Origin of the sequence: Pseudomonas sp. CCI3.1, assembly GCF_034313985.1 — a bacterium.
GTDB lineage: Bacteria > Pseudomonadota > Gammaproteobacteria > Pseudomonadales > Pseudomonadaceae > Aquipseudomonas > Aquipseudomonas psychrophila.
On record NZ_JAVIWO010000001.1, the window covers coordinates 4,673,792 to 4,787,266 of the forward strand.

The window sequence follows — 113,475 nt, forward strand, 5'->3', positions numbered from 1 at the left end:
GAGCTTGAATCCTAGAGACGTGGTGATTGTAGACTTCGGTCGCACCCCGATGGGCCGCTCCAAGGGTGGCATGCACCGCAACACCCGTGCCGAAGACATGTCTGCGCACCTGATCAGCAAAGTGCTGGAGCGCAACAACAAGGTTGACCCGGGCGAAGTGGAAGACGTGATCTGGGGCTGTGTGAACCAGACCCTGGAACAAGGCTGGAACATCGCGCGCATGGCGTCGCTGATGACTCAGATCCCGCATACCTCCGCAGCTCAGACCGTGAGCCGCCTGTGCGGCTCGTCCATGAGCGCCCTGCACACTGCTGCGCAAGCGATCATGACCGGTAATGGTGACGTATTCGTGGTCGGTGGCGTCGAGCACATGGGGCACGTGAGCATGATGCACGGCGTCGACCCTAACCCGCACATGTCGCTGTACGCGGCAAAAGCCTCGGGCATGATGGGTTTGACCGCTGAAATGCTGGGCAAGATGCATGGCATCACCCGTGAGCAGCAGGATGCATTTGCTGTGCGTTCTCACCAGCTCGCGCACAAGGCGACGATTGAAGGCAAGTTCAAGGACGAAATCATCCCGATGCAGGGGTATGACGAAAATGGCTTCCTGAAGATGTTCGACTACGACGAAACCATTCGTCCGGAAACGACCCTGGAAAGCCTGGCAGCACTCAAGCCTGCGTTCAACCCGAAGGGGGGCACTGTGACAGCGGGTACTTCCTCGCAAATCACCGATGGTGCGTCATGCATGATCGTGATGTCTGCCCAGCGCGCAAAAGACCTGGGTCTTGAGCCGTTGGCAGTGATTCGTTCGATGGCGGTAGCGGGTGTGGATCCTGCAATCATGGGCTATGGTCCAGTACCGGCTACGCAAAAAGCGTTGAAGCGTGCAGGGTTGAATATGGCCGATATCGACTTCATTGAGCTCAACGAAGCTTTCGCCGCACAGGCCCTGCCAGTGCTGAAAGATTTGAAAGTGCTCGACAAGATGAATGAGAAGGTTAACCTGCACGGCGGTGCCATCGCACTGGGTCACCCATTTGGATGCTCAGGTGCTCGTATCTCCGGCACGTTGCTCAATGTAATGAAGCAAAATGGCGGCACTTTTGGGTTGTCCACCATGTGCATTGGTCTTGGCCAGGGCATTGCCACCGTCTTCGAACGCGTCTAAGCGTTGCGTTGATGGAAGCCGGGGCCTTGTGCCCCGGTTTTTGTTTTTAAGCGTGTTTATTTTTTTATTTTGCAGAGGGTCCGTAACATGCCGCTACAACCTGGGCTCTATCAGCACTACAAAGGTCCTCAATATCGGGTATTCAGTGTGGCTCGCCACTCTGAAACCGAAGAGGATGTGGTGTTCTACCAAGCCCTGTATGGCGATTACGGCTTTTGGGTGCGCCCGCTGAGCATGTTCCTGGAGTCAGTCATCGTTGAGGGCGAACACGTCCCGCGATTTGCCTTGATTCAGGCCGAACCCAGCCTTTTTTCCCGGCTATAAGGCAAGGTCGTGCAGAACCCTGTGCTTGACCTCACCTTGTAGCCACTATATATAGCGGTGCCGCGTCAGGCGCGAACCGCCTTTCACTTCTAGAATTCAGGAATTTTCTGATCCATGGGCAAATCGCTGGTCATTGTGGAATCCCCGGCTAAGGCCAAGACCATCAACAAGTACTTGGGTAACGAGTACGTGGTGAAGTCGAGTATCGGCCATATCCGAGACCTGCCCACCAGCGGTTCGGCTAGCGCCAGCAAAGAACCGGCTGCCAAGCGTGGCAAGGCAGCGGCAGGCGAAGCGCCGGCCCTGTCGCCAAAAGAGAAGGCTCAAAAGCAGCTGATCTCGCGCATGGGCGTCGATCCCGAACATGGCTGGAAAGCCAAGTACGAGATCCTGCCCGGCAAGGAAAAGGTCATCGAAGAGCTGCGCCGGCTCGCCAAGGATGCTGACACCATCTATCTCGCAACCGACTTGGATCGCGAGGGGGAAGCCATTGCCTGGCACCTGCGCGAAGCCATCGGTGGTGATGACAGCCGCTACAAGCGCGTGGTGTTCAACGAAATCACCAAAAAGGCGATCCAGGAAGCCTTCTCCAAGCCGGGCGAGCTGGACATCAACCGTGTTAACGCCCAGCAGGCCCGCCGCTTTCTCGATCGCGTAGTGGGTTACATGGTTTCACCGCTGCTGTGGGCCAAGGTTGCCCGTGGTCTGTCGGCAGGCCGTGTGCAGTCGGTAGCGGTAAAACTGGTGGTTGAGCGCGAGCGCGAAATTCGTGCGTTCAACCCTGAAGAGTACTGGGAAATTCACGCCGACCTTGGCACTGCCAAGGGTGCCAAGGTGCGCTTCGACGTCGCCCGTGAAAAAGGCGAGGCGTTCAAGCCGCTGAACGAAGCTCAGGCCATGGCTGCGCTGGAGAAGCTCAAGGCTTCCAATTACAGCATCGTCAAGCGTGAAGACAAACCGACCAGCAGCAAGCCGTCGGCGCCATTCATTACCTCCACCCTGCAACAGGCCGCGAGCAATCGCCTGGGGTACGGGGTGAAGAAAACCATGATGATGGCTCAGCGCTTGTATGAAGCGGGCTACATCACGTACATGCGTACCGACTCCACCAATCTGTCGGCCGATGCCGTCGAGATGGCGCGCACCTACATTGAAGGTGAGTTCGGCGCAGACTACCTGCCGCCGGCCCCGAACGTGTATAGCAGCAAGGAGGGTGCACAGGAGGCTCACGAAGCGATTCGTCCTTCAGATGTAAACATGCACCCAAGCAAGCTGTCGGGCATGGAGCGCGACGCTGAGCGCCTTTACGAGCTTATCTGGCGCCAGTTCGTGGCTTGTCAGATGCTGCCTGCTAAATACCTGTCGACCACCGTCAGCGTCGCGGCTGGCGATTTTGAGCTGCGAGCCAAGGGCCGCATCCTGAAATTCGACGGTTACACCCGCGTGATGCCACAAATTGCCAAGCCGGGCGACGACGACGTACTGCCAGATATGGCACAGGGCGATGTGCTGAAACTGATCGAGCTTGATCCAAGCCAGCATTTCACCAAGCCACCTGCGCGTTACTCCGAAGCCAGCCTGGTAAAAGAGATGGAAAAGCGCGGTATTGGTCGCCCATCGACCTATGCAGCGATCATTTCGACTATTCAGGATCGTGGTTACGTGGCGCTGCATAACCGCCGCTTCTACTCCGAAAAAATGGGCGATATCGTCACCGAGCGCTTGTCCGAGAGTTTCTCTGATCTGATGGACTACGGCTTCACTGCCGGCATGGAAGAGAACCTCGATGACGTGGCGCAAGGCGAGCGTGACTGGAAAAACGTGCTGGACGAGTTCTACGGCGACTTCAAGAAAAAGCTCGAAGTAGCCGCTGCGCCGGATGGCGGGATGCGTGCCAACCAGCCTGTGATGACTGATATTCCGTGTAAAGAATGTGGTCGTCCAATGCAGATTCGCACGGCTTCGACTGGCGTGTTCCTGGGGTGCTCGGGTTACAGCCTGCCGCCTAAAGAGCGTTGCAAGGCCACGGTCAATCTGGTGCCAGGCGACGAAATCGCAGCGGACGATGAAGGCGAGTCCGAATCGCTGGTGTTGTTGGGCAAGCACCGTTGCCCGATTTGCAGCACGGCCATGGATGCTTACCTGCTGGATGAGAAGCACAAGCTGCACATCTGCGGTAACAATCCGGATTGCGTCGGCTATGAAATTGAAGAAGGCAACTACCGTATCAAGGGCTATGAAGGTCCGAGCCTGGAGTGCGACAAGTGCGGCAGCGAGATGCAGCTAAAAACCGGCCGCTTCGGCAAGTTCTTCGGTTGCACCAACGCCGAGTGTAAAAACACCCGTAAATTGCTGAAGAGTGGTGAAGCCGCACCGCCGAAAATGGACCCGGTGAAAATGCCGGAGCTTAAATGCGAGAAGGTTAACGACACGTATATCCTGCGTGACGGTGCTTCAGGGTTGTTCCTGGCCGCGAGCCAATTTCCGAAAAACCGTGAGACCCGTGCTCCGTTGGTGATCGAAATTGTGCCGCACAAGGACGAGATCGATCCCAAGTATCACTTCCTGTGTGAAGCGCCGAAGAAAGACCCTGATGGGCGTCCTGCGGTGATTCGCTACAGTCGCAAAACCAAAGAGCAGTACGTGCAGACTGAAGTTGAAGGCAAGCCGACTGGCTGGCGTGCGTTCTACGACGGTAAGAGCTGGAAGGTTGAAGACAAGCGTAAAGAAAAAGACGCTTGATCTGAACTGAACGCTGAATAAAAAACCGCGCAAGGGCTATGCCTTGCGCGGTTTTTTTTGGCAGAAGCGCCCGTGAATATTCTTTTACGGATTGAACGGGGGAGGGCCATTCCTCGTAGCAGCTGCCGAAGGAACGAGGCTGCGTTCGGCGACGAAGTCGTCGTCTAACCAGATGCCGCTGTCCACCTGAAAGACCGCATGCTCCAGTTTTGCGACCGCTTCGCGCTCGAACGCAGCCTTCGTTCCTCGGCAGCTGCTACGAGACATATGTGCGACGCTTGCGCCAGCACCGCCTGATCCCTGAGACTGCACAAACTGCCATCACTCATTTGCTGTGGAGCGCCCGCATGGCTCACGAACTTTATACCCGCACCAATCAGAAGATCTATTTCGCTGGCCTGGCCCTTGAGGCCATGAACATGGCGGCTGACGGTCGTGCCATGAATGCTCAGGCGTTGGTTCAGGCTGAGCGCGAATCCGCGGTCTTTCATCTGTATGGGGCACTGCTTGGCTTGTGTCACGAGATAGCAGGCTTTTATCGGTTGTCACAGGCCAGTGCGCCTCGAGTCGAGTTGCTGCTCACCCAGCAAGTGCTGGACGAGAAGGCCATTCCTGAGTTGGCAGAGTTGGTTGAGCTGGCGCAGGCGCCGCAGACATGGCTGGCGCAACTGGTTGCGACCCACGCGGCCCTGTATCAGCCGCTACAGGCGCCAAAAAAGATTAAGGCGGATGTGTTCCAGCCCTTGATCGTTGCGGTCAATCTGGAGGATGAGGCAACCCAGGAGTTGAGTCGCGACACACTGGAAGAGTGGCGTCAGAACTTGAAAAGGCTGGCCATTCGGTTCCGTGATGGACTCAATGAGTGCTAAGGGTCTAAACCGAAACGGTACAGTCATTCATCAGTCTGTCAGCGAAAGCGCTACAGATCCCGGGAAATTTCCACGGGATGGCTGATATACTCCCGCGCTTTCGTGGAGAACAAATTTATATGCCAACGTCTTTTCTAGAAATTGTCGAGTTGCCAGACGGCCGTATCGAGTTGCGCCGAGCTGAGGACGAAGGGACTTTGGTAACGCTGAATTTTTCTGAAGATGCCAAGGCCTTTCTTCAGGGGCAACACGTAGAGGTGGCGAAAGCCATGCTTAGCGTTGGCGTACAAATGGCGGGCCGACTGGCCGAAGGCGAGCTCGAAAAAGACGATGGGCCACGCATTCTTCACTAAGCGCCCCTGACTGCTGCGCCACAGCCAGGCGAGTGCGTTCTGCACTGGCCCTGTGGCGGCATCAACGGTTTAACCCAAGCGAATATTCAAGCTCTGCCCGTTGCCGGTGCGTGCTGCGCTGATCAGCTGATGGCGCGCAGCGCTGGTCAGTGGGTTGATCCAGCTCACTACGGTGTGGCTACGTCCCAGCCGCAGCGCTTCGCAGGTCAGTTGCAAGGCGCTTTTATTGCCGTTGGGTTGCAGCAACAGAATACGTTCGCGATTCAATCCTGCGTCGCGTAACCAGCTTTGGGTCAGGCTCGCAGGCGGTGCAATCAGCGTCAGCCAACGGGCATTTTGATGCTCGCTCAGTTCGCGCAGCATAGGAGCAAGCAGGTTCAGGCAGTTTCCGGCGGCACCGCGTAGCGACAGTTCGCTGAACACTTCAGGCTCGGCGCTCCAGGGGGAATCGAGCACGTCCTTGATCGCGGGTGTCATGGGTTGTGCCATGAACGCCTCGAACAGGGTGAGTTGTGCTGGCAGCGGTGTATGTGGGAACTGCATGAAGCCTCCTTTAGCGGCGAATGACGCCGACACTCAAGCCTTCAATGACCAGTTCCTGGTCTTTGAGGTTGACTTCAATCGGGGCGAATTCAGGGTTCTCGGCGATTAGCCATACCTTGTTGCCTTCACGCTTGAAGCGTTTGACTGTCACTTCGTCGTCGATACGGGCCACGACAATCTGGCCGTTACGGGCTTCGCGACAGGTATGCACAGCAAGTAAATCGCCATCAAAGATGCCGACATCCTTCATGCTCATGCCTTGTACCCGCAGCAAGTAGTCGGCTCGAGGGTGGAAGAAGGTCGGGTTGATGTTGCATGACTCTTCGACGTGCTCCAGCGCAAGAATCGGGGCGCCAGCAGCCACTCGGCCAATAATGGGCAGGGTTGATTCGTCAGACTTGGCTTCGAAGCCAGGAATGCGAATGCCGCGCGAGGCGCCGGGGGTCATCTCGATCGCACCCTTGCGGGCAAGAGCCTTGAGGTGTTCTTCGGCGGCATTGGGGGATTTGAAGCCCAGCTCCTGTGCGATCTCGGCACGGGTGGGCGGGTATCCGTTGTCATCCAGGCATCGCTTGATGAAGGCCAGGATCTCAGCTTGGCGTGGCGTCAGTTTTAGCATGTTGATCGCTCTGTCTTTTTATACAGTGACTGGGATTATATACAGTGAAGGCTTATTGGCAATCATCCATTTCCAGCAGTCCGCTGGACGGTCATTAACACGTCGGGCGGCCCGCACTTTATCAGGTGGGGCCTTGCTGGCCGAGGCTGTGGTTAAATGCAGAACTGCTCGGTCCTAAAGCGAATACGTGATCTTGACTTTTTACAAGCTGAAACGTATGTTTCAAACAAGTGTTTAAATGTTTGTCAGGCGGAGTAGTCATGGCACAGTCGGAAACCGTTGAACGTATCCTTGATGCTGCCGAGCAGCTGTTCGCGGAAAAAGGGTTTGCCGAAACCTCATTGCGGCTGATTACCAGCAAAGCCGGAGTTAATCTTGCGGCGGTCAATTACCATTTTGGTTCTAAAAAGGCGCTTATTCAGGCTGTGTTTTCGCGCTTTCTGGGGCCTTTTTGCGCCAACCTGGATCGCGAACTCGAGCGTCGCCAGGCCAAACCCGAGAACCGTCCCAGCCTTGAAGAGCTACTGGAAATGCTGGTCGAGCAGGCGCTGGTGATTCAGCCGCGCAGTGGTAATGACCTGTCGATTTTCATGCGCTTGCTGGGGTTGGCATTCAGTCAGAGCCAAGGTCACTTGCGTCGCTATCTTGAAGACATGTACGGCAAGGTTTTCCGCCGCTATATGTTGCTGGTCAACGAAGCGGCCCCGCAAATCCCGCCTCTCGAGTTGTTCTGGCGTGTGCACTTCATGTTGGGTGCTGCGGCCTTCAGCATGTCCGGGATCAAGGCGCTACGTGCCATCGCCGAGACTGATTTCGGTGTCAATACCTCAATCGAGCAGGTGATGCGCCTGATGGTGCCATTTCTCGCGGCAGGCATGCGTGCGCAAAGCGGCGTCACTGATTCTGCAATGGCCAGTGCCCAGCTTCGTCCGCGCAGTAAAACCCCTGCGGTGACCGCCAAGGTTTGACCTGCTGCGGGTGTGCGCGGCTGCTTTGTTCCGCTAAGCTAGTTGCCATGCCCAGCCCTGACTTATTCCCGTCTGTCGATTCGTCGCCGCCTCTCTGGAGTGCGGCGCGCAGGCGCATGCCTGAGGATCCGGGCGGGGTAATGAACGCTCTCTTTTTAAAGGATTTCCCATGAGTTCTGCCTTGCAAGGCTCCTTGATGGTGGACGTCGCCGGTACTTGGCTGACGGCTGAAGATCGGCAATTACTTCGCCAGCCTGAAGTAGGCGGGTTGATCATCTTTGCACGCAATATCGAGCACCCGCGCCAGGTGCGTGAGTTGAGCGCCTCGATTCGTGCGCTGCGTCCCGACCTGCTGTTGGCGGTCGATCAGGAAGGCGGCCGGGTTCAGCGTCTACGTCAGGGTTTCGTGCGTCTGCCAGCGATGCGTGCCATTGCCGACAACCCCAACGCCGAGTACTTGGCTGAGCAGTGTGGATGGATTATGGCCACTGAAGTACTGGCCGTAGGGCTGGACTTGAGCTTTGCCCCGGTACTGGATCTGGACTACCAGCGCAGTGCTGTGGTCGGCAGTCGTTCGTTCGAGGGCGACCCTGAGCGCGCAGCCACATTGGCCGGGGCTTTTATTCGCGGAATGAACGACGCAGGCATGGCGGCGACCGGTAAGCACTTCCCGGGTCACGGATGGGCCGAGGCTGATTCCCACGTTGCCATTCCTACTGATGAGCGCAGCCTTGAGCAGATTCGCGCCCATGACCTCGTGCCATTTGCCCGCTTGAGCAAGCATCTGGCTGCCGTCATGCCGGCGCACGTGATTTATCCGCAAGTGGACAGCCAACCAGCCGGATTCTCACGTCGCTGGTTGCAAGATATTTTGCGCGGCGAGCTTCAGTTTGACGGCGTGATCTTCAGTGACGACCTGTCGATGGCCGGTGCGCATGTGGTGGGTGATGCCGCTAGCCGCATTGAGGCTGCCTTGTCAGCCGGTTGCGACATGGGGCTGGTGTGCAACGACCGCGCTGCAGCAGAGCTAGCACTCAGCGCCGCTCAGCGATTGAAGGTCAGCCCTTCGACAAGGATTGCGCGCATGCGCGGTCAGGCCTGGGCGAGCACCGATTATCGTCAGAGCCCGCGCTGGCTGGTGGCGATGGGTGCGCTCAAGGATGCTCAATTAATAGATTGAGCACATCGATGCCGCTTTGACGCTTGGCGAAGCAGAAAGACCGTATCGCCTGAATCGCAGGCATGCCAGCTCCCACAGAAATCGAGCCCGACCTCAGATTTCGCAAGTACCCCAACGCCCGTGGGAGCGGGCTTGCTCGCGATGGCATCAGCGCGAAAGACCGCGCTGCCTGAGTGGCAGCCAAGCCAGCTCCTGCGGTTAATCAAGAATTTGGATGTCTCAGCGTTTCTCTGTTTTGGGCGGCAGCGGCGCAAACAGCGCATCGATGTCGTCGTCCTGAAGCTTCCAGTCGCCAGCGACTCGTCCGTCAAGAACGCCTGCTGCCAAATCCGACTTTTCCTGCTGCAAGTGCTGGATTTTCTCTTCCACGGTGCCGCAGGCAATCATCTTGTACACAAACACCGGTTTTTCCTGGCCAATGCGGTAGGCACGGTCCGTGGCCTGGTTTTCAGCCGCCGGGTTCCACCACGGGTCGTAGTGAATCACTGTGTCGGCCTCGGTGAGGTTCAAGCCGACACCACCCGCCTTGAGGCTGATGAGAAATATCTGCAGCGTGCCGCTCTGGAAGTCTTTGACCGGGGTGCGCCGGTCACGGGTTTGCCCCGTCAGGATGGCGTAACGAACCTTGCGTTTTTTCAGTTCGATTTCGATCAGGCTGAGCATCGAGGTGAACTGTGAAAACAGCAAGATGCGTCGACCTTCGGCAAACAGTTCTTCGAGCATCAGCATCAAGCTGTCGAGCTTGCCGGAAGTACTGCCCTTTTTCGGCGGGGTGTCGCTGACCAGACGCAGGTCGCAGCACACCTGACGCAGTTTTAGCAGCGCCTCAAGGATAATAATCTGGCTACGCCCGACACCTTTGCGGGTGATTTCGTCGCGCACTTTTTTGTCCATCGCAAGGCGCATGGTTTCGTATACATCGCGCTGCGCCTCGTTAAGCTCAACCCAATGAATGATCTCGGTCTTGGGTGGTAGTTCGGTAGCGACCTGTTCCTTCGTGCGGCGCAGTAAAAACGGCTTGATGCGTGCATTGAGGTGCTGCAGGCGCTCGTTGCTGCCCTGGCGCTCGATGGGGATGCGGTAATCGCGGTTAAAGGTTTTAACGTCGCCCAACCAGCCAGGGAGCAGGAAGTGAAACAGTGACCACAGTTCTCCCAGGTGGTTTTCCAGGGGGGTGCCGCTCAGGCACAGGCGTTGCCGCGCAATCAGTTCGCACGCAGCCTGGGTAGCCTTGCTGCCAGGGTTCTTGATGTACTGCGCTTCGTCCAGTACCAGCAGGTGCAAGGGCTGTTTGACCAGATGCTCGATGTCCTTGGGCAACAGGGCATAGGTGGTCAGGATTACGTCGTAGTCAGCGAGGTGTGCAAAGTGTTTTTTGCGGGTGGCGCCAAACAACGCCAGCACCTTGAGCTGCGGGGTGAAGTGCGCAGCCTCGTCCAGCCAGTTGGGGATCAGGCTGGTGGGCATCACCACCATGGCCGGGAGATCCAGGCGGCCGGCATTCTTTTCGCACAAAATATGCGCCAGTGTCTGCAGGGTTTTACCCAGTCCCATGTCGTCGGCCAGTACGCCGCCCACCTCGAGCTGGCGTAACGACTGCATCCAGCTCAGGCCTTCAAGCTGGTAGGGGCGCAGGTTGGCATTGAGCCCTTCAGGGGCCTCTACGCTAAAGTCTTTGATGTCGCGCAGGCGCTGGGCAAAGCCGCGAATCTGCTCGCCACCTTCCCAGCGCAAAGGCAGGGCATCGAGTGCGTTGAGGCGCGGTGCATCAGCGCTTTTGATTCGCAGCGAGGTGGCATCCGGCTCGCCCAGGTAGAACTCGTCCAGAGTAGCCAGTACCGGTTTAAGCCGTCCGTAAGGCAGGGCAACCTGCAGCGGGCCATGGTTGCTGGCAGGGTTGGCCGGGATATTCACCAGAATCAGTTCGTCATCTCGGCGTCGGGCGAGTTTCTCGGGATTGAGGATATCGCTGTGGGAGCGCATCAGGTTCAGCAGTATCGGCAGCAGGCTCAAGTGCCGGCCGTTGACGATAATCCCCAGCTCCAGGTCGAACCAGTCGCGCTCAGGCGCCTCATCGACATTGGCATACCAGTCTTCGACCGGGGTCAGGTCAAAGCCGAATCCCTCATCGATCTGCAGCTCCCAGCCTTGTTCGCGCAGGCCGTGCATCTGGTTAAGAGTGAAATTCAGCCAGGCACTGTCGTTGACCAGTTCAAACAGCTCGCCCGCGCTTTCGGGCAGCGCTTTGCTCTGACGGGTGGCAATTTTGAAGCCAAGGCTGCGCAATTGCTCGCGATAGAGGTTTTCCAGGTCTGGATGGCGCTTGATCCGCAGGGTCTGCTGTTCCTGGCGCAGCAGGATGTCGGTGTTTTTTTGCCCGCTGACGTACTGGTCCAGGTAGTTGAACGACAGTGCGGCGCGGTGCTGGATGTAGCGTTGCATCTTGCCGTTGCGCGGCTCGAAGGCGCTGAACTCGGCGCTGGCCAGCCACAGGCGTGGCACCGGCTTTACATCGTCGACTTGAAGTTCTGGCAAGTTGTTGGGGCGACGTGAGTCGAGTACGGCCTGGAGCTTTTCCAGAAGCTCGGCATCTTGAGCGGCGGCGGGGTAGTTCAAGGTTTCTTCAATCTTCAGTAAGACGGCAGCGGTGTGCTTGCAATGGGTGCGTACCGGACAGGTGCAGGTGGCGTCCACCAAAAGCAATGTGCCTTTGGCGGATTCACGCAGGTGTATGGTCTGACGGTAGGTGTTTTCGCCTGAGCCCTGGCAGCTGGCGGTGATCATGCTGTCGCCGATCTGGACGATCCTGACGCGGTTTTCCTTCGCGTAGCGGCGGCCACGCTCAAGGCTTTGCTCTTTGAAGCGGCTGGTCCAGGTCGGTGCGAGCGGCTTGGTCAGCCGGGGTTTCTGGCTCAGGGTCATGGGTAGTTCATTTAGGAAGACTTCGGCGTCAGACGCTCAAACAGCGCCTCAATGTTATTGAAGCGTTCTTCCGGGCGTTCCATTGGCACCATGAACTTGAACAGGGTTGCACCTTCGAATTTGTAGCGGTTGGGTTGGCCCTGGATCAGTTTGATCAGCACCATCGGATCAACCGGTGTGTCTGCAGCAAATTCAATTCGCCCGCCTTGTGGGCCAGCATCGACCTTTTTGATTCCCAACTGCTCGGCCTGCAATTTGAGCAGGGTGATGCGTACCAGGTTTTTGGTGGGTTCGGGAAGCAGGCCAAAGCGGTCGATCATCTCGACTTGCAAGTCCTTGAGGCCTTCTTCGTCGGTGGCCGAGGCAATGCGCTTGTAGAGAATCAGGCGGGTATGCACATCTGGCAGATACGCCTCGGGAATCAGTGCGGGCACCCGCAAGTTGATTTCCGGACCTCCACCCAACGGTTGGTCGAGGTTCGGTTGCTCGCCCTTGCGAATCGACTTGACCGCCCGTTCGAGCATTTCCATGTACAGGGTAAACCCAACGGCCTGGATCTGGCCGCTTTGGCCGTCACCCAGCAGCTCACCTGCACCACGGATCTCGAGGTCGTTAGTGGCCAGGACAAAGCCTGCCCCCAGATCCTGGGTGTTGGCGATGGCTTCGAGACGTTTTTGCGCATCCCCTGTGATTTGCTGGCGAGGGGGGGTCAGCAAGTAAGCGTAAGCCTGGTGGTGACTGCGCCCCACGCGGCCGCGCAGCTGGTGCAATTGTGCCAGGCCGAATTTGTCGGCGCGCTCGATGATGATGGTGTTGGCGCTCGGCACGTCGATGCCGGTCTCGATAATGGTCGAGGCGATCAGCACGTTGAATCGCTTGTGATAGAAGTCGCTCATCACCTGTTCGAGTTCGCGTTCGCGCATCTGCCCGTGGCCGATGCCGATCCGCGCCTCCGGTACCAGTTCGGCCAGGTCTGCGGCGCATTTTTCGATGGTTTTAACATCGTTGTGCAGGTAGTAAACCTGCCCGCCGCGCAGCAGTTCACGCAGCAACGCCTCTTTAACCGTGCTTTTGTTCTGCTCCATGACGAAGGTGCGCACCGACAACCGGCGTGCCGGTGGCGTGGCGATGATCGACAGGTCGCGCATGCCCGACACCGCCATGTTCAACGTGCGCGGGATAGGCGTTGCGGTAAGGGTCAGAATATCGACTTCACTGCGCAGGGCCTTGAGCTGTTCTTTCTGGCGAACCCCGAAGCGGTGCTCTTCGTCGATGATCACCAGGCCAAGATTTTTGATTTTGACGTCGTCTTGCAGCAACTTGTGGGTGCCGATCACGATGTCGATCTTGCCTTCGGCCAGGTCGGCCACGGCGGCATTGATCTCTTTGGCCGACTTGAAGCGGCTCATCACCTCAACGGTTACCGGCCAGTCGGCAAAACGGTCGCGGAAGCTGTTGTAGTGCTGTTGGGCGAGCAGGGTGGTGGGGACCAGAATTGCGACCTGACGACCGCCATGCACGGCAATGAAGGCTGCGCGCATGGCCACTTCGGTTTTGCCGAAGCCCACGTCGCCACACACCAGGCGGTCCATCGGCTTGGGCGACAGCATGTCGGCGCGCACGGCTTCGATGGTGGTTTGCTGGTCCGGGGTTTCTTCAAACGGGAAGCCGGCACTGAAGGTCGCGTAATCGGCTTTCGGGTCCGCAAATGCATGACCTTCGCGGGCGGCGCGGCGAGCGTAGATATCGAGCAGTTCGGCGGCCACATCACGCACTTGCTCGGCAGCTTTGCGCTTGGCCTTTTGCCAGGTTTCCGAACCAAGGCGGTGCAGCGGTGCCAGTTCATCATCGCTGCCGGTGTAGCGGGCGATGAGATGCAGATTGGCCACCGGTACATAAAGCTTGGCGCCCTCGGCGTATTCAAGGGTCAGGAATTCGGCCACCTGATTGTCGACTTCCAGCGTCGCCAGGCCCTGATAGCGACCGACACCGTGGTCAATGTGGACAACGGGTGCGCCTTCGCGCAATTCGGTGAGGTTCTTGATGACGGCATCGTTGTTGGCATCGGCGCGTTTCTCACGACGCCTGCGCTGCATCACCCGCTGGCCGAACAACGGGCTTTCGGCAATCAGTGCCAGTGCCGGGTCGTCCAGCAACAGGCCTTCGTCCAGCGGGGCAATGGTGATTGCCAGGCGATGTTTGCTGGCGACGAAATCGGGCCAGCTATCGACGGTTTTTGGGCGCAGTTTCAGGCGCTCAAGCAACTCGAGGAGCACTTCGCGGCGACCGGCCGATTCGGCGGTAAACAGCACACGGCCATCAAACTGCTCAAGAAACCCGGACAAGGCAGCCAGTGGCTGATTGGCCTTGGCTTCAATTGCCAGGTTGGGCAGCGGTTGTGCGGGGAAGCGTTCACGACTGCTGCCGGTATCTACGTCATCTTGGCTTGCGACCACGCGCGGCCAGCTTTTCAGGCGGGCGAAACAGTCTTCAACCGGAAGAAACAGCTCGGCTGGCGGTAACAGCGGGCGCGAGGGGTCGACGCGGCGTTCTTCGTAACGATTGCGCACGTCAGACCAGAAGTTCTCGGCCGCCTGTTCAATACCTGGCAGCGAGAACACCTGGGTGTCGGCCGGCAGATAATCGAACAGGGTCGAGGTTTCATCGAAAAACAGCGGCAGGTAGTACTCGATGCCTGCAGGTGTAATTCCGCTGGTCAGATCCTGAAAGATCGGGCACCGACGGAAGTCGACATCAAAGCGTTCCCGGAAGCGGGCCTTGAAGCGGGTTACGGCGTCTTTTTGTAACGGGAACTCGCGAGCGGGCAGCAGCCTTACCGATTCGACCTTGTCGATCGAGCGCTGGTTTTCCGGGTCGAAGGTGCGCAGGGTCTCGATTTCGTCGTCGAACAGGTCGATCCGGTACGGCAGCTTGCTGCCCATCGGGAACAGGTCGATCAGGGCGCCGCGCACCGCAAACTCACCATGCTCGTAGACGGTGTCAACGCAGCGATAACCACTGGCCTCAAGCCGGGTGCGCATCTGGTCGACGTCCAGCTTCTGGCCGATATCCAGCACCAGGCTGCTGCCGAGCAAAAATTTGGTCGGTGCAAGGCGATGTAGGGCGGTGGTAATCGGCACTACCAAAACGCCATGACTCAGCTCCGGTAGCCGGTACAGGCTGGCGATACGCTGGGAGATGATGTCCTGGTGCGGCGAGAACAGATCGTAGGGCAGGGTTTCCCAGTCGGGAAAGTGCAGCACCGGTAACTGGGGCGCGAAAAACCTCAGCTCTTGCTCAAGGCGTTCGGCGCTTTGGCTGTCGGCGGTCAGGAGCAGGGTGAAGCGCTTGGCGGCGCTGGCGGCCTCGGCAATTGCAAGGCTCAGGGCGGCACCGGGCAAGTTGCTCCAGTGCTGTTTACCTGCCGTAGCAGGGAGTTTCGGTAGACGCAGGACGGGCACGGAAGGTTGAGCTCCAAGCGTTGCGACAAAGTCGGCAATTGTAACGGGCCTAGGGGCTGGCTGTCAGTTGCCGTCTTTAACAGCATTGAAATCAGCGTGAGTAATCGAACATGGGGGGCCCAGAGGGGCAGCTCAAGGGCTGCAGACCCATAAAAAGGCCAGTGTTAAAAAAATATTCGCCTATATTTACGGGTGCTTAATCGTTTCAGTAGCTGCGTGTGACAGGCGTGCATTGCCCCTGCATGGGTGCAGCGGCATAATGTAGCCCCTTTTTTCAGCCCCTACATGTGGAAGGTTCCCGTGACTCAGAAGCCCGACCAGTGTCTTGGTGAATGGATCGACCGTGAAGCACTCGCAGAAGCGATGATTCCGCTTATCGGTCAGCTATACCGCAATAACAATGTGGTTAGCTCGATCTATGGCCGCAGCCTGATCAACCGTTCAGTCATTGCGATTCTCAAAGCTCACCGCTTTGCTCGCCATCGTCAGTCCGATGATATCGAATTGTCCGTGCACGAAACTTTCCCTCTGCTCAAGGCAATGAGCGAGCTCAAGCTCGGCGCTGCCTCGGTAGACCTGGGCAAGCTGGCCGTCAAGTTCAAGGCCGAAGGCAATGGCCGCACGGCTGAGCAGTTTGTACGCGAAGAGTTGGCCGATGTAGTGGGTCAGCAAAACGCTTCTGCACGCAAAGGCACTGACGTTGTTCTGTACGGCTTCGGTCGTATCGGTCGTCTGCTGGCACGCATCCTGATCGAGAAAACCGGTGGTGGCGACGGTCTGCGTCTGCGTGCCATCGTTGTGCGCAAAGGCGCCGACAACGATCTGGTCAAGCGTGCAAGCCTGCTGCGTCGTGACTCGGTACATGGCCCGTTCGATGGCACCATCGTTGTCGATGAAGCCAACAACACCATCACCGCCAACGGCAACCTGATCCAGGTGATCTACGCGAAGAACCCTACCGAGGTGGATTACACCCAGTACGGCATTCAGAACGCGCTGCTGGTGGACAACACCGGTGTATGGCGTGACGCAGATGGCCTGGGCCAGCACTTGCAGTGCCCAGGTATCGACCGCGTTGTCTTGACCGCACCGGGCAAGGGCAAGCTGAAGAACATCGTTCACGGCATCAACCACGGCGAAATCACTGCTGACGACAAGATCGTTTCGGCGGCATCCTGCACCACCAACGCCATCGTGCCGGTGCTCAAGGCTGTCAACGACAAGTTCGGCATCGTCAACGGTCACGTTGAAACGGTTCACTCGTACACCAACGACCAGAACCTGATCGACAACTTCCACAAGGGCGATCGCCGTGGTCGCAGCGCTGCGCTGAACATGGTTATCACCGAGACCGGTGCTGCTACCGCTGCTGCCAAGGCCCTGCCTGAGCTGGCCGGCAAACTGACCGGTAACGCGATCCGCGTTCCGACGCCAAACGTGTCGATGGCCATCCTCAATCTGAACCTTGAGAAGCCGGCTACCCGTGAAGAAATGAACGAGTACCTGCGCCACATGGCGTTGCACTCCGATCTGCACAAGCAAATCGACTACGTGAGCTCGCAGGAAGTGGTTTCCACTGACTTCGTAGGTTCGCGTCACGCTGGTGTTGTGGATGCTGAAGCCACTATCTGCAATGACAACCGCGTTGTGCTGTACGTTTGGTACGACAACGAATTCGGTTACAGCTGCCAGGTAGTACGCGTGATGGAAGATATGGCCGGGGTTAACCCGCCAGCGTTCCCACGCTAAGCAAGCGCCGCAATTGAAAACGCCCCGACTGGTTCGGGGCGTTTTTGTTTGCGGGAATATTCACGTCCCGTAGCAGCTGAGGAGCGGAGCGAGGCTGCGTCCGGCGGCAAAGCCGTCGCAAGATCGTAAACCGCGGTGTGCCAGTTACTACTGGTACTCAGGGTTTACGACGGCTTCGCCGCCGGACGCAGCCTCGTTCCTTCGGCAGCTGCTACGGCTTTTGTGTCAGGCGTTACTCGGTATTGCCGATTGCGCCGTACGCAACTGGTGCTGATTGCCACGGAACAGCACCACGGTTGCAATCAACCCCAGCACTGCCGCACCGGTCAGCCACAGGCCGGGAGCGGCCTTGTTGTCCAGTACGTGGATCAGGTAGGTGCAGGCCGCCGGGGTAAAGCCGCCGAAGGTCGCAGTCGCCAGGCTGTAAGCCAGTGAAAACCCGGTGGTGCGCACTTCAATCGGCATGATTTCGGTCAGGGCAACCACCATTGCACCGTTGTACGAGCCATACAGGAAGGACAACCACAGCTCTACAATCAGCAGGTGGCTAAAGCTTGGGTTGGCCACCAGCCATGACAGTGCAGGATAGGCCGTCAGGATCGCAAGGATGGTTGCGCCCAGCAGCAGCGGCTTGCGCCCAATCTTGTCTGACAGCGCGCCCATGACCGGCAGCCAGAAGAAGTTCGACAGGCCAATGCACACCGTCACCAGCAAGGCTTCAAGGTCGGTGAGGTGCAGCTCTGCCTTGCCGAATGTCGGGGTGTAGGCGGTGATCAGATAGAACGACACGGTCGTCATGACCACCAGTGCCATACCGCCCAGTACCAAGCCAAAATTCAGCCTGACCGAGCGCATGATTTCCCCCAGGGTAGGGTGATGTTTGCGGGCTTCGAACTCGGGGGTTTCTTCCATTGAGCGTCGGATGACAAAGATCACCGGGACGATCATGCACCCCAGCAGGAACGGGATGCGCCAGCCCCATTCACCCATTTCTTCGGGGCTCAGCCAGTGGTTTAGGCCAACCCCGAGCAAGCCGGCAAATACCACCGCAGCCTGCTGGCTTGCAGATTGCCAGCTGACGAAGAAGCCTTTGCGCCCTGGAGTGGCGATTTCAGCCAGGTACACCGACACCCCGCCCAGTTCCACGCCAGCCGAAAAGCCTTGAAGCAAGCGACCGAGCAATACCAGCAGAGGAGCCGCCACACCTAGGGTGGCGTAGCCCGGCACGCAGGCAATCAGCACGGTGCCCATGGCCATGAGTGCGAGGGTAATGATCAGCCCTTTGCGGCGGCCATGACGGTCGATGTAGGCGCCGAGGAAAATCGCACCCAGTGGGCGCATCAGGAAGCCGGCACCGAAAGTCGCCAGGGCGAGCATCAGTGAGGCAAAAGCGCTATCGCTTGGAAAGAAGGTTTTGGCAATGGCCGTGGCGTAAAAGCCAAAGACCATGAAGTCGAACATCTCTAGGAAGTTACCGCTGACAACGCGAAAAATCGCCTTGCCTTTGCCCGTACTGGAGGCCATCTGAAATCACCCGCTTTTATCTGTTTTTATGCGCAATCCGTGTTTTTACTCGTCCTCACTGCAAGTTCAAGGCGTACGCCATTGTGCAAAACAGTTTTGTAACCATATGTGTATCAAAATATGTAGGCAACATTTGTCGTCGCTACACGAGCGGGCTAGGGCTGTTGCGCCAGTAAAGCGAGGCGAAGGTTGTCGGGCAAACCTTCGGGTGCGAGCCAGATTCCCAGATAGGCTTTGGCCAGTTCATGGTTTTGGCTGTTGAAAATAACGGCGCCATTACGTTCGACGTTAAGTCCACGGCGGGGGTTGTAGTCCAGGGCATAGCGATCGCCGCGCTTGATATTGCCAAAGCTGGCCTGCAGTTTTTTTAGCCCGGCATCGAGGCTGGCCAGGGTGGCGGCGGGGTGTTGGCGCTCGAGGATAGTGGAGGATGCCTGGGTGATATCGCTGTGATCCAGATCGCGTAAATAGAACAGCTCAAGGCGCAAGTCGCGCTGTTCGTTGAAGGCCTGTTGCGGGCTTGTGTCGGGTTTAGTGAACAGCGCGGCGGCGTAAATGTCGGCCCACAGATAGGTCAGTACGATCTGGCCTTTACGCTCCATCACCTGCGAGTCATCTCGCCATTGGGTGGGGAAATTAGCTTCTTTCAATCGTTCAGCCTGGTCTGCCAGGCTGCTGGCGCTGTACATCAGTAAAAGTACGATCAACATCTGGCGCATGATGGATGGGCTCTGATCGGTGGGTTGATAGAGGTTATGCCAGTTTTACGATTAATGCGGTTTTGCCCGACCCGTAGCCGTTAGTCACCCTGCGCAAATCGATGTAGTGAATGCAAAAATAGGCAACGACCAGACCAAGGGTTAATGTTCGCGGCGTTCAGGCTTCTATAGACTGTGCCCCACGTTTTGATCCTTCATGGCGCTGGCCGCGACATGATTTAGCCGCAGGTGCCCATAGGGGTGCCACGGCCTGTTCTGAGGAGTACGCATGGCTGTCTACAACTACGACGTAGTGGTACTGGGTTCCGGCCCGGCAGGAGAAGGTGCGGCAATGAACGCCGCAAAAGCAGGGCGCAAGGTAGCGATGGTCGATAGCCGACGTCAGGTCGGCGGCAACTGCACGCACTTGGGCACTATCCCGTCCAAAGCCCTGCGTCACTCGGTTCGCCAGATCATGCAGTTCAATACCAATCCGATGTTTCGGGCCATTGGCGAGCCGCGCTGGTTCTCGTTTCCGGACGTACTGAAAAGCGCAGAAAAAGTCATCTCCAAGCAGGTCGCCTCGCGCACCGGCTACTACGCCCGCAATCGCGTAGACCTGTTCTTCGGCACCGGCAGCTTTACCGACGAGCAAACCATCGAAGTGGTCTGCGCCAACGGCGTAGTAGAAACCCTGATGGCCAAGCAAGTCATCGTTGCCACCGGCTCGCGTCCTTATCGCCCGGCCGATATCGATTTTAGCCACTCCCGTATCTACGATAGCGACACCATCCTCAGCCTGGGCCACACCCCGCGTAAGCTGATTGTTTACGGTGCCGGCGTGATCGGTTGTGAATACGCGTCGATTTTCAGTGGTCTGGGTGTGTTGGTCGAGTTGGTGGATAACCGCGAACAACTGCTGAGCTTCCTCGACTCCGAGATCTCCCAGGCGTTGAGCTACCACTTCAGCAACAACAACATCACCGTGCGCCACAACGAAGAGTACGAGCGGGTTGAAGGCGTTGAAAACGGCGTGATCCTGCACCTCAAGTCGGGCAAGAAGATCAAGGCCGATGCCTTGCTCTGGTGTAACGGCCGTACCGGCAACACCGATCAGCTGGGGTTGGAAAACATTGGCATCAAGGCCAACGGCCGTGGCCAGATCACGGTTGATGAGAACTACCGCACCACCGTGCCCAACATTTTTGCTGCGGGCGATGTGATCGGCTGGCCAAGCCTGGCCAGTGCTGCGCACGACCAGGGTCGTTCGGCTGCGGGTAGCATCGTGGATAACGGCAGCTGGCGTTTTGTCAATGATGTACCCACCGGGATTTACACCATTCCGGAGATCAGCTCGATCGGCAAGAACGAGCAGGAGCTGACCCAGGCCAAGGTGCCGTACGAAGTGGGCAAGGCTTTCTTCAAGAGCATGGCGCGGGCACAGATTGCCGGTGAGCCTCAGGGCATGCTGAAAATCCTGTTCCACCGTGAAACCCTGGAAGTACTGGGTGTTCACTGCTTCGGCTACCAGGCTTCAGAGATCGTGCATATCGGTCAGGCGATCATGAACCAGCCGGGTGAACTCAACACCCTTAAGTACTTTGTGAACACCACGTTCAACTACCCGACCATGGCCGAAGCCTATCGGGTAGCTGCTTATGATGGCCTCAACCGGCTTTTTTAAGCGGCTCCGGCCGGTGGCCTGAGCCGGCCGGGGAGACCGATTTCAGCCATTCCCAAGGGTGGCAGTGGCCAAACCGGGAAAGTCTGTAATCAGGCTATCTACGCCGAAGTCGGCGAGCCTGCGCATCAGCGCAGGTTCGTTGACTGTCCACACCGACACATGCAAACCCTGGCGCTGCGCCTTCTCAAGGCGTTCAGGCGTACAGAGTGTCCAGTTGAGCGCCAATATCTCGCAGCCATAACTCTGGGCGACCTTGATCGGGTCGAGCCATGCGTATTCGGCTACCAGTCCGCGTGACAGGTCCGGGGTCAATTCCAGAGCGGCCTTGAGAACTTCCCGCGAGCTTGATGTGACGGTAACTTTGTCCATGAGGCCGTGACGTACCGCCATTTCACGAATCGCCAGCACGGTAGTTGCTGCGCGGGTGCGTGAGGCGCTTTTGACTTCCAGTTGCCAGTGTTCGAAGTCGCATTTTTCAAACAGCTCTTCAAGACGCGGGATCGGGCACGGGTGCATCCAGCCCGGGCCGCCCTTGCGTGCGTCATAGGTCGCGAGGTCGGCGGCAGTGTGTTCGATCACCTTGCCGCGCCGGTCGGTGGTGCGCTTTAGAGTGGGGTCGTGGATAACCATCAACTCGCCATCTTTGGACAAGTGCAGGTCGAGTTCACAGCGACGGACACCATGCTTGAGGCATTGCTCAAAGCTGGCAAGAGTGTTTTCCGGTGCTTCGCCCTTGGCGCCGCGATGGCCATAAATCAGAGTCACAATTGCTCCTTGTAAAGAGTGCTCACGGCCCGGTGCTTATTCGGCCGCAGATTCGTTTTGTTCGCGGGCCAGGCGCCGTGCCTGAGCCTGTTTTTGCAAAATATAGCGCGCCAGAAGCTGGCGCTGGGTATCGGTGATGGATTCAAATTCGGCGATGATTGTGTAGCGGTCACCCTGTGCCCGGCAATCGATGACGCGGGCTCGCAGCAGCAAGCCCAGGGCTTGCGGCATCAGAACCAGCTTGATCGAAAGGTGATTGCCCGCCGGGCAGGCCAGCGGATGATGAAACTCGATATCACCTTCGGACAGTTTGACCGGCTGCAGTTCGCCGATCTTGCCCATTACGGTTTGCGCGACAATCTGGCTGAGCAGTTCGACACGTTTGTTCAGGGTTTTAAGGTAGCTGGAAAGTGTACGGTCACGTTCGCTGATCTGGCGCAGCAGGTGTTGGGACTCGAATTCGCTCAGGTGCAATTCACTGAGCAAATTGAACAATGGCGACGCATCCTGCAACACTTCGCTGCTCGCAGCTTCGAGGGCTGACAGCGGGGTTATTTCCAGTGCGATCATATCCTCGATACGGTAGTATTCGCGGCGATCTGCGTCATTTAATGTCGACATGGCGAACCCGTGATGGCGGCTGTGGTCTGAGTGTAAAGCTGCTTATCAGGCCCCGCCACAAGGACGTCTTCTTTTCCCTCGAACAAGCCCCGACATGTTCAGACCTCTCTCTTTATTTATCGGCACGCGTTATACCCGTGCAAAGCGCCGCAATCATTTTGTGTCGTTCATTTCTCTGACTTCAATGATCGGACTCGCCCTCGGCGTGGTCGTGATGATTGTGGTGTTGTCGGTGATGAACGGCTTCGATCATGAGATGCGCACCCGCGTGCTGGGCATGGTGCCCCACGCGACTATCGTCGGCGATCAACCGATCAGCGACTGGCAAAGCCTGGCCGCCAGGGTCAAGCAAAACCCGAAAGTGGAGGCCGTGGCGCCTTTCACCCAGATGCAGGGGCTGCTGACCAACGACGGCAATGTGCAGAAGGTACTGCTCAATGCCATCGATCCGGCGCAGGAGCACAATGTCTCGATCATTGATCAGTTCATGCAGCAGGGGCAGCTCGATTCGCTGACCCCCGGCAGCTTTGGCATCATCATCGGCGACAAGGCCGCGAAAAAGCTCGGTGTGGCCATTGGCGACAAGCTGACCTTTGTCGCGCCGGAAGTCACCGTGACCCCGGCTGGCATGTTCCCGCGGATGAAGCGATTCACCGTGCAGGGCATTTTTCATGTCGGCGCCGGTGAGATCGACGGCTACCTTGGCATCACCAATTTGCAGGATCTGGCACGCTTGCAACGCTGGAAGCCCGATCAGGTGCAAGGGCTGCGGTTGAAGTTCGATGACCTGTTCGAGGCGCCACGCACCGCGTGGGAAATCGCCCAGCAGCTGGGCGAAAGTCAGTATTACGCCCGTGACTGGACCCGTACCCACGGCAATCTGTACCAGGCCATCCGCATGGAAAAAGCCATGATCGGCCTGCTGCTGTTGCTGATCGTGGCCGTGGCCGCCTTCAACATCATTTCCACGCTGGTGATGGTGGTCAATGACAAGAAGGGCGATATCGCGATCCTGCGCACCCTGGGTGCGACACCGGGCACGATCATGGCCACCTTTATGGTGCAAGGCACTGTGATCGGTGTGGTCGGAACCGCGATCGGTGCGGTGGTCGGCATGCTTGCGGCGCTCAACGTCAGTGCGGCAATCTCCGCGCTCGAAGGCCTGATCGGGCACAAGTTTCTCAATGCCGACGTGTATTTCATCGACTACCTGCCGTCGCAATTGCAGGCGCAGGACGTGTTGATGGTGTGCGGTGCGGCATTGGTTCTGAGTTTCCTCGCGACCTTGTACCCGGCCTGGCGTGCTGCGCGCACCCAGCCTGCGCAGGCGCTTCGTTATGAGTGAGTTGGGCATGAAAGAACAAGCAGTGTTGAGTTGCCGCGACCTGGGCAAGTCCTACGAGGAAGGCCCTGAGTCGGTGGTTGTACTGTCGGGCCTGCAGCTTGAGCTGCACCCCGGTGAGCGTGTAGCGATTGTCGGCACCTCGGGCTCGGGCAAAAGTACGTTGCTCAATATGCTCGGCGGCCTCGATACCCCGACCACCGGCAGCGTCTGGCTGGCAGGTGAAGAGCTGTCGGCGCTGGGCGAAAAGGCCCGAGGCCTGTTGCGAAATCGTTCGCTGGGTTTCGTTTATCAGTTCCACCACTTGCTGCCTGAGTTCACCGCTCTGGAAAACGTCTGCATGCCATTGTTGATCGGCAAGACGGCGATCCCCGAGGCGCGCGAACGTGCGACAGCACTGTTGACCCGTGTTGGCCTGGGTCATCGACTGGAGCACAAGCCATCGGAACTGTCGGGTGGCGAGCGTCAGCGTGTGGCGATTGCCCGCGCACTGGTCAACAAGCCGGGACTGGTGATGCTCGATGAGCCTACGGGCAACCTCGACTCCCACACCGCCCAGGGTATCCAGGACCTGATGCTGGAACTCAGCACTTCGATGCGCACTGCGTTCCTGGTGGTGACTCACGACATGAATCTGGCCCGCCAGATGGACCGCGTGTTGCACCTGCAGGACGGTCGTCTGACCCCGATCTGATCGGCCAGAACCCGACGCCTGCAAGCGGGCGTCGGGTATTCAATTTTTATACGGTGCCCGCGAATGTTCAGACCGTTATCGATTTTTATCGGCACGCGCTATACCCGCGCCAAGCGCCGCAATCGTTTTGTTTCGTTTATCTCCATGACTTCGATGATCGGCCTCGCCCTGGGCGTGCTGGCGATGATCGTGGTGTTATCGGTGATGAACGGTTTTCAGCGCGAAATGAGTAACCGCATCCTTGGCATGGTGCCGCACGCGACCATCGTTGGCGTAAAGCCGATTGATGACTGGCGCCCGGTGGCCGATGCCGCGATGAAGAACCCCGAGGTCACGGCGGCCGTACCTTTTACCGAATTAGACGGCATGCTGTCCTTTAAGGGTTCGATGCAGCCGATCCAGATCAGCGGCATCGACCCGGCGCAGGAAGGCAAGGTCTCGATCGTGACCCAGCATATTGCGCAGGGCAGTCTTGAAGACCTGAAGCCTGGTGAGTTTGGCGTGGTGCTGGGCGACCTCACTGCTCGGCGTTTTCGCCTGACTGTGGGCGACAAAATCACCTTGATCGTGCCTGAAGCCAGTACCGCGCCAGGCGGGATTACCCCGCGTTTGCAGCGCTTGAATGTGGTGGGCATCTTCAAGGTAGGGGCCGAGCTGGATGGCACCATGGGCTTGATCCATATGGCAGATGCTGCAGCCATCCAGCATTGGGAGCCCAATCAGGTGCAAAGCGTGCGCCTGGCGGTCAAGGACTTGTACGCGGCACCGCAGGTATCACAGCAAGTCGCTGGGGGCTTGGGGGCCGCTTACAAGGCAGATGACTGGACCCATACCCAGGGCAGTCTGTTCAGTGCCATGAAAATGGAAAAAACCATGATCGGCCTGTTGCTGCTGATGATCGTTGCCGTTGCTGCGTTCAACATCATTGCCACGCTGATCATGGTGGTGAACGACAAGGGCGCGGACATCGCGATCCTGCGCACCATCGGTGCTACACCGCGTCAGATCATGGCCATTTTCATGGTGCAGGGCACGGTGATCGGTATCGTCGGAACCTTGATCGGCGGAGTGCTTGGGGTGATAGCAGCGTTGAATGTCAGCGAACTGGTGGGCTGGATGGAGCGGGTTTCCGGGCAGCATATCTTCAGTTCCGACGTGTACTTCGTCAGTAACCTGCCGTCTGAGTTGCAAGGCGGCGATGTCGCGCTGATCTGTGGTGCGGGCTTTGTGTTGAGCTTTCTGGCGACGCTGTATCCTGCGTACCGGGCGGCCAAAATCCAGCCGGCCCATGCTTTGCGCTATTCCTGACAGGTGGGAGCGGGCTTGCTCGCGATGCAAGCTGCGCGGTGTTTAAGTCACACCGCGTCGATGCCATCGCGAGCAAGCCCGCTCCCACAGTTAAGTAAACCGGTCAGACAGGCAACTCAATCACAAACCGCGTCATCCCTTCCTGCGACTCACACCTGATCTGCCCGCCGTGGGCGCGAATGATCGATTGGGTGATCGCCAGTCCCAACCCTGCATGCTCGCTACTGCCTTCACGGCGGGCAGGGTCTGCCCGATAAAACCGGTCAAACAAACGCGGCAGCAGTTCTGCAGGAATCCCCGGCCCAGTGTTCTCAATGCTGATGCGCACACTGCTGGGCACAGCCTCAATCAGTACCTTGATCGCACCGCCTCCCGGCGTATAGCGCAGTGCGTTGTCCAGCAGGTTGGACAGGGCGCGCCGCAACATGCTGCGGTCGCCTGCAATGTGCGCGTTGCCCTGGCGGGTCAGTTCGATCTGAGAGTCTTCTGCCAATAGTGCGTAAAACTCCAGCAACGCATCCACTTCATTGCCAAGGTCCAACGGTTCGCGGCGGGGTGTGAGCAAGCCATGATCGGCCTTGGCCAGGTACAACATGTCGTTGACCAACTGCGCCATCCATTGCAGCTCCTCAAGGTTGCTGTGCAGTGCCTCGCGATACTCTTCAATGTTTCTTGGGCGGGTGAGGGTGACTTGGGTGTGGGTCAGCAAGTTGGACAGTGGTGTGCGCAACTCATGCGCAATATCGGCGGAGAACGCCGACAATCGTTGAAATGAACCGTCCAGACGCTCCAGCATGGCGTTGAAAGCTATTGCCAGGTCTGCCAGCTCAGCCGGCATCTGCTCCTGGGGCAGGCGAGCGTTAAGTGAGTCGGCCGAAACGCTGGCTGCAATCGCACTCATGCGGCGCAAGGGGCGCAAGCCGCTACGGGCCGCCCACGCACCGAGAATTGCCGTGGCCAGCGCTGAGAGGCCGACGGTCATCCAGATCAGGCGCTGCATGCGTTGAAGAAAGTGCTGGTGGTGAGTGATGTCCAGTAGCAGCGTCAGATGTGGAGTGTTTGGGGTGTCGTTTTGTGGCACCAGCACACGGTAATCGGTGCCATTAATTTGCAGGCTGCCCAACCCGGGCTGGGTCGCAAGTTCCAGCGGCAGGCGCGGTGAGCTGTCAAACCACAGGTGCCCGTCTTGACCGCGAACCCTCACTGCAAGGTCCGGCTGGTGGGCCAGGTCCTGCAGCAGTGCCGGCAGGCGCTGGGTGAAGCGTTCCAGGGTGTCCGCCCCTTGCAGTGTACTGCGCAGGACCGCCAGGCGGCTTTCCATCAGTTGCTGATCAAGTTCAACGAAGTGCACTTCACTGGCCCGTCCGAACAGCACCCCGGCAAACAGCGACACCACCGCGGTACAGCCAGCAAATAACAGCGCCAGGCGGCTGCTCAGTGACAGGTTGCGCATCAACTGCTGCGCTCTTCGAGTACGTAGCCCATGCCCCGTACGGTATGGATCAGCTTTTGCTCATGGGTGTCGTCGATTTTCAGGCGCAGGCGGCGAATCGCGACTTCGATGACGTTGGTGTCGCTGTCAAAGTTCATGTCCCACACCTGTGAAGCGATCAGGGATTTAGGCAGGACTTCGCCCTGGCGACGCAACAGCAACTCCAGCAGGGAGAACTCCTTGGCGGTCAGGTCTATGCGCTGGCTGTTGCGCTCTGCGCGACGGCGGATAAGGTCCAGGCGCAAGTCGGCCAGCTGCAGGCTGGTCTCCTGGGGAGCGTTACTGCCGCGGCGCAACAGGCTGCGCACCCGTGCCAGCAATTCGGAAAATGCAAACGGCTTGACCAGGTAGTCGTCAGCCCCAAGCTCCAGTCCGTGAACGCGGTCGTCGACAGCATCCCGTGCGGTCAAAAATAAAACTGGCAAGGTCAGGCCGGCACTGCGCACTGCTTGCAGGATCTGCCAGCCATCGCGGCCCGGCAGCATGACATCGAGAATCAGCAGCGAGTAATCGCCGGTCAATGCCAGGTGTTGTCCGGTAATGCCGTCGGCGGCCAGTTCGGTGGTAAACCCGGCCTCGCTCAAGCCCTGGCGCAAGTACTGTCCGGTTTTGACCTGGTCTTCGACAATCAGCAGTTTCATGGTCGACTCATCGTAAAAATTAACCTCAGACTTATACCTTGGTGCTCGTTATGTAGGTTCAAGCTGACAAATTTGTAATCTTACGGACAGTTGAATGCCAGTACCGGGATATTAAAGTGGCGGTAAGCCTCACCTATAGTTTCTGGGAGTAAGTATGACTGTACGTAACCGTTTGTCGCTCGCGGGCTGTTTGTTGGCCCTGAGCTTGCCAGTCATGGCATCGCCTGCAGGTCACGCTGAGTTTGGCCAGCCAGCGCCTGCCGCCAGTGCTACCCGCACGGTTGAGATCAACATGACCGATATCGCGTTCGCGCCCACATCCCTGGACGTGAAAGCCGGTGAGACCGTTCGTTTTGTACTGGTCAACAAAGGGCAGTTACTGCATGAGTTCAATCTGGGTGATGCGGCGATGCACGCGGCGCATCAGAAGGAAATGCTCCAGATGCAGCAAAGCGGCATGCTCACTCCAACGGGTATGGGGCGAGGGGGCATGGATCACTCATCCATGGGCCACGGCTCGATGGACATGCCCGGCATGAAGCATGATGACCCCAACAGTGTGCTGGTCGAGCCGGGTAAAACCGCTGAACTGACCTGGACCTTCGCCCGGGCCGACAACCTGGAATTCGCCTGTAACGTGCCCGGTCACTACCAGGCGGGCATGGTCGGCAAGGTCAACGTTGCGCCTTAAAACGTTCTGATCGTCAGTGAACGCTGAAAGCCTGGCTCAAACCCGATAGAATTACCGGGTTTTTCTAGCCAGGTTTTTGTCATGCATCCCGCCGCCGAACATTCCCCGCTGGGCAAGTCCAGTGAATACATCAGCACCTACACCCCGTCCTTGCTGTTCCCTATCCCGCGTGCGGCGAAATGGGCCGAGCTGGGACTGAGCGCCGAAACCCTGCCTTATGTCGGCGTGGATTTCTGGACCTGCTTCGAACTGTCGTGGCTGTTGCCATCGGGCAAGCCGGTTGTAGCCATTGGCGAGTTCTGCTTTGCCGCCGATTCGCCGAATATCGTCGAGTCCAAGTCCTTCAAGTTGTACTTGAACTCGTTGAATCAGAGCGTTTTTGCGGATACACCAAGCCTTGAAGCGACATTGCAGGCGGATTTGTCAGCAGCATCCGGTAAACCTGTGAGCGTGCGTGTGCGCAGCCTGAATGATGTTCAGGCTGATGGCGTAGGCGTTTTGCCAGGCGTATGCATTGATGACCTGGAAATCACGGTCAGCGATTACGAGCAGCCGCGTCCTGAATTGCTCAAGTGCGATGACTCACAGATTGTTGAAGAGAGCGTCTACAGCCACTTGCTCAAATCCAACTGCCCGGTTACCAGCCAGCCTGACTGGGGCACGGTAGTGGTGGAGTACCGTGGCGCAGCGCTGGATCACGCCAGTTTGCTGGCGTACCTGGTGAGCTTTCGCCAGCATTCGGATTTTCACGAGCAATGTGTGGAGCGGATCTTTCTCGACTTGCAGCGTTTACTCAAGCCCGAGACGCTGACCGTGTATGCGCGCTACGTGCGCCGTGGCGGGCTGGATATCAACCCGTACCGCAGCACCGAAGCAGTCGAGTTCCAGAATGTGCGGCTGGTGCGTCAGTAACAGCAAATCCTGTAGATACTCTGTTGTAGGTCAGGCCCTATTGTGGGAGCGAGCCTGCTCGCTCCCACAGTTGCCGTTTTCCTGTAGCCGCTGCCGCAGGCTGCGCTGGGTGGCGTAGCTACCCTGTTTTGAAGACCCTTCGGGCCTTATCGCAGCCTTCGGCAGCGGCTACACAGCTGTTGGGACTTCAGCGCTGATTCAGCGCCTTGGCCTGTTCCAGCACCGCCTCGACATGGCCCGGTACTTTTACGCCGCGCCACTCCTGACGCAGCACGCCGTCCTTGTCGATCAGGAATGTGCTGCGATCAACGCCCATGTACTCCTTGCCGTAGAGCTTTTTCAGCTTGATCACATCAAACAGCTGACACAGGGCCTCGTCCTTGTCGCTCAGCAACTCAAACGGAAAACCTTGCTTGGCCTTGAAGTTCTCATGGGACTTGAGGCTGTCGCGGGACACACCAAATACTTCGGTGTTGGCCGCCTGAAACTCAGCGTAATGGTCGCGAAAACCCTGGCCTTCAGTGGTACAGCCCGGGGTGCTGTCCTTTGGGTAGAAGTAAATCACCACCTGCTTGCCTTTGAGTCCCGACAACGTGACGGTTTGCTCGCTGGTAGCCGGGATCTGGAAGTCGTCTACGGGTTGGTCAATTGCAACGGCCATTGAGTCGGTTTCCTTACATCGGGTTCTGTGGGCGCCACGGTTCGATCAGGGCATCCAGGTTCAGCGCATCGGCGAAGTCCAGGAACTGATCGCGCAGCCAGCTGATTTGTATGCCGGCCGGCAAGGTCACGGTGAACGTGGCATTAAGCATGGTGCCGCCGGTTTGTGGGGCCTGATAGGTGTCGCATGTCAGGTTTTCCAGCTCTACGTTGTGGTCCATGAAGAACTGGCACAGCTCGTTGATGATGTCCGAGCGGTAGGCCGAGCTCACATAGGCTACATAGGGCAGTGCTTGCGGGCGGGTTTCGAGGGCGGCACTGCGCACGACATTCACACTGAAGGCATGTTTTTTGGCGAGGGTGGGCAAGCCGGCTTCAAGGCGCGCCAGGGCGTCCCAGCTGCCTGTTATTTCCAGGATCAGCGCACTGCATTCGCCGTGGCGAGTCAGGCGCGAAGTTACGACGGCGCAGCGATTTTCATGGCTGGCGCGACACAGGACGTTAGTCAGCTCCATTGGGTTGGCGCCAAGGGCACTGATGACAAGGAATTGTTCGCGGACTGTGGGGGTGGACATGCAGCCTTCCTAAAACGATGAGCGGTCAGTACGGTCGATAGCGAGCGAGTTGAATATCAGGCAACACGTCAGCGCCAGAGACCCGCCAATACAGCGTTACAGGCGGTTTGCAGGCTCTGCAAACCGCGCTTGGCGGCGTTTGGGCGGGGCTTTGGGCGCTTGCTGAAGGCCTGTGAAACAGACTTGCGCGCACATCAGTACCAATCAAAGGCTGAAGGGTAGCGAAAAGCAACGCTAAGGGGAATGCTCATCGGGCGCGCTGTTGCTTGTGCAAGGGTCATGGCGCCAGTACCATTACGGCTCTCTTTTTCCGGCAGGAGCGGTTGCATGATTGCGGGCAGTATGGTGGCACTGGTCACACCCATGGATGCACAAGGTCGTCTTGATTGGGACGCTCTGAGCAAACTGGTGGACTTTCACCTGCAAGAGGGCACCAACGCCATTGTTGCCGTTGGCACCACAGGTGAATCGGCAACTCTGGATGTGAACGAACACATCGAAGTGATTCGTCACGTTGTCAAACAGGTTGCAGGGCGTATCCCGGTGATCGCCGGTACGGGCGCCAACTCGACGCGTGAAGCGATCGAGCTGACCACCAATGCGAAGGCCGCTGGCGCCGATGCATGTCTGCTGGTGACTCCGTATTACAACAAGCCGACCCAGGAAGGCTTGTATCAGCACTTCAAGGCCATCGCCGAAGCGGTCGATATCCCGCAGATCCTTTACAACGTCCCGGGCCGTACTGCCTGCGACATGCTGCCGGCAACCGTTGTGCGCCTGTCGACTGTGCCGAACATCATCGGCATCAAGGAAGCCACCGGCGACCTGTCCCGCGTACCGGCCATCCTGTCAGGTGTCAGCAGTGACTTCCTGGTGTACTCCGGTGACGACGCGACTGCAGTCGAGCTGATCCTGCTCGGCGGCAAAGGCAATATCTCGGTGACCGCCAACGTTGCCCCGCGAGACATGAGCGACCTGTGCGCCGCTGCGATGCGTGGCGATGCCGTCACTGCCCGCGCGCTTCACGAAAAGCTGATGCCGCTCAATAAAACCCTGTTTATCGAATCCAACCCTATCCCCGTGAAATGGGCGCTGCATGAGATGGGCTTGATGTCGGACGGTATCCGTCTGCCTCTCACCTGGCTCAGCGAGCCTTGCCACGAACCACTGCGTCAGGCAATGCGCCAGTCCGGTGTCTTGGTTTAATTGAGGAAGCACTACGCATGAAGCGATTGGCCGGACTTTCCGCACTAGCCGTGATTATTTCCAGCACCAGCGGTTGCGGTTGGCTGTGGGGTCAAGATGGGTATTTCCGTGACCGTGGCAGCGATTACCTGGAAGCGCGTCAAACCCCTCCCATGCAGTTGCCACCAGGTGTCCATACTGACAAACGCCTAGTACCGCTGTTGCCGATCCCGAGCAACGTGCCTGACGACAACGTCAAGGGCGAGTTTGAGGTGCCGCGTCCACAACCATTGGCTGTGGCCGCCAATGCCAGTGACTTCAGCCTTCAAAAAAGCGGCGACAGCCGTTGGGTGATGGCGCAACGCTCCCCGTCAGAAGTCTGGCCGGTGGCAATGCAGTTCTTCCAGGACAACGGTTTCAGCATTGATGAACAGCGCCCGCAAACCGGGGAGTTCACAACGACCTGGCAGCGTGCTGACGAGCTTTCGGCTCCGATGGCCCGTCACGTTGGCAGCAGCGGCCTGGCCGCCGACAGCGAGACCCGCCTGCGGGTTCGCATCGAACCGGGTGTTCAGCGCAACACCAGTGAAATCTATGTCGTCAGTGCCAACCGTCCTGCAGGCAGCACTGCCAACGTCGACTTCGCCGCCCGCTCGGTCAACACCGGTCTGGATGCAGCCCTGGTTGATGAAATGCTGATCAGCATGAACCGTGATGCCGAGAAGGGCGGTTCGGTTTCGCTGCTCGCAGCGCGTGATTTCGACACCCCGGCGCGCGTCAGTCTGAACGAAGACGGCAGCGGCAACCCGGTACTGACGCTGACCGAAGACCTCGATCGTGCCTGGTCCAGTGTGGGTCGTGCGCTTGAACAAGGCGAATGGCGCGTTGAAGACATCAACCGTACCTTGGGCCTGTACTACATCAACCTCGCCGAAAAAGCCGAGAAGAAGGACGAGAAACCTGGTTTCTTCTCCGGTCTCTTCGGCAGCAAACCGGACAAGGAAGAAGTTGAAGCCCGCGCCCAGCGCTATCAGGTACGCCTGAGCAAGGTCGGTGACAGCGTGCAAGTGACTGTCGAAGAAAACATCAACACCGTTGCCTCGCCAGAAGTGGCGCGCAAAGTGTTGAGCGTCATCCAAGACAACCTGGGCTGATTCCATGCGCTTTGCCGTTCTCGGCAGTGGTAGCCAAGGGAATGGCACGCTGATAACCAGCGATAAGACTTATGTACTGGTCGATTGCGGTTTCTCCTTGCGAGAAACCGAGCGTCGCCTGGCCAGGTTGGGCGTTAGCCCGCACCAGCTGAGCGCGATTCTGGTAACCCACGAACATGCCGACCACGTGCATGGCGTGGGTTTGCTGTCTCGGCGCTACAATTTGCCGGTGTACATGAGTCGTGGCACTCATCGCGGGATGCGCAAGCCCCTGGAGCCGGCCGGATACGTTGCCGGTGGCCAGACATTGCAAGTCGGGGCGTTGACTATCAGTGTGACCCTTGTGGCCCATGATGCTCAGGAACCCACCCAATACGTGTTCAGTGACGGCAAGCGGCGGTTTGGCTTGCTGACCGACCTGGGCTCGTACTGCGCGGGTGTGCTGGACAGCTACCGCAACCTGGATGCACTGATGATCGAGGCAAACCATTGCCGCGACCTGCTTGCCCGTGGTCACTACCCTGCTTTTCTCAAGCAGCGGGTAGGGGGCCAGGAAGGACATTTGAACAACCATCAGGCTGCAAGCCTGGTGGCCGAGTTGGGCTGGCAAGATCTGCAACACCTTGTACTGGCACACCTCAGCAGCAAGAACAACCTGCCGCAGCTGGCCCGGCAATGTTTTGTCGACACCCTTGGGTGCGACCCGGACTGGCTGCAACTGGCCGATCAAGATTCAGGGCTCGACTGGCGCACAATCGCCTAGCCCACCTACTTAGCATGCGGAGCCCATCATGGAAAAACGTGAAGAACTCTATCGCGGTAAAGCGAAATCGGTTTACAAGACCGACGACGAAAACCGCTTGATCCTGCTGTTTCGCAACGACACCTCGGCGTTCGACGGCAAGCGTATTGAACAGCTTGATCGCAAAGGTATGGTGAACAACAAGTTCAACGCCTTCATCATGCAGAAACTCGAAGAAGCCGGCGTGCCGACCCAATTCGACAAACTGCTGGGTGACAACGAGTGCCTGGTTAAAAAGCTCGACATGATCCCTGTCGAATGCGTTGTGCGTAACTACGCGGCAGGCAGCCTGGTCAAGCGCCTGGGTGTCGAAGAGGGCATGAAGCTCAACCCGTACACCTTTGAACTGTTCCTCAAGGACGACGCCAAGGGCGACCCGTTCATCAACGAATCCCACGTCGTGGCATTCGGTTGGGGCACTGCCGAGCAACTGGTTCGCATGAAAGAACTGTCGCTCAAGGTCAACGATGTACTGAACAAATTGTTCGACGACGCTGGCTTGCTGCTGGTGGATTTCAAGCTTGAATTCGGCGTATTCCATGACGGCTCGATCGTTCTGGGTGACGAGTTTAGCCCGGACGGCTGCCGTCTGTGGGACAAGGCCACTGGCAAGAAAATGGACAAGGACCGCTTCCGTCAGGGTCTGGGCGACGTCATTGAAGCCTACGAAGAAGTTGCCAACCGCCTCGGCGTCCCGCTTTAAGCTGTAAAGGCGCGCAAGCAACTGATAGCACGCGGTTTTTTTGAAAAAAGGCTTTGCCATAATCAGAAACCGCGTTATGATGCGCGCCGTTGGAGAGATGCCAGAGTGGCCGAATGGGACGGATTCGAAATCCGTTGTACTGGCGACAGTACCTAGGGTTCGAATCCCTATCTCTCCGCCATTATTGAACAAGACGAAGCCCCCGTATTCATTGATGAATACGGGGGCTTTTTCGTTTATTTAAGATCGCTTAGGGCATTTTTAGGGCAGAAATGGTTTCGCTAGGCCTCTCTCGATTGTTGCCTGTTGAGATTCGATTTCTGACTTAGCTGGCCTTAGTCGTGCTTCGGCGGATGATCGATGCAGTCATGGGGGCTGTAGGGTACCTTGCGAAATTGACAAGTGGTTGGGTTGTTGCAGTTGCAGCTGCAAGCCGGCAGGGTGAATGGTCATGGTCATGGTCATGGTCATGGTCATGGGTTTGTGGCGTTTGTAATGCTTTGCAGGCGTATTGATCACGGATATTTAAATTGCCCCAGGCTCCTGTTTAAAAATGCAATAGGAACCAGCGAATCAAAATGACGTGATCCTTTCTTTTTTAGCGCTGTGCAACCCTTTGTCTGATGCGCAACGAAAAAAACTCTACTAGGCTCCTCGTGTGTCAGACTAATCAGCTGTTTCAAGCGTTAGATACACCTCTATCGACGGTCAGGAGACTCAAATGAAGCTTCACGATATTTTGTCAGCGCGCCTTCCAGAAATAGACGAGTCGGTGAAGGAGTGCGTCAATATGGGGGCATGGTTGCTTTTTAAGACTGAGGCTTCGGAGGGCGAGCATGAAGCTGCCTTTTATCTCAAGACTGGTGCAACTATCTTTGAGCTCGATGATCGCGGTAGATTGCTGCATGAAGTCACGAAAGGCGCCGAAAAGCTTGAGATAGATGAATTGTTCTACTTCGAGGACATTCGTAGGCCGACTTCGCTGAGTAATACCTGCCTTTAAAAACTATGGAAGCAGTAGCTCAAGGATACGTAGAATAATGAGTTTGATTGGTGGGAGCACGAGGTGGGTATTGTTTTTATCCACAAGCGCGCCAGATGCTGAGACGCGACATATATTAGATCTCGCATATGGTGTTTTGTGTCTTGAGCGCGCCGGTGTCAAAATGGCAGACATCGCAATCTATATTGACGGTGCTGATCGAGTATCTATCGATAACTTCATTAGGAGCGGTACCGCTTCCGCGTTTGTCGTTAAGGAATCGAAGGATTTTTTTGTCGACCAAGCAAACAACACTTACGAGAACGTTGTTATGTTTGTAACGGGGCATGGTGGTCCTCAAGGCATCGATGCAGTAGCACCGATTACTCCCTACACTTTACTGAAATGCCTGAAGTCATCACCGAATCTTCAAACAGCGGTCGTGTACCTCGGTCAATGCTACGCAGGAATTTTCAACTATATTGGGGCTGGTCGTAAGCAAACTATAGATGGGAAGGTTGATCCCGACGTTATTTTTATAGGGGCTACTAACCTTCATGAAAGCCTTAGTGCATCGACGATGGAGCCGTTTTTGACTGGCCCCGTTTCTTGGCTAGCAAATCTTTTTCTTTTATTTGCATTTAAGTGGTTTTCAAAGCCGGTTGATATAGATGGCGATGGCAAATATACGATCACAGACTCGTATAAATATGCAGGTGTCTTTTCTAATGCTATTAATAAGGATAAAAAGGCCTCTGCTTTAGCGAAATCAGTGGATCTCCAGTCTGCATGGACCGCTGCGAGGGCAGTCAACAAGGCGACCCCTAATATCCAAGCGCAGCTTGCAGAAGATGCCGCGTTCACGTGCTATTCAGAGCTTCTTGGGCTCCTCTATATTCATCAGGAGTGCTGGATTCTCAATGCGATTCCTTCGCAGAGTATCGAAGTATAGTGACGTGACTTGATCTGCGATATCGGATGCTGCATTTTGCCTTTGTGGATCACCACAAGGTTTTGTGTAGGCATCTGCAGTGTAGCCGATTAGAAGCTCGGCCGAGCTCTCCGTGATGCTTGGCCATTAGTATCTATCTTTATTCCTTAAATTCTGAAACCTAACATTTCCGATACCATCCCAGCCATGCTCTTTGTATCTTTCGGTATCCATCGTCCGTAGTGCTTCCTGACCATAGTTGTGTCGGCGTGCCCAAGTTGTCTGGCCACCCATTCAACAGGCACATAGCTCGACAGCATCTGACTGGCAAACGTATGTCGGCACTGGTTAGCGCCACGATGCCGGATCTCAGCCTTTTTAAGGTGCGTTGTAAACCAATTGCTAAGGGTCTTGCCGTTCCAAAGCAGTTCGCTGGTACTACTGCGGAACAAGAATCGAACCTTATGTTTTTTACTGGTGATGTTGTCGCGCTGAATCACTTTAATTTCAACGCTTGGAGCCTGTGAGGCGTCGATAATAATCTCGCGCATCAACTCTAGAGCAGGGTCAATCAGTTCGACGGTACGCAACCTGGAGCGCTCTTTCGGTACTTTGAATTCTCCAGCAACTGACGCTCTTCGCACATTCACTGTGCCCGCTTCTAAATCCACGTCTTCCACGGCTAGTGCGATGATTTCAGACAATGACAGCCCGGCCCAGCAGTTGAACATGATCATGCGGGCTTCAGGGATACGATCAGGATCTGCTTTGCCAATTTTCTTAATCTCTTCCCGGCTGAATGGATCGGCGTGCTCGAGGTCATTATCAGTACCCACATTACTGATTCGATCCAGAGGGTTAGCTTTAAGAATTCCGTCCCCAAAAGCGTTGGCCCAGACGCCCCTGATAACCGTAAAAATGTCATTCACGGTCTTTGGGGCGAGTCCTTGCTTTAGCAGTTGGGCCTGGAACAGTTCAATATCACTTTTGCTGATGTCCACGATTTTCGATTTACCGAACTTTTTCTCAACGTGCAGTGCTTTGCTTGCGTAGTTGGTGGCCGTGCTTGAGGCGCGTAGAGCGCGCTGGACTTCCATCCAGCGCTGAATGCCCTCTGATACAGTTCGCTTTGTAGAGTGCCCCCCAGCGCCTGAGAACATTGCTGCGCGAGGAGAGTCGGGAAAGTGAGCCGCGTAGTCAAAACGACCTTCTTTAATTTCAGCCAAGATCGTTCTGCGTTTGTTATCTGCGTATGCAATTGCGGATTTGTTAACCTTCACGATACCGGCCAGTGGTTCTCTGCAGCGTTGGCCATGCAGCATGAATGATATGCGTAGTTGCTTACCGTTCAGTTCGACTCCGGTTGGCATCTTGTCTGTCATGGTTGGCCCGCCATCCACTTCTCAATCTCTGAGCGGTTGTAGACGATTACATTGGCCGGGTCCCAGCGCCAATGTCTGCCTTCGAGCCATTTACCACTGGAGCGGTATTTACGAGCAGCTTCGGTGCTGATGCCAAAGGTTGGGGGCAGCAGCTCTTGGCGGAACCACGCGCCTGGGGTGATAAAAAAATCCATCTTATGTGCTGCGCTCATGCTGCCTCCCTAATCGTCTTCAACTGTTTTTTTTGAGTGATATTCTGCCAAACTAACTTTCCAGCTGCTTTGCAGATGAAGTAAGACAAGCTTAAAAAGCCAAATCCCATCCCAGTAAAAGTAATTGCTAAGTGCTGTATGAACATGTGCTGTGTACCTCGTTAAAGCCGCCACCGGGATCATTGGTGAGAGTCCGGCGGCAGCAAATTGCGGGCGTCTACTTACAAAGTGGCTTCGTACAGCGGCACTTCGTTAATGGCGGTTTGGATCTTGTCGCGCACTGCGTTGTAGGCTTCTTCGAGGACTTTGTCCGGGCGCACCAGTTCGAACCACATCATCAAACGGCCGTCCTGGATGCGATAACGGAATCGCGCCGGTACGCAGAATGCGTCACCGCCGAGGAACGGTTTCACACCAATAAAGAACTGTTCAGGAATGCGCAGCTGGCCAGCCTCACCGGCTCGACCGTCGATTTCTTCGTTGTAGGTCAGTTGCACTTGGCCATTGTCGAGGCGGGTGCCTTGGCGGAAACTGATATTTTTCTTAGCTTCGAGCGTGCGGCTGATTTCCAGCATGTCAGCTGCACCTGGTGCGTTTTGCTCGTTTGCAGGCTGAGTTATGTCCCACACGTTTTCTTCGATGAATTCGGCAAAGGTCGCTTGGTCCATACGCTTGCGGTCGTTTTCCTTCCAGCGACCCCACTCAACAGTGGTCGGGCAACGATAGGTCGCAACGTGTTCGCGCCATGCAGGGCTTTCTGGTTGGTGGTAATCGATAACCGCTGAGAAGGTTCGACCTTCTGGGCCGTTGCAGAAAACGGCGGTGGCAGAAGTGGCGAAGCGATTCACGTACTCAATGAACGACTCCGCATCCAGGACGGTGAGCTTTTGTTTGGTGCGGGTTGGGGCAGGTAGCAGGTGCTCCAAGTTCTCGAGCGACACACCGTGCGGTACCAGCGCAATCGGCGCTGCCAGTCCAGGGTGGTCGACAGGCTTGCCAAGGGCTTGGGCCAGAGTGAATAGCTGTTGTAGGGCTTGTTGCATTGGATGTGCTCCAGTGGGTAGTGCAAGTGGTGAGATGTGTTTACTGGCTGACGTGTCGCAGTACTTCGGGTTTGTCATCGTTCACCGTCCGAAGTGGAAGATCCTGTTGGCGTGGATCACGACGGGTGAGGTTGCCTTCGGGGGTTAGGAAGAACAAAGACGTGCCACGTGAAAGGGCCGGCTCTTTGGCTTTTACATCCGCTTTGATAGTCATCTGGCCGCTGCCATCAGGCTTGTAGGTGAGCTTGATCGTCAGCTCGCCCCCTTTGCCTGTTAAGCGAATGGCCTCGATCAAGCTATGCTGGGTTTCGCTGAGTTCATCCAGCAGGCCACCGGCTTCGATGTCGCGCAGGGTGTCAATGAATGGACGTGACTTGCTCATGTGCTGTGCCTCATTAAGTTTGGGTTATTCCCCTTGTGCGGCAGGGGCTGCCGTTGAATCAGGCTGCTTGCTTTGCCGTTTGTGCGTCTAGGTAAGCGGCCAAGTCATGCAGATAAACAACTGCTGTGCCTTTGTTCCCTGCACCGCCCAAACGGGTGACTTTTAGTTCGATTCGCCCAGCGCTGATTCGGCGCAGTAGATAACGATCGCTAGATATGTGTGCGAAGTAGCGCTCGCGTACTGCCTTCAGGCTTGGGCAAGGTGTGGTGAACTCCTTGCGCAGTTGATCGAGTGTGTTGCTCACGCTAAATCCTCCCCGCACCCCTCCAGTGGGGGCAGCAACTTGAGGCGAATTAACTCGGCCAGGCCTTCTTTGGTTTTCCCCATCGCCGCGGCACAAATGTGCCCCTCGCTGTCAGCAATTACAGCGCCGTATGGGTATTCAAGGCGGCGGGTAGGGGTGACGTAAGCAGTCTGCCCGTCGCTGATTACTGCATTTACGCAACGAAACACCTCGATCAGCTCAGCAGATGCCGCGGGAAGTGTCTCAAGCAGAGCAACTGCCTCTGCTGATGCCCCAATCATCGTGGCGCGACTGACGGTGGCCGGGTTGTTGACGAATATCGGGACCAGTTTCAAGGCGCCGATCGCTTGCGTGATGGCGTTCTGTTTCATGCGGCTGCGTCCTTTTTAGCGGGTGTCACGGTGATGCCCAGTTGTTTGCTTAACCAGCTCACGCCGGGCTCCTTCACCATAACTACCGCGTAGTAGCTGAAGGTATTGATGTTCGCGTTCCAGCGACTGCGTGTGTCTACATACAGATAACCCTGGTCTCGGTGCTTGCTGGCCAGTTCACCGTTCTGAGTCAAAATGCCAAGCTCACGTAAGCGACTGCGGAAGGCGCGTGGTTTCAAGCCAAGTAGGGCGGCAGTAGCATCCAGGGTACGGTTCATGTGGCTGCTCCTTAAGCCGCTGCGCGAGCGCAAAGGGCATTGAAGATCTCGTCCAGTTGGCCGGTCATCTGCTCAATCGTTTCGTCGTTGTGCACCACGAAATCGTTGTCGTGTATGGCTATGCCGGTTTCGCTGATATGTGGTTTCACATCGAGTGCGTTTTCGCGTAGCAAATGAATGACAAGGCCGCCTTTCTCTCGAACGAAAGCCGCTTCGTTTTCAAAACGAAGATCGCTAATCACAAAGCCGGAGGCTGCCGTATTGGTTTGCTCGAGGAATCCAAGATTTTGCTCGGCCAGAAGCAGCCACAGTTCTGGGTGCACCTGATTACGGCCCCACTCGGTGCCCATCGACTGCATCAGTTCGCGTGCGGAACGGCCTAGCCAGGCGATTGGCTGTTCTTTGTGCTCGTCGTCAAAGTCGCGTTGGCTAAGGTTGAAGATGGTTGTCAGGCCTTCACGCAGCGGGTCTGCGAATGCGTAGGTCTGGAGGTTGTGCGTGCAGACCAGGTGTTTGGCAGCAGTTGTTTTGCCCGTGCGGGCGAGGCCTGCCAATCCAATCAGAAACTTTTTCATGCCGCAGCACCTCCGAATGAAGAGATGGTTTCAGCAATCTGCGGAGTGAGTTCGATACGCCCTGGGCTGGTTATGATCGCCAGGCGGCTGGTGCGGCGTTGAATAGCTTCCACTGAGGAGGGGCTGTTGCAGGCTGCCGGATGGATGTATACCCGGCAGCGGATGTGGTTGTGCTGTGTCGATGTCATGACTCGTGCTCTTGGTGAGAGGGGTGAGTCATAAATTAGCGTTACTGATATGGCTAGTCAACAGTAATGCTTATAAATTTATTTTCCAGGCAAAAAAAAGCCACTGCAGGAAGCAGTGGCTTTTTCTTTCGGGGACTTCACAACAAAACTGAGTACCACCACACCTTACCTATGATCCGAATGTGATCTCTAACGTAAGATCCATCGTATCGCTCATCAGGGTACTCCTCAGTGTTGTAGCTTCGGAGTCGAAGTCCGAACCCTGGAAGGCTGTAGATCAGTTTGACCCGTAGCTGGCCATCATGATCAATAGCGTACATTTTCCCATCGATGATTTTTGTATCCGCCAGATTTACGCCCGCGGTGCTTCCATGAGGAAGTACTGGCTCCATGCTGTTCCCGCTTACTGGAACGCATGCAGCAGAAGCAGGGTCGATATTTTTTCGCTGCAGGGTGCGCTTACCAAACCTCAGCTTTCTTCCGTTTTCTTCAAGCATGACTGTAGATCCATTACCTGCGGATAGCTCGACTTCCTTAAAGAACGGCAGCTCAACCTCATCAGCTCCAAGTGGAACCTCATCGTCCCAGACCTCGATTGGACTAATTTCGCTTCTGAATAAAGGGATCGCGGTTAAACCAGTCGGGTCTTGTGTCGGAGAGCTACGGTCTAGAGCAAGTGAGCCTGATTGGCTCTTATGTACGTCATCTATGACGATAAAGCCTTCAGCTAACCGAGGGCTTACGTCAAAAGGATTGAATCCTAACGCCTTAGAAAACTTGAGCAGCGCGGGTAAATTGAGTGGGATCTTTCCATTCATATACTGGCTTACGACGCTTTGGCCAGACCACCCGCATTCCTCAGCAAGCTTTTCTTGGCTCAGATCGGGGTTCGCCTTCTTCCTATCTTGGTAGATAGCTTTCAAGCGCGCAGCTTCAGATTGAGTGACATCGGTAACGTTCTTCATTGGCCTACTTTATAAGCTCTGCTTATTTCCTCAAAACAGCTTTGCGTCTTTTTTTACTTGCTCAAAAAAAGAAGTATCACTAATATCTCGGTCGCTGGACACATTTGAGGATTAGGTGGATGGCTGATGGGATTGGTACACCGCTTGTGAATTTCGCTGAGGGGAAAACCCAGCCAGAGCTGGCACTGCTTCTAGGGGTTTCTCAAAGCGCGATTTCACAAATGCTCAATTCGAATCGGGACATCCGAATATTGATTGAGCAAGGACTCGACTACAAAGCAATTGAACTGCGTCCGATCGGTCGCCGCAGTAAAGCAAAAAAGACATAAAGGTGCTGGACCGGAGCCTCTCACCAAAGATCCTCCGGTCCAGCGACGACGATACACAGCACATGTACATCGGTCGTGGTCGTAGGATAGGGCGCGCCTTGTCTTATGGCTACACCGTAAAAGGGGTTTTTACGGTTATGAGTCGCATCGATCTATTACCGGACGCTGGTCCGGTGCTTTCATTGCGTCATGCGCTCTATCGCGCAGGACGTTCCTACAAGGGTGGTGTCACCGCACTTGCATTCGCAATGGTGATCGACAACGACTCCCTGCAGAAGAAACTCAAACTCGACGAAGAACGCCGCTGGCTTACGCCGGATGAGCTGGAGGAGGTGATTCGCCTCACGGCTGATCCGCGTTTGCTCGATGCCTTAGTGCGTCCAGCCGGGGCTGTTTGGTACAAGCCAACGCCAGTGCCTGCCACAAAAGAAGCGTTGAAAGCGGTAGGCAAGTTGCTTCATGAATCTGGCGAGTTTGTGTCTTGCATGCACGACGGTGTGGCCGACGCAGTTTGGGAGTTGCACGAAGTCGCCATTCTTGAGAAGCGTGGCATGGACGTTATCCGCGAGGTACTGGGCATCATGGCCGGCGCACGCCAGGCAATGGAGGACCGCGATAATGGCTGACATTGTTGATCTGGCTAATGACTATGCGGATGAGTTTTTACAGCGCGCTTTGGAGCAACGTCAGCGTGCTTCAGCATCCGCGGTCAGTGCATCAATCTGTGTTGATTGCGATGAACCGATACCAGCTCTCCGCCAGGAGAAGGTCAAAGGCTGCCAAACCTGCGTCAGTTGCCAAGAGTTGCGGGAGCGCCGCAGATGACCGATCGTTTTCACGCTGTGCCTATGGCGACATGGGCACGACGCTACATCGACACCTTCAAACTGGCACTTGTTGCCATCGAGCCGGGGGAGAAAGCTCCCAAAGAGTTGGGCTGGAATAAGCCCGGTGGTTACATCACTGATGCACAGGCTGCCGAAGCCTTCTGGTCTGCGAATCCAACGCACAACCTTGGCGTGGTCTTAGGGCCGAGCCGTGTTTGCTCGTTAGACGTTGATGATGTTCAGTGGACGCGCCACGTCTTGTACGAGCTGCTCGGCCTGGACTTGGACGCAATGGCGCTGGTGTACCCGACAGTAGTGGGTAACCCGGCACGTTTTCGTATCCTGTTCCAGTTGCCGGATGGAATAGACCTCACGCGTCATTCGCTTGCATGGCCCAACGAAAACGACCCTGATGGGTCGATTTTTAAAGGTCTGATCGAGAAAGCCAAAGCGGCAAAAGAAGCAGGCGATTTGGACGGTGAAGCGGCTGCACGTACCGAGGCAGAGCCCTACAAGCGGTTCACAGTTTTCGAGTTGCGCGCAGGCTTGGTGCAAGACGTATTGCCACCTTCAATTCATCCCGGTACCGGTAAACCGTATACCTGGCGCACACCACCCTCCGCTGATGGCCTGCCGGTGTTGACCACTGACCTGCTGGCCATTTGGCAAAACTGGGACATTTTCAAACGTGATGCCGAGGCTGCTTGCCCTTGGGCGCTGAAGGCTGAAAAGGTCAAACCAAAGTCGAGCAAGTCGCCTACCCAGGTAACTGGCAATCGGCCTTCGGTGATTGATGAGTTCAACCGCAGCCATGACGTTGAAGAATTACTGCGGACCCACGGCTACCTCAAACGCGGTAATAAATGGCTTTATCCGCAAAGCAGTACGGGCTTGCCGGGTATCACCATCACCGATGACAAGCTGTATTCGCACCACGGCGCTGACCCGTTGGCCAATGGTCACCAGAACGATGCGTTTGAGGTGTTCTGCCTGCTTGAGCACGGCGGCGATCAGTCCAAGGCGGTTAAAGATGCTGCACGCATGTTGGGTATGCAGCATTCGTCGCGGTCTGATCAGCGTGATCTTCCCCCTACCCCATCCGGAGATATGAGCGAGCAGGGCTCCGCTAATGTCGCTGTCAGCGATGCCGCTCCGACTCCTACTGGGGGCGCGGGGGAGGTGCTGACGCTCGATCACGCTCTTCGGCGATTTGCATTGGTAGAGGGAACCACGAATGTGTGGGACTTCGATCAGTCGAGGGTTATGAAGAGGTCGGCATTTGAGGCTCGAGTCGGTAAGCCTTTGGCGAAGCAGTGGCTGGAGGACACCGAGCGTCGAAAGCTGATATCCGATGAGCATGTGCGTGATATCGAGCAGTCTCGACGTATGGCTGGCAAAAAAGGCGGTGCATTCGGTATGCCGCCGACCGAGCGATACGTTTACATCGATGGTACGAAGGATGTTTGGGATCGAGAGAAAAAGCGGCGAATAGCAGAGGGCGCTGTGAAGATGGCCCTCGGAGATACATACCCCTTGTGGTTGAACAGCAGCGAGCGTCGGGTGGTGGATGTTGACCATATCGTCTTTGACCCAACAATGACCAAAGACCCGCAGGTCTACATCAATACCTTCGATGGATTGCCGCTAGAACCGATCTCTGATGAGGCCGCGTGCGAAAACCTGCGCTGGCTGATTTCTTTTCTCTGCAACCATGATCAGGATGCAGCTCAGTGGTTGACGCGATGGATGGCATATCCGCTCCAACACCTCGGCGCGAAGATGGACACGGCTGTTTTGATGCACTCGATCATGGAGGGCTCGGGTAAGAGTCTGCTGTTCGCCGATGCGATGGGCATGCTTTACGGTCAGTACGCTGCCACCGTAGGACAGACGCAGCTTGAAAGTACCTTCAACGCCTGGCAAAGCCGTAAGCTTTGGTCGGTGTTTGAAGAGGTCGTCAGCCGGGATCAGCGCTACAACCAAGTGGGCAAGATCAAGCACCTGATCACCGGCAAAACGGTGCGTATGGAATCGAAGTTCATCAATGGTTGGGAAGAAGCCAACCATATGAATGCGGTTTTCCTGAGCAACGAGATCCTGCCATGGCCCATCAGCGAAAGTGATCGTCGAATGCTGGTGATGTGGCCCGAGCATACCCTGCCAGAAGACCGGCAGAAGGCTATTGGCAAGGAGCTTAAAAACGGCGGGGTGGCTGCTCTGTATGGATGGTTGTTATCGATTGAGCTCGGCGATTTCGACCAGCGTACCCGGCCACCGAGTACAGCGGCACGTGAGCGTTTGGTGGCGTTGAGTCGTGCCGGGTGGCAAACATTCCTCAGTCTTTGGAAATATAACGAGCTGGGACGAGATCTGTGGGGCGCGTGCCTTTCTACAGATCTTTATTCACTTTTCCTTGAGTGGTGTCACCGCAATAAAGAACACGTGATGAGTCAGACGAAGTTCTCGCTGTTCGTCGGTTCGGAAGTGGACAAGACCCGATCTATCCCCTGGACAGAGGGCAGTAACAGACGATTTGGTGCGTTTTTCTTTCCAAACGATCCCGGTGCTTCCCAGCCCCCATCACTGAAAGCGGCCGATCTGGGCAAAACGGTCGCCAATTGGCGTGCCCAAGCGAAGTTGGCCGGCTGGAGCGTGGACAGCTGGGAACATGTCAAGGCGGCTGCAGCATGACTGTACCCAAAAGTGTGTTGGGTGTGTCGGGTGTGTGTGGGGTTGGTTTTGGGTACTCCACACAGTTTCAGACCTTTAATCATGCGGCTTTCCGACTGCTGTGTTGGGTGTGTTGGGTTTGTCGTAGCGCACGCGCATACGTGACGTTAATTGCACTGAAACGAAGACCTATATTTTTTTCTTATGCGAGGACCTATAAACCCAACAAACCCAACACACTCAACTCAAAGCTAATAAAGATATTGATTTTAAAGGATTTTATTTGTGTTGGGCCTGTGTTGGGTTTGGTGATTTTTGTGTTGGGTTCGTTCTTTTGGGGGGAAGGGCAATGATCGAAGAAATTGAAGCGTTGATGCAGCATTGGGCCAGCCAGCACTGCCGCGTTGGTGACGGTGTTGGGCTGGGCAGCCCGATGGCGACAATCATGCAGTGGGGTGGCAGTGCGCCACGTGGTACGCCAGGCTCGCGTGATCTGTTGTTGGCGTCGGGTAGTGGTATGGATCACGTTGCAACTGAAGTAGCGGCGGCACTTGCACAGCTTGAGCGGCAGTCTGAGAAAGGGGCTCAGCTCGCGACCTTGGCTCGCAATCGCTATCTGCCACAGCCTGCATACTCGGTTCGCTCTCAGCTGCAACTGCTCGGACTTCGAGAGGATGCGGATCGGACGTATCGGAATTGGGTTCATCGTCTGCATCAGCAGGTTCAGTTGATTCTCACAGTTCGCAGTGCCACAACTCGTGGCCTTGGCCAGCGCACTGGTTCACACGAAACCAGCCTGACCAGAGCAAGAATGAGCAGGCGCGCCCGTAGCCACTAACTACCGTTCGTCTGGGCACTTTGTCGTATTGTGGTTGGATTGTGGTCGTTTCATGGTCGTTTGTAGACCTACCGAAAATAGCCTCTTTTCGGTTTTTCCGGAGAGGGGTAAAACGTTCCCACGATATGAATTCTGCGCCTAAGCGCTCCCCGAGCACGTGCTGTGCACCTCGCCCTGGCATACACCAGCGCACTGAAAACCCTGCCCACCCCGGCGGGGTTTTCTTTTTTCAGCACCCCGCGCCGCTCTTTGATTGAGGTCATACATGACAACAGAGCAACAAGCGTTAGCTGATATGCCGATCTGGCTAGTGATCGCACTGTCCTTGATCGGCGGCGTATCGGGCGAGATGTGGCGAGCGGACAAAGATGGTGCTCGGGGTTGGTCCTTGGTCCGGCGGTTGGCCTTGCGGTCAGGTGCCTGCATCGGGTGCGGGCTGTCCACGATGATGCTGCTGCATGCCAATGGTGTGTCGATCTGGGCGTCATCGGCGGTGGGATGCCTCACGGCGATGGCCGGGGCGGACGTCGCCATTGGTCTTTACGAACGCTGGGCCGCTCGACGCCTAGGTGTTTGCGATGTGCCTTCTCAATCGGATCGCTCTGAATAATTCCTTCACATCCACTTGTTGAACAGGACTCCAGACATGAATGAATCCAGGCAGCAGCAGATGCTTGCAGGGCAATCCTCGATTGCTCAAAAAGTCTTTGGCCATGTCCCCATTCAAGCGCGCTGGAGCGCTCGCGATATCCACGGCGCAGTGATGGCAGCCAATGCCAGTGGCGCATCGGCCTATGCCGTTCGCCGGGCACTCGGTGAGCTCAAAGATGCTGGGCTTATCAGAGAGCCCATAGGCGGTAAATTTCAGCGCGATGTAGCCACCCGCAAATCCAAGAAGGAGACAGTCATGCCTCAGGCAGCCAAGCAGACCGTTGTATCGATCAAGAAACCTGAGGGTGCACTAGATGTTCTGGCGGCCCTGTCGGGTGAGGTGGTGTGTCTGTCTGATGAGTTCAGCAAGCGTTTGAAGGCGTTGGCTAGCCGCATCGAAGAGGTTGCCCTGTCGGTTGAGTCTGAGCGTGAGAGCAATGCTGAAGCAATCACCAAGGCCAAGCGCTTGCAAGAGGCGCTGCGGGAGTTTGCGTAAACATCAGCAGCCAAGCTCTCAGGCCCTGTGAAATTCCTCCCCGTTCTGGCCAATCAGAATAATTCTTGTCTCTCAAATCCTGCCGGGGACCCTGGGCATTTTCCACGGGTACGGGGCAGGAAACCCGCGGGAAATCGTTAGTGGCTGGGTTTCAAAGTTAGTTGACCACAGTTGACTGGTTGACCAGTTGACTCGGTATTGAAAGAGGCGACCACATGGCGTTTTTGACACGTAAGGAATACGGCGAACTGAAGGGTTGGTCCAAACAACACATCAGTAAGCTGATTCAAAATGATCGTCTGGTTTTGAATGAAGCAGGCCTTGTGGATGTTGACGCCAGTGAGCAATTTCTGGCGATGACTCGTGACCCCAGCAAGGTTGGTGTGAGCGCTCGTCATGCTCAGGACAAGCAGGCCAGTGCTCCAGCTTTTGCGCAGGTCCATCCTCCAGCTAACGCCTCGCTTCCATCGATTCCTGACTACCAGCGTTCCCGGGCACGTCGTGAACACGCTCAGGCGGAACAGATTGAAGCCCAGGTCCGAAAAGAAAACGGCTCTCTGGTAGAGGCGAGCGTCGTTGATAAGGCTGCTTTTGAAGCTGGCCGCATGCTGCGGGATCTTCTTCTCGGACTGCCACCGCAGATTGCCTCTGAATTGGTTGCGATGACCGATCCCTGGGACATTGAAAAACATCTGACGGCCTCCATTCGCCGAACGCTTGAAGACGCTGAGCGCATGTCCCTCAGTGATCTATCCCGAGCCCTAACTAAGAGCTGACCTTATGCACTTTCCCTACGCTGACGGAACTGAGGTTTACCGTTTGGCGTATTACCGTGGCTTGCGTCCAGACCCGGATCTCTGGGTTGATGAATGGGCCGACGAGTACATGCGCATTCCTCGCAGTGTCGGTGCGGCTGAGCCAGGCCAATATCGAACCGCTCGCACCCCATATGCCCGGGAGCCAATGCGCTGTTTGTCACCGGCTCACCCCTGCAAACGGGTGGTCACGATGGTGGCTTCGCAGTTGATGAAAACGCAGATTGCCCTGAACTGGATTGGCGCCCTGATCCACATGTCGCCGTCGAATATTCTGACGCTGCTCCCAACACTCAAACTCGCGTCACGGGTTTCATCCCGGATAAGCAAAACCATCGATGCTACCCCCGTGCTGCGCGAAAGAGTGGCTGCGCCGAGGTCACGCGATGCCAAGAATACTCAGGACACCAAGGAATTTGAGGGCGGCACTCTGTATGCAGTGACTGCAGGCTCCGCCGCCAACCTTGCGGAGCTGGCCGCCCGGTTTATTTATGGAGATGAGATTGACCGTTGGGAGGTCGACGTAGGCAACGAAGGTGATCCGGTAAAACTGGCCGAAATTCGGGGCAGTACGTTTGGCAGGAAGGCCAAGTTCTACTTCTCAAGCTCGCCCACGCTGAAAGGTGCTTCACGCATTGCCGATCTATTTGCAATCAGCGACCAGCGTTACTACTACGTCCCATGCCCTCATTGCCGGCACATGCAGATTCTTGAATGGGAGAACCTCAAATACACGGAGGATTACAGCCGTATTGAGTACCTCTGCAGCGGCCCTGATTGCGGTGCACTGATTGAAGAGCACCACAAAGGTGAAATGCTGGCCCAGGGCGAGTGGCGTTCTCACGCTGAAGGGGATGGTGAAACTGTAGGCTTTCACCTCAATGCCCTGTATGCGCCCTTGGGTTGGACCAGTTGGTTGTCGATGGCCAAGGACTACGACGAGGCCATCGTGAAACAGGCCAGTGGTGATCTGGAGGCTATGCAGGTGTTCTTCAACACACGGTTAGCCAAGGTCTGGGACAGTACTCAGGAGCAGACCAAGGCGAGCGTTCTCCAGGCCCGTGCCTTGCAGGAAGACTATGTACTTGGCTCTGTACCGAAAGGTGCTTTGATGCTCACAGCTTCGGTCGATGTGCAGGCCAACCGGCTTGAACTCATGGTGATGGGCTGGGGCGTGGGGTTAGAGCGCTGGATCATCGATCACCAAGTCATCATGGGTGATCCCTCAGATGATCGCACCTGGTCCGCGCTGGATGAAAAACTGAAGTCGCGTTATTGGCATCCCTGCGGCGTGGGCTTGTCGATTTTGGCGACGGCGATCGACACCGGGGGACATCACACAAATGAGGTGTACCAGTTCTGCCGTCTGCGTCGGTGGCGCAATGTGTTTGCAATCAAAGGTGCGAGCAAGCCTGGTAAACCACCCATTGCTCAGCGGCCTTCAATGGTCGATGTGACATGGCGTGGCCAAACCGAACGAAACGGGGCCGAGCTTTGGATCGTCGGTACCGACACTGCAAAGGACTGGATTTACAACCGCTACCCGTTTGAAAACGGTCCTGGTGCATTGCACTTTGCGAAAGATTTGCCCGATGACTTTTTTGCGCAGTGCGTGGCTGAACGCCGAATGACGCGTTACGTGAAAGGCAAGCCGGTCACCGAGTGGATCAAGGGCAAGTCCGAGCGTAACGAAGCGTTGGACTTGATGGTTTATTGCCTGGCAATGGCCCATTACCTAGGACTGGATCGCTACAAAGAGCGTGACTGGGACCGAGTTGCCCAGGCACTGGCTCAGGCTGAGTTGTTTGCCGAAAAAGCACCGACTGCTTCCTCGGAAGTTTCGCGGCCAGTCATTGTTTCTGAGCCAGCAATGGAATCACCAGATCCTGAACCTGATCCTGTACCAACCCCGGCAGCTCCACCGCAGCCGGTCGCACGCCTCCCTCAACGTCGCAGCTCCAGCAGCGGCTATCTCAAGAGACGCTGATTATGTCCTTTACCCAGAAGCACCTCGATGCGGTTGAGGCGGCCATCGCTCGCGGCGAAAAAACTGTGCGCTACGCCGATCGCACCGTGGAGTACCGCACGGTGGATGAGCTACTCAAGGCCCGCGACCAGATCCGCACGTCGCTGGTCGCATCGGCCGGGCCACGCTCAAAAGTGGTGAGGCTTTACCACGGAGGCAAGGGACTCTAATGGCGCGCCAATATCCAACCCTGACCCGCAACGGCTTCTTGTTGCCGGAACGGATCAAAGCCAGTTACGAAGGAGCCGGAGAGGGCAGGCGCTCGGCCAGTTGGGACGCCCCCGATGTCGGTATCAACAGCATCAACACCCCGGCCTTGCGCAACCTGCGGGCCCGTTCGCGGGCGGCAGTGCGCAACGATCCGTATGCGTTCAACGTCATCGACAAACGCGTCAGCAACCTGATCGGCACCGGCATCACCCCTCGACCCAAGATCGATGACGATGTCCTGCGCAAAGTGCAGCAGGAACTATGGGAGGACTGGGTCGATGAGTCGGACGCCGATGGCCTGACTGACTTTTACGGACAACAAGCATTGATTGCTCGTACCGTGGAAACCGCTGGTGAGTGTTTTGTGCGCATACGACCACGCAGCCTGGACGAAAATCTGGCGGTACCGCTGCAGCTCCAGGTACTGGCCCCCGAGTTTGTGCCGCACGACAAGTTTGAACCGGCCAAAAACGGCAACAGCATCCGTGCTGGCATCGAGTTCAACCCGGCTCACCAGCGGGTTGCTTACTGGATGTACCGTGTTCACCCTAGCGATGCCTCTTCGCTGAACGCCGGTTACAACCAGTTGGTACGGATACCAGCGGCGCAGGTGCTGCATATCTTTGAGCCCGTCGAACCTGGCCAGTTGCGCGGTGTGCCGCGTTTGGCGCCGGTGCTCAAACGCTTGCGCAGCCTGGACAACTACGACGATGCGGTGCTGTTTCGTCAGGAGGTGGCCAACCTGTTTGCCGGGTTTATTAGCAGGCCGCCTCCGGAGGGCATGCAGCTTGCGCTGGATCCGCTGACAGGCCAGCCCTTCAACGAAGACCGCGACGGCTTCACGCCGATGGTCGCGCTGGAACCCGGGACCATGCAGGAACTGGGACCGGGCGAAGAGGTGGAGTTTTCCAAACCACCGGACGCGGGCAACAACTACCCGGACTTTATGCGTCAGCAATTGATGGCCGCTGCGGCCGGTACCGGCACGCCTTACGAAATCCTTACCGGCGATATGCGCGAGGTCAACGACCGGGCGCTACGGGTGGTGCTCAACGAATTCCGCCGTCGCTTGGAACAACTGCAATTCGGCGTCTACGTCCACCAGCTCTGCCGGCCAGTGCGCGCAGCCTGGATGGACATGGCGGTGCTGGCCGGTCGCCTGACACTGGCCGACTACGCGCAACGGCGCCGCGAATACCTGCGCACCCGCTGGGTACCGCAAGGCTGGGCCTATATCCAACCGGTGCAGGACATTCAGGCGCGAATGATGGAGGTCAACGCGGGCTTCAACTCCCGTAGCGAAATGGCCCTGCGTTCAGGCTACGACGCTGAAACGGTCGACGCTGAAAACGCGGCCGATCAGGCCCGTGCCCGTGGCTTGGGCCTCAACTACAAAACACTCGTCGACCTGCCAACAGAGCCGGTCGATAAGGAGACACCATGATCAAGCAGTACCCGCTACGGATTTTCAACAAGGCCGGTGACCCTCCGGCGCCGCAGAGCAAACATTGGTACAGCCTGAAGGCCAGCGGTGAGGCCGAGACCCGCAGCATTGAGGTCTATGTCTACGGCGAGATCGGCACCTGGGGCATCACTGCCAACCAGTTTGTGCGCGACCTTGCTGCGATTGATGACGGTGTATCGCCCATTGTTGTGGCATTCAACAGCATCGGCGGTGACCTGTTTGACGGCCTGGCCATTCACAACGCACTGTCGCGCCTGGGCGAGCGTTGCACCGGCCGAGTTGATGCTTTGGCAGCTAGCGCCGCAAGTGTCGCGGTGTGTGGTGCTCACAAAGTGGTGATCGCGAGCAATGCCATATTGATGATCCATAACCCGTATACCTACGCGTCAGGCGATGCCGAGGATCTGCGTAAGGTTGCCGCCGCATTGGACCAAGCGACGGAAGTGATCATTGCCGCCTACAAATCTAAGGCGCCGAACATTGACGAGGTGGAGCTTCGGCGCCTGGTAAATGCCGAAACCTGGCTTACGGCGAGTGAAGCCGTTGCTTTGGGTTTGGCCGACGAAGTGGGCGAGGGCGTTACCGTCAAAGCCTGCTTGGGCCAAGGTAGTGCGCTGCATCGCTACCAGCACGCACCACAGGCATTGATGGCCCAGTTGGAGGAACCGCTTGAACCTGAGCCGAGCCCGAAGCCGGTCAAACCAGAGCCCGAAAAACCACCCGTTGTGGACTCGGCGAAGCTGGCCTTGCTGATTACCCAAAGCTGCAACACCGCCGGGATCAGCAATCTGATCGAATCGCTGATCAGCACTACCAAGCTGGCCGACGAGGCCACGGTCAACGCCGCGCTCACCAACGCCAAGGCAGTTCGCGACCTGTGTGTTGCGGCCCGTTTGCCGGAGTTCACCCAGCAGTTTGTCTCCGCCGGGCTCAGTGCCGAAGCGGTGCGCGGCCGGCTGTTCGACAAGCTGGTCAGCGGCGGCGGTTTTGAAATCGACAACAGCCTGCCTATCAACGATGACCCGGCGCCGAAAACCCAGGCCAAACAGCCTGACACCAATGCGATCTACGCGGCCCGTCGCGCCGCCCAAACAGGGGTAAAAGCATGACCATTAAAAAAGAGCCGATGCACGCGGGCGAGTTCCTGCTGTCCGAAGGCGCCGGGAATATCTCCCGCGAAGCGATCAACGTCGCTGCTGGCCCTGCGCTGAATGCGGGTCAGGTCCTCGGGCTGGTGACGGCCTCGGGTGAGTTCGCAGCCTATGAGCCCACTGCCGAAGACGGCAGCGAAAAGGCCGTGGCCATTCTGTATGGCCCGTTGGGGGAGTCTGACATTGTCCGTCGTGGTCGCGCGGTGGTGCGGCTGGCTGAGGTAAGTGAAGTGCATTTGACCGGGCTTGATCCGGAGGGCGAGAAGTCGCTGGCCGAACACTTTGTGATCGTGCGCTAAGCCGACCACACCTTTATCGCACCCCGCCATCGAGCGGGGTTTTTACATTCTGGAGAGTCCCCAATGGCCGACATCGCCATCTTTGACGACGAAGCGTTTTCTGTTTCCTCGCTGACCGCCGCCATCAACGAACAGCAATACCTGCCCGGGCGCCTGAGCAGCCTCGGCCTGTTTCAGGAAGAGGGCATCACTACTCTGACCGTACAGATCGAAAAAGACGGCGACACCCTGGCACTAGTGCCCGCCGGTGAGCGCGGTACTTCTGGTCTGGTGGTTGCTGCCAGCAAGCGCAACCTGATCCCGTTCAACACTGTCCACTTGCCTGAGCGCTTCACCATCAAGGCCGATGAGATCCAGGGTATTCGCGCTTTCGGTACCCGCAGCGAATTGCAGGCCGTGCAGGATGTAGTCAATGCGCGCTTACTCAAGGCCCGCCGTCAGTTGGACGTCACCCACGAATATCAGCGTATGGGGGCGCTGAATGGCAAAGTTCTGGATGCTGACGGTCGCACCGTATTGCTGGATATTTTTGATCGTTTCGGGGTGACGCAACAGACGCTGTCAATGGAGTTTTCTGCTGGCAAAGACAAGTTGCGTGTTCGCTGCATGAGGGCGCTGGATCTGCAAGAAGAGGCTTTGGGAAGCACGACAACGAGCGGATCCCGAGCGTTTTGTGGCAAAACTTTCTGGGAAGCTCTTGTTACCCATCCGGATGTCGTAGACACCTACAAAAACACCCAGCAGGCGGTCGTGTTGCGCGCGGATGCACGAGAAACCTTTGAATTCGGCGGCATCACCTGGGAGCGCTACCGGGGTCGTATCGCGGGCCAGCCTTTTGTCCACGACGACAAAGCCCTTCTGGTCCCCGAAGGGGTGCCAGACCTCTATATCTCGGCCTTCGCCCCGGCGGACTACATGGAAACCGTCAACACCCAAGGCATTCCGTACTACAGCAAGATCGAACCCATGCCGTTCAACAAGGGCATGGCCGGTGAGGCCCAGTCCAACCCGTTGCATATCTGCACCCGTCCACGCGCACAGATCCTGCTGGAGCTCTAGTCATGGGCATTCGTGATCTGGTGGCCGATATCGACAGCGTGATCTTCGACGTGCTGGGCGATACCGCGCGCATCGAAGGTCGCGCCGAACTGGTGCTGGGGATGTTCTCTGCACCGTGGAAACAGCCGCAGATGGGTCGCCTCAATACCGGCCTTCGGGAACCGCACTTTGTAGTGCGGGTCGCGGACTCCGATGGCCTGACCAAAGGGCTGCTGGTCACCATCGACCTGCCTGAACTGGACGGTGGTGGCGAGTACGACCTGCTGCAGCTGGAGCCCAGCGGCGACGGTTTGGTGTCTCTGATCTTGAGGAAACGTGCATGAACATTGGCAGTTTCAGTGAGGTAAAAAAGAACAGCGGGATGCTGCACATTCAGCCCTCGACCGAGGATCTGAAAGCGTTTTCGGACCTGGCTATTTTGGTGCCAAAGGCCGCTGCCAATGCTCAGCGTCGTGCGATCAACAAAACCCTGGGCTGGTTGCGCACCCACATTGCGCGTGCGGTGGGGCGGCAGGAAAAGATTGCAGTCAAAGCTGTGCGGCAGCGTCTACGCAGTTACCCGGTTGATGGCGGTGCGATGCGAGGGAAGCTCTGGTTCGGCATCAACCCACTGGAAGCCAGCCGGGCAGGGCGCGCCCGTCAGACTAAGGCGGGTGTGTCGGTGGCCGGCCGACGTTATCAGGGCGCCTTCTACAAGAAGGTGTACGGTAATCAGGCCGACATCTGGATACGCACCGCGAGCAAACACTTTGATAAAACCGATTACCCCGACAGTGAAATCACCTCGCGAAAAGGGCCAAGCTCGGGCTGGATTGCGGAAAATACGGATCGTTATCCGCTGGCCAAAGCCAAAATCTCACTGGATGCGGTACGACCTCATTTTGAGGAGTGGACCCGTAAAGCTGATGCAGAGCTGCTGAAAAAGCTCAAGCAAGAGATGAACTTCGAGCTGCAGAAATACTTGAAGGGGACACGCCGTGTCTGAGCAACCGTTCAGCCTTAACCTGTTGTATCAGGCCATCGAGCAGCAGATTCAGCAGCATTTGCCGGGTGTGCAGACGGTCAGCTTCTGGCCGGACATTCAAAACCACATTCCGCTGCCCGCCGTGTTTCTCGATATTGGTGAGATAGAGCCCGGTCAGGATACAGGCAGTGGCCAAACCACTCTGACTATCACTTTCGAAGCGCGGATGATTGTTGACGTGCTGTGCGCCGATCATTTCCAGCAGGCCGTACAGCTGGCGACGCAACTGGCTGTATTGCTGCGTGGTCAGTACTGGGGCTTGCCTGTGCAGCCCGCTGAATTCAAACGTTCGGCTCAGGACTGGACGCGCCCAGAACTGGACGGCTACACGGTATGGCTGGTCGAATGGACGCAAACCCTCTATCTCGGCGAACAAGCATGGCCGTGGCCCGATGAGCCGCCGGGTACGCTGCTGATCAGCATCAATGGCGAAGACACAATCGCGCCTGAGGATCTGCCATGAGCTACGCCAGTGCCGAACATGACCGCATGATCGCAGCCATGCTGCTGCCGTGCTATGTCGTTGCGGTAGATCTGGCGGCGTCGCCCCCGGTCTGCCGCGTCTCCACTGGCGACTGGACCAGTGCCTGGGTGCGTTGGCACAGCGTGGCGGCGGGTAAGGCCCGACACTGGAGAGCACCGAGCCTTGGTGAGCAGGGCGCGTTGTTGAGCCCAAGCGGTCAGGCCGGGATGGGGACTTTCATCCCAGGGTTGTACGGCGATGCAGGGCCACCGCCAGATAACCGCGACCACGTTGAAGTGTGGCGCTTCGATGATGGCGGCTCGCTGGTCTACGACTGGGAAGCCAAGAGTTACACCATCACCTTGCCCAGCGGCACCGTGACTATTGCGGTTGGGGGCAGTTCGGTGGTCATCACTGACAGCGCCGTCACCGTCACGGCAGCAGCGATTGACCTGATCGGGCCGGTCAGTATTGACGGCACGTTGAGCGTGACAGGCGACATCACCGGGCTAGGCAAAATCATCGACACCGGCGGCAACACCCCGAACCACAAGCACTAATTGATCACCCTCAATCAACCCGCCGCGTGCGGGTTTTTTACTGTCTGGAGAAACCCATGAGCAAGACGCCTGATGACAAAACCGCCGAACCGGTGGTGCCGGTGCTGCAAAAAAACGCCCCGGTACTGAGCCCGGCCCGCACCTTCCGCGACAAGGTCTACACCTCGCGCACTTTGATTCTGCCAGGCGGCGCCACGTTGCCAGTTGTCAAAGGTCGCGTCAGCGCAGTGGACGACGCCCAGTTTCAATACCTCACCACCCACCCGGACTTTGAACCCCTCACGGAGTAACCCGCGATGATCGGAATGGATCGCCACACCGGCGCGGCCCTTTCCGGCGTCGAGCATTTGCGCCAATCCATCGCCGACATTCTCACCACCCCGGTGGGCAGTCGGCGCATGCGTCCGGCCTACGGCTGCCAGTTGCGCCGGTTTGTTGATATGCCCGTCACAGCTGGCTGGAAAAGCGCGTTACAGGCCGAAGTGGCCCACGCGCTGAACCTGTGGGAGCCGCGTTTCAAACTGCAGTCGGTGCGGGTCACGGCGGTACTCAATGGCGTGATCAGCTTCGAACTCAAGGGTGTGTACCTGGACGACAGTGTAGTGATGGAGGTAAGCGCATGAGTACCGTGGATCTGTCGGCCCTGCCGCCACCGGAGGTGCTGGAGGCGTTGGACTTCGAAGACGTCTATCAAGAAGAACTGGCGGTATTTCGCGCCTACATGGGCGGCAACTGGAACGCTGAGCTGGAGAGCGACCCGGTGGTCAAACTGCTGGAGCTGGGGGCGTACCGCCGGTTGCAAACCCGGGCCCGCATTAATGATGCCTCCAAGTCCCTGCTGTTGGCCTACGCCCAGCACACCGACCTCGATCACTTGGCGGGTAACGTGCGGCTCAAGCGGCTGGTGATTCAGGAAGCCGATATCCAAAGCGTGCCACCGGTGCCGCAGGTGTTGGAGCTGGACGACGCGTTACGCGAGCGTATCCAACTGGTGTACGAGGGGCTGACCACGGCCGGGCCGCGCAACAGCTACATCCTGCACGCGCGCAATGCCTCGGCGCTGGTGGCTGACGCTCAGGCCGAAAGCCCGAGCCCGGCCCACGTGGTGGTCACGGTGTTGCACCTGGAGGGCAACGGCGTGGCGGATCAGCCGTTGCTCGACAAGGTACTGGAATACCTTAGCGATGAAGACATACGCCCGGTCGGCGACCGGGTCACCGTGCAAAGCGCCGAGGTGCAGGACTACCGAATCGACGCAGTGCTGCATATGGCCGGTACCGGTTCGGAAAACGAAGCCATTCTGGCCGAAGCTACCCGCCGTCTAGGGGCATGGATCAACCCGCGTCGACGGCTGGGTGTGGAAATCTCGCGTTCAGCCATTGACGCGCAACTGCACATCACGGGCGTCAGCCGCGTGGACTTACCCGGATGGCAGGACATCCCCCGGGCCAAGCACCAGGCCGCCTATTGCACCGGGTTCAACGTGACCCAAGGCGGTACGGGATGAGTTTGCTACCACTCAATAGCACGCAGTTGGAGCGGGCTATCGAACTGGCTATTGAGGAAGTCCCGACGCTCCCGATTCGCACCTTGTACAACGCTAAGACCTGTCCGGCGCACTTGTTGCACCAGTTGGCGTGGTCGTGGTCGGTCGACCGCTGGGACAACCGGTGGAGCGAGCAAACCAAGCGCGCTGCCATTGAATCGGCGTTCTTCATTCACGCGCACAAAGGCACCATCGGCGCCTTGCGACGTGTGGTTGAGCCGTTGGGGTATCTGCTGGAAGTGATCGAGTGGTGGCAGACCATTCCCGAAGGCACACCTGGCACTTTCGCGCTCAATGTTGGCGTGCGTGACAGCGGCATTACAGAAGAAATGTATCAGGAGCTGGTCGCACTGATCGACGACGCCAAGCCGCTGAGTCGCACCTTGACCGAGTTGGTGATCAGTCTCGAAAGCACCGGCAATCTCACAATTTATTCCTACCTGTACGAGGGCGAGGTGATCGACGTGTATCCGCCTGCACGGCAGGACATCGAGGTCACCGGCCATTTCGGTTTGGTAGGCCGGGAACATCAAATCGAAACCCTGGATGTGTACTTATGATTGATCAAAACAGCCAGTTTATGGCGATCCTCACCGCCGTGGGAGAGGCCAAACAAGCCAGTGCGGATGCCTTGGGCGTGCCGTGGACGTTCACCCAAATGGGTGTCGGCGATGCCAATGGCGGCGACCCGCAACCAAGCCGGACACAAATCAAGCTGATCAACGAGTGCCGTCGCGCCCCGCTGAATCAGGTCAAGGTCGACCCGAAAAACCCCAGCGTCATCATCGCCGAACAGGTGATTCCGGAAGATGTCGGCGGTTGGTGGATTCGTGAAATCGGCCTTTACGACGGTGATGGTGATCTGGTTGCCGTGGCCAACTGTGCGCCGAGCTTCAAACCTCTGCTCGCACAAGGCAGCGGAAAGACCCAAGTGGTGCGGATGAATTTCATCGTCACCAGCTCGGCTAATGTCACGCTCAAGATCGACCCGAGCGTAGTGTTGGCCACCCGGCAATATGTGGATCAACAGATCATCGACGTCCTGCCGCCGACTCGCACGGCAGGCACCTTTCGCAAGGTCACCATCGATGAGCGTGGCTTGGTAACCGAGGGCAGTAACCCGGACACCCTTGAAGGTTACGGTATTCCAATTGCGAGCCAGCAAGATGCTGAAAAGGGCGATGAAAATACGTTGCCCATGACAGCCCTGCGGGTAATGCAGGCGATCGGGGGAACGGTCAAAGCGGCGACGGAAAAGTTGGCGGGTCTGATAAAGATTGCAACTGACGCACTGATCGCGGATGGCACAGATAACACCACCGCAATTACTCCCCAGGGTCTCAAAAGAAAGTCTCAAGCGTCGGCGTACGATGTCACGCAAGCTAAATTGCTATCCACGGGTTCGTTCGGGTTGGGCTCTACTTACGCCGATGGCCCGTTAGCGCCAGAGGACATCAGCGGCCCAGAAAATTTGGGCACGGGGCTCTACCGTTACTCCTCCTTGACTAAAGGGGCTCCCCCGTTCGGCTCGCCTTACGGCGCTGTCTATCATGCTGCGATAACGACTGACACGGGCGGCGGGTGTGGCAATCAATTGGCAGTCGGGTATTTAACGAACTCAATAGGGTTTCGGCGATTGAACAAAGGCGTTTGGGGTCCTTGGTGTGAGCTTTACCACACGGCCAATTTAAAGCAGGCGACGGTAGAGGTGCCGGGGATTACTCAACTGGCGAACGCAGCCGATGTTATTGCTGGGTCTTCAACCACTAAAGCGATAACCGCTCCCGCCCTGCGCTTTGGCCTTCAGATACTAAAGAGCCAGACGGGGTATATCAAGTTCCCGACATGGCTCGGCGGGCTCATTATCCAGTGGACTAAAACCCCTGTTTTAAGTACTGCTGCGCCGTATATGTGGATTTACCCCATCGAGTTCCCAAACGAGGTGATTGGCATGAGTGGCATGTTCATCGGCTCGTCTCAGGGGACGCTGGAAGTCGTGGTGCAACCCACAAAGACCAACGCCAGGCTTGCTAACGGCCTGGCTGGGTCGGCCAATGGCCCGGCTTTTGTAATCGCGATGGGGTTTTAATATGAAATGCTACTACATCGTTTTTAATGAAGACGGCGCCTTGCATACCCGTCTTCCAATCAATGCGGATGTACCTGATCCGCTGCCAACAGGCACTGTCTCGGTCGATGGCGACCTATGGCTGCGCACCATCAACGAAGTCGACGGTACTTGGATGCTTTCCAATGATGGAAAGATTACAAAAGAGCCGTTTCCCGAACTCAAACCGGACTTTTCCGAGATCGAGCGCCGTTGGCGCGACGCTGAATTTACGTCGATCAAGTGGTTGCGCGAGCGTCACCGCGACGAACAGGATCTGGCTTTAAACACCACGCTCACACCAGAGCAATTCGCCCAACTGCTGGCCTACATGCAGCAACTGCGCGACTGGCCGCAATCACCTGCCTTTCCGACCCACGAGCAGAGGCCGGTGCCGCCGGGCTGGCTTGCTAGTCAGCGTCTGTAACGCCCCGCACGCCGGGGCGTTTTCGTATCTACCGTTTGACCCACATGAGCCTCGCACTGCGGGGCTTTATCGTTTCTGGAGAATGCCTTTATGAGTACAGCAAGCCGTTTTCACGGCGTCACCGTCGCGCTGGTCGATACCGGTGCACGCACCATTGCGTTGCCGTCCACGTCGATCATCGGTCTGTGTGACACCTTCATCGCTGGCCCGGAAACATCAGCCAAACCCAACGAACTGGTGCTCCTCACCAGCGAGCGCGAAGCCATCGCAGCGTTTGGAGAAAATTCGGCCATCACCCGCGCCGCCAAGGCAATCTTTATCCGATCCAAGGCCGTGATCGTCGCCTGTGGCGTAGACGAATCAGAGCCTATCGAGTATCAGACCTCGCTCATCATCGGCGGGGTGTTGGTCTCGGGGCAGCGTACTGGTCTGCAAGCGTTGCTCGACGGTAAAAGCCGGTTCAACGCCCAGCCACGCTTGCTGATTGCGCCCAAACACTCCGCTACCCAGGCGGTGGCCACCGCGATGGATGCCCTGGCGGGCAAGCTGCGCGCCATTGCCATCGTTGACGGTCCCAACACCACCGACGAAGACGCGCTGGCCTATGCCAAGGAATTTGGCAGCAAACGTGTGTTTATGGTCGACCCGGGCGTGCAGCAGTGGGACACCGTACTCAGTAGAACTGTGGATGCCCCGGCCTCGGCCTTTGCGGCAGGTTTGTTTGCCTGGACCGACACCGAGTACGGCTTCTGGGCCTCGCCGTCCAACAAGGAACTGGTCGGCATCACCGGCACTTCGCGGCCCATCGAGTTTCTGGATGGTGACGAAACCAGCCGCGCCAACCTGCTCAACAACGCCAATATCACCACCATCATCCGCGATGGCGGCTATCGCTTGTGGGGCAACCGCACGTTGTCGGCTGACCCGAAATGGTCATTCGTCACTCGCGTGCGCACGCTCGACATCGTGATGGACGCGATTTTGGCGGGGCACAAATGGGCGGTCGACCGCTCGATCACCAAAACCTACGTCAAGGACGTGACAGACGGCCTAGACGCCTTTATGCGCGACCTCAAAAACCAGGGCGCGGTGATCAACTTCGAAGTGTACGCCGACACCGTGCTGAACACGGCCAGCCAGCTGGAGGAGGGCAAGGTGTACTGGAACATCCGTTTCACCGACGTGCCGCCTGCCGAGAACCCAATTTTCCGCGTGGAGGTCACCAATCAATGGTTGGCCGAAGTGCTGGAAACCGCCGCCTAAGGAGGCCGCTCAATGATTCCTCAAGTGCTTTACGACACCAACCTGTTTATGGGCGGGATCAGTTTTGCCGGTGATGTGCCGTCCGTGACCTTGCCCAAACTGACCGTCAAAACCGACTCGTTCCGCGGGGGCGGCATGGGCGGCGAAATCGAGATGGACATGGGTCTGGAGAAACTGGAAGCCAGCTTCGTCACCACCGGCGTGCGCCGCGAGTCCATGAAGTATTTCGGCCTGGCCGACCAGACCAGTTGCAACCCGGTGTTTCGCGGTGCCTTCAGAGGCCTCGGTGGCAAGGTCACCCCGGTGATCGCCACGATGCGCGGCATGCTCAAAGAGGTCGACATGGGCGACTGGAAGCCCGGCGACAAAGCCGAGAACAAGTTCGCCATGGCGCTCCAATATTACAAGTTGGAGATCGATGGCAGCGTGATGTACGAAATCGACATGGTCAATTGCGTGCGCGTGATTAATGGCGTCGACCAAATGGCAGATGTACGCAGCGCCCTGGGCCTCTAAAGGAATAACCGCATGACCACTAACACTGAAAAGAAAATCCCGACCTGGCTCACCCTGACCGACGAAGGGGTCACCGTGAGCCTGCGTTATCCCGCCGAACTCAACAGCATCAAAACCGACAAGATCACCTTGCGTGCCCCGACCGTACGCGATGTGCGCACGGCGCAGGCCACCTCTGGCAACGATGCAGAACAGCGCGAAATGCAACTGTTTGCCAGCCTGGCCGAGGTCAGCGTCAAGGATCTGGAGTGCCTCAAGCTGTTGGATTACCAGCGTGTTCAAGAAGGCTATTTTCGTCTGGTCAACGAAGACGAATTGTAACCCCTCGACCTTGAAATACCTGGCCAAGCGCTTGGCGGTGGAGCTGAATTTTTCCGCCGCCGAGATCACGGACATGTCGTTCTCGGAAATTGTCTGGTGGCTCACGGATTGAGCCGCAACCATAGGGTAGGGCGAACAGATGGCAAACAAACTCGCCCTCGGGCTGGTGATCGGCGGGGCGGTCAGTTCCACCGTGGGCTCTGCTTTCAAGGACGTTGAAGGCCGGATCAAAAAGCTGGAAGCCACCGGGGCCAAGGCCCGGGTGATGCAACGCCAGATCGGCGACACCATCCGCCTGCGCAACGAATGGAAAAAAGCCCACGACAGCGGCGCCGCCGGTGCGTCCATGCTGTTGACTCGTCTCAATTCCAACCTCGACAGCCTGCGCAAGCAGGGTGTGGAAGTCGGGCGGCTTGACCGGGCTTACCACGCATTGGGCCGAACCGCCCGCAGTGCTGAGCTAAAAGCCAAAGGTCATACCCAGTTCAACGAAGGTCGGGCCGGGATGAAAAGCACCCTTGGCAAAGCCGCGATCGGCATTGCAGCGGTCGCGGTGCCCACCAAAATATCGGCGGACTACCAGGCACAAATCCGGCAAATGGCGATCTGGGCGCACACTGCCGGCACCGACGCTGAAAAGCAGATGGCCGACAAAATTACCCAGGTCGCGACCCAGAAAGGCATGAGCCAGAAGGCGCTGGCCAGTGCGGTCAGTGGCTTGATTGAAAAGGGCATCAGTTGGGAAGAATCGGTGGATTATGCGCCACTGATTGCGGACCTGGTCGACGGCCAGGGCATGGAAGCCGAAACCATTGCCACTCTGTTTAGCGCCTTCAAGGAGGCGGGTGTTGCCAAGGAAGACATGGGTGCCATGCTCGGCCAGGTCGCGGCGGCCGGTGACATTGGTGCGTTTGGACCCAAGGACATGGCCAAGTACATGCCCGCGCTGCTGGGCACCATCAAACGCCTGGGCATGGAAGGCCCGGAGGCGGTGCGCTTTCTCGGGGCCAGTCTGCAGTCGCAGTTTTCACAGACACAAGATGCGGCTGCAGCAGCCACCAACATGGACAACCTGCTCAATGCTGTGATCAGCAGCACCAGTCAGAAGCGTTTTGCGATGGCGGGCTATGACCTGACCGGGTCGATATTGGCGGCAACCAAAAGCGGCAAAGCGGCCAATCCGGTCGAAGCCTTTATCATGCTCAGCGAGAAATTAATCGCCAGGCAGGACCCGGAACAAGCCAAGCGCGTCGAGGCCCTCAAAGCCAAGATTCTAGCCTCAAAAGATGGTAGCGCCGAAGAAGAGCAGGCGATGGTCTCGCTGATTGAGGCCGCCGGTTTGGCCTCAATTGTCAGCGATAAAAGCGCCAGTGCCGGTCTGCTGGCCCAGATCAAATACGGCAAAACGATCAAGCAGAACATGTCCGATATCAAGGACACGGACGGGCAAGCCAAGATCGAAAAAGACGCGGCTGATGCGCGTGCAACCTCTGCTGCTAAGTGGGGCTCCGCAACGGCGAGCATAGAAGCTTCAATGACCAGTATTGGCGATGCCTTGCGCCCGCTGACGGATCTGGCTGCTGACGGCCTGACTAAAATCGGTACCAGCATTTCAGGATTGGCTGGAGAGTTCCCCAAGGTGATCAGCGGCACCACGCTGGCAGTCAGTGCGATAGGGATGGTGGCCACTGCCTTCAGCGCTTTCAAAATGGGCAAGGGTTTAATCAACATCGCCCGTGGCGCCTTGGGTGGTCGCGACAGTAATGCGGTGCAGAAGGTCTTTGTCACCAACGCCGAAGAGGGTGGCGATAGCGCTCCTGACACCAAAGGCTCGAAAGTGCTGGCCCTGGCTGAGATTGGTCTGAAGGCGCTGGGCGGCAAAAAGGACGGGGGCAGCGAAGAGGGCGAGGGCAAGGGCTTTAACCCGGTCGATGTTGGGCTCAAAGTGCTGGACGTGTTCCGCGAAGCCAGCACCGGCGAAGGTGACGGTGAAGACTCGGGGCCGCAAAAGGTGTTTGTGGTCAACGCAGCGGCCATAGGTGGTTATGGGGGAGGGGGCGGTGCAGGCAGACGTGGCGGTCGGCGCAGTCGCACGGGTAATCGCAGCGGCAGGCGTCGAGCCGGAGGCGGACCACGTCCGCCGAACCCCCCACGTCCGCCTGCTCCACCAGTACCGCCCGGTCGAGCAGCACGGGCAATGAGTCTGGTTGGCAAAGCCGGAAAAGTGATTCCTGGATCCGCGTTGTTGGAAGGCGGCATGCGTGTACTCGACACCTTCCAGAATGCCGACACCCAGGAGGCGAAGGCCGAAGGCTACGGTGCAGCAGCAGGCAATATGGCCGGAGCTTTGGCGGGTGCTGCAGCGGGCGCGGCCATCGGTTCCGTAGTACCAGTGCTGGGGACCGCAATCGGCGGGGTAATCGGCGGCATTCTCGGCAGCATGGGCGGTGAGTCCATCGGGGCGAGCCTGGGCAAATCATGGTTCGGTTCAGCGGATCAAAAACCGCCGGTACCGACAGTCAATGGGCAGGCATTTGATCCGTGCTTAACTCGTGGCTTGCCCGGGGCAACCAACATGGGGGATGTCGTGCGTTCGTTTTCGAGCGCTTCACCCACAGGGCCGCTGGCCATGCCGCCGAAAATTGAGCCGGTACTCAAAGTCGAACCGCCAAAGATCGATCAGAAAATCGACATCAATGCACCGCTTCAAATCACCGTGAAAGGCGATGTCAAAGACCCGGCCGCACTGGCGCGGGAACTCCAGCCGCACCTGCAGCGACAGATGGAACAAATCGGGCGGCAGATGTCGAGCCGTAACTTATATGACGCCCCACATGTCGGGTAAGGAGCGCCTATGGACTATATGGAAAAGCTGCAGTCGGGGTTGAAATACCTGACTGCAGCTGGGGAAAACGGGCGCCGTAGCCTGGACGGGATGCTCGGCCCGGTGAATGGCGCAATCAGCGAAATCACCGGTGCCGCCTCCGAATTGGGAGATTTGCCCTTTATCAGCCCCGAGACCGTGGCCAAGGTCCAACGGCTCATGCGCGGCATCAGCGCGGCGCAGTCCAAAGTTGGGACAGTGGTGGTCACCTACAACAAAGCCACCCGGGCGACCTCGCAAATCGAGGAGCGCCTCGCCACCCTCAAAGAACAAACGAGCAAGGCCGTCATGGCCATAAACAGCATCGCGGGCAACATCAACCCTTCACTGGCCAACATTATCCCGACCAGTGTCTTTGGTGTAGACCTGACCCCAGCGGTTGAGGCAGTGAAACCATTCCCTCACTTGCTGATCATCCAGCCGCTCCAACCAGAATCGAAGCCGTACTACTTCAACCTGGACACTGCGGCGTTTGAAGAGCTGACCCGTTCGAGCGACTTCCGCTGGGCCTCACAAGAACGCCTCTCGCGGCGTCCAGCGCAACAGGCCATCGGCATGGGCGAGGAACGGATCAAGCTCAAAGGCTCGATCTACCCGGGCTTCAAAGGTGGACTCAAGCAGCTGGACACCCTGCGCAGTATCGGCGCCCAACTCCAGCCGTTGGGCCTGACCACCGGTTACGGCGAAGTGCTGGGTAACTGGTGCCTGAAAAGCATCGAAGAAGAGCAGAGCGCCTTCCTGCAGGGCGGTATTCCGCGCAAGCAAGCCTTTACCTTGGAGTTTGTACGCTATGGCGACGACCTGCAGAACGGCTAGCGGCGACGTGCTCGACACGATCTGCCAGCACTACTACGGCCACCTCAACGGCACGGTCGAGGCCGTGCTCGATGCCAATCAAGGGCTCGCGGATGAGGTGCAACCGTTTCGAGCTGGGCTGTTGATTTGTCTTCCAGATCTACCAGCCCCGAGTAATGAGGTGGTGATGCTATGGAGCTAATCATCGTTCGTTATGCGTAACGCTTATTTTTAGCCCGCCCTATCAGGCGGTTTTTTTTGCTTGGTATTTACCTATGACACCAACCTTTCGCATCGTCGCAGACGGTGCAGACATCACAGCGCTGATTAATGACCGTCTGCTGTTACTGCGTACCACTGATAAACCCGGGATGGAGTCCGACGACTTTGAACTGCGTATCGATGACCGCGATAGCGCCGTATCGCTGCCCAGTCGAGGAGCCAGTATTGAGGTCTTTCTCGGCTACAGCGGCACCGCTCTAACCCGCCTCGGGCGTTACACCGTAGATGAGGTCGAATTATCCGGCCCTCCGGACACGCTGGTGATTCGGGGCAAGGCCAGCGACATGCGTGGCAGCGGAAAATCCACCCGCAGCGGCAGTTGGGAGAACGTCAGCTTGGCCAGCATCGTCAACGACGTGGCCGCGCGTAATGGTTGGTCTCCAGTTTGCCCGATGACCACCACGGTGCCCCGGGCTGACCAACTCAGTGAATCAGACTTTAACTTCATTACCCGGCTGGCAAAACAATACGACTGCACGACCAAAGTGGCCGACGGCAAGTTATTGGTCTTGCAACGCCAAGCCGGACAGAGCGCAAGCGGCAAGGTGCTGGGGGCGATCACCCTGACCCGCAGCGATGTCAGCCGCTGGCAATTTCGCCTCGCGGATCGCAGCACCCATAAGGCGGTCAGCACCAAGCATCAAGACAAGAAAACCGGCAAGTTGGCCATCATTACCTTGGACAACGAAGACGCACCGGGCGGTATGCCGCCTGTACACACCGACCGTCACATCTACCCCAACAAATCCGCCGCTGAACAAGCGGCCAAGGCCCGACTGTCCGCTTTCAACCGCTCCACCGCTGCTGTGCGTCTGGAAATGCCCGGGCGAACCGACCTGTTTGCTGAACGCAGCATCAACGCCCAAGGCTTTAAAACTGGTCTTGATGGCGAGTACCTGGTGGACTCGGTCGAGCAGGTCTTCACCCAAAGTGGCTGGAGTACCACCGTCGAATGCAATGCCGGAAAACAAGGCAAAGCCAAGGCCAAAGGTAAGAAAACCAAGGTTAAGGCGCCGCTAAAAGTCATCGAGCTGTAACCCCCAAACCGACCTCATACAACCCGCCTTGTGCGGGTTTTTTCGTAAGGGCAACTTATGTCGATTACCCAGCAACAACTTCTACAGATCCTCCCCAACGCTGGCCCAGTTGCCAGCGTTTTCGTGCCGGTACTCAACGCCGCGATGGTGCGCTACCAGATCATTGGTCCGAAGCGCGTAGCCGCGTTTATCGCCCAAGTCGGACATGAGTCCGGTCAGCTCAGATACGTCAAAGAAATATGGGGCCCAACGGCCGACCAAGCCAGATACGAAGGTCGAAAAGACCTGGGTAATACCGTCACCGGCGACGGCTCCAAGTACCGAGGGCGTGGCCTGATCCAGATCACAGGTCGGGTCAACTACATGACGTGCGGCGAAGCGCTGGCCCTGGACCTGATCATGCAACCCGAGCTGCTGGAAAAGCCACAGCATGCCTGTATGTCGGCGGCATGGTTCTGGGCGAGCAGGGGTCTCAACACCCTGGCTGACGCAGGCCAGTTCGACAAAATCACCCAGCGCATCAATGGTGGCCAGAATGGTGCGGCAGATCGCCAGGCGCTGTACGCCCGGGCATTGAAGGTGTTGGCGTGAAGATCGATGCGGTGAAGTGGGGCGGGGCGCTGCTGATTATCCTGGCCCTGATGGCTGGAAGCGCATGGGGCGCATGGGTGTGGCAGGCCAATGCCTACGGCCAGCGACTGGCCGCCAAAGAAGCCGCCCACCAAACCGAACGCACCGATGTGGCCAATGCCAACTCAGCGCAAATTCTAGCAGAGCAGGGCAAACGCCTCGCCCTGGAGCAGTGGCTGGCAGCCAGCGACCAATCCCATTACCGAGTCCTGACTGATGAAAAAACCAAACAAGCACGCCTGCGTGATCGCCTTGCTACTGCTGACCTGCGGTTGTCAGTCCAACTCGACGCCACAGCCACAACTGGTTGTGACGGAGTGCAAACCGCCACCTGCACCAGCGGCGTGGTTTATGGCGCCCGTAGAGCCCAACTTGACCCAGCGCATGCTCAACGAATTATCGGGATCACCGGCGACGGCGATCAAGGACTAATCGCGCTGCAGGCCTGTCAAGCTTACGCCAGAGAGGTAGGTTTCATGAATTTATAAAACGTTCAAGCTTTTTTAAGAAAACTAGTGATTTTAAGAATCGTCCTATTTTTTTGGGATTTACAGAGAAATATTATAGGCCGCGATTGCAAGCACTTAGTAAGTAGAGTGCTGGTAAGCAATATGTTTCTTTTAATAGGCGTATAGACCGAAATTTGTGGTTTTTTCGCTTTAGTGGAAACGTACTCGATAGGCAGCTGATTAGCTCGTGTCGAGCCTAGACTATTATCTGAAGTTTATCAAAATGGTAAATATTATGAAAAAGATTTATGCTTTAAGTTTTGCTGCTTCCGCATTGCTCACGCCGATTTTTGCAAGCGCGGCAACAACTACAGAGTTGAAGTTGATCGGTACTATCATTCCGGCAGCATGTGCGCCTAACTTTGTTGGTGGTTCTACTATTGATTATGGGAATATTCCAGTTGGGACGTTAAATGTTACCGAACAAACTATGCTTCCTGAAAAACACACAAGTCTTTCTGTGACTTGTGATGCGCCCGTAAAGTTTGCATTGAGCGCGATTGATGAGCGTAGCGCCACTGTGGTATCTACTTTGGCCACTATTGATAACTATGGTGCATCGGCAAAGTATGGCTTAGGCGCTGCTAAGAATGGTGCTAAAATTGGTGCTTATTCGTTGAAAATCGACGGCGAGACCTCAGGCACCGGATCAACATTTAGGGTGGCAAGTTCAGATGGTGGTAACACTTGGGTAAGATTTGGAGGTGGGCTCTCAGCTAGTGGGAGTTCGCTTGTTGCTTTTAGTGATGGCACGAGTAATGCACCTGCTGCACATAAGTCTGTGACTATGGATGTTCAGGTAGTAGCTGCGATTGATAAGGCTGAGAATTTGCCGGTTACGGATGAAATCAATATTGATGGGTTGGCTACTATTGAAGTGTTTTATCTCTAGTTTCTATCTTTTTGGTTTGTGGTTTTCCGGTTTGAATTTAGAAGCTTGGCCGTTGTGCTAAGTTTTAAATTATCATGTATGGACGGCTGTGCACAACATTGCCTGATAAATGCTCGCTGATTCATCTGGGTCGCCGGCAACGGCGATCCAGGATTTATCTCGCTGCGAGATATAAGTATTACCTGAAGTTTTCTTGGTTTTTCTGTCGACTGGTAGCAGCTAAGGTCTGATAATAGAAGGAAGAATATGAAATTTACTATGTTGTACTCACTTGGGTGGACGTTGTTTGTATCATCGCTGATAGTGACGGGCGCTCATGCAGCGGGAATGATCCCGGAAACTTCAGTGGTTATTCTTAATGAGGTCAATGGTGAAGCCACTATAAACATCAAAAACTCTGACAGTCGACCGGCTTTGCTTTACAGTCAAATCCTTCCTGTCGAGAACGATGATGAAAATCTCATTGTACTAACTCCGCCCGTTGCACGAGTAGATCCCGGCGAAACCCAGGCTATTCGTTTTCTCCTACAAACCACTGAGCCACTCAAAGTCCAGCGCCTTCGTCGAGTGGTATTCGAAGGTATTCCGCCGAAGGATGACTCAGCCGGAGTTAGGGTGAATATGAACGTGCGGCAGAACTTGCCAGTTATCATCCATCCTAAAGGTCTGGCCATGGATAAAGAACCTTGGCGTCGGCTTAAATGGTCGATCCAAAATAGCAAGTTGCAGGTGACTAATCCCGATGCCTATGTGGTACGTCTTGATCAGGCAATTACTCTGATGCCGTCCAATTCTATAGTGCAATTGCCTCGCTCGTATTTGTTGCCGGGTGAAGTTGTCACTCTCGATGTGCCCTCTGACACACTTAACACATTGAAGGATATAATACTCTCTCCTGCGACGGTTTATGGCTACACGGTCGATAAGTATACAGCCCCTGTTAGTCGCTGATTAAATTTCATGCCTTAAAGCCAAGTAGCTCGGTTGACGGCATTTGCTTTTCACTGAGTCTAATTATGTCTAGCGCCTACCTATGGCGAGTATGCCCCATCCTTATGGGTGTGATGCTCTTCACTGAACAAAATGTTGTAGCAGGAGTCTCTACGGATCAAATGTCTAGCCGCGCAACAGCTGCTGAGTTAGTTGAATTTGATATGGATATGCTTAAGGGGCGCAACATTGACCCTGAGGCCGCTCGATACTTTGCAAAAGCACCGCGTTTTTCTGAAGGCAGTCACACCGTCAATTTGTATGTAAATGGCATGAGTAAGGGGCAAGCCACAGCTATCTTCGATAGAGAGGGTCGGTTAGTTCTAACCTCAGACCTTCTTGATATCGCTCATTTGGCCAACCCTGGGCGATCACAGAAAATGCCTAAAGAGATTAATGCTAAATTTCTAGAAGCGTATCCGATGACACAAGTGGAGCTAAAACCGGGCAAGAGTGAAGTCGGGTTGATTGTACCGACCGATGCACTTCGCACTCCTGATGCAGACATAGGCGATTTTGCTGAGGGTGGCACGGCTGTCATGCTCAATTACAACCTTATGGGCATGAACAATCAGTTCCGCAATAACCGCAGCGAATTTCGCTCTTTGGATACTGTCGCAGGGTTCAATATAGGTAATTGGATTGTGCGAACTCGACAAAACTATTCCGTACAGGATGGCAGTAGCCGCACGGAACATCTGTACGCTTATGGGCAAAAAACCGTGACCAGTCTCAAATCGACCTTTCAGGGCGGACAGATCAATATCGCCAACTCATTGTTCTCCGGCGATTCAATTACCGGTGTTCAACTGGTACCTGAAGCAGGTCTGCGAGCCGGAGCGCGTAACAGCGGGGCGGCAGTGGAGGGCGTGGCCAACTCAACGGCGCGCATAGAAGTTAGGCAAAACGGAGCACTGATTTTGTCCACCGTAGTCCCCGCTGGTCCCTTTACCCTGGCGGACCTGCCATTGTTAAGCGCGAGTACGGATTTGGATGTTACGGTTATTGAGGCCGATGGTTCGCGTCGTACCTTCAGCATCCCTTCCGCTAGTTTCGGCGGAGGCACGCAAGGCGCTGCGCCAGGTTATTCTTTTGCTGTGGGCCAATATCGCCCATTGGGTAGTGGCGGAAGCTCGACACCCAGCTTACTCACTGGCAGCGGAACATGGGCTATAAATAGCAAGACTTCCGGTTCTACTGGTCTGATGGCTGCTGACGGCTATCAGGCGGCCGGATTGGCTCTCGATCATGCGATGACTCCCACCACAAGCCTAGGCCTGCGCCAAGTGTTTTCCAGTGCCACTGATGAGGGTCGTAAGGGATCACAAGTGAGTGCCAACTTGTCTACCCAGGTCACAGCAAAAATGTCTCTGGGCTTGAGCGCCACGCACCAGACTGAAGGCTATCGGGACCTCACAGACACCACCTATCGCCAGGACGATTCAAGTTGGTATCAATCGCGCTACCGTGATCAATTTACCTCGTCCGTCGGGTGGTCGGAACCAACATTGGGCAACTTTCGGCTATCTCATAGTTACACCAGCCAATTTGATAACAAGGATAGTCAACGCTTGGTGGGCTCATGGTCGAAAAACTTTAAGAAAGCCTCAGTCTCGGTAAACATGGAGAAAAGCCTAGGGGAAATCGGTCCTTATGGTTATGGAGACTCGGTTTTTTTGTCTGTCACGATGCCGCTAGGACAAGGTTCACTTAGAGCATTCTCCAATCATGATGACCGAGGTATTCGTACCGGTGCTTCTTACAACCAACAGGTCAACGATACCTTCGGTTATCGTGTTCAGGCCGAACGGAACAGCGTAGACCGGGATACCGACCTTTCGGTCTCTACCAACCTACTGCCTCGTTATGCTCATGCAACCGTGGGGTATTCACGTAGCGGTGAGGATTCCACTATCTACAACGGTAGTTTGAGTGGTGCCGTTGTCGCCCATGATGATGGTGTGACCTTCACTCCTTACGAGGTTAACGACACTTTTAGTATTCTTACTGTTGGAGATGTAAGTGGGGTTAAAGTAACAACCCCACAAGGCCCTGTCTGGACCGATGCATGGGGAAAAGCTGTGGCGCCAGGTATGCAGGCTTACGAGAACAACCGTGTGGAGGTTGTGGCCAAGAGTCTTCCGCGTAATGTTGATATCTCTAATACCTATAAGGAGCTCAAGGTCGGTCGCGGTTCGGTCAGCAACATTAATTTCAATGTTGTTACAGCCCGTCGCGTCTTGATGAATGTGACCCTCCCAGACGGAAGAATTCTGGACAAGGGATTGGCGGTTTCGGCAGACGACCAGTATCTCACCACGGTTGTCGATAAGGGCCAGGTTTTTCTGCCCAATATCGAGCCAGACGCGTATCTGACAGTTGGGCTACCTGGCGATAAAACCTGCAAAATTAATTTCAGCCTGCCACCAAAAGCCGATACTGATGGTTTTTTTGAAACCATCAACGCCGTGTGTCACCCTGTTCAGGGGCAATCGTTATGAAGTGTGTATTTTTTTCAAAAATGTGTGCAATCAGTGCCGCAATATTTGGGGTGTGTATCTCATTCACGGTCCATGCTGATGACTGCGTGATGTCAGTTAGCCAACCAGTCGTGGATTTTGGTCAAACCCAGCGTGCGCAACTGTTGGAAGGAATGCGCGAAGGACAGCATCTGCTGGTCGGAGCGCGGGTAGTGAATATAAACTTCAACTGCGCAGCGAATGCTGCGATGGCGTTGTCGTTTACCGGTGAGCGTGTGGGTGTTCAAGGTTATCGATTTGCCGAAGATGGTTTTTTTACTCTCCGGGTGCTGAGCGCCCAACTCGATGGCAAGTCCGTACATATGATGGTACGGGACGCCGAGGGGGCAGTGAGTAACTCCGATAACCAACTCCGTCCTGGTGTCAGCCTGGTTCCGGGATCCACGGGGCATCTAGCGCGCGGTTCGACGTTGAATGTTCAGGTGGAAGTGAAAACGTTCGTTACTGATCGTGATACGTTAGCCCGTTCACGTGAGCAATGGGAAGGCAGTGGTCAGTTCTCAATTGATACGTTATGAAGGTGAGTGTTGTCATGGCTTGGTGAGGTGTTGTGAAATTGTTTATTCAATAGAAAACCAGGTGAGGATAAATCACCCAGTATTGGTGTTGAAGTCGTCGGTTTTGCTTGAGATATATCGCTGATCAGGGAAGTATTAGTGTAAGTGCGGATTGTTAGATACCGCTCAATTTTTTAAGTCGATGATATAGAGCATCTATTTGGTGCGCGATGGGGCTTGTAGTGCTTATAAAAAATCGTACGATTTAGTTGGCTGTATAGCGGGTGATAGTGTAATTTCAGTTTCGCAGCCGAAAACGAAACCCTTTATTAATCTGATGTGGATGCGAGTAAGTCTGTAGTTTTCGCGGAACTATAATTCTAATAGATTGCTGATTTATATGGATAAAATCCCGGAGTGCCCTTCCGTTATACTGGTTATGAGTTATTTTGGCTTTTATTCGTTCGGCATTACGCCGTGGGGGGGGGGGAGACTAAGGCCTCAGTGACTTTTCGAGTACCATCGTTACTCGTGGTTCAGCAGCGTTGGGTGTCGGTGCAGCGAGCACCTGCTTATAAAGTTCCGTATTTACTGGCGCTTAGTAAGCCCAGCTTGAATGGGGTGCTAGGAGGCCACGGAAACCATCTTGTGGAAGCCAACACTTAGTAGCCAGCAGCTAGACTGATGTTAATACCAAGTTGGTGAGTACTGATGAAGAGGACGATTTTGGGAATGGCCGAAGCCGGGGAGGTTTTGATCTCAGCGGCTCTAGAGGCACAGGATCATTATCGAGAGGCCAAAAAAGCAGGACGCCCAACTGAAGAAGTGGAACGTCTGCGGATATTGGCTGACTCGCTTGTCCAAGCGGTAACTGATTATCAGCTTCTGGCGGACGAAGCTAATGCCATCACGCGTCACTAATCATTTTCAAGCAATTTGCTGTGGAGAAATACATGTCCACATCTGTCCGGTTACTCATTCAGGAGGCATGAGCTCAGTCAGTGAAGCGTTGATGAACTTTTCGTTCTGCGTAATGACCTCTAGCGCGCCACGAATATTTCCCCCCACCTCAGATGAGCCTTGCTGTTCAACCCATATCGTTAGCTCCATGATGGCAGCTTCCAAGGCAAGTTGGTTTTGGTTGAGTTTGTAAAACAGTGCGGGAATCAGATCTGAGTTCAACATATATGATCCTCTATGAAGGAACAGTCTAGCAGGCGAGGGGGAAATGGATTTTCGTACGTAGGCAGGACGCCGGAAGAGGACTGAAAAATAGTTCCTAAACAAAACATAGAGGCCGCATTCTACGGGGCTTGCAGAGGACCGATACTGCCAGAGTTTCGGAAAGGAATATCGCTACAAGCCACGGCCCGCTTGGGTTTTCATATCGGATTGCAAATCCGCCCACGGCAGTTCTAGTCCGGCTTCGGCCTACATAACTCCGTAAATTTGGATCTCGTTACGAGGAGAGGGCTTCGACTGACCTCATAGGTCCGGTAGTCTGCTTTCGGCCAAAAGTGGTCGTTCACTATTTAAGAAATTCAGGGCGATTCACGGCGCCTTGTAACAATCATATTCACTTGACGATTAATGAAGTTTTTCTAATCGCCTCTGCCTCCTTGCAGTCCCCCAGATCTCGACTAACTTCATGTCTAGTAGATATTGCATACGCCATGGAGGGTGGAAGATGCAGAAGCGGATAATCATTGTCGGCGGTGGCTTGGGCGGTACGATGCTTGCCAATCAACTGGTCACCAAGCTCTACCCCGAAATTCTGCGGGGAGAGCTGAAGATAACCCTGCTTTCCAACTCTGAGGACCACTTCTACAAACCCGCTTTCATGTACGTTGCGTTCAATCTTTTTTTTCAGGAGGAGCTCAAACGTCCTGAACGCTCGTTGTTACGCCCGGAAATAGATTTTCAAGTCGACGAAGTGATTCGTTTTGACTTCGCCGGACAGGAGCTGAGAACCCGGAGTGGCAAGCGTCATGGCTATGATTTTTTGGTAATCGCTACCGGTTGCGTACCTGCCCCGGAGCGTATCGAAGGACTCAAGGAGGCCGGCGACCACTTTTACCAATACGAACCAGCGCGACAACTGGCTCAACGTTTAAGTACCATTGAAAAAGGTCGGATTTTTGTAACGGTTTCTTTTCCCCAGACACCCAATGTTCCGCATCAGTGCGGCATCGCTCCCATAGAAACCACGTTGATGCTTGATGACTTCCTTCGGCGTCGTGGCGTCCGGGACAAGGTAGAAATCATTTACACCTACCCCACCACTTCACAATTGTTGCGCAATTGCTTATTCCTGCAACGGCCCACCGGCGAGATTTTGCCGGGGATCTTCGAACAGAAAAACATTCGCTTTCAACGGGGTTTCACACTAAGTAGAGTCGATCCGGAACAACGAATGGCTTACTCCGAAGAGGGGGATGAACAGCCATTCGACATTCTGATGGCGACGCCGCCGATTCGTGCAGTTGATGTGGTGCTTGAGTCAGGCGTTTCACAGGCTCAGAACAATGAAGGCTGGCTGCCGACTCATCATGAGACATTACAAGTCTATGGGCTCGAAGGTGTTTATGTTATCGGCGATACGGTTGATCTGCCAGTCAGTAAGGCGGGTGGGGCCTGCCACAACCAGGCGCCGGTGATCGCCAACAATATTGCAGCTGAAATCCGATTGGGCAGCCCAAATGCAGTGTATGACGGGCGCGTCCAAGCTGTGGCGCAGATGGGCCTAGATGCCGGGATGCCGCTTTGGTACGACTATGCCCACGACGTAATGCCGACCCCGCCGAGTAAACTCGGTGGCCTGCTACGCAATGGATTCAACCGTGGCCTTTATTGGGCTGTGGCTCGCGGAATGCTTTGACCAAGTACAGGGAGGAGTAAATACACATGGATGTCATCAATGAACCACCAGCAAAGAGTGCCAATATTAATCCCGAATCGCTTGAGCACAACTCTGGGCTTGAGGCCTTGTTGGGTAAGCTGCAACCACTTCTTGATGCTGGGCGTCTGGACAACCTAGTCGACCTAATGTCACTTCTCTCCGACACAGTTGACCTGCTTGACCTGGCCACTGTAGAAAAACTCGCACGGTTGTTCGAGGACACCACCACCTTCACCTGGAGTCTGGGCAATGCGCTACGCATGGCTGCGGCCGAGACTGCCGCAGAGGCGGAGCCTCCAAGTCTCTATGGGTTGCTGTCGCTCCTACGCGAAAAGGACACCCGCCGAGGCGTGGCACTGGTCCTCAGAACTTTGAATGTCATCGGAAGACAACTCTAGCCGGAAGGAATCACGTATGAACATTGGCCTCAGCCGTCCACGGCAAGGCCTTGTAATACTCAATGGAATTCTCAGCCCTATCTGAACATCAGCCCTTTACCGTTGCTCCGAGCAATAGACCGCAACCAACAAGCCTATGTGAGCACTTGATAACGACTTTGTAGAAATCCGTTATCAGACGCTGATGAGTCAATCAGACATAAATTTCGCTCATCACCCAACTGGCTGAACAATGGAATCCCTTTGCCCAACAACACTGGAATACGCGTGATAGTGATCTCGTTGATCAATCCTGCAGCGAGGAAAGACTGGATGGTCTGACCTCCGTCTATATAAAGATGCTTCAGACCTTGAGCCGCAAGCTGCGCCACGATAAGTACCGGATCGCCGGCTAACACATCGACATTGCCTCGCAGTTTTGGTGGTAGCGTTAACTCCCCATGTGAGAGCACCACGACTCGCGTGTTCTCATAGGGCCACTCAGGGAAGGACAGCACCTTGTCCAGCGTCTTGCGCCCCATAATTAATGCATCGACCGTCGTCATAAACTCATCATAAGTGAGCCCCCTTAGGACAGGGCACTCGTACTCAGGCCGATGGAGCCACTCAATATCTCCATCCATCCTGGCAATGAAGCCGTCAACACTTGCTGCGATAAAGACCGAACATTTTGTATCCATGGTCAGAGAGACTCCTTTTTTGGCGGTGTTTATAGCATGTCCTCAAGGCCGAGGATCACAAGGCGCGTCATGATTGAACAGATCTAGATACTAAATGACCGCTATTGGCCGAATGCAGACGATCAACCGGCACTGCCAGTTCTGAGTATCTGGAAATAAAGAATAGGGTGGATGCATACCAAAATCTGCGCAAAACATACCCTGGAGCCCACGGTTTATCGTTTGCTAATGCACGAAAAACCGTTAACTTTGCCAGCCTTGATGAAGATATTTATTCTTTGATTACAATGACTTATGGCGAGCTAAGATCGAACATGGGGTGCTAGGGCGCGTTGTGAATTTTAGATGTTGCGGATCTAACTTTGCAGTTATAACAACCTACACCGCTTGGCGTTTAGCCTTGGGGTTTGATGTCTCTAACAGGACCATGAACTCCTCGGGACAGGATATGGATTGCAGGCAATCGTCTCTCTCAATATAACGGCCTCAGCAAAATCTACAGCTCGCACGCTCCATGCATAGCAGAGGGGCTTGGAAACTTTAAACCTTATGAGATGTTTCCTGTAACTAGGGCAAAACTAGGGCAAATTACAGTCCGCTTGGGGCCGCTTTAGGCTTTCTTGAGTCGATGAAACAGCCCGTATTCATGGCCCCGAGCGGTATAGGATGAATACAGAAAACGTTCGAATCCCTATCTCTCCGCCATTATTACGAAAGCCCCGCAGATCAAGGTCTGCGGGGCTTTTTTGTATCCGGCATTTGACCACTCCTATCCCCCCGGAAATCCGCTTGGCACTTTCCGATCAGTCTTGCGGGTTGGTAGGTGAAAAATCCTCGGGGTAGCGCCAGAGTTAAGCTTGTAGCCGTGATATTAAGCGGTATCCACTTCATTAAAAATGAAATCCCCGCCAGTTTAATTTCGGCACAACGGTCAACTGGCGATTGGCTGATTTGGTTCTTTGGCGAAGCTCCAACGCTCAATTCGACGTTGTTGTAGATTGGGGTGCTCCGAAGGAACGCTGCGCAGAGTCGGCTGGTCGCTTTTGCCCTCGGCCAACTGGTAGTCGGTGCGGTGCCGCCACGAAATCCCGTCCTCACTGCACAACCTCTGGATGAACTCGAAGTCGTTTTCCCCATATTGAGTGCAGTATTCGCGTTCCGGGCTGGTGTTGACGTGGAAGGTGTACGCATCGGCCTGGATGCCATGGCCTTTAAGGATCTGAGCCACGATCTGCGGCACTGTCAGGTGCTGAAAAATTCGTTGGTTATGGCTGAACTGCAAGTAGTAAAGCGCTGGCACCAAGGTCAACTGATAGCGGGTCAGACGTTTACCGGCCTCGCCCACGAAGACCTCTTCGATATGGCCATGAATGCCTTCACCCCTCAGACCAAACTGGAGAAACGCCGGCTGACTGAGCAGGCTCTCCAGATCGAAATCAGCGGACTCACTGACAAGTTCAACCTGGATCGCATACAGGCTGCTGATGGCTTCGATACCCTTAAAGGCCAGCACCTTGAAGTCGTTGCGAACAGAGGGGATCAGTAACGTGAAATGCGCAGCATTGGCCGACGCGAACATACGCTTGTCCTTAGCGGAGAGAGGGGACAAAACGCGACGCCTACCTTAGACGTAATAAACAGCATCAACCGCCATTGAGGTTGATGCCGTGAAACGGCGACTCAGTTTCAGCCTGCGACTGGAGTGCGCCAGTCATCAGAACCGGAGGTGCCGGATACTTCGTGGGTCCAAGTGATTTTACGGTAGGTGAACTCAACGTCTTCCAGATGGGTGAAGTGTGAGTTCGACGGGTCCTGGCAGTTATGCATGTAATCCTTGATGTCGACGATGATCGCGTCTTCGAGTTTGGTGGTGAAGTAGTGCTCTTGAGTACCCGCTGCCGAGGTGCGATACCACTGGATGGTAATCTCAGTCAGGCGCTCGCCGGAGGTCAGTGCAGCCAGCAGCAGCGGCGAGGACTTGTCGAACACCTTGGTGATTTTGACAGGCTTGTGAACGCGTTGGCCGGTCGGTTGACCCGATTGCGGATCACGGGGAATGATCACTTCGTGGCTAAAGCCCTGAACCATGACCTGGTCTTCATGACCTTCCTGGTAGGTGTTGCCGACCGAGTCAGCGGTGAAAGCACCGGCGGTGATCAGGCCCTGCTTGGTACCCGTGATGGACATATATGCTGGCGTAGCCATGGATGCTCTCCTTGCTGAGAATATAGGGACCCACAGGCATGTTTGCGCTGCAGGTTCCAAAACAGTGATCAAGGTTTATGCCAACTAAATTAAGCCCTTTGATTATCAACGGCTTGCATTCAAAGTCTTAGGCTTTACTAACTACTGATATAAAAATTATCAATAAAAGTGCGCAAGAAGTTGCGCAGCTGCTGTGCAACTTCTTGCGCACTTGTCTGTTAGTGTTTAAGTGCGTGCCCTGTAGAGATTTATTCGCAGGGTTATCCACATTTTAGTGTGCAAATTTTGGTGAATGATGGCAGTTTGGTGTAGCGCATTTCAGCATCAATTAATCTCAGTCGCTCGAGATGTTTCCATGTGGATTTTAGGAATAGTCCTACATCTTTGCCTATTGCGACGAGTGTAGGGTGTGCACGCAATATTCGTTTTTTGGCCGTTCTCAAGTTGGAAAAAAGGGAAGCGTTAGGAAATTTATAAATGTTTCAATTGCTTGGACTCGATAGGAAAGCGCTAAAGCATTAATGCGGTAGTGCGGATTTCAAGATTTTTTTGGAATGTTAATTTGTGATGGTTGCGTTGCGTACGCTCAAAAATAGCGCGCTCGCATTGAATGATTTAAACCTCATCGGTTTTGCCCCACGTCCATTGCAGCTCTAATGGGTGTGTCGCGCCAATCTTAATTAAAGGTCATGGATGTCCTACTCTAGTAAACTTTCTGCTCATTACCTTGGACTCGCAAAAACTTCTATTTCTACAGAAAGTTTTGCGGGTGAGGATGTTCGTTTTTCGAGCGAATATGAAGTATTGGAAAGCGAGCTGAGTAAAGCCCAATCCATGCATGAAAGTGGCCATATCGATTGGCTGAAAATCTGCGAAAACAGCGAAACCCTGCTGCGCACCCTATCCAAAGATATACGTGTCGGAGCGTGGCTTACTTGGGGCTTGTACCAGCGCGAATCTTTTCAGGGGCTATTGGCCGGCCTCGGTTTGTTGCATCACTTGTGTGAGAGTCACTGGGCCGAAATCCACCCGGGCAAGGCACGCACTCGGTCCGCTGCCATCGGTTGGTTGGTGCCACGCCTTGAGCAGGTGCTAAACGAAAATATCGCGATCAAAGAGCAATTGCCGCTGTTCCGCCGGATGATTGATCACCTTGAAGGCCTCGATGCTGCCTGCACCGAACATTTGGGCGATGACGCACCATTGTTGCTGCCAATCTCCCGCCGTTTAAAAAACATGGTTCAGCGTGCTGCTGACAACCAGCCGGAACCCGGCGTGGTCGGCGCTGCTGTGGCTCAGGTCAAGCAGGCCGCCGCGCAGTTGTTCAATCCAGGCGCCCCGATCGATAACGAAAAAGAAGCCCACAAAGCTTTGCGTGCCCAGCAGGAAAACGCCCGCCCATTGTGCGCCTGGTGGCTCAAGCAGAAAGCCACCGACCTGCGCGCGTTGCGCCTCAATCGCACGCTGTTGTGGCTGCCCATCGACACGGTTCCTGAGCGCAACAACGAGCATATCACCGCGCTACGCGGTCTGCCGCTGGACAAACTGAAGACTTATCAGGATCGCTATGATCAAGCCAAATACGCAGACCTGATCGTGGAGCTGGAGGCGAGCTTGGCGAAGGCGCCATTTTGGTTCGATGGCCAGCGAATGGTATGGGAGTGCTTGCAAGAGCTGAACGCTGAGATGGCGATGCGTGAAGTGGAAATTCACTTCGCGTTATTCATGCAGCGCCTGCCTGGCATCATCGAATTGCGTTTTCACGACGGTGCCCCGTTCGCAGATCCGGCTACTCGCGCCTGGATCAGTGCCAACGTCAACCCGCACTTGCAAACCTCCAATGCACCACGCCAGGTTGAAGTAACCGATCCCCAATTGGCTTGGGAGTTGGCCCTGGAGGAGGTCCTTCCGATCTTACGCAAAGACGGCCTCAAAGCTGCCGTGCAGATACTCAAGCAAGGTCTGCAAAGTGCCCATGGCGGGCGAAGTCGATTTTTTTGGCAATTTGCTCTCGCCCGGCTGTGCTTCGCGGCCAAGAAATACGAACTGGCCAAGACCCAGCTCGAAACTCTCGACAAAACATTATACGACTCAGGTCTGCAAGCCTGGGAGCCCGATCTTGTACTCGAAGTACTGCATTTGCTGCATAGCTGCTGCGAGTTATTGCCGCAGAACCATGCTGTGCGTGAACGCAAAGAAGAGATTTATCGCAGGTTGTGCCACCTCGATCTCGAAGTGGTACTCGAATAGGCCCCCGGGCCACAACCGCAAGGAGAAAAGCCATGGCCAAAGAAGGCTCTGTCGCCCCCAAAGAACGCATCAACGTCACCTTCAAACCCTCAACTGGTGGTGCTCAGGAAGAGATTGAACTGCCGCTAAAGCTGCTGGCAATCGGTGACTACACCCACCGCAAGGATGAACGCAAAGTTGAAGATCGCAAGCCGATCAGCATCGACAAAATGACCTTCGACGAAGTGCTGGCCAAGCAAGAGTTGGAGCTGATACTGAGCGTACCGAACCGTCTTCAGGAAGAAGGCGACACTGAAGAGCTGGCGGTGAAAGTGCGAGTCAGCTCGATGAAGGACTTCAACCCGGCCTCGCTGGTCGAGCAAGTACCCGAGCTGAAAAAACTGATGGAATTGCGCGACGCGCTGGTGGCCCTCAAAGGCCCTCTGGGTAATGCACCTGCGTTCCGTAAAGCTATCGAAGGCGTTCTCGCCGACGACGAGTCCCGCGGTCGAGTCTTGGGTGAACTGGGCTTGAATGCCGCCGCCCAGAACGCCTGAACCCCCATCAGCCAAGGAAGCCAACACGATGAGTAAGAGTGCAGCGCAGCAGAAAACTACCGAGAATAGTGAATACAGCATTCTCGACAATATTATCGCCGAAACCCGCTTGACGCCGGACGACGAAGCATACGATATCGCCAAACGTGGCGTGTCAGCCTTCATCGAAGAGCTGCTCAAGCCGCAGAACAGCGGTGAGCCGGTCAAGAAAGCCATGGTCGACCGCATGATCGCCGAGATCGATGCCAAGCTCAGCCGTCAGATGGATGAAATCCTCCACCACAGAGCCTTCCAGTCCCTGGAGTCCTCGTGGCGTGGTTTGCAGTTGCTGGTCGATCGCACCAACTTTCGCGAAAACATCAAGATCGAAATCCTCAACGTCTCCAAAGAGGACCTGCTGGACGACTTCGACGATTCGCCGGAAGTCATGCAGTCTGGCCTGTACAAGCACATCTACACGGCTGAATATGGCCAGTTCGGTGGTCAGCCGGTTGGCGCAATCATCGCCAACTACTTCATGTCCCCAAGCTCGCCGGACGTGAAACTGATGCAGTACGTCTCCAGCGTTGCCTGCATGTCTCACGCGCCGTTCATTGCTGCGGCCGGCCCGAAATTCTTCGGACTGGAAAGCTTCACTGGCCTGCCGGACCTTAAGGATCTGAAAGATCACTTCGAAGGCCCTCAATTCGCCAAATGGCAGAGTTTCCGCCAGTCGGAAGACTCCCGCTACATTGGCCTGACGGTGCCGCGATTCCTCCTGCGTAACCCGTACGACCCGGAAGAAAACCCTGTTAAATCGTTCGTCTACAAAGAAACCGTCGCCAACAGCCACGAACACTACCTGTGGGGCAACACCGCCTACGCGTTCGGCACCAAGCTGACCGACAGCTTCGCCAAATTCCGCTGGTGCCCGAACATTATCGGCCCGCAGAGCGGAGGTGCGGTTGAAGACCTGCCGTTGCACCACTTCGAAAGCATGGGCGAAATCGAAACCAAGATTCCTACGGAAGTATTGGTCAGCGACCGTCGTGAATACGAACTGGCCGAAGAAGGCTTCATCTCTCTCACCATGCGTAAAGGTAGCGACAACGCCGCGTTCTTCTCCGCGAGCTCGGTGCAGAAGCCGAAGTTCTTCGGCATCAGCGCAGAAGGTAAGGCAGCAGAGCTTAACTACAAGCTCGGAACCCAACTGCCGTACATGATGATCGTCAACCGCCTGGCTCACTACTTGAAAGTGCTGCAGCGCGAGCAACTCGGTTCGTGGAAAGAGCGTACCGACCTCGAGCTCGAACTCAACAAGTGGATCCGTCAGTACGTCGCTGACCAGGAAAACCCAAGCGCTGAAGTCCGTGGCCGTCGTCCACTACGCGCTGCCCAGATTATCGTCAGCGATGTCGAAGGCGAGCCTGGCTGGTACCGCGTCAGCCTGAACGTGCGTCCGCACTTCAAGTACATGGGGGCCGATTTCACCTTGTCGCTGGTTGGCAAGCTGGACAAAGAGTAAACGGAGCGACTCATGACTGGATACGGCAGCCTTTTCGAGCGCTTGGGTGGCGACGCGGACAAGCGCCTCGGCTGGAGCCGCGAGATCTCCGCGATGGCGTCTGTGGCTGCCCATCTTGCCAAAATGCTTAGCACCCGTGCGGGCAGCGTGCAAACGCTGTCCGATTACGGGCTACCCGATCTCAATGACATGCGTCTGAGCCTGCACGACTCCCTGAGTCAGGCTCGTCTGGCCATCGAGAATTTCATCGAAGCCTACGAGCCACGCCTGAGCAATTTGCGTGTCATCTCCCTAGCGCGTGATCACGATCAGCTTCGCCTGTCCTTCAACATCGAAGGCCTGCTGGAAGTTGATGGTTTCAAGCGCCAGGTCAGTTTCGCCGCGTGCCTAGATGGCAGCGGTCAAGTCAAGGTCAGCTAATGAGTATCGTATGCCCTGACGTCCAAAAAGGTGGGGCGCAAATAGTCCTGAACATGCTTGAAACGCAGGGCGACCAGGACGATTTGTTCATGAGCTCGAATACCAGGCAGGTGCCCAGTGTCCTTTAACCACTACTACCAAAGCGAACTCACAGCACTTCGTCAGTTAGGTCGTCGCTTCGCCGAGCGTAGCCCGGCGTTGGCGCCTTTCCTGGGGCAGGCCGGGCGGGATCCTGACGTCGAGCGGTTGCTGGAGGGTTTTGCGTTTCTGACCGGTCGTCTGCGCCAGAAACTCGATGACGAGTTACCGGAGCTCAGCCATTCGTTGATGCAACTGCTGTGGCCCAACTACATGCGGCCGCTGCCGTCGTTCAGCATTTTGCAGTTCGATCCGTTAAATCGGTCAGGTCCGGCATTGATGGTCGAGCGCGATACACCGGTGGAAAGCGTTCCGATTGATGACGTACGTTGCCGCTTTCGCACCTGCTACCCGACTGAAGTCCTGCCGTTGGACCTAGCTGCGCTGAATTACTCGATAAAGGGCGACGGCTCACTGTTGAGCCTGCGTCTGGAGATGAGCGCCGACGGTCACCTCGGTGAGCTGGAGTTGAGCCGCTTGCGTCTGCACTTTGCCGGGGAGCGCTACATCAGCCAGATGCTGTACCTGAGCCTGCTACGTAATCTGGATAGCATCGAGCTGATTCCGCTGGACGGAGTCGGCAACCCCATTAATGGCGTCAACGGCACGCCAATGGCGTTCAAAATGCCCGGCGACCGCGTGCAGCCGGTGGGGTTTGCTGAAGAAGAAGCGTTGATCCCTTATCCGCTGAACACCTTCCGCGGTTATCGCTACCTACAAGAGTACTTTGCCTTCCAGGACAAATTCCTGTTCGTCGATATCAACGGCTTGGATCTACTCAAGGCTTTACCGGCAGATACCCTCAAGCAGGTGCGCGGTCTGGAGTTGCGTTTCGACATTCGCAAGAGTGGAGTCCTTCGCATGCGTCCAACCCTAGACAACGTGAAGCTTTACTGTACACCCATCGTTAATCTGTTCACGCACGATGCACTGCCGATCCGCCTTGACGGCAAGCAAGACGAGTACCTACTACTACCCGCCGAGCACGACCTGGAAAACTGTGGTGTGTTCTCGGTGGAAACCGTGACTGGCTGGAAACCTGGCGGCCTCGGTTATCAGGCGTATGTTCCGTTCGAATCTTTCGAGCACGACCCTAGTTTTGACGTACCCAACAGCCGCCCTCATTACAGCATTCGCCAGCGTTCTTCCTCGCTGCACGACGGCCTCGACACTTATCTGAGCTTCGGTATTCGCCACACCGAAGCCCAGGAAACCCTGTCGGTCGAGCTGATGTGCACCAACCAGAACCTGCCGCGCAAACTTAAACTTGGCGACGTCAGCCAGGCCTGCGAAGAAACGCCAGAGTTCCTGAGTTTTCGCAACATTACCCCCGCCACTTCGAGTTTTGCGCCGCCGCTGAATCGTGACTTCCTCTGGAAGCTGATCAGCAATATGTCGCTTAACTATCTGTCGTTGGCCGATGTCAACGCGCTGAAAGTAATTCTCGAAACGTACGACCTGCCGCGCTACTACGACCAACACGCTAAAAAAGTCAGCAACCGTCTGCTCAGCGGGCTCAAGTCGATCAAACATCAACACGTCGATCGATTGCACCGAGGGTTGCCGGTTCGTGGGCTGCGCACTGAACTGACCATCGACCCGCAAGGGTATATCGGTGAGGGCGACTTGTTCGTTTTCGCTTCGGTTCTTAACGAGTTTTTCGCGCTTTACGCCAGTCTCAATTCGTACCACGAGCTGCGGGTAAAAAGCACACAGGGAGAGGTGTACCAATGGACACCACGTATGGGCCTACAACCGCTTCTTTAAGTGTACTGACCCGTGGCATACGCGAGTACTCGCTGTTTCAGGCCGTACTGTTGGTAGTTGACCGACTACGCGAAGCACATCCTCAACTGAGCCATGACGATTTGTACGACCAACTGGAATTTCAGGCTAATCCTAGTCTGGGGTTTCCGGGCAGTGACGTTGATCGCGTTGAATTCTTTCATGAGCACGGGCTAATGCGTGCGCGCCTGCGCTTCAATGTGATCGGACTGGTTGGTTCCGGGTCACCACTGCCGGCGTTTTACGGAGAACAGGCCCTGGGCGACAGCGAGGACGGCAATCCGACCCGTAACTTCCTCGACCTGTTCCACCATCGCCTACAGCGACTGATGCTACCTATCTGGAAAAAATATCGTTATCGCGCCAGTTTCGAGAGTGGCGCCCTCGATCCTTTTTCTAATCGACTTTTTGCCCTGATCGGCCTCGGGGGTGAAGAGATCCGACGTGCCCAGGAGCTGAACTGGAAACGCCTTTTGCCGTATCTGGGCTTGCTCAGTTTGCGTGCGCATTCGGCGGCACTGATCGAAGCGGTGCTGCGTTACTACTTCAAGCACGCCGAACTGACCATTGAACAGTGCATTGAGCGCCATGTGGAAATTCTCGACGAACAGCGCAATCGCCTGGGGCGAGCCAACTCTGTGCTTGGTGAAGACGTGGTCTTGGGGGAGAGCGTGCGCGATCGCAGCGGCAAGTTCCGCATTCACATCCGCGAACTCGACTGGCAGCGCTTTCACGAATTTTTGCCAATCGGCTTCGGCTACCAGCCGCTGTGTGCACTGGTGCGGTTCACCCTCCGTGACCCACTCGATTACGACATTCGCCTGATGCTGCGCCATGAAGAAATTCGCGAACTGCGTATTGGCGAGCAAAACGCTTGTCGCTTGGGATGGACCAGTTGGCTCGGCCGCGAAAAAGCGGACGGCGTGGTGACTCTGGGCAGCAAAATTCATTAAGGACAGATGACAAATGATTAACGTAGACCTGCAACAACTCATCCAGGCTCTCGATGCCGAAACCCGTCGTGACCTGGAAAGCTCGGCCGAACGCTGTGTGGCCCGTGGCGGCGGCAAGATCCTCGTCGAAGACCTGTTGCTGAGTTTGTTGGAACGTCCGCTAGGCTTGCTTGACCGTGCGTTGCTGGATGCTGAAGTAGACGCTGGTGAACTCAGGGCAGCACTGCAATCACGGGGCGAGCACAGCGCTTCGCGCAACCCGGTGTTCGCCCCGGAGCTGGTGCAGTGGCTGCAAGACGCTTTGCTGGTTGCCAACCTTGAGCTGGGCCAAGCCCAAGTCGAACAGGCTGCATTGATTCTCGCGTTGCTGCGTAACCCGATGCGCTACGCCGGCAGTCGTTACCAGCTGTTGCTAGCAAAATTGAATATCGACCGATTGAAAGAATTCGCTTTGTCCCAAAAAGTACCGTCGGACATAGGTAAATCGGCGGTGTCGGGTGAGTCTCTATTGCAACGCTTTACCCACAACCTGACCCAACAGGCACGCGACGGCAAACTCGACCCGGTGCTGTGCCGCGACGGTGCTATTCGGCAGATGGTTGACATCCTTGCTCGGCGCCGTAAGAACAACCCGATTGTTGTCGGCGAAGCTGGCGTCGGTAAAACGGCCATCGTTGAAGGCCTGGCCTCGCGTATTGCTGCTGGTGAAGTGCCGCAAGCCTTGCAAGGCGTCGAGTTGCTGTCTCTGGACATGGGCCTGTTGCAAGCCGGTGCCAGCGTCAAAGGTGAGTTCGAACGTCGTCTCAAAGGCGTGATTGATGAAGTCAAAGCGTCGCCGAGGCCTATCATTCTGTTCATCGACGAAGCCCATACCCTGATCGGTGCGGGCAGCAATGCCGGTGGCTCCGACGCCGCCAACCTACTTAAGCCCGCGTTGGCCCGGGGAGAGTTGCGCACCATCGCTGCGACTACCTGGGCGGAGTACAAAAAGTACTTCGAGAAAGACCCTGCGCTGGCTCGTCGATTCCAGCCAGTGCAGTTGCACGAACCAACCGTCAGCGAGGCAGTGACCATCCTCCGTGGTCTGGCTCAGGTTTACGAAAAGAGTCACGGTATCTATTTGCGTGATGACGCGGTGGTCGCCGCTGCCGAGTTGTCCGCTCGTTACCTGGCGGGTCGTCAACTTCCGGATAAAGCTGTCGACGTATTGGACACCGCCTGCGCTCGTGTGCGCATCAGCCTCGCCGCCGCTCCGGAAAGCTTGGAGCGGTTGCGCGGTGAGCTGGCAGAGGGTGGCCGTCAACGTCAGGCACTGCGCCGCGATGCCGAGGCTGGTCTGCTGATTGACCGCGAAGCGCTGGATACGTTGGAAGCACGCCTCGAAGAAGCTGAATCCGAAATGGTCACGCGGGAAATCCTCTGGACCGAACAGAAAACATCGGCGGAGCTCCTGCTGGAACTGCGCCAACAACTGGCTAAGGCCCGTGAAGCCGCCAAGGGCACCGTGATCGAACCCCTGCCGGTAGACGAAACGCAAACCATCGAAACGCTAGAAGCCGCGCTCAACGAAACTCACAAAGCGCTGACCGAGTTGCAAGTCAAAGAGCGGCTGGTGAGCTTCGAGGTCTGCCCGCGGCTTGTGGCTGAAGTGATCAGCGCCTGGACCGGCATACCGCTGGCGCAACTGGCCCGTGAGCACAATGCTAAGGTTGCCAGCTTCGCGACTGACCTACGTACCCGCATTCGTGGTCAGGAACAAGCCGTTCACGCCCTTGATCGTTCAATGCGCGCTACCGCCGCCGGCCTGAACAAGCCCGATGCGCCCGTGGGTGTGTTCCTGCTGGTTGGTCCAAGTGGCGTCGGCAAGACCGAAACCGCATTGGCCCTCGCTGATTTGTTGTATGGCGGTGATCGTTTCATAACCACTATCAACATGTCCGAATTCCAGGAAAAGCATACTGTTTCGCGCCTGATTGGTGCGCCGCCAGGCTACGTCGGCTATGGCGAGGGCGGCATGCTTACCGAAGCCGTACGACAGAAACCATATTCTGTTGTGCTGCTCGATGAAGTCGAGAAGGCCGACCCGGATGTGCTCAACCTGTTTTACCAAATCTTTGACAAGGGCGTAGCCAACGATGGCGAAGGGCGCGAGATCGATTTCCGCAATACGCTGATTCTGATGACCTCTAACCTTGGCAGCGAGCACATCAGCGAACTTTGCGAAAACGGCGCACGACCATCGGCTGAAGTCCTCGAACAAACCATTCGCCCGGTGCTGAGCAAGCACTTCAAACCGGCGCTGTTAGCGCGGATGCGTGTGGTGCCTTACTACCCGGTCGGTGGGTCGGTGCTACGCGAACTGATCGAAATCAAACTTGATCGTCTGGGCGAGCGCCTTAACCGTCGTCAGCTTGACTTCACTTACTCACAGCACCTTGTCGATCACCTAGCCGAACGCTGCACCCAAAGCGACAGCGGCGCGCGCCTGATTGACCATTTGCTGGACCTGTACGTGCTGCCGTTGGTGGCTGACCATTTGCTGGACGCCATGGCCACCGGCGTTGCCATCAAGCGTGTTCACACAACGCTTGATGGCAACGCCGGCGTGATGTGCGAGTTCGCCTGAGGTGGGTGTGATGTTCAGTCAAGTGCGGCAACCCTTGGTCTATGCCGAAGCCTTATTTGCGCAGTTCGCCAGCCTGTCGCGAGCGGCGGATGGAACTGCGCTGCTGGGTGACTTCGTGCGAGGTCTGGCCCAGCTCAGCGGTTGTGAATTGGCACAACTGTACCTGCTGGACGCTACTCACACCTGTCTGGAGATAAATGCGGAGTGTCTTAATGGCAACCTGCAACCCCGGAAAACTACAAGTTTGCCAGCGGACTACAACGGCGAGCAACTGCTGCAATTTGCGCTGTGCCAGAACCGCGTAGTGTGTATTGGTGAATTGAGCGGCAGTCTGCACGAGACCAGTTTCCTGCCGAACCAGGTGAGGCCATGGCAATCACTGCTATGCGTGCCACTGGTCAATCAGCAGAAATCTGTGGAGGGATTACTGCTATGTGCCAGTCATCAGCACATCGAACTGCAAGGCTTCGCCGATTCGTTGGGTCGACTTGGCTCGTTCGTGTTGGGCCATTTGCACTTGCTGCAACGTTTCCAGCGGCGAAGCGGCGGAGCATCAGCGCCACTGGCCTCCACTCCAAGCGTCAGCGGCTATGGCCTGATGGGTAATAGCGCTGCCATGCGCCAGGTCTATTCGCTGATCAGCAAAGTCTTACACAGCTCCTACACCGTACTGCTGGGTGGCGAAACGGGTACTGGTAAGGAAGTGGTGGCTCGGGCGATCCACGAATGCGGACCGCGTCGTTCACAGGCGTTTATCGTGCAGAACTGCGCGGCGGTCCCGGAAAACCTACTGGAAAGCGAGCTGTTCGGTTACCGCAAAGGCGCCTTCACGGGCGCCGACCGTGACCGAGCTGGGCTGTTCGACGTAGCCAATGGCGGGACCTTGTTGCTTGATGAGGTCGGTGACATGCCACTGCCACTGCAAGCCAAGCTCTTGCGGGTTCTGCAAGAGGGCGAGATTCGTCCTCTGGGCTCCAACGACACCCACAAGATTGACGTGCGCATCATTGCCGCGACGCATCAGGATTTATCGGTGCTGGTCAGCCAAGGGAAGTTTCGCGAGGATTTGTACTACCGTCTCGCACAGTTCCCAATTGAGCTACCGGCCCTGCGCCAACGCGAAGACGACATTCTCGACTTGGCACGGTACTTCGCCGACAAGGCTTGTACGTTCTTGCAGCGCGATGAGGTGAGTTGGTCCAACGGAGTGCTTGATCTTTTGGCCCGCTACGCGTTCCCCGGCAACGTGCGTGAACTCAAGGGTTTGGTCGAACGTGCGGTGCTGCTCTGCGAAGGCAGCGAGTTGCTGGTGGAGCACTTTTCTCTGCGTATGGACACCGTACCTAAGGTCGAAAAGCTGAGCTTACGCGAACGGTTGGAGCAGATCGAACGCAGCCTGCTGATCGATTGCCTGCGTAAGAACGACGGTAATCAAACCCTCTCAGCTCGCGAGCTCGGCCTACCACGGCGCACATTCCTCTACCGCCTCGGACGCCTGAACATCAACGTGGGAAATGTCGATGGGTAGGCCAAATACGCTCGATTTCAATCCCCCCGCTTTTTATAGCCTTAACCCTAAGGGCTGGCGCTTTGTGTCGCCCCTGGAGACCCTCTGATGTCTATTCGTCACTGGCAAGCCGTCCTTCTGACAGTTGTCTTTCTATGTAGCCTCGGCGGCTGCAGCGGCAATTACAAATATAACGACAACACCTATCGCCCTTTGGGTGATCCGCAGTCGGTCAATCGCGGCAAGTGACCGCAAGGAGCATCACCATGGAACTGGTTTTCGAAATGCTGAGCACCAAGCAGTTCGTACCTACGCAGCTGTGCCAGAAGACCTTCAAGCAGGCCGGTGGCGTGATTGGTCGGGGCGAGGATTGCGACTGGATCATTCCGGACCGCAAGCGTCACCTGTCCAACCATCACGCGTTGATCAGCTACCGCGAAGGCAGGTTTTTCCTGACCGATACCAGCAGCAACGGGATTCAGAGTAGTGCCAGCGGTGCACGCTTGCACAAGGGCGATACGGTACGTATCGAGCACGGCAGCGTATACGTGCTGGGTGATTTTGAGATCCATGCACGGATAGTTCGCGCCCCGACGACTTACGAGGTGGAGGTCGGTCGCCCGCAAGCCGCCGGCAGCATCATTCCTGATGATGCGTTCTTTGACCTCGACCCGCTGAATGCTCTAGATCAGCAGGAACGTGTGTATTCGGAAATCGACGAGTTGATCTCGCCACGCGCGGCGCCGGAAGACACCCGTCAGCGCGCCGACTTCGCACGCATCGATATGGAAAGCTTAATGGTTCCGGAGCTGATCGATGCCCCGGTCGAACCTGAGCCCGCGCCAGCGCCGAAAGCAGTTGAACGTCAGAGTGACGGTTTCTGGGAAAAGTTTGCTGGTGCCCTGGGTGTGGACCTCAAAGGCCTTGACCACGATGCCAAAGAGGCGCTGGCGTTGAACGCAGCACGCTTGCTCAAGCAGAGTGTCGGCGGTTTACAGCAGAGTTTGCGCACTCGGAGCGAGTTGAAAAACGAATTGCGGCTTGCGCAGACTACCGTGCAAGGGTCTCAAAAAAACCCGTTGAAGTTTGCCGTTGATGCCGGTGAAGCGCTGGGCATTCTGTTGCAGCCCAACAAGTCAGGTCAGTTACCACCTGAGCAGGCTATCTCCCGTGCGTTTCGCGACTTACAGGCGCATCAGGTAGCCTTGCTGACGGCCAGCCGCGCTGCCGTTCGCGGCACGCTGGAGCACTTCTCGCCACAGCATTTGACCCTGCGATTCGAGCGCGACAATAAGCCGTTGCTGGCCACGTCCGGCAGCCGCTGGAGGGCTTACGGTCGTTACCACCAGGCCCTGCGTCAGGACGATGACTGGAGCGAGCGCTTGCTGGCCCGCGACTTCGCTCAGGCCTACGAAGAACAGATCCGACTGATTTCCACCCTCCACACCGACCACCAAGGATGATGCGCATGTCTCGCTGCTTGACTGTTTTTATTAATGCGCTGACTGCGCTGACCACCTTGGTGCTGTTGGTCGGTTGCTCGACGCTATCGCCGTATTCCCACATCACAAAACTCAACCTGAAACTGACGGCCAGCGATCAGTTGAACCCGGACCTCAACGGTCGTCCATCGCCGATTGTCGTACGCCTGTTTGAACTCAAGCACCCGGTGGCATTCGAGAATGCGGACTTCTTCAGTCTGTACGAGCACGCCAAGGAGTCCCTGGCTCCGGACATCGTTGCGATGGAGGAGCTGGAGCTGCGTCCGGGTGAAACCGTCGAGCTCAAGCTTAGCGTCGAGGAAGGTAGCCTCTACGTCGGTGTACTCGCCGCCTACCGTGACCTGCCGGATACCAAATGGCGCTACACCCTGCAAGTCGCCCCGGTGGAAGTTACCGACGCTGACCTGACCCTCGACCAGAGCGGAATTCGCAACACCCATGAATTGCTAGTCAAGGCGGCTGACTGATCATGAACCTCCATAAAGTCATTTGGCAGGAAGGCATGCTGCTGCGTCCGCAGCACTTCCAGCACAACGATCGCTACTACGACCACCAGATGAAGATTCGCACCCAGTTGCTGGGTAGCTACATCTGGGGCTTCCTCAACCTGGACATCGACTTGCAGTTCCTTAACATGGGCAAACTGGTGATCAGCCAGGCATCGGGGATTCTGCCGGACGGTAGCCTGTTCGAGCTGGGTGGTAATACTGAGCCGCTGGCCTTAGACGTGCCACCGAATACCGGCAACACGCCAATCTATCTGGCGCTGCCGTTGGTCACCGGAAACCACATCGAAGCCCGTCGGCCGGAGCAGTCCGACGTTCTAGCGCGCTATACCGCGTACGAAGCAGAAGTAGCCGACTCCAATGCTGGCGACGACTCCGCCAGCCAGGTCAGTTGCGCCCGCCCGGACTTCAAGTTATTGCTCGGCGAGCAGCAGAGCGATCAAGCGTACGTGAAGCTGAAAATATGCGAAGTACTGGATACCACGCCAGACGGTGTAATCAGTCTTGACCCAGAATTCGTACCAACCTACATCCAGGCGCACGCCTCCACCTACCTGCTGTCGTGCCTCAAGGAAGTGATTAGCATGCTAGGCAACCGGGGCGACGCCATTGCTGAGCGGATCCGTTCCAATGGCAAGGTGGGTGGCGCGGAAGTCGGTGACTTCATGATGCTGCAACTGATCAATCGCACCGAATTGTTGCTGCGTCACTATCTTAGTCTGGAACATGTTCACCCCGAAGAGTTGTACCGCACGCTGCTGACCATGCTCGGCGATCTGGCAACCTTCTCCAGCGACAGCAAGCGCCCGCGCTTGGACAGCCGTTATCAGCACAGTGATCAGGGAGCAAGCTTCCGTAAATTGATGGACGCGATCCGTCAGGTGTTGTCGATGGTGCTGGAACAGCACGCCATTGAACTGGAGCTGCAAGCGCGTCAATACGGGATCATCGTCTCACCGTTGCTCGACCACAAATTGCTGGGCTCTGCCTCGTTCGTACTGGCGGCGAGTGCAAACTGCGACTCAGAGGAACTGCGCCATCGCTTGCCGGCGCACCTAAAGATCGGTCCGGTGGAGCGTATCCGCCAACTGGTCAACCTGCATCTACCAGGTATCAAGGTCAAACCTTTGCCTGTGGCCCCGCGGCAGATTGCGTTCCATTCCAACAAAACCTATTTCATTCTCGAGCTCAGTTCCGAAGACCTGGCGCAACTCGAAAGCTCCGGCGGTTTCGCGTTCCATGTGTCCGGCGAATTCGCCGAGCTTGAGCTGAAATTTTGGGCCATCAGGAGCTGACCGACATGATCAAGGATACGGAATTCAGCCAGGACGACAAAACCGTCCTGCTCGACCGTCAGGGAGACGGCCCGGCGTCGAGTCCGCTGACGGACTTCGCGGCACCGCCACGTTTCGAGCAACTGGAAGAACGCATGATCTACGCCGCGCGCTTGCGGCCGGCCGAGGCCTTCAACATCAGCCTCAACTCGCTGGTAGCCGCGGCTTCCGATCTGCTGTCGGAAGTGGTGCGTCTCAAGCACAGCAACAACCGCGAAGACATGCTTGTGCTCAACGAGCGACTGACCTCAGGGCTGAAATTGTTTGAAGTCAGCGCCTTGCACAATGGCGCAGAAAGCAGCCAGGTGATGGCAGCCCGCTACGTGCTCTGCACCGTGGCTGACGAAGCTGTCGTCACCACGCCGTGGGGTAACGAAAGCGAATGGTCGCAAATGAGCTTGCTCAGCAGCTTCCATAACGAAACCTTCGGCGGTGAGAAATTTTTCCAGTTGCTTGATCGGCTGTCGAAAAACCCGGCCAAGCATTTGCCGATGCTGGAGTTGATGTACCTGTGCTTGTCTTTGGGCTTCGAAGGCAAGTACCGCGTACAGGCTCGCGGCATGCTCGAACTCGACGGCATCCGCGACGCCTTGTATCGCCAGATCCGTCAGTTACGCGGTGATGTACCACGCGAGCTCTCGCCGCATTGGGAAGGCCTGAGCGATCAGCGCCGCAGCCTGCTGCGTATCGTGCCAGCGTGGATGGTGGTGCTGTTCACCTTTGTTTGCCTGGTGATGATGTATTCGGGCTTCGCCTGGGTACTGAGCGAGCAACGCGATACCGTTCTACAACCTTATCAGCAGCTAGATCCGGCCGCGGTCCAACCGCAGTCGCAGCCGTAAACAGGGACGTGTGATGAAAAAGCTTGTCAAAAAAGTCGGAGCATTCTTGCGTAAGACCTGGGTCTAGACGCTGCTGCTGGTGCTGTTTGTCGCGCTGTTGGTATGGTTTGCCGGACCGCTGCTGGCGGTTGATGACTACAAGTTCTGGGAAGGTTCGACCTCCCGCTTGCTGACCATCAGCGTGCTGTTCCTGATCTGGGGCCTGACCATGGTCTTTGTCAGTTGGCGGGCGGGTGTTCGCAAAAAAACCATAGAAGACACTGAGTTCGGCCAGGATCGTATCCGCCGCGAAGAACAGATTGACGAAGAGCACAAAGAGTTAAGGACGCGTTTCAAAGACGCGCTGAAAACCCTGAAGACGTCGAGCCTGTATCGCGGTCGCAGCGAACGCTGGCGCAGTGACTTGCCGTGGTACTTGCTGATTGGTCCGCAGGCCAGTGGCAAAACCAGCTTGCTGGACTTCTCGGGGCTTGAGTTTCCGATCAACAAAATTGATCGAAAACTGACCCGCGACACCCTCGGCACCCGTCACTGCGACTGGTATTTTGCCGATAACGGCGTGCTGCTCGATACAGCGGGTCGTTACTTGACCCAGCCAGATGCCGACGTCGATGGCAGTGCCTGGAACACGTTGCTCGACTTGCTGCGCGGGCGCCGCCGCAATCGCCCGCTGAACGGTGTACTGGTGACCATTCCGGTGGAAACCCTGTTGAACGACACTGAGCAGGAGCTTGATGCTTTGGCCCGCCAAGTGCGTGCGCGCCTGCAGGATGTGCATCAGAAATTGCACGTCGATGTGCCGATCTACCTTGTATTGAGCAAGGCGGACCGCCTGCAAGGTTTCGATGAGTTCTTCGACCAATTGACTCGTGAAGAGAGCGATCAGGTGCTTGGTTCCAGTTTCCGCAAGAAACAGAGCGGCACTGATGTGGCCGTGCTACGCACCGAGTTCGAAGTGTTGCTGCATCGCCTCAACAGTCAGGTGATCATGCGCATGCATCAGGAACGTGATACCCAGCGCCGTGGTCGCATCCTCGACTTCCCGCATCAACTGGGACAAATCGGAGAACGTTTATGCCTCTTCGTCGATATGGCATTCACCGGCAACCGCTACCAGCGTGCCAGCCAGTTGCGCGGTTTTTACCTGACCAGCGCTCCACATCTGACAAAGAAAATGGACGAAACCACCGCCAGCATCGGCGCCAATCTGAGCATGAAGGCCGGCGTGCTGCCGACGCTGCGCAGTGGCCGTTCGCGCTTCATTCACCATTTGCTCAGCCGGGTAATTTTCCCCGAGGCCGATCTTGCGGGCTTGGACAAGCGCGAACGCAGCCGCATCCACTGGGGCCAACGTGCGCTGTATATGGGCGCATTGGCAGCTCTGGCGCTATTCGGCCTTCTGTGGGCCGGTGGTTTCTCCGCCAACTACGAGCGCTTGGAAAACCTGCGTAACCTGACACAAACCTGGAGCCAACAGAGCTCGGCCCTCACCACTCGTGATGACTCCATGGTGGTGCTCAAGACCCTCGACACCCGCTACGCGGCGACTCAGGTATTCCCGAGAAAAGGCGATGCGGGTTATCACGAGCGTGGCGGTCTGTATCAGGGTGAATACGTTAATCCGGTGGTTAAGGCTGCCTATGACCGTGAGCTTGAAGGGCAGCTATTGCCACGAGTCGCGGGCCTGCTAGAAGGGCAAATTCGCGCCAACGTGAAAGACCGCGAGCGCCTGCTCAACAGCCTGCGGGCGTACCTGATGCTGAACATGAAGGATCGCCGGGACGCGCCATGGCTAAAGGACTGGGTCGCAACCGAATGGTCCCTGCGCTATACCGGCAACACCACTGTGCAAAACGGCTTGAACAGTCACTTCGAGCGCTTGCTAAAACTGCCGTTCATCTATCCGCTTAATGAACAGTTGGTGGCTCAGGCGCGTCAGGTTTTGCGCAGCGAGTCCCTGGCTAACGTGGTATATCGCATGCTGCGCGAGCAGGCCCGTAACTTGCCGGATTACCGGTTTAGCCAACACCTTGGTCCACAGGGGTCGCTGTTTGTTGGCACCGATTACGTGATCCCGGGGTTCTACACCCAACAGGGCTATCAGCAGTACTTTTCGGTTCAGGACTCGATGCTGGTCACCGATATCCTAAGTGACAACTGGGTACTGGGTGAAAGCTCGGGTATCAGTGGTATGGACTTACGTCGCCTTATGGTCGAACTCGAGCAACTGTATTTTCGCGACTACGCCAACTACTGGGGTGAAGCGGTGGGCCGGATCGCGCTGCCGACCATCAACGATTTTAGTGACGGCGCCGAGCAATTGGCGGGCCTGACATCTGCCAATTCGCCGATCCTGCAACTGCTAGTGGAAGTGCGTGAAAACACCCGATTTCCAGTGGTCGCGGGCGCGGTAGATGACGCCACCGATGCGGCAGGAAAACTAGCAGACAAGGGCGGTAAGCTCGAAAAACTGGCGGTCGCTGCGGTGGGTAAGGCGTCTGACGCCTTGGTAAAAAAGCTACCGGATACTGCGAAGAAGTCCCTGCAAAGTCGCTTTGATTCGCTGCACCGCTTATTGGATGACAACAACGGCCCCACCGCTGACCTGATCCCGGCCCTGACCGCCCTCAACGACCTGCAAATGCAGATGGCCAGCCTGGCACGTGCCAGTTCGCCAGAGCAAGCCGCGTTCGAAATGGCCAAGACCCGCATGGGTGGCCAGCGTGATGCGCTGAGCAACCTGCGCAATGCGACGGGCCGTCTGCCGCGTCCGGTGAGTGTGTGGTTCAACGTATTGTCTGAAGATACCTGGCGTCTGGCACTCAGCGATTCTTATCGATATCTGAATCAGCGCTATCAGAGTGAGCTGTACAGCTTCTACGGCAAGGCGATCAGCAAGCGCTATCCGTTTAGCGCCCACAGCTCTAGTGACGTGGCAATCAGCGACTTTCGCGAGTTTTTCAAGGCACAGGGGATTGCAGATCGCTTCTTCGACAGCTACCTGCGTCCGTTTGTCAGCGGTGATCCCGGTAACTACCGGATGCGCAGCGTCGATGGTCACAGTCTGCCGATTTCCAAGGTCTACCTTGATCAGATGGCCGCTGCGCTCGTGATCCGTCAGAGTTTCTTCGCCGAAAACGCGGCCGATCCTCAGGTGCAGTTCAAGCTGGAGCCTTACACCCTCGACCCGGCTGTCAGCCGTTCCGAGTTCAAGTTTGGCGACAAGACCATCGAATACCGTCATGGCCCGATAGTACCGGTGTCGTTCAAATGGCCAACTGACGCTGAAGACGGGCGTACCAGCCTGGTGCTCGACAAAATGGTCGGTCGCGCGCTGGGGATCGAGAAGAACACCGGCCCTTGGTCGTTGTTCCGTCTGTTTGATTTGATGCAGACCGAATACCTGACCGGCCGTGACGTGCTGGTGCTTAAGGCTGATGTGGGCGGCCTGCGCGCCAACTACCTGCTGTACAGCCAACGCACGCCAAACCCGTTCGACATGGGCGTGTTGCGCACCTTCCGCATGCCGGTGCAGCTCTGATGCTGGTGGCCCGCCCCTGGCGCAGTGCTGCGCGCACCGATGCCGGCAAGGTTCGGGCGCGCAACGAAGATGCTTTTCTGGACGCTCCACAGCAAGGGTTGTGGGTGGTTGCGGACGGCATGGGAGGTCATCAGAAAGGCGATATCGCCAGCCAGTTGATCGTCTCCAGCCTGGCCGAGTTGCCAGTGCAGGGTGATTTCGACGAACGACTCAAAGGCATTCGCCAGTGCCTACACTGGCTCAACCGCCGTTTGGGTCAAGAGTTGACGGTCACTGCTGGACGTCACGACAGCATCATCGGCAGCACCGTGGTAGCGCTGCTGGTTGAGGGCAATCGCGCGGCCTGCATCTGGGCTGGTGATAGCCGCTGCTACCTGTGGCGTAACCAGCGTTTGTATCAGCTGTCCAAAGACCATTCGTTGCAACAACAACTGATCGACGAACAACAAATGAGCGTCGAACAGGCCAAGGACCATCCCGCAGCGAATGCCCTGACCCGTGCGGTCGGGGCAGCCGAACAATTGGCCCTGGATGTACTGGAGCTTGAGGTCTACCCCAGCGATGCGTTCTTGCTCTGCAGCGATGGTTTGTACCAGGGACTTGGCAGCGATGCACTCGGCGACGCCTTAAGCCTGACAGCGCCGAAGGTTGCCCTGGCGCGTTTATTTGACGGCGCATTGCGTGGCTCGGCCCGGGACAACCTGACAGCGGTAGTGATCCGCCAATGACTAAGCACATGCGACCGATCAACGACCTGTTGGAGAACGAAGAGCAGGACAGCAACCTGACCTACTTTGCGTTCGCCAAGCCTTACAACGCTGAAGCCGTGCGGGCACCAGCCAAGGCCAGCATCGGTGAACTACCCGATGTGTTGGCAGGCCGCTACCGCATTGAGCGCCTGCTCGGTGCCGGTGGGATGGGCGCGGTTTACCGTGCACGGGACTTGCTAAGCGAACAGTTCGGCGATCCCGATCCTTACGTCGCGCTGAAAGTTCTCAGTGAAGAATTCGCCGAATCGCCGGACGCCAGTGCGTTGCTCTACAACGAGTTCGCCCTGACCCGACGACTGCGCCACGACAACGTGCTGCGTTTGCACACCTTTGAAGTGGACACTGACTGCCAGCGAGCCTTCGTCACCATGGAGCTCATGCGTGGCCTGACCCTTGATAATTTACTCTGCGAACGTCCCATGGGCCTACCGTGGGAGGAGTTGCACGGCATCGTGCTGCCGCTGCTCGATGCACTGGCCTACTCCCATGCTCGAGGCGTGCTGCATGGTGATATAAAACCGAGCAACGTGATGCTCAGCGAAGAAGGTGTGCGCCTGTTTGACTTCGGTCTCGGACAAGCGAAGAAAGGCATCCTGCCCGGTCTGCCGCACCTGAGCCGCGAGCGCTTTAATGGCTGGACGCCGGGCTACGCCGCACCAGAACTGCTCGAAGGCCAAGCGCTGTCGGCCAGTTCTGATGTGTACGGCATGGCTTGTGTGATCTACGAGCTGGCGGGAGGCAAGCCCTCGTTCCGTCGCTTGTCCTCGAACCAAGCTCGCAATGAGCATTTGGCGCGTGATCTGCATGCACCTAAGAACTTACCGAAACACTGCTGGTCAGCCCTGCAAACGGCACTGGCTTTCGACATGGCGGACCGAACGATCACTGCCAAGCAATTGCGTGACGCTTTCGCTGTCACTTCGCCATGGCTGCAACGATTGATGCATTGGCGTAACGGATGACTTGCGAACAGGGAACAAGTAATGCTCAACAGTTCTAACGGAATGTATTTCAGCCTGTCCCCAGACGACTATGGGATGCATTACTTTCCTGTCGAACCTCACAGTGATCTAACCCAATGGCTTACCTGGCACGTCGTCGAATCAAACAAGTGAGTGGTTTTGTGCGTGACGGCTGGTAGTGGGAGGCGGTCGTGGGGTCTCGTTATTCAGTCCGGTAAAATCGCTGTTTTCCGTTACCTCCAAGCACTCCGCAAGCACCGATCAGTTCATTAAATCCTTCAGGTTGATCCTGATTTATCCGAAAGTTTGGACGTTATTATGGTATTTAAAAGCGTGATTTATTTTGTTGTTATTGGCGTTTTTTCTGGCTGGATATCGGCTGAGAGAAATGCTGCAGACAAGTACCCAATTCCTTTTGAGTTGAATAAGCACTGGGGGGCTAAAGATAAAAATGGTGTCGTTGTGATTCCTCCAATATACAAAAATGTTTTGTTATTCAATGGAGGTGTTAGTGCTGCCAGAGTGGAAAAAAAGATAGGTTATATTGATCGGCATGGAAAAATCGCTATACCTTTTAAATACGACAGAGGTTTGAATTTTAATAGTGGGCTTGTGGGCGTTTGCGTTGAGGGGAAATGTGGATATTTAGATGCAAGTGGAAATGTAATTATTCCTTTTTTGTATAAAGAAATAGACTATTTCAGGAAGGAGCAGGGAAACCTGGCAGTCGTGAAGGGCGAGCATGGCTGGGGGGTTATTAATAATAAAGGGCGCGACATAATTGAACCGGTACTTAGATCGAAGCCATCTATATCTGAAGGGTTTATAATTGCCTTTAAGGGTAGGCGAGATGGCACGATATATGACTTGAAAGGCAATGCAATAACGCCGCTAAATTATGATCAGATTGCTTATAACGTATGGGCCGGCAGATACCTGAATGACAATCTTTTTACAGTGGCAATCGATGGCCGTTGGGGATTCATTGATAAAACAGGCAAGGTCATAATCCCTGTGCGCTATGATAAAAGAGGTTTTTTCTTCAAAGGCTATGCAGAGTTAGTTCGAGACGGGAAAGTCTACCGAGTAGACAAGCGTGGGGCGGAGGAGCTGATTGGTGATTGGCAGCGACCAATCCCATAGGGACTGAAACTTGCGCTTGAGGCCTTTTTCACCCTCAAGCTCACCCACCATCATCCCGGTCCTTTTGGTCCATGCGCCGCAACGTTATTGATCCGTGGGAGAGCTTCGAGCAGAGCGATAAGCGCATCAGATAACGGCACGGTATGAATTCCCCCTGCTTGCGTTCGCACGACTGTTTTGCCGAGTTTTCTTAAAGCCGATTGCAGGTTAGGTGCCTAACTCCATCTCCCTGCGCTTTTCGCAGGGCTGGAAGCGCAGTACCCAATACTTCTTCCCGTTGGGCTTGATCAGGAGATGTAGGCCATCTCCGTCCTCGTAGGTGCCTGGGGTTGTCAGGTTTTCAATTTGCTTAGCGGCCAGCTTTCCCATGGGGATACCCTTTATCTGTTTTGCTCCCCAAAAAGACCTGGCAGGTTTGGCGTGCACTGGCTTCTTTTAAAGTGGCGGCGTTGTAGCAATTGATCCAGGCGTGTCGCTGTCAGCTATTTCTGATCGACAATCGACTGTCGCCTCATATCCCTCCTTGGCTGAGTTTCATACTCCCCGCCGACGGCCTCTGCATAGAAACCATTCTCAGAGCGTCCCACTCGCCCGTTACTCATTGGGCGAGCGGTACCGAGGTGTGCCTCACGGCATCTGCGGCAATTCCTGCGCCCGCAGATCGAACACCAACACTTCGGCGTCACTGCCATTGCTCAAGGTCAACCGTTGCTCCTTGCGTACTCGCACGCCGTCACCTTCCTGCAGGGCCATGCCGTTGAGTTCGACGCTGCCACGTGCCACATGCACATAGGCGTAGCGGTCGGCGGCAAGTTCCAGCGTGGCGCTTTCGTTGCCGTCTATCAGGGCAGCGTACACCCGGGCATTCTGGCGTACGTGGAGCGAACCATCGGCGCCATCGGGCGAGATGATCAGTTGCAGTCGCCCGCGTTTCTTCTGCGTGTCGAAATGCTCTTGCTGATAGCGGGGTTTGGCGCCAGCCACCTCAGGCACGATCCAGATTTGTAAAAAGTGCACAGGCTCACTGTGCGAGTGGTTGTACTCGCTGTGTGCCACGCCGCTGCCGGCGCTCATCAATTGCACGTCACCCGGGCGGATTACCGAGCCGGTGCCCAGAGTGTCCTTATGCTCCAGCGCACCGTCGAGCACGTAGGAGAAAATTTCCATGTCGCGATGGGGGTGCTGGCCGAAGCCTTTACCCGCTGCCACGCGGTCGTCGTTGATCACCAGCAGGTCGGAGAACCCTTGCTCATCCAGGTTGCGATAGTTGGCAAATGAGAAGGTGTGGAAGGATTTCAACCAGCCATGGTTGGCGGCGCCGCGATCAGATGCTTTGCGAAGGGTAAGCATGATGACATCTCCTGTGTGGACGTTGATTCGTCCGAATGGAGAGAAGCTTAATGGTTGATCTTGGATGAATTAAGTAGATGGAAACTGAAACACTGTCTCTTCACGGTTGACAATTTTTTCGGATTTATCACGTATTATTTTCCTGCGTTCGCTCCTGATCTGCGCTTAAACATCAGGCGGTAAGCAGCGCAACATTGGTAAGCCCACAGGGAAATTCGTTCATGCAACTGCTCACAGTGATACCTGACCTATGAAAACCGTGGCCATCGTGTTGTTTCCAGATTTCCTGCTATTGGACATGGCGGGTCCCATGGAGGTGTTCTCCATTGCCAACCGCTATCTACCGCCGGATCAGCAGTATGTGTTGACCACTCTGGGGGCCGAGCCAGGTTTGATGCGCGCCTCGAACGGCGTGTGTCTGCAGGCAGATCTGCCCATAGATCAGGCCAGCGGGCACTATGATTTGCTGCTGGTGCCCGGTGGTCCGGGAGCCTACCACCACAAGCCGCTGGCTTTGCTGGAGTGGCTAAAGGGCGCCGTCACACGGGCCGGGCAATTCGGTTCGATCTGCACCGGGGCATTCGTGTTGGGCTTCGCCGGTTTGCTCGATGGCTACCGCGTCACTACCCATTGGCATTACACCGAGCGGCTGATCAAAGCCTTCCCGAAGGCCGATGTCGAGATCGATCAGATTTTCGTGCAGGACCGTAATCTCATTACGTCTGGCGGCGTCACGGCCGGTATTGATCTTGCGCTGTCGGTGGTCGCCAATGACCACGGCAAAAAAATTGCCCTGGACGTGGCCAAAGTCCTGCTGGTGGTCATGAAACGTCAGGGCGGCCAGGCGCAGTTCAGTCCACTGATGGCCTCGGTTGGGCCCCAGGAAACCCCCATAACCCGGGTTCAGAACCATATTCTCGAACACCTCGATCACGCCTTCAGTATCGACTCCATGGCCAGGATGGCCAGCATGAGTCCGAGGCACTTTGCCCGGGTGTTTGCCCGGGAGGTCAACATGACACCTATGGAATTTCTCCAGGGTGCGCGTATCGATCGAGCGAGAAACTTATTGGAAACCAGTGAGTTGCCACTAAAGACCGTGGCCTTCAAAAGTGGCTTTGGCAGCGTCAGGCACATGCGTTTCCTGTTCACTGAAAAACTCGGCTTGACCCCCGCGCAGTACCGGGAACAGTTCAGCTAACCTCAATTGTCCGTGGTGCGCACCGATATGGCCGTAACGCTCCTACCAGAGCAGTTGTGCTGTCATCGATGCCTGCCAAGATAGATGAGAACTCTTTGCACTTGCACAAGGATGACCGCCCCATGAGCACTTTCACCACCCGTGATGGCACCGAGATCTACTACAAGGACTGGGGCACGGGGCAGCCCGTGGTTTTCAGCCATGGTTGGCCGCTGAACGCCGATAGTTGGGAATCACAGATGCTGTTCCTGGCGTCCAAGGGCTATCGGGTCATTGCCCATGATCGCCGCGGTCATGGCCGTTCCAGCCAGCCGTGGGCAGGCAACGACATGGACACCTACGCCGATGACCTGGCGCAGTTGATCGAGCTGCTGGACCTGCAAGATGCCGTGCTGTTCGGCTTTTCTACCGGCGGCGGTGAAGTGGCGCGCTATATCGGCCGCCACGGTACGGGGCGGGTGGCGAAGGCAGGGCTGATTTCGTCGGTGCCGCCCTTGATGCTCAAGACCGAGGCCAACCCCGGCGGCCTGCCGCTTGAGGTCTTTGACGGTATTCGCAAGGCATCGCTGGCGGACCGCTCACAGTTGTACATCGACCTCGCCAGCGGTCCTTTCTTTGGTTTCAACAAGCCGGGGGCCAAACCCTCCCAGGGCATGATCGACTGGTTCTGGATGCAGGGCATGACCAGCGGCCACAAAAACGCCTACGACTGTATCAAGGCGTTTTCGGAAACCGACTTCACCGAAGACCTGAAGAAATTCGACATTCCGACCCTGGTGGTCCACGGCGATGCCGACCAGGTGGTGCCGATCGAAGCCGCCGGCATCGCGGCGGCGGAATTGGTCAAAGGTTCTACGCTCAAGGTCTACCCCGGTGCGCCCCACGGCCTGACTGACACCCACAAGGATCAGCTCAACACCGATCTGTTGGCGTTCCTCAAGACCTGAACGCAGTGCTTCACTGAAACCCTGTCGCTGTCCGCCGTGGGAGCGAGCCTGCTGGCTCCCGCGGTGGAAGTCTCGCCAGGGAATATTTGTCTGGATGTGGTTGGAGCTTTTTGTGATGTCTGAATCCACTGAGATCGACCCGCCAGCCCGGGGAGTCGATGAGGTTGTGACCCTGGTGGTCAAGCATCGGGTCAAGGCCGGTTTTGAAGTGCCCTACAACGAATGGCTGCGCAAGATTGTGCGGATCGCCGGGCAGTGGGACGGACATCTGGGCGTTGACGTCGTACCTGGCAAGAGTGCTGGCCTGGACACCTACACCTGTGTGCTGCGTTTTTGCTCCACCGATGCCATGCAGCGCTGGCTGGACTCGCCGCAACGACGTGAACTGGTCAACGAAGCCACGCCCATGCTGGCGGACGGCGACCAGACCGAGGTCAACCCGGCCAACGAGTTCTGGTTTGCGCCTCACACAGAATCCCGCCCGCCGCCGCCCCGCTGGAAGCAGGCCGTGCTGACGCTGATGGTGATATTCCCGCATACGTTGCTGGTGCCGCTGCTCTGGAAGCCCTTGCTGGGCTTGAGCCCCTTTTTCTCCCATTACGTGGTTGCCACCTTTGTGATCACGCTGACCATCGTGGTCTCGGTGGTCTATCTGTTTATGCCAATGGCGACGCGTGTATTCGCGCCCTGGCTGACTGCCCCCACTGAGCCCAAGGAAACGCGATGAACGCCGATCTGATCTTATTCAATGGCCGATTTCATACTGTCGATCGCGACAACCCGCAGGCCAGCGCCGTTGCCATTCGCGAGGGCCGCTTTGTGGCGGTCGGCACCGATGCTCAGGCGATGGCCCTGCGTGGTACGGACACGCAGGTTATTGACCTCAAAGGTCGCTGTGTCATTCCGGGTCTCAATGACTCGCACCTGCACCTGATCCGTGGCGGGCTGAACTACAACCTCGAACTGCGCTGGGAAGGTGTGCCCTCGCTGGCCGATGCGTTGCGCATGCTCAAGGAACAGGCCGAGCGCACACCAACGCCTCAATGGGTGCGCGTGGTGGGCGGCTGGAACGAGTTCCAGTTCGCCGAAAAACGCATGCCCACCCTGGAAGAACTCAACCAGGCGGCCCCGGACACCCCGGTCTTTGTTCTGCACCTGTATGACCGGGCCTTACTCAATCGGGCCGCGCTGCGAGTGGCAGGTTATACCCGTGATACCCCGAACCCGCCGGGTGGCGAGATCGTACGCGATGCCAACGGCAATCCGACCGGCATGCTGGTGGCGCGGCCCAACGCGATGATTCTCTACTCGACCCTCGCCAAGGGGCCGAAGCTGCCGTTGGAGTATCAAGTCAACTCCACCCGCCAATTCATGCGCGAACTCAACCGCCTGGGCCTCACCAGTGCAATTGATGCCGGCGGGGGTTTCCAGAACTATCCCGACGATTATCAGGTCATCGAACAGCTGGCCAAAGATCAGCAGTTGACCATCCGTATCGCTTACAACCTGTTTACGCAAAAACCCAAGGAAGAACTGACTGACTTCAAGAACTGGACCAGTAGCGTGAAGCTGCACCAGGGCGATGACTTTCTGCGGCACAACGGTGCGGGAGAAATGCTGGTGTTCTCGGCAGCGGACTTCGAGGACTTCCTTGAGCCGCGCCCCGACTTGCCGCACACCATGGAAGACGAACTGGAGCCGGTGGTGCGCCATCTGGTGGAGCAGCGCTGGCCGTTCCGCCTGCACGCCACGTACAACGAGTCCATCAGTCGCATGCTCGACGTGTTTGAGAAGGTCAATCGCGATATCCCGTTCAATGGCTTGCCGTGGTTTTTCGACCATGCCGAAACCATCACACCCCATAACATCGAGCGGGTGAGGGCGCTGGGCGGCGGCATTGCGATTCAGGATCGCATGGCGTTCCAGGGCGAGTATTTCGTCGAGCGTTACGGCGCCAAAGCGGCCGAAGCCACGCCACCCATCAAACGCATGCTGGCCGAAGGCGTGCCGGTGGGGGCGGGGACCGATGCCACCCGCGTATCCAGCTACAACCCTTGGACTTCGCTGTACTGGATGGTCAGCGGTCGCACCGTCGGTGGCCTGGAGTTGCACGCCGAAGGCCTGCCCCGGCTGACCGCACTGGAGCTGTTCACCCACGGCAGCGCCTGGTTTTCATCCGAGCAGGGCAAGAAGGGGCAGATCAAGGTTGGTCAACTGGCCGACGTGGCTGCCCTTAGCGCGGATTTTTTCAGCGTCGACGAAGAAGCCATCAAATGGATCGAGTCGGTGTTGACCGTAGTGGGCGGCAAGGTGGTGTACGCCGCCGGCGACTTCGAAAAGCTTGGACCGGCCCGCGTACCGGTGTTGCCCGACTGGTCGCCGGTGGTGACAGTTCCTGGGCACTGGCGCCCGGGTGCGCCGTTGCAGGCGCAGGTTCACCTCTGCAGCGGGCCGTGCGCGGTGCATGCCCATGGCCATGAAAAAGCACGTTTGTCGAATGCACCGGTCAGCGATTTTGCCGGTTTTTGGGGCGCCTTTGGCTGCTCGTGTTTCGCATTTTGATCCTGTAACACCTATCTCTCGAGGAGTTTCACATGAGCAATGTTCCGTACAAGCGCCTGAACAAAGATGATGCTGTGGTGTTGCTGGTTGACCATCAAACCGGTCTGATCTCGCTGGTCCAGGATTTCTCGCCGAACGAATTCAAGAACAACGTGCTGGCGCTGGGGGATGTGGCCAAGTTTTTCAAACTGCCAACCATCCTCACCACCAGTTTTGAAAACGGTCCCAATGGCCCGATGGTGCCGGAGCTCAAGGAACAGTTCCCGGACGCCCCGTACATCCCGCGTCCGGGCCAGATCAACGCCTGGGACAACGAAGATTTCGTCAAGGCGGTCAAGGCGACCGGGCGCAAGCAGCTGATCATTGCGGGCGTGGTGACGGATGTATGTGTGACCTTCCCAACACTGTCGGCGCTGGCTGAAGGTTTTGACGTGTTTGTGGTGACAGATGCCTCGGGCACCTTCAACGAAACCGTGCAACAGGCCGCCTGGGCGCGGATGACGGCAGCGGGTGCACAGTTGATGAACTGGTTCTCGGTGGCGTGCGAGCTGCAAGGGGATTGGCGCAATGACATGGAAGGCCTGGCCAACCTGCTGTCGCCACGCATCCCCAACTACCGCAACTTGATGAACAGCTATTCGGTATTGACCGCTAAGTAATCTCCCTGGATGGATCAACCCCCGTAGCAGCTGCCTCGTTCCTTCGGCAGCTGCTACGGGGCGAGTGGTATCCGCTCAGCGCCTGTGCAACCAACTCAAAAAACCGCCTTTGATGGCCGGTGCCGGCGCGGCCATCAGCGCCATCCGGCTACTTTGTTCACGCACGGCCTGCAACCTGCTCAACGCCCGTCCTACCTCTGTGCGCTGCGCCATGCATTCGCGGGTCACCGACTTGTCGAGCCGATAAATGATGCTTGAAGTCAGCGTGGTAAAGGTCGCCTGGGACGGCGAATCCGTGAGGATGCTTTCTTCGCCCATGATCTCACCGGGCCCCATGCGTCCGGCTTCGACAGGCCCTGCTTCGTCGGGTACGGTCACGCTGACCACGCCGGTGGCGATGACCATCAGGCTGTCCGGCACCTCATCCAGAGCCAGCACCACCTGACCGGCCGCGTATTGCTGGGCAACCATGGAGTGGGCGATCTGGTCCCGTTCTTCTTCACTCAGCGAGCGGAAGATTTTCACCTCGTCGAGCAATGCCCGTGCCCGGCCCGCGGGTTCGATCACCGCATCAGGCTGGCGCGGAATACCCGCTGCCTCCAGATGCCGATGCGCCAGGTCGAACAGCTGGTTGCGCACCTCGCTTTTTTTAGCCAGCTCGGCAATAAACCCGCTGGCCACGTATTCGGACATGATCTCGCCTGCCTCCTTGAGCACCGCTTTGGGCGCAGGGTTAAGCAGCAGGCTGCTGCTGCCCTGCAACGTACGCTCCAACGCATCGAGCACTCGGCGCGGGCGGACATGGTTGGGCACCTGGATGCTAATCGACACGCCGTGCAGATGGGTGGGGCGACTCAGGTTGACGATCTTGGCCTTGGCCGCTACCGAGTTCGGCACGACCGCCGTGCTGCCCGCGCTGGTCAGCAGATGGGTGGCGCGCCAGTCGATATCCAGCACCTTGCCTTCGACACCGTCGATCACTACCCAGTCATCCACCTGATACGGCTTGGTGGTGTTGAGCACGATGCCGGAAAACACGTCGCTCAAGGTGCTCTGCAATGCCAGACCAACCACAATCGCTACCACCCCGGAGGTCGCCAGCAAGCCTTTGACCGGCAACTCCAGCACGTAACCGGCGGCCGCCACGATGGCCGCCAGAAACACCAGTGCGCCGATCACATCCTGCAGCAGGCGGCCGCTGTGACCGATGCGGCGCATCAGCACCAGGCCAATCACTTCGGTAAGCACCCGCGCCGCGTACAGCCACCACACAATTCCCAGCGCAGTAGCCCCCAATAACGCCACCCGGTCATCGCTAAACAGCGGTGCCTGCAACGGGCTGATCCCTGCGTTGATGATGATCGTGCTGAAGACCGCAAACAGCGCCAGACGCACACCCACCCGCGTGACACGCTGCCTGAACGGCGCCAGATGCCAGAGTGCGGCATCGATCACCAGCAGTACGGCAGCCCAGGACAATGGGTGATCGAGGAGAAAGGACATGGGCAAACTCCGAAATGATTAAGGCAAATGAGTGGGAGCGAGCTTGCTCGCGAAGGCTCTAAAACTGAAGGGCTTCACGAGCAGGCTCGCTCCCACGAATACACCTGCAGCGAACAGAGAATAGACGGGTGTTGAAAAGGGAAAAAGCCGCTATAAAGGGTTTAACTGTCCACCAGGTCATGACAATGAACCCGTTCGAAGATATGCGTATTTTTTGCCAAGTCATGGACTCTGGCAGCTTCACGGCGGCGGCCGACCAATTGGGGCTGTCCAAGCAATTCGTGAGTCGGCGGCTGATGCAACTGGAGGCGCGGCTTGGGGTGCGTCTGCTCAACCGTTCCACCCGGCGACTGGATGTCACGCCGCTGGGGCAAACGTATTACGAGTCGGCCATGCGCTTGCTCAACGACGTCGAGCACATGGAGCAGGGCATCGCCGGGCAGACCAGCGAGCCACGGGGCACCCTGCGCGTCAGTGCTCCGTTGTCCTTCGCCATGGCGCATCTGGGCTGCCTGCTGCCGTTGTTTTTGCAGCGCTACAGCGGCGTGACCGTTGAAGTGGACCTCAGCGACCGGCCGGTGGACTTGCTCAGCGAAGGCTATGACCTGGCTTTGCGCATTGGCGTGCTTGAAGACTCCACTCTGATTGCCCGCCGTATCGCCAGCATCGAGCGGGTGTACTGTGCCAGCCCCGCCTACCTGGCCGAACGCGGCACACCGCTCAAACCCCAGGACCTACACGAGCATGATTGCCTGCCCTATGGCCATGGCCGGCAAGTGCAGTGGCGCTTCGAAGGGCAGGGCAAGCCCCTGACCATCAACGTCAGCGGGCGCATGCGGGTCAATAATGGTGAGGTGCTCAGAGATGCGGCCGTCGCCGGATTGGGCGTTACCTACCTGCCGACCTTTATCGTCGGCTCGGCTCTGGAAAGCGGGCAACTGATACGGGTGCTGGACGATTACCGCTGCGCGCCGCTGGCGTTATCAGCGGTGTATCCACAGCATCGCCAGCGTTCGCTGCCGGTGCAGGCATTGATCGAATTTTTGCGCGAGCGGCTGGACCAGGTGCCTGGGGGGGTGTAGGGGGAGCCTGGCTCCCCCCGGTCGCTCATCAAACGATGGCGGGGTAATCGGCCATTGTGTCGGGCCACGGGCTCAACACTTCAAAGCCGTCGTCAGTCACGGCCACCATGTGCTCCCACTGAGCCGAAAGCGAGCCATCCTTGGTGACCACGGTCCAGTGATCGGGCAGGGTTTTCACATGGCGCTTGCCGGCGTTGAGCATGGGCTCGATGGTGAAAATCATGCCGGTTTTCAGTTTCATGCCCTGGCCCGGGTAGCCGTAGTGCAGCACCTGCGGTTCGTCGTGATAGACCTTGCCAATACCGTGGCCGCAATACTCGCGGACCACACTAAAGCCTTCTTTCTCGGCGAGGGTCTGGATGGCATGTCCAATGTCACCCAGGGTCGCGCCAGGGCGCACCATCCGGATACCGGCGCACATGGCGTCGTAGGTGGTCTTCACCAGATGCCGCGCTTCAGGGCTTGGCTCGCCGACGAAGTACATGCGGCTGGTGTCGCCGAACCAGCCATCCTTGACCACTGCGATATCGATATTGACGATGTCGCCGTCCTGCAGCACACGGCCAGAAGGAATGCCGTGGCACACCACCTCATTGACCGACGCACACACGGTTTTCGGAAAGCCGTGATAACCCACGTTGCCGGGGATGGCCTTTTGCACATTGACGATGTAGTCGTGGCAGATCTGGTCGAGCTGGTCGGTGGTCACGCCAGCCTTCACGTGCTCGCCGATCATGGCCAGCACTTCGGCTGCCAGCTTGCCCGCGACCTTGGACTGGGCGATTTGCGCCGGGGTATTGATAACAACGCTGGTTCTCATCAAACCGCTCCCGCAGTGGCGTCAGCCAGTTCGCACAATTGCTTCAAATCGAGGCCGCCCTGCAGTTCAGCCCGTATCAGCAGGCGGCAGATCTGGTTGTGATCCAGGTCGGGATGCAGTTCGGTCAACATGCCGATGCGCATCCAGTGCTCTGCCTGCGCATTGATTGAACGGTTGAGTGCGTTGCTGGCGACCCGCAAGTTTTCATGGGTGGCGTCCGAAATTTTTACGATGCCCATCTGAGTGCTCAATATGAAATGTATATGAAACGTATATTAATCGAGTGCGGTACCGGATCGCAACTCAAAGGTCTGTTTGTCATGGACAGCGCGCAGGGTCGATCCCTATGCTGGGGCCATTAAAAAAACAATCAGAATGCCATGACCCTCAATGCCTCCCTCCACGCGTTGCTCCATTGGCTGGCCCGGCCGCACCGCAGCCTGGTAGCGCGCTATACCTTGCTGTCGGTATTCGTGATGAGCATTGCCCTGATCACCCTTGCCGTTCTTTATGAGCAATTGGCCAAGGACCTGCTCAACCGTCTGACCGGTGAGCGGCTTGACGCTCAGGCGCTGTCGACGGCAAACCGCTTGTCGTCATTTCTGGATGACCGTTTTTACCAGCTCTCGGCCCTGTCGAATCATCCCAACATGCCGGACTTCATCGTCGACCAGTCACCCCTGATCAGTGATGTGGACTCGCTGCTCAAGCTTGAGGGGGACTTGCCCTTTATGTACGGGGTGCTGTTTTTCGATGAGCAGGA

At 56.5% G+C, this 113,475-nt stretch carries 114 protein-coding genes, 1 tRNA gene and 1 pseudogene (2 of these 116 only partly in view); 85 read left to right on the forward strand and 31 right to left on the reverse strand.

The genetic code is table 11. The features are described from left to right. The 5 genes from fadA to RGV06_RS21510 all read left to right on the forward strand — a co-directional run. Positions 1-1,174: the 3' portion of an acetyl-CoA C-acyltransferase FadA gene (gene fadA / locus RGV06_RS21490; RefSeq protein WP_019827480.1), read on the forward strand. 2 nt of this gene lie to the left of the window's left edge; the window shows 1,174 of its 1,176 coding nt (coding positions 3-1,176); its start codon straddles the left edge of the window (only 1 of its three bases is visible, at position 1); its stop codon occupies positions 1,172-1,174. Between the two features lie 87 nt (positions 1,175-1,261). After that, positions 1,262-1,498, forward strand: coding sequence for a DUF1653 domain-containing protein (locus tag RGV06_RS21495; protein ID WP_046809664.1), 237 nt, complete (start codon positions 1,262-1,264; stop codon positions 1,496-1,498). A gap of 114 nt (positions 1,499-1,612) precedes the next feature. Continuing rightward, positions 1,613-4,240, forward strand: a complete 2,628-nt coding sequence (gene topA / locus RGV06_RS21500) for a type I DNA topoisomerase (RefSeq protein ID WP_322151251.1) — start codon at positions 1,613-1,615, stop codon at positions 4,238-4,240. Between the two features lie 347 nt (positions 4,241-4,587). Next, positions 4,588-5,109: a DUF6586 family protein gene (locus RGV06_RS21505; protein ID WP_046809673.1), complete on the forward strand. Its 522-nt coding sequence runs from the start codon at positions 4,588-4,590 to the stop codon at positions 5,107-5,109. Between the two features lie 119 nt (positions 5,110-5,228). Further along, the gene (locus RGV06_RS21510) at positions 5,229-5,462 is read left to right on the forward strand and encodes a hypothetical protein (protein ID WP_019827484.1); all 234 of its coding nucleotides are present in this window, start codon (positions 5,229-5,231) and stop codon (positions 5,460-5,462) included. Positions 5,463-5,531: 69 nt separating this feature from the next. Here RGV06_RS21510 and sulA read toward each other — a convergent pair whose 3' ends face one another. Together sulA and lexA are read right to left on the reverse strand one after the other, a co-directional pair. Then, on the reverse strand, positions 5,532-6,005 hold the full coding sequence (gene sulA / locus RGV06_RS21515; RefSeq protein WP_019827485.1) for an SOS-induced cell division inhibitor SulA: 474 nt from the start codon (positions 6,003-6,005) through the stop codon (positions 5,532-5,534). Positions 6,006-6,015: 10 nt separating this feature from the next. Next, complete coding sequence (gene lexA, locus RGV06_RS21520; RefSeq protein WP_019827486.1) at positions 6,016-6,624, reverse strand: transcriptional repressor LexA; 609 nt, start codon at positions 6,622-6,624, stop codon at positions 6,016-6,018. A 260-nt stretch (positions 6,625-6,884) separates the two neighbouring features. Between lexA and RGV06_RS21525 the strand changes: the two genes are divergently transcribed. Continuing rightward, a complete protein-coding gene (locus RGV06_RS21525; RefSeq protein WP_019827487.1) occupies positions 6,885-7,592 on the forward strand; it encodes a TetR/AcrR family transcriptional regulator in 708 nt (235 codons plus the stop codon). A 181-nt stretch (positions 7,593-7,773) separates the two neighbouring features. Next, positions 7,774-8,772, forward strand: coding sequence for a beta-N-acetylhexosaminidase (gene nagZ, locus RGV06_RS21530; protein ID WP_322151940.1), 999 nt, complete (start codon positions 7,774-7,776; stop codon positions 8,770-8,772). Between the two features lie 219 nt (positions 8,773-8,991). On the opposite strand, the gene RGV06_RS21535 is transcribed toward nagZ, so the two are convergent. Together RGV06_RS21535 and mfd are read right to left on the reverse strand one after the other, a co-directional pair. Then, positions 8,992-11,694, reverse strand: a complete 2,703-nt coding sequence (locus RGV06_RS21535) for a DEAD/DEAH box helicase (protein ID WP_322151256.1) — start codon at positions 11,692-11,694, stop codon at positions 8,992-8,994. An 11-nt stretch (positions 11,695-11,705) separates the two neighbouring features. After that, positions 11,706-15,155, reverse strand: a complete 3,450-nt coding sequence (mfd, locus tag RGV06_RS21540; protein WP_046809668.1) for a transcription-repair coupling factor — start codon at positions 15,153-15,155, stop codon at positions 11,706-11,708. Between the two features lie 285 nt (positions 15,156-15,440). Between mfd and RGV06_RS21545 the strand changes: the two genes are divergently transcribed. Next, positions 15,441-16,904, forward strand: coding sequence for a glyceraldehyde-3-phosphate dehydrogenase (locus RGV06_RS21545; RefSeq protein WP_037032646.1), 1,464 nt, complete (start codon positions 15,441-15,443; stop codon positions 16,902-16,904). 225 nt (positions 16,905-17,129) lie between these two features. On the opposite strand, the gene RGV06_RS21550 is transcribed toward RGV06_RS21545, so the two are convergent. Beyond that, complete coding sequence (locus tag RGV06_RS21550; RefSeq protein ID WP_046809669.1) at positions 17,130-18,428, reverse strand: MFS transporter; 1,299 nt, start codon at positions 18,426-18,428, stop codon at positions 17,130-17,132. Positions 18,429-18,583: 155 nt separating this feature from the next. Further along, a complete protein-coding gene (locus RGV06_RS21555; protein ID WP_019827493.1) occupies positions 18,584-19,147 on the reverse strand; it encodes a chalcone isomerase family protein in 564 nt (187 codons plus the stop codon). A 268-nt stretch (positions 19,148-19,415) separates the two neighbouring features. Between RGV06_RS21555 and sthA the strand changes: the two genes are divergently transcribed. Beyond that, on the forward strand, positions 19,416-20,810 hold the full coding sequence (gene sthA / locus RGV06_RS21560; protein WP_019827494.1) for a Si-specific NAD(P)(+) transhydrogenase: 1,395 nt from the start codon (positions 19,416-19,418) through the stop codon (positions 20,808-20,810). A 42-nt stretch (positions 20,811-20,852) separates the two neighbouring features. Here sthA and RGV06_RS21565 read toward each other — a convergent pair whose 3' ends face one another. Both RGV06_RS21565 and RGV06_RS21570 read right to left on the reverse strand, forming a co-directional pair. Next, positions 20,853-21,575 (reverse strand): glycerophosphodiester phosphodiesterase, encoded by a 723-nt coding sequence (locus RGV06_RS21565; RefSeq protein ID WP_046809671.1) that lies wholly within the window; start codon positions 21,573-21,575, stop codon positions 20,853-20,855. 36 nt (positions 21,576-21,611) lie between these two features. Next, on the reverse strand, positions 21,612-22,196 hold the full coding sequence (locus RGV06_RS21570) for a PilZ domain-containing protein (RefSeq protein ID WP_019827496.1): 585 nt from the start codon (positions 22,194-22,196) through the stop codon (positions 21,612-21,614). A gap of 94 nt (positions 22,197-22,290) precedes the next feature. Here RGV06_RS21570 and RGV06_RS21575 point away from each other — a divergent pair, with 94 nt between their 5' ends. The 3 genes from RGV06_RS21575 to RGV06_RS21585 all read left to right on the forward strand — a co-directional run bounded on the left by RGV06_RS21575 (position 22,291) and on the right by RGV06_RS21585 (position 25,540). After that, entirely contained in the window at positions 22,291-23,541 is a 1,251-nt protein-coding gene (locus tag RGV06_RS21575; protein WP_019827497.1) for a lipoprotein-releasing ABC transporter permease subunit, read from the forward strand. A 7-nt stretch (positions 23,542-23,548) separates the two neighbouring features. After that, entirely contained in the window at positions 23,549-24,232 is a 684-nt protein-coding gene (lolD, locus tag RGV06_RS21580; protein ID WP_162207949.1) for a lipoprotein-releasing ABC transporter ATP-binding protein LolD, read from the forward strand. Between the two features lie 63 nt (positions 24,233-24,295). Further along, the gene (locus RGV06_RS21585) at positions 24,296-25,540 is read left to right on the forward strand and encodes a lipoprotein-releasing ABC transporter permease subunit (protein WP_048350870.1); all 1,245 of its coding nucleotides are present in this window, start codon (positions 24,296-24,298) and stop codon (positions 25,538-25,540) included. A gap of 103 nt (positions 25,541-25,643) precedes the next feature. Here the strand turns inward: RGV06_RS21585 and RGV06_RS21590 are convergent, their stop codons facing one another. Together RGV06_RS21590 and RGV06_RS21595 are read right to left on the reverse strand one after the other, a co-directional pair. Next, positions 25,644-26,993, reverse strand: coding sequence for a heavy metal sensor histidine kinase (locus tag RGV06_RS21590; protein WP_019827500.1), 1,350 nt, complete (start codon positions 26,991-26,993; stop codon positions 25,644-25,646). Then, positions 26,993-27,673, reverse strand: a complete 681-nt coding sequence (locus RGV06_RS21595) for a heavy metal response regulator transcription factor (RefSeq protein WP_019827501.1) — start codon at positions 27,671-27,673, stop codon at positions 26,993-26,995. The genes RGV06_RS21590 and RGV06_RS21595 overlap by 1 nt, the downstream gene beginning before the upstream one ends. 154 nt (positions 27,674-27,827) lie before the next feature. On the opposite strand from RGV06_RS21595, the gene RGV06_RS21600 reads away from it, so the two are divergent. Both RGV06_RS21600 and queF read left to right on the forward strand, forming a co-directional pair. Continuing rightward, a complete protein-coding gene (locus RGV06_RS21600) occupies positions 27,828-28,364 on the forward strand; it encodes a cupredoxin domain-containing protein (RefSeq protein WP_046809675.1) in 537 nt (178 codons plus the stop codon). Between the two features lie 81 nt (positions 28,365-28,445). Beyond that, positions 28,446-29,276, forward strand: a complete 831-nt coding sequence (gene queF / locus RGV06_RS21605; protein WP_046809676.1) for an NADPH-dependent 7-cyano-7-deazaguanine reductase QueF — start codon at positions 28,446-28,448, stop codon at positions 29,274-29,276. A gap of 187 nt (positions 29,277-29,463) precedes the next feature. Here queF and RGV06_RS21610 read toward each other — a convergent pair whose 3' ends face one another. Together RGV06_RS21610 and RGV06_RS21615 are read right to left on the reverse strand one after the other, a co-directional pair. Then, positions 29,464-29,937 (reverse strand): peroxiredoxin, encoded by a 474-nt coding sequence (locus RGV06_RS21610; protein WP_019827504.1) that lies wholly within the window; start codon positions 29,935-29,937, stop codon positions 29,464-29,466. Between the two features lie 13 nt (positions 29,938-29,950). Beyond that, complete coding sequence (locus RGV06_RS21615; RefSeq protein ID WP_019827506.1) at positions 29,951-30,511, reverse strand: glycine cleavage system protein R; 561 nt, start codon at positions 30,509-30,511, stop codon at positions 29,951-29,953. A gap of 327 nt (positions 30,512-30,838) precedes the next feature. On the opposite strand from RGV06_RS21615, the gene dapA reads away from it, so the two are divergent. From dapA to RGV06_RS21650, 7 genes are all read left to right on the forward strand, one after another. Beyond that, the gene (gene dapA / locus RGV06_RS21620) at positions 30,839-31,717 is read left to right on the forward strand and encodes a 4-hydroxy-tetrahydrodipicolinate synthase (RefSeq protein WP_019827507.1); all 879 of its coding nucleotides are present in this window, start codon (positions 30,839-30,841) and stop codon (positions 31,715-31,717) included. A gap of 17 nt (positions 31,718-31,734) precedes the next feature. Then, positions 31,735-32,850 (forward strand): outer membrane protein assembly factor BamC, encoded by a 1,116-nt coding sequence (gene bamC / locus RGV06_RS21625; protein WP_046809677.1) that lies wholly within the window; start codon positions 31,735-31,737, stop codon positions 32,848-32,850. A gap of 4 nt (positions 32,851-32,854) precedes the next feature. Continuing rightward, on the forward strand, positions 32,855-33,613 hold the full coding sequence (locus RGV06_RS21630) for an MBL fold metallo-hydrolase (protein WP_046809678.1): 759 nt from the start codon (positions 32,855-32,857) through the stop codon (positions 33,611-33,613). 28 nt (positions 33,614-33,641) lie between these two features. Continuing rightward, positions 33,642-34,355 (forward strand): phosphoribosylaminoimidazolesuccinocarboxamide synthase, encoded by a 714-nt coding sequence (gene purC, locus RGV06_RS21635; RefSeq protein ID WP_019410660.1) that lies wholly within the window; start codon positions 33,642-33,644, stop codon positions 34,353-34,355. Between the two features lie 91 nt (positions 34,356-34,446). Further along, positions 34,447-34,536, forward strand: a tRNA-Ser gene (locus RGV06_RS21640). Positions 34,537-35,076: 540 nt separating this feature from the next. Beyond that, positions 35,077-35,358, forward strand: a complete 282-nt coding sequence (locus RGV06_RS21645) for a hypothetical protein (protein WP_322151267.1) — start codon at positions 35,077-35,079, stop codon at positions 35,356-35,358. Between the two features lie 37 nt (positions 35,359-35,395). Continuing rightward, on the forward strand, positions 35,396-36,289 hold the full coding sequence (locus RGV06_RS21650; protein ID WP_322151268.1) for a hypothetical protein: 894 nt from the start codon (positions 35,396-35,398) through the stop codon (positions 36,287-36,289). A gap of 146 nt (positions 36,290-36,435) precedes the next feature. On the opposite strand, the gene RGV06_RS21655 is transcribed toward RGV06_RS21650, so the two are convergent. The 10 genes from RGV06_RS21655 to RGV06_RS21700 all read right to left on the reverse strand — a co-directional run bounded on the left by RGV06_RS21655 (position 36,436) and on the right by RGV06_RS21700 (position 41,968). Further along, entirely contained in the window at positions 36,436-37,650 is a 1,215-nt protein-coding gene (locus RGV06_RS21655; protein WP_322151270.1) for a tyrosine-type recombinase/integrase, read from the reverse strand. Beyond that, positions 37,647-37,862 (reverse strand): excisionase family protein, encoded by a 216-nt coding sequence (gene xisR / locus RGV06_RS21660; protein ID WP_322151272.1) that lies wholly within the window; start codon positions 37,860-37,862, stop codon positions 37,647-37,649. Before xisR ends, RGV06_RS21655 begins: the two co-directional genes overlap by 4 nt. 221 nt (positions 37,863-38,083) lie before the next feature. Then, positions 38,084-38,905 (reverse strand): YfdQ family protein, encoded by an 822-nt coding sequence (locus tag RGV06_RS21665; protein ID WP_122782542.1) that lies wholly within the window; start codon positions 38,903-38,905, stop codon positions 38,084-38,086. 40 nt (positions 38,906-38,945) lie between these two features. Further along, complete coding sequence (locus tag RGV06_RS21670) at positions 38,946-39,287, reverse strand: hypothetical protein (RefSeq protein ID WP_322151276.1); 342 nt, start codon at positions 39,285-39,287, stop codon at positions 38,946-38,948. A gap of 58 nt (positions 39,288-39,345) precedes the next feature. Then, positions 39,346-39,591: a pyocin activator PrtN family protein gene (locus RGV06_RS21675; protein WP_261738777.1), complete on the reverse strand. Its 246-nt coding sequence runs from the start codon at positions 39,589-39,591 to the stop codon at positions 39,346-39,348. Beyond that, on the reverse strand, positions 39,588-39,962 hold the full coding sequence (locus tag RGV06_RS21680; RefSeq protein WP_322151277.1) for a hypothetical protein: 375 nt from the start codon (positions 39,960-39,962) through the stop codon (positions 39,588-39,590). Before RGV06_RS21680 ends, RGV06_RS21675 begins: the two co-directional genes overlap by 4 nt. Further along, positions 39,959-40,201 carry a hypothetical protein gene (locus RGV06_RS21685; protein ID WP_082113347.1) on the reverse strand — a complete coding sequence of 81 codons (243 nt, stop codon included), beginning with the start codon at positions 40,199-40,201 and terminating at the stop codon, positions 39,959-39,961. The genes RGV06_RS21680 and RGV06_RS21685 overlap by 4 nt, the downstream gene beginning before the upstream one ends. A gap of 50 nt (positions 40,202-40,251) precedes the next feature. Next, the gene (locus tag RGV06_RS21690) at positions 40,252-40,815 is read right to left on the reverse strand and encodes a deoxynucleotide monophosphate kinase (protein WP_322151280.1); all 564 of its coding nucleotides are present in this window, start codon (positions 40,813-40,815) and stop codon (positions 40,252-40,254) included. Next, entirely contained in the window at positions 40,812-41,003 is a 192-nt protein-coding gene (locus RGV06_RS21695; protein WP_322151282.1) for a hypothetical protein, read from the reverse strand. The genes RGV06_RS21690 and RGV06_RS21695 overlap by 4 nt, the downstream gene beginning before the upstream one ends. 137 nt (positions 41,004-41,140) lie before the next feature. Next, on the reverse strand, positions 41,141-41,968 hold the full coding sequence (locus RGV06_RS21700; protein ID WP_322151284.1) for a LexA family transcriptional regulator: 828 nt from the start codon (positions 41,966-41,968) through the stop codon (positions 41,141-41,143). A gap of 119 nt (positions 41,969-42,087) precedes the next feature. On the opposite strand from RGV06_RS21700, the gene RGV06_RS21705 reads away from it, so the two are divergent. The 38 genes from RGV06_RS21705 (at position 42,088) to RGV06_RS21890 (ending at position 75,008) form a co-directional block, all read left to right on the forward strand. Next, complete coding sequence (locus tag RGV06_RS21705) at positions 42,088-42,297, forward strand: XRE family transcriptional regulator (protein ID WP_322151286.1); 210 nt, start codon at positions 42,088-42,090, stop codon at positions 42,295-42,297. A gap of 137 nt (positions 42,298-42,434) precedes the next feature. Beyond that, on the forward strand, positions 42,435-42,923 hold the full coding sequence (locus RGV06_RS21710) for a phage regulatory CII family protein (protein ID WP_322151288.1): 489 nt from the start codon (positions 42,435-42,437) through the stop codon (positions 42,921-42,923). After that, positions 42,916-43,122 (forward strand): TraR/DksA C4-type zinc finger protein, encoded by a 207-nt coding sequence (locus tag RGV06_RS21715; RefSeq protein ID WP_169907977.1) that lies wholly within the window; start codon positions 42,916-42,918, stop codon positions 43,120-43,122. The genes RGV06_RS21710 and RGV06_RS21715 overlap by 8 nt, the downstream gene beginning before the upstream one ends. Then, complete coding sequence (locus RGV06_RS21720; RefSeq protein WP_322151291.1) at positions 43,119-45,815, forward strand: DUF5906 domain-containing protein; 2,697 nt, start codon at positions 43,119-43,121, stop codon at positions 45,813-45,815. The genes RGV06_RS21715 and RGV06_RS21720 overlap by 4 nt, the downstream gene beginning before the upstream one ends. Before the next feature lie 328 nt (positions 45,816-46,143). Continuing rightward, positions 46,144-46,632 carry a hypothetical protein gene (locus RGV06_RS21725; protein ID WP_322151293.1) on the forward strand — a complete coding sequence of 163 codons (489 nt, stop codon included), beginning with the start codon at positions 46,144-46,146 and terminating at the stop codon, positions 46,630-46,632. A gap of 265 nt (positions 46,633-46,897) precedes the next feature. Continuing rightward, positions 46,898-47,242: a phage holin family protein gene (locus RGV06_RS21730; RefSeq protein WP_073514853.1), complete on the forward strand. Its 345-nt coding sequence runs from the start codon at positions 46,898-46,900 to the stop codon at positions 47,240-47,242. Positions 47,243-47,278: 36 nt separating this feature from the next. After that, on the forward strand, positions 47,279-47,779 hold the full coding sequence (locus RGV06_RS21735; RefSeq protein ID WP_322151295.1) for a hypothetical protein: 501 nt from the start codon (positions 47,279-47,281) through the stop codon (positions 47,777-47,779). A gap of 215 nt (positions 47,780-47,994) precedes the next feature. Beyond that, a complete protein-coding gene (locus RGV06_RS21740; protein WP_322151297.1) occupies positions 47,995-48,555 on the forward strand; it encodes a hypothetical protein in 561 nt (186 codons plus the stop codon). A gap of 4 nt (positions 48,556-48,559) precedes the next feature. After that, positions 48,560-50,581: a phage terminase large subunit family protein gene (locus tag RGV06_RS21745; RefSeq protein WP_322151299.1), complete on the forward strand. Its 2,022-nt coding sequence runs from the start codon at positions 48,560-48,562 to the stop codon at positions 50,579-50,581. 2 nt (positions 50,582-50,583) lie between these two features. Next, positions 50,584-50,790, forward strand: coding sequence for a phage head-tail joining protein (locus RGV06_RS21750; protein WP_016781386.1), 207 nt, complete (start codon positions 50,584-50,586; stop codon positions 50,788-50,790). Continuing rightward, positions 50,790-52,274, forward strand: a complete 1,485-nt coding sequence (locus RGV06_RS21755; RefSeq protein ID WP_322151302.1) for a phage portal protein — start codon at positions 50,790-50,792, stop codon at positions 52,272-52,274. The genes RGV06_RS21750 and RGV06_RS21755 overlap by 1 nt, the downstream gene beginning before the upstream one ends. Continuing rightward, complete coding sequence (locus RGV06_RS21760) at positions 52,271-53,404, forward strand: head maturation protease, ClpP-related (RefSeq protein ID WP_322151303.1); 1,134 nt, start codon at positions 52,271-52,273, stop codon at positions 53,402-53,404. Before RGV06_RS21755 ends, RGV06_RS21760 begins: the two co-directional genes overlap by 4 nt. After that, a complete protein-coding gene (locus tag RGV06_RS21765; protein ID WP_322151305.1) occupies positions 53,401-53,745 on the forward strand; it encodes a head decoration protein in 345 nt (114 codons plus the stop codon). The genes RGV06_RS21760 and RGV06_RS21765 overlap by 4 nt, the downstream gene beginning before the upstream one ends. Positions 53,746-53,808: 63 nt before the next feature. Then, positions 53,809-54,804 (forward strand): major capsid protein, encoded by a 996-nt coding sequence (locus RGV06_RS21770; protein WP_322151307.1) that lies wholly within the window; start codon positions 53,809-53,811, stop codon positions 54,802-54,804. A gap of 2 nt (positions 54,805-54,806) precedes the next feature. After that, positions 54,807-55,127 carry a hypothetical protein gene (locus RGV06_RS21775; protein WP_322151309.1) on the forward strand — a complete coding sequence of 107 codons (321 nt, stop codon included), beginning with the start codon at positions 54,807-54,809 and terminating at the stop codon, positions 55,125-55,127. Then, positions 55,124-55,789, forward strand: coding sequence for a hypothetical protein (locus RGV06_RS21780; protein WP_322151311.1), 666 nt, complete (start codon positions 55,124-55,126; stop codon positions 55,787-55,789). Before RGV06_RS21775 ends, RGV06_RS21780 begins: the two co-directional genes overlap by 4 nt. Beyond that, entirely contained in the window at positions 55,782-56,291 is a 510-nt protein-coding gene (locus RGV06_RS21785) for a hypothetical protein (RefSeq protein ID WP_322151313.1), read from the forward strand. Before RGV06_RS21780 ends, RGV06_RS21785 begins: the two co-directional genes overlap by 8 nt. Continuing rightward, positions 56,288-56,851 (forward strand): phage baseplate assembly protein V, encoded by a 564-nt coding sequence (locus RGV06_RS21790; RefSeq protein ID WP_322151315.1) that lies wholly within the window; start codon positions 56,288-56,290, stop codon positions 56,849-56,851. Before RGV06_RS21785 ends, RGV06_RS21790 begins: the two co-directional genes overlap by 4 nt. A 56-nt stretch (positions 56,852-56,907) precedes the next feature. Continuing rightward, a complete protein-coding gene (locus RGV06_RS21795) occupies positions 56,908-57,141 on the forward strand; it encodes a hypothetical protein (RefSeq protein WP_322151316.1) in 234 nt (77 codons plus the stop codon). Between the two features lie 6 nt (positions 57,142-57,147). Next, entirely contained in the window at positions 57,148-57,474 is a 327-nt protein-coding gene (locus RGV06_RS21800) for a GPW/gp25 family protein (RefSeq protein WP_322151317.1), read from the forward strand. Beyond that, positions 57,471-58,358: a baseplate assembly protein gene (locus tag RGV06_RS21805; RefSeq protein WP_322151318.1), complete on the forward strand. Its 888-nt coding sequence runs from the start codon at positions 57,471-57,473 to the stop codon at positions 58,356-58,358. Before RGV06_RS21800 ends, RGV06_RS21805 begins: the two co-directional genes overlap by 4 nt. Beyond that, the gene (locus tag RGV06_RS21810) at positions 58,355-58,957 is read left to right on the forward strand and encodes a phage tail protein I (protein WP_322151319.1); all 603 of its coding nucleotides are present in this window, start codon (positions 58,355-58,357) and stop codon (positions 58,955-58,957) included. Before RGV06_RS21805 ends, RGV06_RS21810 begins: the two co-directional genes overlap by 4 nt. Further along, positions 58,954-60,486 (forward strand): phage tail protein, encoded by a 1,533-nt coding sequence (locus RGV06_RS21815; protein WP_322151321.1) that lies wholly within the window; start codon positions 58,954-58,956, stop codon positions 60,484-60,486. The genes RGV06_RS21810 and RGV06_RS21815 overlap by 4 nt, the downstream gene beginning before the upstream one ends. Position 60,487: 1 nt before the next feature. Next, a complete protein-coding gene (locus RGV06_RS21820; RefSeq protein WP_322151323.1) occupies positions 60,488-60,931 on the forward strand; it encodes a phage tail assembly chaperone in 444 nt (147 codons plus the stop codon). 90 nt (positions 60,932-61,021) lie between these two features. Further along, the gene (locus RGV06_RS21825) at positions 61,022-62,194 is read left to right on the forward strand and encodes a phage tail sheath family protein (RefSeq protein ID WP_322151325.1); all 1,173 of its coding nucleotides are present in this window, start codon (positions 61,022-61,024) and stop codon (positions 62,192-62,194) included. Between the two features lie 12 nt (positions 62,195-62,206). Then, entirely contained in the window at positions 62,207-62,710 is a 504-nt protein-coding gene (locus RGV06_RS21830) for a phage major tail tube protein (RefSeq protein ID WP_322151326.1), read from the forward strand. Positions 62,711-62,722: 12 nt separating this feature from the next. After that, on the forward strand, positions 62,723-63,031 hold the full coding sequence (locus RGV06_RS21835) for a phage tail assembly protein (RefSeq protein WP_322151328.1): 309 nt from the start codon (positions 62,723-62,725) through the stop codon (positions 63,029-63,031). A 139-nt stretch (positions 63,032-63,170) separates the two neighbouring features. Beyond that, a complete protein-coding gene (locus RGV06_RS21840; protein WP_322151329.1) occupies positions 63,171-65,876 on the forward strand; it encodes a phage tail tape measure protein in 2,706 nt (901 codons plus the stop codon). A 9-nt stretch (positions 65,877-65,885) separates the two neighbouring features. After that, complete coding sequence (locus RGV06_RS21845) at positions 65,886-66,731, forward strand: phage tail protein (protein ID WP_322151331.1); 846 nt, start codon at positions 65,886-65,888, stop codon at positions 66,729-66,731. Then, positions 66,706-66,912 carry a tail protein X gene (locus RGV06_RS21850; RefSeq protein WP_322151333.1) on the forward strand — a complete coding sequence of 69 codons (207 nt, stop codon included), beginning with the start codon at positions 66,706-66,708 and terminating at the stop codon, positions 66,910-66,912. The genes RGV06_RS21845 and RGV06_RS21850 overlap by 26 nt, the downstream gene beginning before the upstream one ends. A 73-nt stretch (positions 66,913-66,985) precedes the next feature. Beyond that, positions 66,986-68,029 carry a phage late control D family protein gene (locus tag RGV06_RS21855; RefSeq protein ID WP_322151335.1) on the forward strand — a complete coding sequence of 348 codons (1,044 nt, stop codon included), beginning with the start codon at positions 66,986-66,988 and terminating at the stop codon, positions 68,027-68,029. A gap of 57 nt (positions 68,030-68,086) precedes the next feature. Next, positions 68,087-68,620, forward strand: coding sequence for a glycoside hydrolase family 19 protein (locus RGV06_RS21860; protein ID WP_322151336.1), 534 nt, complete (start codon positions 68,087-68,089; stop codon positions 68,618-68,620). Next, positions 68,617-69,147, forward strand: a complete 531-nt coding sequence (locus RGV06_RS21865; protein WP_322151338.1) for a lysis system i-spanin subunit Rz — start codon at positions 68,617-68,619, stop codon at positions 69,145-69,147. The genes RGV06_RS21860 and RGV06_RS21865 overlap by 4 nt, the downstream gene beginning before the upstream one ends. 256 nt (positions 69,148-69,403) lie before the next feature. Further along, on the forward strand, positions 69,404-70,060 hold the full coding sequence (locus tag RGV06_RS21870; protein ID WP_322151339.1) for a DUF1120 domain-containing protein: 657 nt from the start codon (positions 69,404-69,406) through the stop codon (positions 70,058-70,060). A gap of 246 nt (positions 70,061-70,306) precedes the next feature. Further along, a complete protein-coding gene (locus RGV06_RS21875) occupies positions 70,307-71,011 on the forward strand; it encodes a fimbria/pilus chaperone family protein (protein ID WP_322151341.1) in 705 nt (234 codons plus the stop codon). Positions 71,012-71,076: 65 nt separating this feature from the next. Continuing rightward, on the forward strand, positions 71,077-73,551 hold the full coding sequence (locus tag RGV06_RS21880) for a fimbria/pilus outer membrane usher protein (RefSeq protein WP_322151342.1): 2,475 nt from the start codon (positions 71,077-71,079) through the stop codon (positions 73,549-73,551). Then, positions 73,548-74,108 (forward strand): hypothetical protein, encoded by a 561-nt coding sequence (locus tag RGV06_RS21885; RefSeq protein ID WP_322151344.1) that lies wholly within the window; start codon positions 73,548-73,550, stop codon positions 74,106-74,108. The genes RGV06_RS21880 and RGV06_RS21885 overlap by 4 nt, the downstream gene beginning before the upstream one ends. 690 nt (positions 74,109-74,798) lie before the next feature. After that, a complete protein-coding gene (locus RGV06_RS21890; RefSeq protein ID WP_322151346.1) occupies positions 74,799-75,008 on the forward strand; it encodes a hypothetical protein in 210 nt (69 codons plus the stop codon). Positions 75,009-75,062: 54 nt separating this feature from the next. Here RGV06_RS21890 and RGV06_RS21895 read toward each other — a convergent pair whose 3' ends face one another. Continuing rightward, entirely contained in the window at positions 75,063-75,272 is a 210-nt protein-coding gene (locus RGV06_RS21895; RefSeq protein WP_322151347.1) for a hypothetical protein, read from the reverse strand. Positions 75,273-75,774: 502 nt separating this feature from the next. Between RGV06_RS21895 and RGV06_RS21900 the strand changes: the two genes are divergently transcribed. After that, on the forward strand, positions 75,775-76,965 hold the full coding sequence (locus RGV06_RS21900; RefSeq protein WP_322151349.1) for an NAD(P)/FAD-dependent oxidoreductase: 1,191 nt from the start codon (positions 75,775-75,777) through the stop codon (positions 76,963-76,965). A gap of 26 nt (positions 76,966-76,991) precedes the next feature. After that, the gene (locus tag RGV06_RS21905; protein ID WP_322151350.1) at positions 76,992-77,384 is read left to right on the forward strand and encodes a DUF1641 domain-containing protein; all 393 of its coding nucleotides are present in this window, start codon (positions 76,992-76,994) and stop codon (positions 77,382-77,384) included. Between the two features lie 134 nt (positions 77,385-77,518). On the opposite strand, the gene RGV06_RS21910 is transcribed toward RGV06_RS21905, so the two are convergent. The 3 genes and pseudogenes from RGV06_RS21910 to RGV06_RS21920 all read right to left on the reverse strand — a co-directional run bounded on the left by RGV06_RS21910 (position 77,519) and on the right by RGV06_RS21920 (position 80,269). Next, positions 77,519-78,064 carry a dihydrofolate reductase family protein gene (locus RGV06_RS21910; RefSeq protein WP_322151352.1) on the reverse strand — a complete coding sequence of 182 codons (546 nt, stop codon included), beginning with the start codon at positions 78,062-78,064 and terminating at the stop codon, positions 77,519-77,521. 1,069 nt (positions 78,065-79,133) lie between these two features. After that, a pseudogene (locus RGV06_RS21915) lies at positions 79,134-79,643 on the reverse strand (contractile injection system protein, VgrG/Pvc8 family); the annotation flags it as partial. A 107-nt stretch (positions 79,644-79,750) separates the two neighbouring features. Then, a complete protein-coding gene (locus RGV06_RS21920; protein WP_019824892.1) occupies positions 79,751-80,269 on the reverse strand; it encodes an Hcp family type VI secretion system effector in 519 nt (172 codons plus the stop codon). Between the two features lie 693 nt (positions 80,270-80,962). Between RGV06_RS21920 and tssA the strand changes: the two genes are divergently transcribed. From tssA to RGV06_RS22005, 17 genes are all read left to right on the forward strand, one after another. Next, entirely contained in the window at positions 80,963-82,519 is a 1,557-nt protein-coding gene (gene tssA, locus RGV06_RS21925) for a type VI secretion system protein TssA (RefSeq protein ID WP_322151354.1), read from the forward strand. 32 nt (positions 82,520-82,551) lie between these two features. Further along, on the forward strand, positions 82,552-83,055 hold the full coding sequence (tssB, locus tag RGV06_RS21930; protein ID WP_322151356.1) for a type VI secretion system contractile sheath small subunit: 504 nt from the start codon (positions 82,552-82,554) through the stop codon (positions 83,053-83,055). Positions 83,056-83,083: 28 nt separating this feature from the next. Then, positions 83,084-84,559, forward strand: a complete 1,476-nt coding sequence (gene tssC / locus RGV06_RS21935) for a type VI secretion system contractile sheath large subunit (protein ID WP_322151358.1) — start codon at positions 83,084-83,086, stop codon at positions 84,557-84,559. A gap of 12 nt (positions 84,560-84,571) precedes the next feature. Continuing rightward, positions 84,572-84,979 carry a type VI secretion system baseplate subunit TssE gene (tssE, locus tag RGV06_RS21940; RefSeq protein WP_322151360.1) on the forward strand — a complete coding sequence of 136 codons (408 nt, stop codon included), beginning with the start codon at positions 84,572-84,574 and terminating at the stop codon, positions 84,977-84,979. A 117-nt stretch (positions 84,980-85,096) separates the two neighbouring features. Then, positions 85,097-86,884, forward strand: a complete 1,788-nt coding sequence (tssF, locus tag RGV06_RS21945) for a type VI secretion system baseplate subunit TssF (RefSeq protein WP_322151362.1) — start codon at positions 85,097-85,099, stop codon at positions 86,882-86,884. Further along, positions 86,848-87,855, forward strand: coding sequence for a type VI secretion system baseplate subunit TssG (tssG, locus tag RGV06_RS21950; RefSeq protein WP_322151365.1), 1,008 nt, complete (start codon positions 86,848-86,850; stop codon positions 87,853-87,855). The genes tssF and tssG overlap by 37 nt, the downstream gene beginning before the upstream one ends. 13 nt (positions 87,856-87,868) lie before the next feature. Continuing rightward, a complete protein-coding gene (gene tssH / locus RGV06_RS21955; RefSeq protein WP_322151368.1) occupies positions 87,869-90,481 on the forward strand; it encodes a type VI secretion system ATPase TssH in 2,613 nt (870 codons plus the stop codon). A 10-nt stretch (positions 90,482-90,491) separates the two neighbouring features. After that, positions 90,492-92,009: a sigma-54 interaction domain-containing protein gene (locus RGV06_RS21960; protein ID WP_322151370.1), complete on the forward strand. Its 1,518-nt coding sequence runs from the start codon at positions 90,492-90,494 to the stop codon at positions 92,007-92,009. An 87-nt stretch (positions 92,010-92,096) separates the two neighbouring features. Beyond that, positions 92,097-92,237, forward strand: a complete 141-nt coding sequence (locus RGV06_RS21965) for a type VI secretion protein (protein WP_322151372.1) — start codon at positions 92,097-92,099, stop codon at positions 92,235-92,237. Positions 92,238-92,254: 17 nt separating this feature from the next. Continuing rightward, positions 92,255-93,451 carry a type VI secretion system-associated FHA domain protein TagH gene (gene tagH, locus RGV06_RS21970; RefSeq protein ID WP_322151374.1) on the forward strand — a complete coding sequence of 399 codons (1,197 nt, stop codon included), beginning with the start codon at positions 92,255-92,257 and terminating at the stop codon, positions 93,449-93,451. Positions 93,452-93,456: 5 nt separating this feature from the next. Next, positions 93,457-93,957, forward strand: coding sequence for a type VI secretion system lipoprotein TssJ (gene tssJ, locus RGV06_RS21975; protein WP_322151376.1), 501 nt, complete (start codon positions 93,457-93,459; stop codon positions 93,955-93,957). A gap of 2 nt (positions 93,958-93,959) precedes the next feature. After that, complete coding sequence (gene tssK, locus RGV06_RS21980) at positions 93,960-95,291, forward strand: type VI secretion system baseplate subunit TssK (protein ID WP_322151377.1); 1,332 nt, start codon at positions 93,960-93,962, stop codon at positions 95,289-95,291. Positions 95,292-95,296: 5 nt separating this feature from the next. After that, on the forward strand, positions 95,297-96,172 hold the full coding sequence (icmH, locus tag RGV06_RS21985) for a type IVB secretion system protein IcmH/DotU (RefSeq protein WP_322151379.1): 876 nt from the start codon (positions 95,297-95,299) through the stop codon (positions 96,170-96,172). A gap of 70 nt (positions 96,173-96,242) precedes the next feature. After that, entirely contained in the window at positions 96,243-99,713 is a 3,471-nt protein-coding gene (gene tssM / locus RGV06_RS21990; RefSeq protein ID WP_322151941.1) for a type VI secretion system membrane subunit TssM, read from the forward strand. After that, a complete protein-coding gene (locus tag RGV06_RS21995; RefSeq protein WP_322151381.1) occupies positions 99,713-100,441 on the forward strand; it encodes a PP2C family protein-serine/threonine phosphatase in 729 nt (242 codons plus the stop codon). Before tssM ends, RGV06_RS21995 begins: the two co-directional genes overlap by 1 nt. Continuing rightward, the gene (locus tag RGV06_RS22000; protein WP_322151383.1) at positions 100,438-101,445 is read left to right on the forward strand and encodes a serine/threonine-protein kinase; all 1,008 of its coding nucleotides are present in this window, start codon (positions 100,438-100,440) and stop codon (positions 101,443-101,445) included. Before RGV06_RS21995 ends, RGV06_RS22000 begins: the two co-directional genes overlap by 4 nt. 318 nt (positions 101,446-101,763) lie before the next feature. Beyond that, positions 101,764-102,588, forward strand: a complete 825-nt coding sequence (locus tag RGV06_RS22005; RefSeq protein WP_322151385.1) for a WG repeat-containing protein — start codon at positions 101,764-101,766, stop codon at positions 102,586-102,588. 207 nt (positions 102,589-102,795) lie between these two features. Here the strand turns inward: RGV06_RS22005 and RGV06_RS22010 are convergent, their stop codons facing one another. Continuing rightward, positions 102,796-102,957 (reverse strand): Arm DNA-binding domain-containing protein, encoded by a 162-nt coding sequence (locus tag RGV06_RS22010; RefSeq protein WP_416194565.1) that lies wholly within the window; start codon positions 102,955-102,957, stop codon positions 102,796-102,798. A gap of 258 nt (positions 102,958-103,215) precedes the next feature. Next, on the reverse strand, positions 103,216-103,938 hold the full coding sequence (locus RGV06_RS22015; protein ID WP_019827511.1) for a pirin family protein: 723 nt from the start codon (positions 103,936-103,938) through the stop codon (positions 103,216-103,218). A 250-nt stretch (positions 103,939-104,188) separates the two neighbouring features. Here RGV06_RS22015 and RGV06_RS22020 point away from each other — a divergent pair, with 250 nt between their 5' ends. The 5 genes from RGV06_RS22020 to ycaC all read left to right on the forward strand — a co-directional run bounded on the left by RGV06_RS22020 (position 104,189) and on the right by ycaC (position 109,307). Continuing rightward, positions 104,189-105,139, forward strand: a complete 951-nt coding sequence (locus RGV06_RS22020; protein ID WP_322151388.1) for a GlxA family transcriptional regulator — start codon at positions 104,189-104,191, stop codon at positions 105,137-105,139. 122 nt (positions 105,140-105,261) lie between these two features. Next, positions 105,262-106,086 (forward strand): alpha/beta fold hydrolase, encoded by an 825-nt coding sequence (locus RGV06_RS22025; protein ID WP_046809422.1) that lies wholly within the window; start codon positions 105,262-105,264, stop codon positions 106,084-106,086. A 115-nt stretch (positions 106,087-106,201) separates the two neighbouring features. Continuing rightward, on the forward strand, positions 106,202-106,813 hold the full coding sequence (locus RGV06_RS22030; protein WP_037032651.1) for an antibiotic biosynthesis monooxygenase: 612 nt from the start codon (positions 106,202-106,204) through the stop codon (positions 106,811-106,813). Continuing rightward, positions 106,810-108,648, forward strand: coding sequence for an amidohydrolase (locus RGV06_RS22035; protein WP_019827518.1), 1,839 nt, complete (start codon positions 106,810-106,812; stop codon positions 108,646-108,648). The genes RGV06_RS22030 and RGV06_RS22035 overlap by 4 nt, the downstream gene beginning before the upstream one ends. 32 nt (positions 108,649-108,680) lie before the next feature. Beyond that, positions 108,681-109,307, forward strand: a complete 627-nt coding sequence (gene ycaC, locus RGV06_RS22040; protein WP_019827519.1) for an isochorismate family cysteine hydrolase YcaC — start codon at positions 108,681-108,683, stop codon at positions 109,305-109,307. 75 nt (positions 109,308-109,382) lie between these two features. On the opposite strand, the gene RGV06_RS22045 is transcribed toward ycaC, so the two are convergent. Next, positions 109,383-110,810, reverse strand: coding sequence for a mechanosensitive ion channel family protein (locus tag RGV06_RS22045; RefSeq protein ID WP_322151392.1), 1,428 nt, complete (start codon positions 110,808-110,810; stop codon positions 109,383-109,385). Between the two features lie 185 nt (positions 110,811-110,995). Here RGV06_RS22045 and RGV06_RS22050 point away from each other — a divergent pair, with 185 nt between their 5' ends. Further along, positions 110,996-111,892: a LysR family transcriptional regulator gene (locus RGV06_RS22050; RefSeq protein ID WP_019827521.1), complete on the forward strand. Its 897-nt coding sequence runs from the start codon at positions 110,996-110,998 to the stop codon at positions 111,890-111,892. A gap of 28 nt (positions 111,893-111,920) precedes the next feature. Here the strand turns inward: RGV06_RS22050 and map are convergent, their stop codons facing one another. Together map and RGV06_RS22060 are read right to left on the reverse strand one after the other, a co-directional pair. Continuing rightward, positions 111,921-112,712 carry a type I methionyl aminopeptidase gene (map, locus tag RGV06_RS22055; RefSeq protein WP_019827523.1) on the reverse strand — a complete coding sequence of 264 codons (792 nt, stop codon included), beginning with the start codon at positions 112,710-112,712 and terminating at the stop codon, positions 111,921-111,923. Then, positions 112,712-112,951 (reverse strand): ParD-like family protein, encoded by a 240-nt coding sequence (locus tag RGV06_RS22060; RefSeq protein WP_019827525.1) that lies wholly within the window; start codon positions 112,949-112,951, stop codon positions 112,712-112,714. Before RGV06_RS22060 ends, map begins: the two co-directional genes overlap by 1 nt. Positions 112,952-113,092: 141 nt before the next feature. Between RGV06_RS22060 and RGV06_RS22065 the strand changes: the two genes are divergently transcribed. Then, positions 113,093-113,475: the 5' end (the start) of a sensor histidine kinase gene (locus tag RGV06_RS22065; protein WP_019827527.1), read on the forward strand. Its footprint extends 1,357 nt past the window's final position; the window shows 383 of its 1,740 coding nt (coding positions 1-383); it begins with the start codon at positions 113,093-113,095; the stop codon falls past the right edge of the window.

Excerpts from the sequence above, each read along its gene's own strand:
- RGV06_RS21585 (WP_048350870.1), top strand. The coding sequence starts at position 24,296 with ATGTTCAGACCGTTATCGATTTTTATCGGCACGCGCTATACCCGCGCC.
- RGV06_RS21755 (WP_322151302.1), top strand. The coding sequence starts at position 50,790 with ATGGCGCGCCAATATCCAACCCTGACCCGCAACGGCTTCTTGTTGCCG.
- RGV06_RS21905 (WP_322151350.1), top strand. The coding sequence starts at position 76,992 with ATGGATGTCATCAATGAACCACCAGCAAAGAGTGCCAATATTAATCCC.
- RGV06_RS21720 (WP_322151291.1), top strand. The coding sequence starts at position 43,119 with ATGACCGATCGTTTTCACGCTGTGCCTATGGCGACATGGGCACGACGC.
- RGV06_RS21895 (WP_322151347.1), bottom strand. The coding sequence starts at position 75,272 with ATGTTGAACTCAGATCTGATTCCCGCACTGTTTTACAAACTCAACCAA.
- RGV06_RS21725 (WP_322151293.1), top strand. The coding sequence starts at position 46,144 with ATGATCGAAGAAATTGAAGCGTTGATGCAGCATTGGGCCAGCCAGCAC.
- RGV06_RS21745 (WP_322151299.1), top strand. The coding sequence starts at position 48,560 with ATGCACTTTCCCTACGCTGACGGAACTGAGGTTTACCGTTTGGCGTAT.
- RGV06_RS21790 (WP_322151315.1), top strand. The coding sequence starts at position 56,288 with ATGAGCTACGCCAGTGCCGAACATGACCGCATGATCGCAGCCATGCTG.
- RGV06_RS22045 (WP_322151392.1), bottom strand. The coding sequence starts at position 110,810 with ATGTCCTTTCTCCTCGATCACCCATTGTCCTGGGCTGCCGTACTGCTG.
- topA (WP_322151251.1), top strand. The coding sequence starts at position 1,613 with ATGGGCAAATCGCTGGTCATTGTGGAATCCCCGGCTAAGGCCAAGACC.
- RGV06_RS21545 (WP_037032646.1), top strand. The coding sequence starts at position 15,441 with ATGTGGAAGGTTCCCGTGACTCAGAAGCCCGACCAGTGTCTTGGTGAA.
- tssK (WP_322151377.1), top strand. The coding sequence starts at position 93,960 with ATGAACCTCCATAAAGTCATTTGGCAGGAAGGCATGCTGCTGCGTCCG.
- tssB (WP_322151356.1), top strand. The coding sequence starts at position 82,552 with ATGGCCAAAGAAGGCTCTGTCGCCCCCAAAGAACGCATCAACGTCACC.
- RGV06_RS21960 (WP_322151370.1), top strand. The coding sequence starts at position 90,492 with ATGTTCAGTCAAGTGCGGCAACCCTTGGTCTATGCCGAAGCCTTATTT.
- RGV06_RS21510 (WP_019827484.1), top strand. The coding sequence starts at position 5,229 with ATGCCAACGTCTTTTCTAGAAATTGTCGAGTTGCCAGACGGCCGTATC.
- RGV06_RS21840 (WP_322151329.1), top strand. The coding sequence starts at position 63,171 with ATGGCAAACAAACTCGCCCTCGGGCTGGTGATCGGCGGGGCGGTCAGT.
- tssA (WP_322151354.1), top strand. The coding sequence starts at position 80,963 with ATGTCCTACTCTAGTAAACTTTCTGCTCATTACCTTGGACTCGCAAAA.
- RGV06_RS21885 (WP_322151344.1), top strand. The coding sequence starts at position 73,548 with ATGAAGTGTGTATTTTTTTCAAAAATGTGTGCAATCAGTGCCGCAATA.
- icmH (WP_322151379.1), top strand. The coding sequence starts at position 95,297 with ATGATCAAGGATACGGAATTCAGCCAGGACGACAAAACCGTCCTGCTC.
- RGV06_RS21920 (WP_019824892.1), bottom strand. The coding sequence starts at position 80,269 with ATGGCTACGCCAGCATATATGTCCATCACGGGTACCAAGCAGGGCCTG.
- RGV06_RS21730 (WP_073514853.1), top strand. The coding sequence starts at position 46,898 with ATGACAACAGAGCAACAAGCGTTAGCTGATATGCCGATCTGGCTAGTG.
- RGV06_RS22010 (WP_416194565.1), bottom strand. The coding sequence starts at position 102,957 with ATGGGAAAGCTGGCCGCTAAGCAAATTGAAAACCTGACAACCCCAGGC.
- RGV06_RS21650 (WP_322151268.1), top strand. The coding sequence starts at position 35,396 with ATGAGTTTGATTGGTGGGAGCACGAGGTGGGTATTGTTTTTATCCACA.
- RGV06_RS21805 (WP_322151318.1), top strand. The coding sequence starts at position 57,471 with ATGAGTACCGTGGATCTGTCGGCCCTGCCGCCACCGGAGGTGCTGGAG.
- RGV06_RS21550 (WP_046809669.1), bottom strand. The coding sequence starts at position 18,428 with ATGGCCTCCAGTACGGGCAAAGGCAAGGCGATTTTTCGCGTTGTCAGC.
- RGV06_RS21710 (WP_322151288.1), top strand. The coding sequence starts at position 42,435 with ATGAGTCGCATCGATCTATTACCGGACGCTGGTCCGGTGCTTTCATTG.
- sthA (WP_019827494.1), top strand. The coding sequence starts at position 19,416 with ATGGCTGTCTACAACTACGACGTAGTGGTACTGGGTTCCGGCCCGGCA.
- RGV06_RS21705 (WP_322151286.1), top strand. The coding sequence starts at position 42,088 with ATGGCTGATGGGATTGGTACACCGCTTGTGAATTTCGCTGAGGGGAAA.
- RGV06_RS21690 (WP_322151280.1), bottom strand. The coding sequence starts at position 40,815 with ATGAAAAAGTTTCTGATTGGATTGGCAGGCCTCGCCCGCACGGGCAAA.
- RGV06_RS21875 (WP_322151341.1), top strand. The coding sequence starts at position 70,307 with ATGAAATTTACTATGTTGTACTCACTTGGGTGGACGTTGTTTGTATCA.
- RGV06_RS22035 (WP_019827518.1), top strand. The coding sequence starts at position 106,810 with ATGAACGCCGATCTGATCTTATTCAATGGCCGATTTCATACTGTCGAT.
- RGV06_RS21870 (WP_322151339.1), top strand. The coding sequence starts at position 69,404 with ATGAAAAAGATTTATGCTTTAAGTTTTGCTGCTTCCGCATTGCTCACG.
- RGV06_RS21855 (WP_322151335.1), top strand. The coding sequence starts at position 66,986 with ATGACACCAACCTTTCGCATCGTCGCAGACGGTGCAGACATCACAGCG.
- RGV06_RS22020 (WP_322151388.1), top strand. The coding sequence starts at position 104,189 with ATGAAAACCGTGGCCATCGTGTTGTTTCCAGATTTCCTGCTATTGGAC.
- sulA (WP_019827485.1), bottom strand. The coding sequence starts at position 6,005 with ATGCAGTTCCCACATACACCGCTGCCAGCACAACTCACCCTGTTCGAG.
- RGV06_RS21695 (WP_322151282.1), bottom strand. The coding sequence starts at position 41,003 with ATGACATCGACACAGCACAACCACATCCGCTGCCGGGTATACATCCAT.
- tssE (WP_322151360.1), top strand. The coding sequence starts at position 84,572 with ATGACTGGATACGGCAGCCTTTTCGAGCGCTTGGGTGGCGACGCGGAC.
- RGV06_RS21630 (WP_046809678.1), top strand. The coding sequence starts at position 32,855 with ATGCGCTTTGCCGTTCTCGGCAGTGGTAGCCAAGGGAATGGCACGCTG.
- lolD (WP_162207949.1), top strand. The coding sequence starts at position 23,549 with ATGAAAGAACAAGCAGTGTTGAGTTGCCGCGACCTGGGCAAGTCCTAC.
- ycaC (WP_019827519.1), top strand. The coding sequence starts at position 108,681 with ATGAGCAATGTTCCGTACAAGCGCCTGAACAAAGATGATGCTGTGGTG.
- lexA (WP_019827486.1), bottom strand. The coding sequence starts at position 6,624 with ATGCTAAAACTGACGCCACGCCAAGCTGAGATCCTGGCCTTCATCAAG.
- RGV06_RS21555 (WP_019827493.1), bottom strand. The coding sequence starts at position 19,147 with ATGCGCCAGATGTTGATCGTACTTTTACTGATGTACAGCGCCAGCAGC.
- queF (WP_046809676.1), top strand. The coding sequence starts at position 28,446 with ATGCATCCCGCCGCCGAACATTCCCCGCTGGGCAAGTCCAGTGAATAC.
- RGV06_RS21860 (WP_322151336.1), top strand. The coding sequence starts at position 68,087 with ATGTCGATTACCCAGCAACAACTTCTACAGATCCTCCCCAACGCTGGC.
- RGV06_RS22015 (WP_019827511.1), bottom strand. The coding sequence starts at position 103,938 with ATGCTTACCCTTCGCAAAGCATCTGATCGCGGCGCCGCCAACCATGGC.
- RGV06_RS21655 (WP_322151270.1), bottom strand. The coding sequence starts at position 37,650 with ATGACAGACAAGATGCCAACCGGAGTCGAACTGAACGGTAAGCAACTA.
- RGV06_RS21765 (WP_322151305.1), top strand. The coding sequence starts at position 53,401 with ATGACCATTAAAAAAGAGCCGATGCACGCGGGCGAGTTCCTGCTGTCC.
- tssG (WP_322151365.1), top strand. The coding sequence starts at position 86,848 with ATGGACACCACGTATGGGCCTACAACCGCTTCTTTAAGTGTACTGACC.
- map (WP_019827523.1), bottom strand. The coding sequence starts at position 112,712 with ATGAGAACCAGCGTTGTTATCAATACCCCGGCGCAAATCGCCCAGTCC.
- RGV06_RS22005 (WP_322151385.1), top strand. The coding sequence starts at position 101,764 with ATGGTATTTAAAAGCGTGATTTATTTTGTTGTTATTGGCGTTTTTTCT.
- RGV06_RS21900 (WP_322151349.1), top strand. The coding sequence starts at position 75,775 with ATGCAGAAGCGGATAATCATTGTCGGCGGTGGCTTGGGCGGTACGATG.
- RGV06_RS21595 (WP_019827501.1), bottom strand. The coding sequence starts at position 27,673 with ATGAAACTGCTGATTGTCGAAGACCAGGTCAAAACCGGACAGTACTTG.
- RGV06_RS21830 (WP_322151326.1), top strand. The coding sequence starts at position 62,207 with ATGATTCCTCAAGTGCTTTACGACACCAACCTGTTTATGGGCGGGATC.
- RGV06_RS21570 (WP_019827496.1), bottom strand. The coding sequence starts at position 22,196 with ATGTCGACATTAAATGACGCAGATCGCCGCGAATACTACCGTATCGAG.
- RGV06_RS22000 (WP_322151383.1), top strand. The coding sequence starts at position 100,438 with ATGACTAAGCACATGCGACCGATCAACGACCTGTTGGAGAACGAAGAG.
- dapA (WP_019827507.1), top strand. The coding sequence starts at position 30,839 with ATGATTGCGGGCAGTATGGTGGCACTGGTCACACCCATGGATGCACAA.
- RGV06_RS21590 (WP_019827500.1), bottom strand. The coding sequence starts at position 26,993 with ATGCGCAACCTGTCACTGAGCAGCCGCCTGGCGCTGTTATTTGCTGGC.
- RGV06_RS21600 (WP_046809675.1), top strand. The coding sequence starts at position 27,828 with ATGACTGTACGTAACCGTTTGTCGCTCGCGGGCTGTTTGTTGGCCCTG.
- RGV06_RS22060 (WP_019827525.1), bottom strand. The coding sequence starts at position 112,951 with ATGGGCATCGTAAAAATTTCGGACGCCACCCATGAAAACTTGCGGGTC.
- RGV06_RS21645 (WP_322151267.1), top strand. The coding sequence starts at position 35,077 with ATGAAGCTTCACGATATTTTGTCAGCGCGCCTTCCAGAAATAGACGAG.
- RGV06_RS21910 (WP_322151352.1), bottom strand. The coding sequence starts at position 78,064 with ATGGATACAAAATGTTCGGTCTTTATCGCAGCAAGTGTTGACGGCTTC.
- RGV06_RS21995 (WP_322151381.1), top strand. The coding sequence starts at position 99,713 with ATGCTGGTGGCCCGCCCCTGGCGCAGTGCTGCGCGCACCGATGCCGGC.
- RGV06_RS21880 (WP_322151342.1), top strand. The coding sequence starts at position 71,077 with ATGTCTAGCGCCTACCTATGGCGAGTATGCCCCATCCTTATGGGTGTG.
- RGV06_RS21525 (WP_019827487.1), top strand. The coding sequence starts at position 6,885 with ATGGCACAGTCGGAAACCGTTGAACGTATCCTTGATGCTGCCGAGCAG.
- RGV06_RS21810 (WP_322151319.1), top strand. The coding sequence starts at position 58,355 with ATGAGTTTGCTACCACTCAATAGCACGCAGTTGGAGCGGGCTATCGAA.
- RGV06_RS21505 (WP_046809673.1), top strand. The coding sequence starts at position 4,588 with ATGGCTCACGAACTTTATACCCGCACCAATCAGAAGATCTATTTCGCT.
- RGV06_RS21795 (WP_322151316.1), top strand. The coding sequence starts at position 56,908 with ATGAGCAAGACGCCTGATGACAAAACCGCCGAACCGGTGGTGCCGGTG.
- RGV06_RS21965 (WP_322151372.1), top strand. The coding sequence starts at position 92,097 with ATGTCTATTCGTCACTGGCAAGCCGTCCTTCTGACAGTTGTCTTTCTA.
- RGV06_RS21665 (WP_122782542.1), bottom strand. The coding sequence starts at position 38,905 with ATGCAACAAGCCCTACAACAGCTATTCACTCTGGCCCAAGCCCTTGGC.
- RGV06_RS21740 (WP_322151297.1), top strand. The coding sequence starts at position 47,995 with ATGGCGTTTTTGACACGTAAGGAATACGGCGAACTGAAGGGTTGGTCC.
- purC (WP_019410660.1), top strand. The coding sequence starts at position 33,642 with ATGGAAAAACGTGAAGAACTCTATCGCGGTAAAGCGAAATCGGTTTAC.
- RGV06_RS21615 (WP_019827506.1), bottom strand. The coding sequence starts at position 30,511 with ATGTCCACCCCCACAGTCCGCGAACAATTCCTTGTCATCAGTGCCCTT.
- RGV06_RS21735 (WP_322151295.1), top strand. The coding sequence starts at position 47,279 with ATGAATGAATCCAGGCAGCAGCAGATGCTTGCAGGGCAATCCTCGATT.
- RGV06_RS21750 (WP_016781386.1), top strand. The coding sequence starts at position 50,584 with ATGTCCTTTACCCAGAAGCACCTCGATGCGGTTGAGGCGGCCATCGCT.
- RGV06_RS22025 (WP_046809422.1), top strand. The coding sequence starts at position 105,262 with ATGAGCACTTTCACCACCCGTGATGGCACCGAGATCTACTACAAGGAC.
- RGV06_RS21670 (WP_322151276.1), bottom strand. The coding sequence starts at position 39,287 with ATGAGCAAGTCACGTCCATTCATTGACACCCTGCGCGACATCGAAGCC.
- RGV06_RS21575 (WP_019827497.1), top strand. The coding sequence starts at position 22,291 with ATGTTCAGACCTCTCTCTTTATTTATCGGCACGCGTTATACCCGTGCA.
- RGV06_RS22050 (WP_019827521.1), top strand. The coding sequence starts at position 110,996 with ATGAACCCGTTCGAAGATATGCGTATTTTTTGCCAAGTCATGGACTCT.
- tagH (WP_322151374.1), top strand. The coding sequence starts at position 92,255 with ATGGAACTGGTTTTCGAAATGCTGAGCACCAAGCAGTTCGTACCTACG.
- tssJ (WP_322151376.1), top strand. The coding sequence starts at position 93,457 with ATGTCTCGCTGCTTGACTGTTTTTATTAATGCGCTGACTGCGCTGACC.
- RGV06_RS21610 (WP_019827504.1), bottom strand. The coding sequence starts at position 29,937 with ATGGCCGTTGCAATTGACCAACCCGTAGACGACTTCCAGATCCCGGCT.
- RGV06_RS21815 (WP_322151321.1), top strand. The coding sequence starts at position 58,954 with ATGATTGATCAAAACAGCCAGTTTATGGCGATCCTCACCGCCGTGGGA.
- RGV06_RS21845 (WP_322151331.1), top strand. The coding sequence starts at position 65,886 with ATGGACTATATGGAAAAGCTGCAGTCGGGGTTGAAATACCTGACTGCA.
- RGV06_RS22030 (WP_037032651.1), top strand. The coding sequence starts at position 106,202 with ATGTCTGAATCCACTGAGATCGACCCGCCAGCCCGGGGAGTCGATGAG.
- RGV06_RS21835 (WP_322151328.1), top strand. The coding sequence starts at position 62,723 with ATGACCACTAACACTGAAAAGAAAATCCCGACCTGGCTCACCCTGACC.
- RGV06_RS21825 (WP_322151325.1), top strand. The coding sequence starts at position 61,022 with ATGAGTACAGCAAGCCGTTTTCACGGCGTCACCGTCGCGCTGGTCGAT.
- RGV06_RS21700 (WP_322151284.1), bottom strand. The coding sequence starts at position 41,968 with ATGAAGAACGTTACCGATGTCACTCAATCTGAAGCTGCGCGCTTGAAA.
- RGV06_RS21680 (WP_322151277.1), bottom strand. The coding sequence starts at position 39,962 with ATGAAACAGAACGCCATCACGCAAGCGATCGGCGCCTTGAAACTGGTC.
- RGV06_RS21800 (WP_322151317.1), top strand. The coding sequence starts at position 57,148 with ATGATCGGAATGGATCGCCACACCGGCGCGGCCCTTTCCGGCGTCGAG.
- RGV06_RS21535 (WP_322151256.1), bottom strand. The coding sequence starts at position 11,694 with ATGACCCTGAGCCAGAAACCCCGGCTGACCAAGCCGCTCGCACCGACC.
- RGV06_RS21495 (WP_046809664.1), top strand. The coding sequence starts at position 1,262 with ATGCCGCTACAACCTGGGCTCTATCAGCACTACAAAGGTCCTCAATAT.
- RGV06_RS21775 (WP_322151309.1), top strand. The coding sequence starts at position 54,807 with ATGGGCATTCGTGATCTGGTGGCCGATATCGACAGCGTGATCTTCGAC.
- RGV06_RS21715 (WP_169907977.1), top strand. The coding sequence starts at position 42,916 with ATGGCTGACATTGTTGATCTGGCTAATGACTATGCGGATGAGTTTTTA.
- tssH (WP_322151368.1), top strand. The coding sequence starts at position 87,869 with ATGATTAACGTAGACCTGCAACAACTCATCCAGGCTCTCGATGCCGAA.
- xisR (WP_322151272.1), bottom strand. The coding sequence starts at position 37,862 with ATGAGCGCAGCACATAAGATGGATTTTTTTATCACCCCAGGCGCGTGG.
- RGV06_RS21760 (WP_322151303.1), top strand. The coding sequence starts at position 52,271 with ATGATCAAGCAGTACCCGCTACGGATTTTCAACAAGGCCGGTGACCCT.
- bamC (WP_046809677.1), top strand. The coding sequence starts at position 31,735 with ATGAAGCGATTGGCCGGACTTTCCGCACTAGCCGTGATTATTTCCAGC.
- RGV06_RS21820 (WP_322151323.1), top strand. The coding sequence starts at position 60,488 with ATGAAATGCTACTACATCGTTTTTAATGAAGACGGCGCCTTGCATACC.
- RGV06_RS21770 (WP_322151307.1), top strand. The coding sequence starts at position 53,809 with ATGGCCGACATCGCCATCTTTGACGACGAAGCGTTTTCTGTTTCCTCG.
- RGV06_RS21890 (WP_322151346.1), top strand. The coding sequence starts at position 74,799 with ATGAAGAGGACGATTTTGGGAATGGCCGAAGCCGGGGAGGTTTTGATC.
- tssC (WP_322151358.1), top strand. The coding sequence starts at position 83,084 with ATGAGTAAGAGTGCAGCGCAGCAGAAAACTACCGAGAATAGTGAATAC.
- RGV06_RS21780 (WP_322151311.1), top strand. The coding sequence starts at position 55,124 with ATGAACATTGGCAGTTTCAGTGAGGTAAAAAAGAACAGCGGGATGCTG.
- RGV06_RS21850 (WP_322151333.1), top strand. The coding sequence starts at position 66,706 with ATGGCGACGACCTGCAGAACGGCTAGCGGCGACGTGCTCGACACGATC.